125 protein-coding genes, 1 tRNA gene, 1 other RNA gene and 3 pseudogenes (2 of these 130 only partly in view) are annotated in these 115,343 nt (G+C 40.8%); 27 read left to right on the plus strand and 103 right to left on the minus strand.

The features are described from left to right. On the minus strand, positions 1-5 hold the 5' end (the start) of the coding sequence (locus LIT25_23735; protein USK33482.1) for a cation diffusion facilitator family transporter. Its footprint begins 916 nt before the window's first position; only the first 5 of its 921 coding nucleotides appear in the window; the start codon lies at positions 3-5; its stop codon lies off the left edge, out of view. A gap of 289 nt (positions 6-294) precedes the next feature. Here LIT25_23735 and katA point away from each other — a divergent pair, with 289 nt between their 5' ends. After that, positions 295-1,752: a catalase KatA gene (katA, locus tag LIT25_23740; protein ID USK33483.1), complete on the plus strand. Its 1,458-nt coding sequence runs from the start codon at positions 295-297 to the stop codon at positions 1,750-1,752. Between the two features lie 19 nt (positions 1,753-1,771). Here the strand turns inward: katA and LIT25_23745 are convergent, their stop codons facing one another. The 7 genes from LIT25_23745 to LIT25_23775 form a co-directional block, all read right to left on the minus strand. Next, the gene (locus tag LIT25_23745) at positions 1,772-2,797 is read right to left on the minus strand and encodes an NERD domain-containing protein (protein USK33484.1); all 1,026 of its coding nucleotides are present in this window, start codon (positions 2,795-2,797) and stop codon (positions 1,772-1,774) included. Positions 2,798-3,261: 464 nt separating this feature from the next. Further along, positions 3,262-4,242, minus strand: coding sequence for an ABC transporter permease (locus tag LIT25_23750; protein USK33485.1), 981 nt, complete (start codon positions 4,240-4,242; stop codon positions 3,262-3,264). Next, positions 4,235-5,152, minus strand: a complete 918-nt coding sequence (locus LIT25_23755; protein USK33486.1) for an ABC transporter ATP-binding protein — start codon at positions 5,150-5,152, stop codon at positions 4,235-4,237. The genes LIT25_23750 and LIT25_23755 overlap by 8 nt, the downstream gene beginning before the upstream one ends. Further along, positions 5,145-5,951: an SGNH/GDSL hydrolase family protein gene (locus tag LIT25_23760; protein USK33487.1), complete on the minus strand. Its 807-nt coding sequence runs from the start codon at positions 5,949-5,951 to the stop codon at positions 5,145-5,147. Before LIT25_23760 ends, LIT25_23755 begins: the two co-directional genes overlap by 8 nt. Positions 5,952-6,445: 494 nt before the next feature. Beyond that, positions 6,446-8,053 carry an AarF/ABC1/UbiB kinase family protein gene (locus LIT25_23765; GenBank protein ID USK33488.1) on the minus strand — a complete coding sequence of 536 codons (1,608 nt, stop codon included), beginning with the start codon at positions 8,051-8,053 and terminating at the stop codon, positions 6,446-6,448. A 31-nt stretch (positions 8,054-8,084) separates the two neighbouring features. Beyond that, a complete protein-coding gene (locus LIT25_23770) occupies positions 8,085-8,681 on the minus strand; it encodes a TetR/AcrR family transcriptional regulator (protein USK33489.1) in 597 nt (198 codons plus the stop codon). Between the two features lie 136 nt (positions 8,682-8,817). Next, entirely contained in the window at positions 8,818-9,432 is a 615-nt protein-coding gene (locus LIT25_23775) for a PH domain-containing protein (protein ID USK33490.1), read from the minus strand. 202 nt (positions 9,433-9,634) lie between these two features. Between LIT25_23775 and LIT25_23780 the strand changes: the two genes are divergently transcribed. Further along, complete coding sequence (locus LIT25_23780) at positions 9,635-10,168, plus strand: hypothetical protein (protein USK33491.1); 534 nt, start codon at positions 9,635-9,637, stop codon at positions 10,166-10,168. A 126-nt stretch (positions 10,169-10,294) separates the two neighbouring features. Beyond that, positions 10,295-10,654: a DUF202 domain-containing protein gene (locus LIT25_23785; GenBank protein USK33492.1), complete on the plus strand. Its 360-nt coding sequence runs from the start codon at positions 10,295-10,297 to the stop codon at positions 10,652-10,654. Positions 10,655-10,689: 35 nt separating this feature from the next. Here LIT25_23785 and LIT25_23790 read toward each other — a convergent pair whose 3' ends face one another. The 8 genes from LIT25_23790 to LIT25_23825 all read right to left on the minus strand — a co-directional run bounded on the left by LIT25_23790 (position 10,690) and on the right by LIT25_23825 (position 15,082). Next, a complete protein-coding gene (locus LIT25_23790) occupies positions 10,690-11,466 on the minus strand; it encodes a sulfite exporter TauE/SafE family protein (protein USK33493.1) in 777 nt (258 codons plus the stop codon). Between the two features lie 52 nt (positions 11,467-11,518). Further along, positions 11,519-11,746: a sulfurtransferase TusA family protein gene (locus LIT25_23795; GenBank protein USK33494.1), complete on the minus strand. Its 228-nt coding sequence runs from the start codon at positions 11,744-11,746 to the stop codon at positions 11,519-11,521. A 26-nt stretch (positions 11,747-11,772) separates the two neighbouring features. Then, the gene (locus tag LIT25_23800) at positions 11,773-12,900 is read right to left on the minus strand and encodes an MBL fold metallo-hydrolase (protein ID USK33495.1); all 1,128 of its coding nucleotides are present in this window, start codon (positions 12,898-12,900) and stop codon (positions 11,773-11,775) included. A 42-nt stretch (positions 12,901-12,942) separates the two neighbouring features. Beyond that, positions 12,943-13,512 carry a sulfurtransferase TusA family protein gene (locus LIT25_23805; protein USK33496.1) on the minus strand — a complete coding sequence of 190 codons (570 nt, stop codon included), beginning with the start codon at positions 13,510-13,512 and terminating at the stop codon, positions 12,943-12,945. 50 nt (positions 13,513-13,562) lie between these two features. Beyond that, positions 13,563-13,850, minus strand: coding sequence for a rhodanese-like domain-containing protein (locus LIT25_23810; GenBank protein USK33497.1), 288 nt, complete (start codon positions 13,848-13,850; stop codon positions 13,563-13,565). A gap of 12 nt (positions 13,851-13,862) precedes the next feature. Next, a complete protein-coding gene (locus LIT25_23815) occupies positions 13,863-14,222 on the minus strand; it encodes a rhodanese-like domain-containing protein (GenBank protein USK33498.1) in 360 nt (119 codons plus the stop codon). 29 nt (positions 14,223-14,251) lie between these two features. Continuing rightward, positions 14,252-14,731, minus strand: coding sequence for a DsrE/DsrF/DrsH-like family protein (locus LIT25_23820; GenBank protein USK33499.1), 480 nt, complete (start codon positions 14,729-14,731; stop codon positions 14,252-14,254). Positions 14,732-14,821: 90 nt separating this feature from the next. Next, on the minus strand, positions 14,822-15,082 hold the full coding sequence (locus tag LIT25_23825; GenBank protein USK33500.1) for a metal-sensitive transcriptional regulator: 261 nt from the start codon (positions 15,080-15,082) through the stop codon (positions 14,822-14,824). A 543-nt stretch (positions 15,083-15,625) separates the two neighbouring features. Between LIT25_23825 and LIT25_23830 the strand changes: the two genes are divergently transcribed. Further along, a complete protein-coding gene (locus tag LIT25_23830; GenBank protein USK33501.1) occupies positions 15,626-15,838 on the plus strand; it encodes an IDEAL domain-containing protein in 213 nt (70 codons plus the stop codon). A 1,032-nt stretch (positions 15,839-16,870) separates the two neighbouring features. On the opposite strand, the gene ssrA is transcribed toward LIT25_23830, so the two are convergent. The 5 genes from ssrA to secG form a co-directional block, all read right to left on the minus strand. Continuing rightward, positions 16,871-17,234, minus strand: a transfer-messenger RNA (tmRNA) gene (ssrA, locus tag LIT25_23835). Positions 17,235-17,403: 169 nt separating this feature from the next. Further along, entirely contained in the window at positions 17,404-17,874 is a 471-nt protein-coding gene (gene smpB / locus LIT25_23840) for an SsrA-binding protein SmpB (protein USK33502.1), read from the minus strand. Between the two features lie 130 nt (positions 17,875-18,004). Beyond that, the gene (gene rnr / locus LIT25_23845) at positions 18,005-20,377 is read right to left on the minus strand and encodes a ribonuclease R (GenBank protein USK36396.1); all 2,373 of its coding nucleotides are present in this window, start codon (positions 20,375-20,377) and stop codon (positions 18,005-18,007) included. A gap of 32 nt (positions 20,378-20,409) precedes the next feature. Beyond that, the gene (locus LIT25_23850; protein ID USK33503.1) at positions 20,410-21,153 is read right to left on the minus strand and encodes a carboxylesterase; all 744 of its coding nucleotides are present in this window, start codon (positions 21,151-21,153) and stop codon (positions 20,410-20,412) included. Between the two features lie 169 nt (positions 21,154-21,322). Then, entirely contained in the window at positions 21,323-21,556 is a 234-nt protein-coding gene (secG, locus tag LIT25_23855) for a preprotein translocase subunit SecG (protein USK33504.1), read from the minus strand. A gap of 182 nt (positions 21,557-21,738) precedes the next feature. On the opposite strand from secG, the gene LIT25_23860 reads away from it, so the two are divergent. Then, positions 21,739-22,668, plus strand: coding sequence for a DMT family transporter (locus tag LIT25_23860; protein USK33505.1), 930 nt, complete (start codon positions 21,739-21,741; stop codon positions 22,666-22,668). A gap of 129 nt (positions 22,669-22,797) precedes the next feature. Beyond that, positions 22,798-23,709 (plus strand): NERD domain-containing protein, encoded by a 912-nt coding sequence (locus LIT25_23865; protein ID USK33506.1) that lies wholly within the window; start codon positions 22,798-22,800, stop codon positions 23,707-23,709. 132 nt (positions 23,710-23,841) lie between these two features. Here LIT25_23865 and LIT25_23870 read toward each other — a convergent pair whose 3' ends face one another. The 8 genes and pseudogenes from LIT25_23870 to LIT25_23905 form a co-directional block, all read right to left on the minus strand. Further along, on the minus strand, positions 23,842-24,246 hold the full coding sequence (locus LIT25_23870) for a hypothetical protein (protein USK33507.1): 405 nt from the start codon (positions 24,244-24,246) through the stop codon (positions 23,842-23,844). 120 nt (positions 24,247-24,366) lie between these two features. After that, positions 24,367-24,660 carry a hypothetical protein gene (locus LIT25_23875; GenBank protein USK33508.1) on the minus strand — a complete coding sequence of 98 codons (294 nt, stop codon included), beginning with the start codon at positions 24,658-24,660 and terminating at the stop codon, positions 24,367-24,369. A gap of 16 nt (positions 24,661-24,676) precedes the next feature. After that, the gene (locus LIT25_23880; GenBank protein USK33509.1) at positions 24,677-25,126 is read right to left on the minus strand and encodes a hypothetical protein; all 450 of its coding nucleotides are present in this window, start codon (positions 25,124-25,126) and stop codon (positions 24,677-24,679) included. Further along, a complete protein-coding gene (locus LIT25_23885; GenBank protein USK33510.1) occupies positions 25,114-25,332 on the minus strand; it encodes a hypothetical protein in 219 nt (72 codons plus the stop codon). Before LIT25_23885 ends, LIT25_23880 begins: the two co-directional genes overlap by 13 nt. 184 nt (positions 25,333-25,516) lie before the next feature. After that, positions 25,517-25,630 (minus strand): annotated as a pseudogene (locus LIT25_23890) (hypothetical protein). A 162-nt stretch (positions 25,631-25,792) separates the two neighbouring features. Next, on the minus strand, positions 25,793-26,248 hold the full coding sequence (locus tag LIT25_23895; GenBank protein USK33511.1) for a hypothetical protein: 456 nt from the start codon (positions 26,246-26,248) through the stop codon (positions 25,793-25,795). A gap of 26 nt (positions 26,249-26,274) precedes the next feature. After that, entirely contained in the window at positions 26,275-26,589 is a 315-nt protein-coding gene (locus LIT25_23900; GenBank protein USK33512.1) for a hypothetical protein, read from the minus strand. After that, complete coding sequence (locus tag LIT25_23905) at positions 26,567-27,337, minus strand: NUMOD4 motif-containing HNH endonuclease (GenBank protein ID USK33513.1); 771 nt, start codon at positions 27,335-27,337, stop codon at positions 26,567-26,569. The genes LIT25_23900 and LIT25_23905 overlap by 23 nt, the downstream gene beginning before the upstream one ends. A gap of 270 nt (positions 27,338-27,607) precedes the next feature. Here LIT25_23905 and LIT25_23910 point away from each other — a divergent pair, with 270 nt between their 5' ends. Then, complete coding sequence (locus tag LIT25_23910) at positions 27,608-28,108, plus strand: hypothetical protein (GenBank protein USK33514.1); 501 nt, start codon at positions 27,608-27,610, stop codon at positions 28,106-28,108. A gap of 166 nt (positions 28,109-28,274) precedes the next feature. Here LIT25_23910 and LIT25_23915 read toward each other — a convergent pair whose 3' ends face one another. From LIT25_23915 to LIT25_23930, 4 genes are all read right to left on the minus strand, one after another. Beyond that, on the minus strand, positions 28,275-28,472 hold the full coding sequence (locus LIT25_23915; protein ID USK33515.1) for a hypothetical protein: 198 nt from the start codon (positions 28,470-28,472) through the stop codon (positions 28,275-28,277). Continuing rightward, complete coding sequence (locus LIT25_23920) at positions 28,457-28,675, minus strand: phosphoglycerate mutase (protein ID USK33516.1); 219 nt, start codon at positions 28,673-28,675, stop codon at positions 28,457-28,459. Before LIT25_23920 ends, LIT25_23915 begins: the two co-directional genes overlap by 16 nt. A gap of 209 nt (positions 28,676-28,884) precedes the next feature. Beyond that, the gene (locus LIT25_23925; protein ID USK33517.1) at positions 28,885-29,145 is read right to left on the minus strand and encodes a hypothetical protein; all 261 of its coding nucleotides are present in this window, start codon (positions 29,143-29,145) and stop codon (positions 28,885-28,887) included. A gap of 104 nt (positions 29,146-29,249) precedes the next feature. After that, positions 29,250-29,393: a hypothetical protein gene (locus LIT25_23930; protein USK33518.1), complete on the minus strand. Its 144-nt coding sequence runs from the start codon at positions 29,391-29,393 to the stop codon at positions 29,250-29,252. Positions 29,394-29,649: 256 nt separating this feature from the next. Between LIT25_23930 and LIT25_23935 the strand changes: the two genes are divergently transcribed. The 11 genes from LIT25_23935 to LIT25_23985 all read left to right on the plus strand — a co-directional run bounded on the left by LIT25_23935 (position 29,650) and on the right by LIT25_23985 (position 39,343). Beyond that, on the plus strand, positions 29,650-29,802 hold the full coding sequence (locus tag LIT25_23935) for a hypothetical protein (GenBank protein ID USK33519.1): 153 nt from the start codon (positions 29,650-29,652) through the stop codon (positions 29,800-29,802). Positions 29,803-29,833: 31 nt separating this feature from the next. Next, positions 29,834-30,016, plus strand: coding sequence for a hypothetical protein (locus tag LIT25_23940; GenBank protein ID USK33520.1), 183 nt, complete (start codon positions 29,834-29,836; stop codon positions 30,014-30,016). Positions 30,017-30,106: 90 nt separating this feature from the next. Then, positions 30,107-31,405, plus strand: a complete 1,299-nt coding sequence (locus LIT25_23945) for a hypothetical protein (protein ID USK33521.1) — start codon at positions 30,107-30,109, stop codon at positions 31,403-31,405. Continuing rightward, positions 31,402-31,731, plus strand: a complete 330-nt coding sequence (locus LIT25_23950) for a hypothetical protein (protein ID USK33522.1) — start codon at positions 31,402-31,404, stop codon at positions 31,729-31,731. The genes LIT25_23945 and LIT25_23950 overlap by 4 nt, the downstream gene beginning before the upstream one ends. A 194-nt stretch (positions 31,732-31,925) precedes the next feature. Beyond that, positions 31,926-32,426, plus strand: coding sequence for a hypothetical protein (locus LIT25_23955; protein ID USK33523.1), 501 nt, complete (start codon positions 31,926-31,928; stop codon positions 32,424-32,426). Then, positions 32,419-34,176 (plus strand): terminase large subunit, encoded by a 1,758-nt coding sequence (locus tag LIT25_23960; GenBank protein USK33524.1) that lies wholly within the window; start codon positions 32,419-32,421, stop codon positions 34,174-34,176. The genes LIT25_23955 and LIT25_23960 overlap by 8 nt, the downstream gene beginning before the upstream one ends. A 136-nt stretch (positions 34,177-34,312) precedes the next feature. Continuing rightward, complete coding sequence (locus tag LIT25_23965) at positions 34,313-34,513, plus strand: hypothetical protein (GenBank protein ID USK33525.1); 201 nt, start codon at positions 34,313-34,315, stop codon at positions 34,511-34,513. Positions 34,514-34,840: 327 nt separating this feature from the next. Next, positions 34,841-36,142 (plus strand): phage portal protein, encoded by a 1,302-nt coding sequence (locus LIT25_23970; GenBank protein USK33526.1) that lies wholly within the window; start codon positions 34,841-34,843, stop codon positions 36,140-36,142. Next, positions 36,105-37,772, plus strand: a complete 1,668-nt coding sequence (locus tag LIT25_23975; protein USK33527.1) for a phage major capsid protein — start codon at positions 36,105-36,107, stop codon at positions 37,770-37,772. Before LIT25_23970 ends, LIT25_23975 begins: the two co-directional genes overlap by 38 nt. 68 nt (positions 37,773-37,840) lie before the next feature. Then, positions 37,841-38,386, plus strand: coding sequence for a hypothetical protein (locus LIT25_23980; protein ID USK33528.1), 546 nt, complete (start codon positions 37,841-37,843; stop codon positions 38,384-38,386). A gap of 75 nt (positions 38,387-38,461) precedes the next feature. After that, entirely contained in the window at positions 38,462-39,343 is an 882-nt protein-coding gene (locus tag LIT25_23985) for a phage major capsid protein (protein ID USK33529.1), read from the plus strand. Positions 39,344-39,673: 330 nt separating this feature from the next. Here LIT25_23985 and LIT25_23990 read toward each other — a convergent pair whose 3' ends face one another. From LIT25_23990 to rpoN, 10 genes are all read right to left on the minus strand, one after another. Continuing rightward, positions 39,674-40,390: a hypothetical protein gene (locus tag LIT25_23990; protein USK33530.1), complete on the minus strand. Its 717-nt coding sequence runs from the start codon at positions 40,388-40,390 to the stop codon at positions 39,674-39,676. A gap of 121 nt (positions 40,391-40,511) precedes the next feature. After that, positions 40,512-41,420: a tyrosine-type recombinase/integrase gene (locus LIT25_23995; GenBank protein ID USK33531.1), complete on the minus strand. Its 909-nt coding sequence runs from the start codon at positions 41,418-41,420 to the stop codon at positions 40,512-40,514. Positions 41,421-41,553: 133 nt separating this feature from the next. Further along, entirely contained in the window at positions 41,554-42,846 is a 1,293-nt protein-coding gene (gene eno, locus LIT25_24000; GenBank protein ID USK33532.1) for a phosphopyruvate hydratase, read from the minus strand. Positions 42,847-42,871: 25 nt separating this feature from the next. Next, on the minus strand, positions 42,872-44,407 hold the full coding sequence (gene gpmI, locus LIT25_24005) for a 2,3-bisphosphoglycerate-independent phosphoglycerate mutase (GenBank protein ID USK33533.1): 1,536 nt from the start codon (positions 44,405-44,407) through the stop codon (positions 42,872-42,874). Next, positions 44,400-45,161, minus strand: coding sequence for a triose-phosphate isomerase (tpiA, locus tag LIT25_24010; GenBank protein ID USK33534.1), 762 nt, complete (start codon positions 45,159-45,161; stop codon positions 44,400-44,402). The genes gpmI and tpiA overlap by 8 nt, the downstream gene beginning before the upstream one ends. A 29-nt stretch (positions 45,162-45,190) precedes the next feature. Beyond that, on the minus strand, positions 45,191-46,375 hold the full coding sequence (locus LIT25_24015; GenBank protein ID USK33535.1) for a phosphoglycerate kinase: 1,185 nt from the start codon (positions 46,373-46,375) through the stop codon (positions 45,191-45,193). 134 nt (positions 46,376-46,509) lie between these two features. After that, positions 46,510-47,517 carry a type I glyceraldehyde-3-phosphate dehydrogenase gene (gene gap / locus LIT25_24020; GenBank protein USK33536.1) on the minus strand — a complete coding sequence of 336 codons (1,008 nt, stop codon included), beginning with the start codon at positions 47,515-47,517 and terminating at the stop codon, positions 46,510-46,512. A gap of 53 nt (positions 47,518-47,570) precedes the next feature. Next, positions 47,571-48,599, minus strand: a complete 1,029-nt coding sequence (locus tag LIT25_24025) for a hypothetical protein (protein USK33537.1) — start codon at positions 48,597-48,599, stop codon at positions 47,571-47,573. 119 nt (positions 48,600-48,718) lie between these two features. After that, positions 48,719-48,976 (minus strand): glutaredoxin family protein, encoded by a 258-nt coding sequence (locus tag LIT25_24030; GenBank protein ID USK33538.1) that lies wholly within the window; start codon positions 48,974-48,976, stop codon positions 48,719-48,721. 14 nt (positions 48,977-48,990) lie between these two features. Continuing rightward, positions 48,991-50,310: an RNA polymerase factor sigma-54 gene (gene rpoN, locus LIT25_24035; protein ID USK33539.1), complete on the minus strand. Its 1,320-nt coding sequence runs from the start codon at positions 50,308-50,310 to the stop codon at positions 48,991-48,993. A 78-nt stretch (positions 50,311-50,388) separates the two neighbouring features. Here rpoN and yvfG point away from each other — a divergent pair, with 78 nt between their 5' ends. Then, positions 50,389-50,604 carry a protein YvfG gene (gene yvfG, locus LIT25_24040; GenBank protein USK33540.1) on the plus strand — a complete coding sequence of 72 codons (216 nt, stop codon included), beginning with the start codon at positions 50,389-50,391 and terminating at the stop codon, positions 50,602-50,604. A gap of 235 nt (positions 50,605-50,839) precedes the next feature. Here the strand turns inward: yvfG and LIT25_24045 are convergent, their stop codons facing one another. From LIT25_24045 to LIT25_24055, 3 genes and pseudogenes are all read right to left on the minus strand, one after another. Next, positions 50,840-51,271, minus strand: coding sequence for a peptidoglycan-binding protein (locus LIT25_24045; GenBank protein USK36397.1), 432 nt, complete (start codon positions 51,269-51,271; stop codon positions 50,840-50,842). Between the two features lie 84 nt (positions 51,272-51,355). Further along, positions 51,356-51,862: pseudogene (locus LIT25_24050) on the minus strand (peptidoglycan recognition protein family protein). A gap of 421 nt (positions 51,863-52,283) precedes the next feature. Further along, positions 52,284-52,359 (minus strand) — tRNA-Arg (locus LIT25_24055). Between the two features lie 480 nt (positions 52,360-52,839). Here LIT25_24055 and clpP point away from each other — a divergent pair. Beyond that, positions 52,840-53,439 carry an ATP-dependent Clp endopeptidase proteolytic subunit ClpP gene (gene clpP, locus LIT25_24060; GenBank protein USK33541.1) on the plus strand — a complete coding sequence of 200 codons (600 nt, stop codon included), beginning with the start codon at positions 52,840-52,842 and terminating at the stop codon, positions 53,437-53,439. A 219-nt stretch (positions 53,440-53,658) separates the two neighbouring features. Here clpP and LIT25_24065 read toward each other — a convergent pair whose 3' ends face one another. From LIT25_24065 to LIT25_24095, 7 genes are all read right to left on the minus strand, one after another. Continuing rightward, positions 53,659-53,916 (minus strand): HPr family phosphocarrier protein, encoded by a 258-nt coding sequence (locus LIT25_24065; protein ID USK33542.1) that lies wholly within the window; start codon positions 53,914-53,916, stop codon positions 53,659-53,661. Between the two features lie 25 nt (positions 53,917-53,941). Next, the gene (gene whiA / locus LIT25_24070) at positions 53,942-54,892 is read right to left on the minus strand and encodes a DNA-binding protein WhiA (protein USK33543.1); all 951 of its coding nucleotides are present in this window, start codon (positions 54,890-54,892) and stop codon (positions 53,942-53,944) included. Between the two features lie 52 nt (positions 54,893-54,944). After that, on the minus strand, positions 54,945-55,904 hold the full coding sequence (locus tag LIT25_24075; protein USK33544.1) for a YvcK family protein: 960 nt from the start codon (positions 55,902-55,904) through the stop codon (positions 54,945-54,947). Further along, positions 55,905-56,792 carry an RNase adapter RapZ gene (gene rapZ, locus LIT25_24080; GenBank protein ID USK33545.1) on the minus strand — a complete coding sequence of 296 codons (888 nt, stop codon included), beginning with the start codon at positions 56,790-56,792 and terminating at the stop codon, positions 55,905-55,907. A 51-nt stretch (positions 56,793-56,843) separates the two neighbouring features. Continuing rightward, on the minus strand, positions 56,844-57,302 hold the full coding sequence (locus tag LIT25_24085; protein USK33546.1) for an 8-oxo-dGTP diphosphatase: 459 nt from the start codon (positions 57,300-57,302) through the stop codon (positions 56,844-56,846). Between the two features lie 340 nt (positions 57,303-57,642). Next, positions 57,643-58,593, minus strand: coding sequence for a thioredoxin-disulfide reductase (gene trxB, locus LIT25_24090; protein ID USK33547.1), 951 nt, complete (start codon positions 58,591-58,593; stop codon positions 57,643-57,645). Positions 58,594-58,696: 103 nt separating this feature from the next. Further along, positions 58,697-60,166 (minus strand): tetratricopeptide repeat protein, encoded by a 1,470-nt coding sequence (locus LIT25_24095; protein USK33548.1) that lies wholly within the window; start codon positions 60,164-60,166, stop codon positions 58,697-58,699. A 68-nt stretch (positions 60,167-60,234) separates the two neighbouring features. On the opposite strand from LIT25_24095, the gene LIT25_24100 reads away from it, so the two are divergent. Then, on the plus strand, positions 60,235-60,381 hold the full coding sequence (locus LIT25_24100; GenBank protein ID USK33549.1) for a hypothetical protein: 147 nt from the start codon (positions 60,235-60,237) through the stop codon (positions 60,379-60,381). Between the two features lie 213 nt (positions 60,382-60,594). Here the strand turns inward: LIT25_24100 and hisIE are convergent, their stop codons facing one another. The 13 genes from hisIE to hprK all read right to left on the minus strand — a co-directional run bounded on the left by hisIE (position 60,595) and on the right by hprK (position 71,603). Continuing rightward, positions 60,595-61,227, minus strand: coding sequence for a bifunctional phosphoribosyl-AMP cyclohydrolase/phosphoribosyl-ATP diphosphatase HisIE (hisIE, locus tag LIT25_24105; GenBank protein ID USK33550.1), 633 nt, complete (start codon positions 61,225-61,227; stop codon positions 60,595-60,597). Continuing rightward, positions 61,224-61,982, minus strand: a complete 759-nt coding sequence (gene hisF / locus LIT25_24110) for an imidazole glycerol phosphate synthase subunit HisF (GenBank protein USK33551.1) — start codon at positions 61,980-61,982, stop codon at positions 61,224-61,226. Before hisF ends, hisIE begins: the two co-directional genes overlap by 4 nt. After that, a complete protein-coding gene (gene hisA / locus LIT25_24115) occupies positions 61,979-62,716 on the minus strand; it encodes a 1-(5-phosphoribosyl)-5-[(5-phosphoribosylamino)methylideneamino]imidazole-4-carboxamide isomerase (protein USK33552.1) in 738 nt (245 codons plus the stop codon). Before hisA ends, hisF begins: the two co-directional genes overlap by 4 nt. Further along, a complete protein-coding gene (gene hisH, locus LIT25_24120) occupies positions 62,713-63,348 on the minus strand; it encodes an imidazole glycerol phosphate synthase subunit HisH (protein USK33553.1) in 636 nt (211 codons plus the stop codon). Before hisH ends, hisA begins: the two co-directional genes overlap by 4 nt. Further along, entirely contained in the window at positions 63,349-63,936 is a 588-nt protein-coding gene (gene hisB / locus LIT25_24125) for an imidazoleglycerol-phosphate dehydratase HisB (GenBank protein ID USK33554.1), read from the minus strand. A gap of 12 nt (positions 63,937-63,948) precedes the next feature. Then, positions 63,949-65,217: a histidinol dehydrogenase gene (gene hisD, locus LIT25_24130; GenBank protein ID USK33555.1), complete on the minus strand. Its 1,269-nt coding sequence runs from the start codon at positions 65,215-65,217 to the stop codon at positions 63,949-63,951. Further along, positions 65,207-65,854 carry an ATP phosphoribosyltransferase gene (gene hisG, locus LIT25_24135; GenBank protein ID USK33556.1) on the minus strand — a complete coding sequence of 216 codons (648 nt, stop codon included), beginning with the start codon at positions 65,852-65,854 and terminating at the stop codon, positions 65,207-65,209. The genes hisD and hisG overlap by 11 nt, the downstream gene beginning before the upstream one ends. Next, complete coding sequence (locus tag LIT25_24140) at positions 65,847-67,022, minus strand: ATP phosphoribosyltransferase regulatory subunit (protein ID USK36398.1); 1,176 nt, start codon at positions 67,020-67,022, stop codon at positions 65,847-65,849. The genes hisG and LIT25_24140 overlap by 8 nt, the downstream gene beginning before the upstream one ends. Before the next feature lie 696 nt (positions 67,023-67,718). Further along, positions 67,719-68,234, minus strand: coding sequence for an acyltransferase (locus LIT25_24145; GenBank protein ID USK33557.1), 516 nt, complete (start codon positions 68,232-68,234; stop codon positions 67,719-67,721). Between the two features lie 2 nt (positions 68,235-68,236). Beyond that, positions 68,237-68,878, minus strand: coding sequence for a pyrophosphatase PpaX (ppaX, locus tag LIT25_24150; GenBank protein ID USK33558.1), 642 nt, complete (start codon positions 68,876-68,878; stop codon positions 68,237-68,239). Then, complete coding sequence (locus LIT25_24155; GenBank protein ID USK33559.1) at positions 68,868-69,818, minus strand: hypothetical protein; 951 nt, start codon at positions 69,816-69,818, stop codon at positions 68,868-68,870. Before LIT25_24155 ends, ppaX begins: the two co-directional genes overlap by 11 nt. Before the next feature lie 5 nt (positions 69,819-69,823). Further along, entirely contained in the window at positions 69,824-70,642 is an 819-nt protein-coding gene (lgt, locus tag LIT25_24160) for a prolipoprotein diacylglyceryl transferase (protein USK33560.1), read from the minus strand. Positions 70,643-70,667: 25 nt separating this feature from the next. Next, complete coding sequence (hprK, locus tag LIT25_24165; GenBank protein USK33561.1) at positions 70,668-71,603, minus strand: HPr(Ser) kinase/phosphatase; 936 nt, start codon at positions 71,601-71,603, stop codon at positions 70,668-70,670. 208 nt (positions 71,604-71,811) lie between these two features. Here hprK and LIT25_24170 point away from each other — a divergent pair, with 208 nt between their 5' ends. Continuing rightward, positions 71,812-72,480 (plus strand): N-acetylmuramoyl-L-alanine amidase, encoded by a 669-nt coding sequence (locus LIT25_24170; GenBank protein ID USK33562.1) that lies wholly within the window; start codon positions 71,812-71,814, stop codon positions 72,478-72,480. A gap of 58 nt (positions 72,481-72,538) precedes the next feature. Here LIT25_24170 and LIT25_24175 read toward each other — a convergent pair whose 3' ends face one another. Beyond that, positions 72,539-73,441: a metallophosphoesterase gene (locus LIT25_24175; GenBank protein ID USK33563.1), complete on the minus strand. Its 903-nt coding sequence runs from the start codon at positions 73,439-73,441 to the stop codon at positions 72,539-72,541. A 112-nt stretch (positions 73,442-73,553) separates the two neighbouring features. On the opposite strand from LIT25_24175, the gene mscL reads away from it, so the two are divergent. Then, positions 73,554-73,943, plus strand: coding sequence for a large conductance mechanosensitive channel protein MscL (gene mscL / locus LIT25_24180; protein ID USK33564.1), 390 nt, complete (start codon positions 73,554-73,556; stop codon positions 73,941-73,943). A 1,055-nt stretch (positions 73,944-74,998) separates the two neighbouring features. On the opposite strand, the gene LIT25_24185 is transcribed toward mscL, so the two are convergent. From LIT25_24185 to LIT25_24230, 10 genes are all read right to left on the minus strand, one after another. After that, on the minus strand, positions 74,999-75,367 hold the full coding sequence (locus tag LIT25_24185; GenBank protein ID USK33565.1) for a phage holin family protein: 369 nt from the start codon (positions 75,365-75,367) through the stop codon (positions 74,999-75,001). After that, positions 75,360-75,566: a PspC domain-containing protein gene (locus tag LIT25_24190; GenBank protein ID USK36399.1), complete on the minus strand. Its 207-nt coding sequence runs from the start codon at positions 75,564-75,566 to the stop codon at positions 75,360-75,362. Before LIT25_24190 ends, LIT25_24185 begins: the two co-directional genes overlap by 8 nt. Before the next feature lie 9 nt (positions 75,567-75,575). After that, the gene (locus tag LIT25_24195; GenBank protein ID USK33566.1) at positions 75,576-76,664 is read right to left on the minus strand and encodes a DUF4097 domain-containing protein; all 1,089 of its coding nucleotides are present in this window, start codon (positions 76,662-76,664) and stop codon (positions 75,576-75,578) included. Between the two features lie 72 nt (positions 76,665-76,736). Next, positions 76,737-77,057: a DUF4870 domain-containing protein gene (locus tag LIT25_24200; GenBank protein USK33567.1), complete on the minus strand. Its 321-nt coding sequence runs from the start codon at positions 77,055-77,057 to the stop codon at positions 76,737-76,739. 213 nt (positions 77,058-77,270) lie between these two features. Beyond that, positions 77,271-80,147: an excinuclease ABC subunit UvrA gene (gene uvrA / locus LIT25_24205; GenBank protein USK33568.1), complete on the minus strand. Its 2,877-nt coding sequence runs from the start codon at positions 80,145-80,147 to the stop codon at positions 77,271-77,273. Between the two features lie 7 nt (positions 80,148-80,154). Further along, the gene (uvrB, locus tag LIT25_24210; GenBank protein USK33569.1) at positions 80,155-82,137 is read right to left on the minus strand and encodes an excinuclease ABC subunit UvrB; all 1,983 of its coding nucleotides are present in this window, start codon (positions 82,135-82,137) and stop codon (positions 80,155-80,157) included. Between the two features lie 571 nt (positions 82,138-82,708). Then, positions 82,709-82,945, minus strand: a complete 237-nt coding sequence (locus LIT25_24215; GenBank protein ID USK33570.1) for a CsbA family protein — start codon at positions 82,943-82,945, stop codon at positions 82,709-82,711. A gap of 15 nt (positions 82,946-82,960) precedes the next feature. Beyond that, complete coding sequence (locus LIT25_24220; GenBank protein ID USK33571.1) at positions 82,961-84,550, minus strand: peptide chain release factor 3; 1,590 nt, start codon at positions 84,548-84,550, stop codon at positions 82,961-82,963. Between the two features lie 237 nt (positions 84,551-84,787). Next, on the minus strand, positions 84,788-86,200 hold the full coding sequence (locus LIT25_24225) for a HAMP domain-containing histidine kinase (protein ID USK33572.1): 1,413 nt from the start codon (positions 86,198-86,200) through the stop codon (positions 84,788-84,790). Next, positions 86,190-86,894, minus strand: a complete 705-nt coding sequence (locus LIT25_24230; protein USK33573.1) for a response regulator transcription factor — start codon at positions 86,892-86,894, stop codon at positions 86,190-86,192. The genes LIT25_24225 and LIT25_24230 overlap by 11 nt, the downstream gene beginning before the upstream one ends. Before the next feature lie 192 nt (positions 86,895-87,086). Here LIT25_24230 and LIT25_24235 point away from each other — a divergent pair, with 192 nt between their 5' ends. Together LIT25_24235 and LIT25_24240 are read left to right on the plus strand one after the other, a co-directional pair. Continuing rightward, entirely contained in the window at positions 87,087-88,544 is a 1,458-nt protein-coding gene (locus tag LIT25_24235; GenBank protein ID USK33574.1) for an ABC transporter permease, read from the plus strand. A 13-nt stretch (positions 88,545-88,557) separates the two neighbouring features. After that, positions 88,558-89,256 (plus strand): ABC transporter ATP-binding protein, encoded by a 699-nt coding sequence (locus LIT25_24240; protein USK33575.1) that lies wholly within the window; start codon positions 88,558-88,560, stop codon positions 89,254-89,256. A 275-nt stretch (positions 89,257-89,531) separates the two neighbouring features. On the opposite strand, the pseudogene LIT25_24245 reads toward LIT25_24240, so the two are convergent. Beyond that, positions 89,532-90,128, minus strand: a pseudogene (locus LIT25_24245) (ABC transporter substrate-binding protein). Between the two features lie 783 nt (positions 90,129-90,911). Here LIT25_24245 and cyoE point away from each other — a divergent pair. Next, positions 90,912-91,826, plus strand: a complete 915-nt coding sequence (gene cyoE / locus LIT25_24250) for a heme o synthase (GenBank protein USK33576.1) — start codon at positions 90,912-90,914, stop codon at positions 91,824-91,826. 29 nt (positions 91,827-91,855) lie between these two features. Here cyoE and LIT25_24255 read toward each other — a convergent pair whose 3' ends face one another. After that, positions 91,856-92,176: a ribonuclease E inhibitor RraB gene (locus LIT25_24255; GenBank protein ID USK33577.1), complete on the minus strand. Its 321-nt coding sequence runs from the start codon at positions 92,174-92,176 to the stop codon at positions 91,856-91,858. Positions 92,177-92,333: 157 nt separating this feature from the next. Between LIT25_24255 and LIT25_24260 the strand changes: the two genes are divergently transcribed. Further along, positions 92,334-92,492: a hypothetical protein gene (locus tag LIT25_24260; protein ID USK33578.1), complete on the plus strand. Its 159-nt coding sequence runs from the start codon at positions 92,334-92,336 to the stop codon at positions 92,490-92,492. Between the two features lie 37 nt (positions 92,493-92,529). Here LIT25_24260 and LIT25_24265 read toward each other — a convergent pair whose 3' ends face one another. From LIT25_24265 to LIT25_24380, 24 genes are all read right to left on the minus strand, one after another. Then, positions 92,530-93,258 (minus strand): MerR family transcriptional regulator, encoded by a 729-nt coding sequence (locus LIT25_24265; GenBank protein ID USK33579.1) that lies wholly within the window; start codon positions 93,256-93,258, stop codon positions 92,530-92,532. Between the two features lie 114 nt (positions 93,259-93,372). Continuing rightward, complete coding sequence (locus LIT25_24270) at positions 93,373-94,551, minus strand: cell division protein (GenBank protein USK33580.1); 1,179 nt, start codon at positions 94,549-94,551, stop codon at positions 93,373-93,375. A 102-nt stretch (positions 94,552-94,653) separates the two neighbouring features. Then, a complete protein-coding gene (locus tag LIT25_24275; GenBank protein ID USK33581.1) occupies positions 94,654-95,007 on the minus strand; it encodes a Swarming motility protein SwrAA in 354 nt (117 codons plus the stop codon). A gap of 263 nt (positions 95,008-95,270) precedes the next feature. Beyond that, positions 95,271-96,734, minus strand: a complete 1,464-nt coding sequence (locus LIT25_24280) for a peptidoglycan-binding protein (GenBank protein ID USK33582.1) — start codon at positions 96,732-96,734, stop codon at positions 95,271-95,273. Positions 96,735-96,954: 220 nt separating this feature from the next. After that, positions 96,955-98,286: a peptidoglycan DD-metalloendopeptidase family protein gene (locus LIT25_24285; protein ID USK33583.1), complete on the minus strand. Its 1,332-nt coding sequence runs from the start codon at positions 98,284-98,286 to the stop codon at positions 96,955-96,957. A 67-nt stretch (positions 98,287-98,353) separates the two neighbouring features. Continuing rightward, positions 98,354-99,244, minus strand: coding sequence for a permease-like cell division protein FtsX (gene ftsX / locus LIT25_24290; GenBank protein USK33584.1), 891 nt, complete (start codon positions 99,242-99,244; stop codon positions 98,354-98,356). Next, complete coding sequence (ftsE, locus tag LIT25_24295; protein USK33585.1) at positions 99,237-99,923, minus strand: cell division ATP-binding protein FtsE; 687 nt, start codon at positions 99,921-99,923, stop codon at positions 99,237-99,239. The genes ftsX and ftsE overlap by 8 nt, the downstream gene beginning before the upstream one ends. Positions 99,924-100,359: 436 nt before the next feature. Further along, a complete protein-coding gene (locus LIT25_24300) occupies positions 100,360-100,692 on the minus strand; it encodes a cytochrome c (protein ID USK33586.1) in 333 nt (110 codons plus the stop codon). A gap of 54 nt (positions 100,693-100,746) precedes the next feature. After that, positions 100,747-101,613 carry a YitT family protein gene (locus LIT25_24305; protein USK33587.1) on the minus strand — a complete coding sequence of 289 codons (867 nt, stop codon included), beginning with the start codon at positions 101,611-101,613 and terminating at the stop codon, positions 100,747-100,749. A gap of 363 nt (positions 101,614-101,976) precedes the next feature. Further along, positions 101,977-103,078, minus strand: a protein-coding gene (prfB, locus tag LIT25_24310) for a peptide chain release factor 2 (GenBank protein ID USK33588.1) whose coding sequence is annotated in 2 segments (ribosomal slippage) — positions 101,977-103,005 and positions 103,007-103,078 — 1,101 coding nt in all. Because the reading frame shifts where the segments join, the coding sequence is not laid out codon by codon here. Positions 103,079-103,135: 57 nt separating this feature from the next. Beyond that, positions 103,136-105,646: a preprotein translocase subunit SecA gene (gene secA / locus LIT25_24315; GenBank protein USK33589.1), complete on the minus strand. Its 2,511-nt coding sequence runs from the start codon at positions 105,644-105,646 to the stop codon at positions 103,136-103,138. Between the two features lie 229 nt (positions 105,647-105,875). After that, a complete protein-coding gene (gene raiA, locus LIT25_24320) occupies positions 105,876-106,448 on the minus strand; it encodes a ribosome-associated translation inhibitor RaiA (protein USK33590.1) in 573 nt (190 codons plus the stop codon). A gap of 284 nt (positions 106,449-106,732) precedes the next feature. After that, positions 106,733-106,966: a hypothetical protein gene (locus LIT25_24325; GenBank protein USK33591.1), complete on the minus strand. Its 234-nt coding sequence runs from the start codon at positions 106,964-106,966 to the stop codon at positions 106,733-106,735. Positions 106,967-107,036: 70 nt separating this feature from the next. After that, entirely contained in the window at positions 107,037-107,387 is a 351-nt protein-coding gene (locus LIT25_24330; protein ID USK33592.1) for a flagellar protein FliT, read from the minus strand. After that, the gene (gene fliS / locus LIT25_24335; protein USK33593.1) at positions 107,387-107,788 is read right to left on the minus strand and encodes a flagellar export chaperone FliS; all 402 of its coding nucleotides are present in this window, start codon (positions 107,786-107,788) and stop codon (positions 107,387-107,389) included. Before fliS ends, LIT25_24330 begins: the two co-directional genes overlap by 1 nt. A gap of 18 nt (positions 107,789-107,806) precedes the next feature. Next, a complete protein-coding gene (locus LIT25_24340) occupies positions 107,807-109,585 on the minus strand; it encodes a flagellar hook-associated protein 2 (GenBank protein ID USK33594.1) in 1,779 nt (592 codons plus the stop codon). Between the two features lie 14 nt (positions 109,586-109,599). Continuing rightward, a complete protein-coding gene (flaG, locus tag LIT25_24345) occupies positions 109,600-109,929 on the minus strand; it encodes a flagellar protein FlaG (GenBank protein USK33595.1) in 330 nt (109 codons plus the stop codon). A gap of 227 nt (positions 109,930-110,156) precedes the next feature. After that, positions 110,157-110,987 carry a flagellin gene (locus LIT25_24350; GenBank protein ID USK33596.1) on the minus strand — a complete coding sequence of 277 codons (831 nt, stop codon included), beginning with the start codon at positions 110,985-110,987 and terminating at the stop codon, positions 110,157-110,159. Positions 110,988-111,175: 188 nt separating this feature from the next. Further along, positions 111,176-111,394 (minus strand): carbon storage regulator CsrA, encoded by a 219-nt coding sequence (gene csrA, locus LIT25_24355; GenBank protein USK33597.1) that lies wholly within the window; start codon positions 111,392-111,394, stop codon positions 111,176-111,178. Continuing rightward, positions 111,394-111,822: a flagellar assembly protein FliW gene (gene fliW / locus LIT25_24360; GenBank protein USK33598.1), complete on the minus strand. Its 429-nt coding sequence runs from the start codon at positions 111,820-111,822 to the stop codon at positions 111,394-111,396. The genes csrA and fliW overlap by 1 nt, the downstream gene beginning before the upstream one ends. A 26-nt stretch (positions 111,823-111,848) precedes the next feature. After that, the gene (locus tag LIT25_24365) at positions 111,849-112,418 is read right to left on the minus strand and encodes a DUF6470 family protein (protein USK33599.1); all 570 of its coding nucleotides are present in this window, start codon (positions 112,416-112,418) and stop codon (positions 111,849-111,851) included. Between the two features lie 197 nt (positions 112,419-112,615). Beyond that, entirely contained in the window at positions 112,616-113,497 is an 882-nt protein-coding gene (gene flgL, locus LIT25_24370) for a flagellar hook-associated protein FlgL (GenBank protein USK33600.1), read from the minus strand. Between the two features lie 10 nt (positions 113,498-113,507). After that, positions 113,508-115,028 carry a flagellar hook-associated protein FlgK gene (flgK, locus tag LIT25_24375; GenBank protein USK33601.1) on the minus strand — a complete coding sequence of 507 codons (1,521 nt, stop codon included), beginning with the start codon at positions 115,026-115,028 and terminating at the stop codon, positions 113,508-113,510. Between the two features lie 18 nt (positions 115,029-115,046). Continuing rightward, on the minus strand, positions 115,047-115,343 hold the 3' portion of the coding sequence (locus LIT25_24380) for a flagellar protein FlgN (GenBank protein USK33602.1). It continues 183 nt past the right edge of the window; 297 of the gene's 480 nt are visible here — the last part of the coding sequence; its start codon lies beyond the right edge, outside the window; the stop codon is at positions 115,047-115,049.

The following is a 115,343-nucleotide window of genomic DNA, read 5'->3' on the forward strand; positions in this document are numbered from 1 at the left end:
CCCATTTTAATCTCCCCGATCCTCATTATATGAGTATGTGTTCATATATTAATTATTTCAAATTATTTCAAGATTTGCAAGCTATATTTATAATTCACATACCCTATTTTTTTCATTAATAAAGTTAGGAGAAGGGATTTTACCATTTAAGTCCGAATTTATAATATTGAATTATTCAAACTATTTTATAGACTATTTATTTATAATAATTATAAAATAGTATTGATTTTTTACTGATAGATGTTATCATTGTAAATAGGTTAAATAATATGAAACTATGAGGTGATTCGATTTATGAGTAATGAGAGAAAAAATCTTACTACTAGTTGGGGTGCGCCTGTCGGGGACAACCAGAATTCAATAACAGCAGGTTCTCGCGGTCCAACGTTAATTCAGGATGTCCACCTTCTAGAGAAGCTTGCACATTTTAACAGAGAACGTGTGCCTGAGCGCGTCGTTCATGCAAAAGGTGCAGGAGCACATGGCTATTTTGAAGTAACAAATGATGTAACAAAATATACAAAAGCAAACTTCTTATCAAAAGTTGGTAAACGTACACCTATGTTCGTCCGTTTCTCAACTGTAGCCGGCGAAAACGGTTCAGCTGATACAGTGCGCGACCCGCGCGGATTTGCTTTGAAATTCTATACTGAAGAAGGAAACTATGACTTGGTCGGAAACAACACGCCTGTTTTCTTCATTCGCGATGCGATTAAATTCCCGGATTTCATCCATACACAAAAGCGTCATCCGCAAACACATCTTAAAAACCCAGATGCAGTTTGGGATTTCTGGTCTCTTTCACCAGAATCTCTTCATCAGGTAACGATTTTGATGTCTGACCGCGGGATTCCTGCAACGTTCCGTCATATGCATGGCTTCGGAAGTCATACATTTAAATGGACAAATGCTGAAGGCGACGGCGTCTGGATCAAATATCATTTCAAAACAGAACAGGGCATTCAAAACCTCGCTCCGGAACTTGCAGCTAAAATTGCTGGAGAAAATCCGGACTACCATACTGAGGACCTATTTAATGCAATTGAGAAAGGCGATTTCCCTGCATGGAAAATGTATGTACAAATCATGCCTTTAGAAGATGCAGACACATATCGCTTCGATCCATTCGATGTTACAAAAGTTTGGTCTCAAAAAGACTATCCGTTAATTGAGGTTGGACGCATGGTTCTCAACCGTAATCCTGAAAACTACTTTGCAGAAGTTGAGCAGGCTACATTCTCACCCGGAACACTTGTCCCTGGAATCGATGTATCTCCGGACAAGATGCTTCAAGGCCGTTTATTTGCCTACCATGATGCAGCCCGTTACCGCGTAGGTGCGAACCATCAGGCACTGCCGATTAACCGTCCTAAAAATGAAGTAAACAATCACCAGCGTGACGGTCAAATGCGCTTTGACAACAACGGCGGCAGCTCTGTCTACTACGAGCCAAACAGCTGCGGCGGACCAGCAGAATCAGCTGAAAACAAGCAGGCTGCTTTCCCTGTTCAAGGCATTGCAGACAGCGTCTCTTACGATCATAACGATCACTACACTCAGCCTGGAGATCTCTATCGTCTCCAAAGTGAAGAAGAGCGCGCACGCCTTGTTCAAAACTACATTGAATCAATGGCTCCCGTCACAAAAGAAGAAATCAAACTGCGTCAAATCACGCATCTTTATAAAGCTGATCCGGAATTCGGACAGCGTGTAGCTCAGGGACTTGGACTTCAGGTTCCGCAGCAGGTTTAAGTAAATTGAAGTAAAAGCTTTACAATTCGTTCTCAATTTTATTCTCATTTTGCATCCGCTTTGTTGGCGGGTGCTTTTTTTTCATTGATTTAAGGTTGTAGGAACGATTTCTTGTCTCACCGGTAACAGGTAAATTCAAAGATATTAGGAGTTTGCTGGCTATATGAATATATGATAGATTGAGGAAATTTCGTAGCTCTTTGTTTGTAATACTTTGACTAATAAGCAGGTTATAGTCACTTAAAGATTCAATATGAGCATCTTTTGAAAAAAAAGAGCACTCCCGGCATATCCATCTTCCCCTGCCTCTCCGCATAAGCGAAGCTGAACATGCCGGGCAAAAGACACCCTTAACAAGCTCCTTCTGACTGATTGTGAACTGCTGAAGAATATTTACATCTGCTGGACAATGCTCTTTTACAATCCTTCTTGAAAGCTTCTGAATGAGTTTAGAAGTATACATTTCTTTCTGATGAATTTTTCGAAGTGTCTCGGTTTGCGCTGGAAGTTTTGCATTCAAAATCACTGTTTCAAAGATATGCTGATTGTCCGGCAAAGTTCTGAGGATGGCACGCGGGCTTGTAAAGATGACAAGCGGTTCAACAGGGATAAACGGAAATTTATTCAGCTGAAGCCATTTAGTAAATTGAAAGCATTGTCTCTCAACCTGAAGAATTGGTTCAGGAAATGCTTCTTCTTTCTCATCTAGAGTTCTAATAAGCTGATGAAAATGAGAGTCAAAGAAAATTTTCCCTGCAATATTTTTCACTTCCAGAACGAGAATAAACCATTTTGACAGGATAAGAGTGTCAATCTGAAAATAGTGTGTTCCATCAAAAATTCTAATATCGTGAAATATGAAGTAGTCTTCTTCAGCAAGAAAACTAAGCGGATAATCAATACTTAGCTCTCCCCTATAACCTGCCATTCTTTTTGCTAAAACTTCTTTAATATGGGTTCTTTTATGATCATCAGGAGGCAGTCTTCTTAACAATGCTTCAAGTTTATGAATATAAACTGGGGTTGAGTGAGATTTAACGATCATTTCATCTCCCCTTATAGATTAGGATGATGTAATTGTACTGTATCTTTAAATCGTTGTAACCGCTGAATATTTGAGTTTTCATGGAAGAAAAACTGTTTTTCGCTGCATAAAATATAAAATTATCCAAGCTAATTGAAAGATATTTCCTTATAAAAGAGTATTTTAGCAGGTAATTAAAAAGGTACGGCATACTTAAAAATTTGCAAGTTTCAAAATGATAATATAAATTCGATTAGTTCATTAAACATTTAGCTGAAATCCGAATTTTTTTAGCCGAAAATGAAGAATTTCTAGCCGATTTCGGGATTTTTTTAGCCAAGACGAAAATAACACGTTTCAGCTAATGACTGTATCTAGCCAACATTTCTATTTTCTATCTGATACTTCTTTATTTTAGCTGAAGTCACCCTTTTATATCTAAATCCACGATACATAAAAACAGCCGCTCCAAAGCGGCTGCCAACTCAATAAATATCCCTGCGTGAAAACACTATAAACGAAACAATCAGCCCGGCTGCTGCCCAGATGCTGAGGACACTCATGGAAAATCCCAGTGTCATCCCGTTGATAGGAGGCGCCATGCCTGCTACATAATCGGTCAGTCTTAGGTTGACCATGAAAAAGTACTTGGCTGATTCCCATGAGGAAACCATATTGGCAAGAATGGCTCCTGCAATCAATGCGGCGAGCATCACTCCCATAACAGAGGCGGTGCTTTTCATAAGCACGGAGAGAGTAAAGGTCAGGGTTCCGACGACAAGCGCCACGAACCACACTAGCCCGAGCTCCATCAAAATGTACTGCCACTGTTCAACCAACCGGACCTGATCGGTGTTCAAGTCCTCACCCTGGACTGTAAACCCAGTTAGGATCGGCATATTCCAGCCGCCATATCCAAAGACGATTCCTGATATGAGATAGGAAAGTAGTCCGAGTGATAAGACGATAAAAGAAACCGACAAAATTAATGTGATGTACTTGCTTAATAAAATTTTCCACCTTTTTACCGGCCTTGTTAACAGCAGCTTGATTGTTCCCCTTGTTGCCTCAGAGGAGACGAGATCGGCTGCGATGACCATGACCATCAGCGGCAGCAGGAGGTCAATGGAATTCTCCGCAAACATTCTCATAAAGGTTGGTGCTCCGGGAGCACTTGGATTAATGTCGTTATCCAGGTAATACTGCTGCTGCTCCATCCGAATTTGCAGATATTTCTTCCATTCAGCTGAGATGCCGCTTGAGCTTAACCTGTTCTGCGCATTGATAATTTCCTGCTGCAAGTGAGAACGCCAGTCGGTTGTTCCCAATTCTTCTTGAAGGGTTTTAGCTTCTTTCATTTGTGCATATGTGAAAAGTCCGACTAGTACGGCTAATATTCCGGCAATGATAAAAAGCCGCTTCTTCCGGATAATTTTGATCATTTCATTATAGACGAGGTTAATCAATGCTTTCACCTTCAGTCAGCTCGATAAATAAATCTTCAAGTGTAGGCAGTTTTGTCTGGATCTCCCGAACTTTTACACCTGCTCGAACTAATTTCTCATTCCAATCAGGAATGCTTTCTTCCTCATTATGGGTAACGATCCTGTCATCATAATCGGTAATCAAGGTTGTTTCCGCCGCTAAGATGGCTTTTCCTTTTTCAAAAGGATCAAGTCTCCAGATGACTCGCTCTTTTTCAGCAAGAAGATGCCGAACGGTGTCGACCTTAAGAATGGCACCTTTTGAAATAATCGCAACCCGGTCACACATTAATTGAATCTCACTGAGCAGATGGGAGGAAACAAGGACACTTAAGCCTTCTTTTTCCGCTAAAAAGCGAATGAATTCCCGCATCTCTCTAATGCCGACAGGATCAAGTCCGTTTGTGGGCTCATCCAAAATCAGCACCTTCGGCTTGCCTAATAGTGCTTGTGCAATCCCAAGGCGCTGGCGCATTCCAAGGGAATAGGTGCTTACCCTGTCGCCAATTCGATTTTGCAGACCGACAAGCTCTACTACTTCATCAATCCGCTCCTTTGGAAGGCCGGGAACCATTCTCCAGAAATAGTGAAGGTTCTCAAGTCCTGTCAAATAAGGATACAGCTCCGGATTTTCAACAATACAGCCGATATTTTTGATCGCATTTGAAAAATCTGATTTAAGATCGTGGCCGCAGATGGTAATCCTGCCGGATGTTGCTTTGATCAATCCGACGAGCATGCGGATCGTTGTTGTTTTGCCTGCGCCATTTGGGCCCAGAAATCCAAATACTTCTCCCCTATGAAGCTTAAAAGAGATGTCTTTGATGATTTCTTTTTTGCCTATTTTCTTCCGCAGATTTTCAACAACCAGTGTTTCATTTGAATTAGTCATCCTGATTATCCTCCCCGCTGAATACGATCAAAGATGACAGCCGTTCTCCTATTAGCTTGTAACCTTCCGAATTGGGATGAAACTTGTCACTGTACAAATAATCATTTACATTCTGCTCAAATAAATCAAATGTCGGAACCATGACAACTTTTGGATATTTCGCTGCAATTTCGGCAGAATCAAAATTCCATTGCCGCACGATGGCAGAAGTTGTTTTTGCATCCTCCAAATCATTAAAGGGATTGTAGAGGCCAACGTAATAAACGGCTGCTTCTGAATTCACCTTGCGTATTTCCTGAATGATTTTATCTAAGTTCATTAAATAACTCGCTTTAGCCTGATCATTTTCCGCAGAAGATAAATTTTCAAGTGCCTGTCCGCCTTGAAAGAGGTCATTTCCGCCAATGGTCATCACAATTGCATCTGCCGCTTTGACCTGTCTTCTGATCTCAGGTTTTTGGAGCTGCTTTACTGTCTGATCTGAGACTTGGCCTTTAATTGCTAAATTAGAAAGCTTAATCTCCCGCTCTGTTTTTTCTTTAAGCTCATCTACTAAATAGCCAATATATCCTTTGCCTGACTGATCACCTGTTCCCCGTGTCAATGAATCGCCAAGCGCTACAATTTGATAGTCTTCATCCGTGCCGCTCACTTTTGCTTCAGCAGTTGAATCCTGTTTTACTTGACTATCCGGTTTGCTGAAAAAATAATTGTTTATCGTCCAGCCCAAGCCGAAAATCCATAAAACTGTCGCCAGTACGGATAAGATAGTAATAAACTTCGCTGTATTTATCTTCAAACGATCACCTTTTCTCCTAATTAAAAACTTGTTACCCATCAATTTACATGATTTCAAAACATATAAGCAACTAAGAATGCTTCCATTTTCTGATAATCAGCAGGTTTGTTCAAGTAATTGCCATATTTAGTTTTTGTACATAGTTATTCACAGGGTATTGTCCTGCTAAAGAGTTTTGTGGATGAAGTATGCTACTAGAGTTAAAGAATTCAAAATGGAGGATTTGATTGGAGACTAATAACGAAAGACTTGCTGCGAGATCAGCAAGTCTTTCTCTTATTTTATCGTTCCTTGAGCCTGTATAAAACAATATCTCCATAAACAGGATCAAAAAGAGGATTTGAATGAAACTCCTTTATTTTTTCAAGCTGATCCTGCTGGTTTCCCCCTGAATTGTCGCCTGATAATAGTTTTCAATAAGTCCTTCGTCATTATAATAGAGAATGATTCTCATTGTTAATATAATTTTCATATTCTGTCAATGGGAGTGATCCTTATTTCAAAGCTTTCAGCCACTTTCTCTGTCTGATTCCGCATGAGAAATACAAGATAGACGAAACCCCGGCAATGCCTGAGGAACCATACCAGATAATAGGATTCTGTAAATGGTATCCCGCAAAGAAACCAGCTATTCCAATAAAGCATAAAAAGAAATGCCGGCGTTTTTGGTTTTCATAGATCTTAAAAACAAAATCCTTCTTCTGCATTCTTTCTTCAAGATCGAGCCGCCTTTTTGGTGCGTCAAGCAGCCCTGCCAACAAAGGAACAAATTGAAAAAACGGGAGAGCAGAAACCCATTTTAAAAGGAGCTTCCATTGATTCGGTGAATTATGTTTCATCCAATCTATAAATACCGGTTTAATAACGTCCAGAGTTTCTTTGCCAGGCAATAGAGAGTGAATGATCCCTTCAACAGCCGCAATTGAGCGTCCTAAAAAAACAAATCTTGTGGGAACTTGAACAGGGAGTGATTTGACCATTTCATTCACTTCTTTATTTAGTGCAATCATATCGAGCTCTTTCAGCTGGCTAAATTGAAATGACAGCGCCTCTTCAAGAAGGTTTTCAATTGTCGCAAGGTTTGCGCCTGGAAGTAAAAAACCAAGCTTCGATAGACTGTCTGCAGCCTTAGAATAATTTTTGAGCAATATTGCCTCTAGAAGTTCCTGAAAAAGAGCTGCATCTTTTTTAGATATTTCTCCAATCATTCCAAAGTCAAGCAGGATGATGGTTCCATCCTCTTTCAAAAGGACATTTCCCGAATGAGGATCAGCATGGAAGATGCCCGCTTGAAGCCACTGCGGAAGAAAAATTCCAACTAGGTTCTCTGCAGCATCCAACCTGTCAATATGATGGGCTTCAACAAATTCAGTATCCGTTACCCGCCTGCCTTCCACCCATTCCATAACAAGTACTTTCGAGGTGGAAAGCTCATCATACACGGAGGGAATGATAAGCTTATCCGTGTTTTTAAACCGTTCCCGGAAGAAGCAGGCTGACTCCTTCTCCTTTACAAAATCAAGCTCCCTCTCAATGACTTGCTTAATCTCTTTAAAAAGCAGGTTAAAATCAATAAACCCTTTAGGCACAGGGGCAAAGCGGCGGGCAAACCAAAAAATGATGGAAAGAGAGCGAAAATCCACGTCCACAATCGATCTGATCGCTGGACGCTGAACTTTTATGGCAACTTCTGATCCATCCAGGAGCCTGCCCCTGAAAACCTCTCCAATTGAAGCGGAAGCGACCGCTACGTTATCGATGGATTGCAATTTGTCTTCAACCAGGCCTCCCCACTCATTTTCAAGCACTTCTTTTATCTCTTTCCATTGCGAAGGAGGAACATGATCAACAAGATCCTGAATTTGCCGGATAAATCCATTCGGCAGCAGATCTGCGCGAATACTCAGCAGCTGCCCTGCCTTAATCAGCAACCCTTTTAATTCGAATAGGATTTCACGAAAACGGCATCCTGTCTTTTCCCAGAACCTTTCCCACTCTTCTTCCGATTTCCGGCTGATCCTGTACCAATAGACTTGTATAAAAATAGAGAACGCAAATGAGAGAATCTTCCACATTCGATAAGACTTACTGTGATTTTTCATTTATCTTCCCCTCCGCTTAGTGAATCAAGTGTTATTCCCTTATCAAATACTGACTCATCATCTCAAGCATCATTGCCATCACCCGTTCATATTCAGAGCCGATTTCCTGCTTCTGCAGCGCCAGCAGAAATATACTTTTCAGCAATGCTGCTACAGTCTCTGGATGATGATCGTTCAAATATCCGTCCTCTTTCCATGAAAGAACTAATGCTCCGATTTCAAGATCATCATTTTGTGTATGAGCTTCCACTTGTTCCTTTGGCAAAGTTCGCAACAGATGATGCATTTCTTCCGAATTCATTTTTCCCATTAACGGATTTTCATCTATAAATGTAAGAGCTCCTTTCATTTTTGTTTGAAAGCTCTCCCTTGGTGAAAGTCCCTGAACAAGAAGATCACTGAAAAATGTCTTTCGCATCTCTTTTTCAAGATCCTCCAAGATTTCGAAGAACATCACTTCTTTCGATGGATAAAATTTATAAAAAGCCCCTTTTGATATTCCGGCTGCTCTCGTTAAATCCTCAACGTTTGTTTTGCGAATCCCATGAAGTTCAAGCATTTCTTTGCCTTTTTCTAGCAATGCTTTTTTGATTCTTTGTTTTTCGTGTTCTGTAAATGCTCTTGGCATTGTATTCAATCCTCTCTGAATCTTTGTGACTTATTTGTTTTTATAGTCACATAATACTTTTAAAATCCATTTTAATCCATCTTTTTCTTTCGACAAATAAAAAAAGCCTGCCCGAATCCGAGAAGACTTTCAATCATCAGTTATTGATATATTTCTCAAAAACCTCGCCAAAATCTTTAATATGATATTGCTCGCGTACAGAAGTCATCCACGTAAAGCCAAAGTCGGTTAAATCTCGGTAAGTATCGGATAGCTTGTTATTGTCCGTTCTTGAATTTTGAAGGATATTAACAGCTTTATCCAGACTGCTTGATGCCATATCTATGTATATAGCATTTTCATGTGTTATTTCAGCAATGCGAAGGAGAGATTTATATAAATCCTTCAGCTGTTCAATTTGATCTTTCCTTACATCAATATCAAACCTTTGGCTGCCGAGGCTGAATTTTATTTCTACATCCATATCAATTTTTCCTGCTGTTTCAAGCAGTACATCTGAAAATTTATACTGTGCGTAAGGATAACGTTTTAATGTTCTTTTAGAAGAAACAGCATTTGCACCGTCTACGTGAATAAAAGAAAGATTTGTAAAGCAGTATTCATCTGCCTTCGTCTTAATTAAAAAATAGATCTTCTCATTATCCTCATGCATCACATAATCATCTGCATCCGTTTTGTCATAATCAGCCGGACTGATAATCGTACCAATATCGGATAACCCTAATGCCTCTGAAGCTAGTTTTTTAAACATGCCTTTTCATCCTTCCTTGTTTAGCATCTCCCTAATTTTAACAAGAGACTGTGAGATTGAAAACTGTTATTTATGCTTGCAAATGTTTGAGACACTTTTTCTAAATTAAAGAAAGACAATAAAAAAAACGTACACGTATTTCCGGCTCTGCATATCCTATTGAATAAACCTTTAGGAGAACTGTAGAGCAGGCGGTCAAGCTATGGGCAATAAAGATAAAGCGGTATTTGGAGCATGGATCCAGGCAATTGGAACAGTTACTGCAGCCGTTGGAAGCACACCCTCAAAAGTACTCACAGACCAGCAGCTTGAAAATTTAAATTTATGGGGAAATGTTCTGCAAGGCACTGGCAATGCTATACTCGCTGATACAGAAGAAACATTTAACTTAAATAAACTCGGGAATATCATTCAGGCAATCGGAAATTCAACAGTGATCACAGGAATCATCATTGATTTCAGTGAACGAACTCAAACACTCCTTGATGTTCAAGGTAATCTCCTGCAGGCAACAGGCGGCGGAGCGGCTCTTGCAGATGCATTTGGAGAGGAAAGATCGATAGAACAGTTATATAATATCTACGGCAATCTTCTGCAAGTCATAGGGAATTCAATGCAGGCCATAGCTGGAGGCATGGAGCTGCGGAATGAAGATCCGGGAAACCTCAACGTAGCCGGAAGCTGGATTCAGGCAATCGGTTCGATTATATCTGCCATTGGAGAGACAAAATACTGATACTAAAAAGGACACCCATTTCCTGGTGTCCTTTGCCCATTTTTCCCCTTGCCGCTACAACTATGTTGAATAAATACACTGTATTGTATTTAATAAGGATAGAAGCTTACTAATGAGGTGTGAAGAATGAATAAGACGGTCAGTTCAAATTACATACAGCAGCATCTTGCGAATGAAAGGACCTACCTCGCATGGATCAGAACTTCTATTGCTATTATCGGAATTGGATTTTTGATGACAAACATCCATTTTACCTTTTTGTCTAAGCTCTCCTCTCTTGCTGATGTGATCACAATAGGTACTGGTATAGTTTCTATCATCTCAGGAATTGCGATTGTCCTTTTTTCCACGTATGACTATCTGAAAAAGATGAAACAGATTGATGCCCAGACGTTTGAGCCTTCAAAAAATATTGTTATTTTTCTCTCTTTTATTATTTTAGTATTCATACTTGGGTTTGCATTTTATTTTATGATGATCATTTAACCAAAAAAGCAGCGGAATATAACCCGCTGCTGTTCTTATAAAATATCCATCCAAATCTTCAACGCAGTAGCAAAAATCACTACCGCCAGAATCATTTGAAGTACCTTCGTATTTACTTTTTTACCGGCAATCGCTCCAAGAGGAGAAGCAATTAAACTTGCGATAACCATGATTAGTGCAGGGTAATAGTCAACCTGGCCTGTGGTGATCTTTCCTACTGTTGCGCCAATAGATGAAATAAACGTGATGGCGAGGGAAGATGCAATCGTCATGCGTGTAGGAATCTTCAGCACAACAAGCATAATCGGCACCAATAAGAATGCTCCAGCGGCCCCTACTATACCGGATCCTGCACCTACAATTAAGGCAAGAACAGCAGCAAGCCATTTATTAAAAGTCACCTGATCAAGCGGAATATCATCAATCCCCTTTTTAGGAATAAACATCATAATGGCCGCAATCAATGCGAGGATACCATAGATGAGGTTGATGCCTTCCTCAGACATTGTCTTCGAACCAAATCCGCCGATAAAACTCCCGATTAGAATGCTTGCGCCCATATAAATGATCAGCGTTTTATTTAAGTATCCGCCTTTTCTGTATGCCCATACCCCTCCTATAGTTGCAAAGAAAACTTGAACAGCACTAATGCCTGATACCTCATGTGCACTGAAAGCCGTTAACCCAAACAACGGCGGAATATAGAGGAGCATGGGATATTTGATAATAGAGCCGCCAATTCCGAGCATACCAGAGATGTATGAACCGATAAAACCGATTAAGAAAATAACTATGATGAATGCAAAATCCATTGTTGTTCCTCTCCCTTATAAGAAAAGGGAACCCTATCCGGTTCCCTTCTATTTATGCTTTTTTAATCCAGAACTTGAACAAGCTATTTTCTTCCTCGTGTTTAATCAACTCATGTCCGCCTGATTTTGCCCATGCAGCGAGGTCATTTTTAGCCCCTTTATCTGTTGCATGAATTTCAAGCACCTGGCCGCTTTCAAGGTCATTCATTGCTTTCTTTGTTTTCACGATCGGCATCGGACATGCAAGTCCTTTTGCATCTAATACTTTTGCTGTTTCCATGTCTAAATTCCTCCTTTTATTTTAAATTATCTTACTGCACAGCGGTTTGGCCCAATTTCCATTTCACGCTGTTTTTCTTCATCAGGATTGATTTTCCCCATATTTGTGTTACGGATTTCCTGATAAGCATTTGGCTGAGGCGGTAAATTCTCCGTGACGAGCTTTCTAAATTCGTTTTCGTCTTCAATGTTCAAACCGTGGTTCTTTGCAAATAGTACTCCTAATTTTTCGGAAACACTGCCATCATCATTCAATTCATCTATAATCATAAAATGTGCCGGAAGAACAATCAACTCTACAGATAGCTCTTTATAGCGGGTATAAAGACTTTCTCTCAAATCTCCCACCCAGTCTTCTGCCATGCCTGCAAGATCAGGTCTTCCAATTGAATCAATGAATAAGATGTCTCCTGATAGCAGGAACTTCTCATCAATCACAAAGGATGTAGATCCAATTGTGTGGCCAGGAGAATATAGGGCATGAATGTTAATTGTTGTGCTTCCGATTGTTACATCTGTTCCGCCTTCTAATGGCTTGTATTCAAAAGTAACTTCACCTGCATCCTTTGTAGGCAGCCAGTATGCTGCATTCGTTTTTTCAGCGATGATTCTGCCGCCTGAAATATGATCGGCATGAAGATGCGTGTCAAATACATGTTTAATTGCTGCACCCTTTTCCTTTGCAAAATCAAGGTAAACATCTGTCATACGCGCAGAATCAATAACTGCCGCTTCATCATTAGAGATGATCATGTAAGAAAGACAGCCTTTGCCGATGCGGACGAATTGATAAATTTCGCCGCCTTCCTTTAAATCTCCAACTTTCACAGGCTCTAAGTGCTCACTCCAGGCTTTCATTCCGCCCTTTAGATAAGAAACAGTCAGTCCTTCCTCTGCAAGCATTTCGCCTACCATAATGGATGATCCTTCTTTCGCACATACAACTAACACTTCTTGATCCTCCGGAATGCTTCCCGTAATTTCTTCTACTCCATCAAGCAGATCAAAATAAGGGACATTCAAATAACTGAAGTTTTCACCTTCGATCTTCCAATCCTGAAAATCGCTTTCGTTGCGCACATCCAAAATAAATAAGGGTACTTTGTTAAACACTTTTTGTGTTACTTCTTTTGCGGTCATAGCTTGTAAAGTCATCTCATTTTACCCCCTACTGTATATTTTCAGTGAAAAAATTTATTATTGCATACTTTCCGTTTTTCCAGACCATTCGCTCATGCCCGGCACAACATTCACTACGTTCGTAAATCCATTTTCAGCAAGCTTTTGAGCTGCAAAATCACTTCTGCTTCCTGTACGGCATACTACGTAAATTTCATCTTCTTTATTTAACTCGTTCAAACAGTCTTCAAGTTTCCCAAGCGGAATTGAGATGGCATTTGGAATGTGATGGAAAGCATATTCCGCTTCTTCACGAACGTCGAGTACGACAATGTTACCTTCTTCAAGCTTCTGTTCAAGCTCCTCATTGCTGCTTACATTTGGATACTTTCTTTCAATCGTTTCCTCGCTTGATGACTTTCTTAAATAATGCATCATGACTGCTCCATCTTCAATTGTGCCAATATACTGATGACCTGAACTTCCAGCCCATGCTTTTATGTCCGCCTTTGATCCTTTATCTGTTGCCAGAACCAGAAGAACCTGACCTGCTTCTAAATCCTTCATTGCCTTTTTCGTTTTTACGATTGGCATTGGACATGCAAGTCCTTTTGCATCTAAAATGATATCCGTTTTTAATGAGTTCATGAATAACTCCTCCTATTTACCTGATGGGGTATATTTTAAAGTAAAAAAATTTATTCCGTTTTCCTATCCCAATCAAGCATGCCGCCTGTCATATTAATGACCTTAAATCCTTGGCCTTCAAGAAATTGTGCGGCACGTGCGCTTCTTCCTCCAGATCGGCAAACCATTGTATATTCCTTTGATTTATCAAGCTCATGCATGCGGAATTCTAACAGGCCTAACGGAATGTTTGCTGCTCCAGGAATTTTCCCTGATGCTGCTTCATCTACTTTACGCACATCAATGACATTTAAAGAATCTAATGCATTTTCTGCTTCTTTTGCAGTCAATTGTTTCATGTTCTTTCCTCCTTAATTCCAGGCGTTCAAGCCGCCTTTTACATTTGTTACCTCTTTAAATCCTAACTTTTTCAGTGTTCTGCCTGCTTTTTGGCTTCTCATACCGCTCTGGCAGATGACGATAACCTCTTGATCCTTTGAAAGCTGATTTACTTTTTGTGTTAATTGATGAAGAGGAATATTTGTGAATCCTTTTAGGTGATTTCCTTTAAACTCTCCAGGTGTACGCACATCAATAAGATGTTTGTTTTTATTCTTCAATTCGGACTTTAGCTGCTCTGCTGAAATCGTCTTAATTCCTTTGGCAGGAATGAAAAGCTTGATAATGAAAAGCAGAAGCAAACCAATCAGAATATAATTAGCAATCTCCAAACATGTTCACCGCCTTTATGGGTTTTATCTTAGATAAACAGGTTCACATTGCCGTCTTCTGCATCCGCTAAATAAGCTGCAACACCCGCATACTCAATATTGTCTAAAAGTTCTTTTTCCTGCAGTCCAAGCAGATCCATTGTCATCGTACATGCAACAAGCTCAATGCCCTGTTCCTGCGCCATTTCGATAAGCTGCGGAAGCGGAATCGCATTGTGTTTTTTCATCACATCTTTAATCATCTTAGGACCCATTCCTGCAAAATTCATCTTTGAAAGCCCCATTTTATCTGCGCCTCTTGGCATCATTTTTCCAAACATCTTTTCCATGAAGCCTTTTTTAACGGTAATAGGTTCATCTTTTCGAAGAGCATTTAATCCCCAGAATGTGTGAAAGATAGTTACTTTATGATCGTACGCAGCTGCACCATTTGCAATAATATAAGCAGCCATCGCTTTATCGTAATCACCGCTGAATAATACGATTGTTGTTCTTTTCTTCTCCGTCATTGTTAATCCTCCTTATTAAAGGTAAATTACCTTTACCCCTATGGGTATTTATATTATGAAAAATAAAAGAGGGTGCCAACCCTTTTATTTTTATCTGCTGCGAACTAGCAGATTTACGGCTTCTTTCACAAGTCCTTCTGTATTTTCTCCTTCTTCAGCGGCAGCTCGAACACATTCCACTAAGTTAGAGCTTACAACAACCCCGATTGTACGATCGATGGCTGTTCTGGCAGCTGACAGCTGTGTAATGACATCTTTACAATCTTTTTCTTCTTCCATCATTTTCAAAATACCTCTTAACTGGCCTTCAATCCGCTTAACTCTATTCTTCATTTGATCGTTGTAATCCATCTGAAAATCTCCTTTCTTTATACCGTTTCTCTGTCCGTGCTTTGTTTAGATGAAATCGTACAGCCCGTGACGCGAAAGCATTTATGCTTAAAGCAGGCAAATGCTCTTTGAACCCGGCTTGATGCTGCGACATGGATATTCATATTTGAAATTTCTTTGTATATCTATTCAATTAAAGGAATAGCACTAAGGATTGGGTCCTTATATGACTCGTTATAACTATTTTACTACTATACATAAAGTGAGATAAATCATTTATATTTCCCTCAACAGGACTAATGATATACCCTATATGGTATATTTGTCAAATCGTTTGATTTTTAGTCATGACAGACATTTCTAAACACCCCTCTTTATTACCTCCTGAAGCAGGACATTACTCCAGCTATTCAACAAAGGCTCACCATAATATGCAACAGCGAAACTTTTTGTGTACCTCCAATAGGCTGCTCTACCTTTCATCCAAATTTTACTACATTTAAATATTTGAATATTTTGAAATTTATCTTTATAATAGAAAAAAGGGTAAGGAGATGAGTTCTTATGGAAAAAAAGTATTTGCTTAATCCCCCACAACAACCTGATGTAGAAATCCTGGATTCTTTACTCGCTGAAATGGTGTTAGACAAGGCTCTTATTAATTTCCGTAAAGAGCAAATCCAAAAAGAAATTGATCAGTCGCTACAAGATAAAAACAAAGAAGAATTCCTGCGATTAACTGAGGAATTAAAGAATATTTCCTTAACTGTTGAATAATTTATAAAAATTGAAAGTCTCGGAATTATGTGTGAAGTCTCGGAATTAGTTGAAAGTCTCCGAATAAAGTGTGAAAGTCTCGGAATTATGTGTGGAAGTCTCGGAATTAAGTGTCAAAGTCTCGGAATTAGGTGTAAAAGTCTCGGAATTAGTTGAATGTCTCGGAATTAAGTGTCAAAGTCTCGGAATTAATTGAAAGTCTCGGAATTAAGTGTCAAAGTCTCGGAATTAAGTGTCAAAGTCTCGGAATTAAGTGTCAAAGTCTCGGAATTAGTTGAATGTCTCCGAATAAAGTGTGGAAGTCTCGGAATTAAGTGTCAAAGTCTCGGAATTAGTTGAATGTCTCCGAATAAAGTGTGGAAGTCTCGGAATTAAGTGTCAAAGTCTCGGAATTAGGTGTCAAAGTCTCGGAATTAAGTGTCAAAGTCTCGGAATTAAGTGTCAAAGTCTCGGAATTAAGTGTCAAAGTCTCGGAATTAAGTGTCAAAGTCTCGGAATTAAGTGTCAAAGTCTCGGAATTAAGTGTCAAAGTCTCGGAATTAGTTGAATGTCTCCGAATAAAGTGTGGAAGTCTCGGAATTAAGTGTCAAAGTCTCGGAATTAGGTGTCAAAGTCTCGGAATTAGTTGAATGTCTCGGAATTAAGTGCCAAAGTCTCGGAATTAAGTGTCAAAGTCTCGGAATTAATTGAAAGTCTCGGAATTAAGTGTCAAGGTCTCGGATCAAGATCATAGAAAAAAGGGAAGAGTTAAAAATACTCTTTCCCTTTTTTATTAAAGAACTCATTCTCTTATTCTAAGATGTATTTTAAGTTCTTAAAATTACAGCATAGGATATGGTTTGGGTTTGATAACATAGACAATTCGTTTGATGTAATGAATGTACCTACGTTGTCTCAGCAATAATAATAAAGCTATAGAAAAAAACGGATTATATCAAAAAAACACAAAAACATCCATTATTTGGATGTTTTACTTTTAAAAGTTAATTTTTAATTAGGTTGAATCACTATAATTTTTTCACCAAATATGTATGGTGGAGACGGTGGGAGTCGAACCCACGTCCAGAAACATCGCCACTAAAGCGTCTACGAGTGTAGTTGATATATTCGCAGTTCGCTAACTCTTATGCCTATCAACGGGCGTCGGAGCAGCTAGTCTGATTGGTCTCTTCCTTTATCCCCAGACGGAGGCATCAGGCGTAGCCCACTTAGAGTGAGTCCCTTACCCTACCACATGGGCGATGGAGGGAGGAACCGCTATAGTCTGTTATTAAGCAGCTAAAGCGAAGTTGTTGTTTGATTTGCCAGTTATTATTGGCGTGACGTTTTAACGAGGACGATCCCCTCGACTCGCAACTAAAGCTCGAACTATCCCTGTCGAATCCGTAACGTCCCCATGATAGTAAGATCGGCATGGAAGTTAATCCAGCTTCACTATGGGAAGTCCCTTATAGGGAAACGGAAACGCTCATGAAAGATCAGAGCGGATATGAAATTGTGCTGTTTGTCTTACAAGTTCTATTATATCAGATAGGAATAAGAAATCAATTGTAAGTTATTGTCAATCAAAAGTCCTTCTGACGATCGCGGAAAGCTCGTTCCACTTCGCGTTTCGCTTCTTTTTTCTTCAAGTCTTCACGTTTATCATATTTCTTTTTACCCTTACCTAAGCCAAGCAAAACCTTAGCAAAACCGTTTTTCAGGTAAACTTTCAAGGGAACAAGCGCATAGCCCTCTTCTTTTGTAAGTCCGATCAGCTTGCTGATTTCTTTGCGGTGAAGCAATAGCTTTCTTGTTCTCAGGGGCTCATGATTATAGCGGTTGCCTTGTTCGTATGGCGAGATATGCATGTTATGAAGGAAAACCTCTCCCTGCTGCACTCTTGCGAAAGCGTCCTTTAAGTTAACGCGTCCAGCACGTATGGCTTTAATTTCCGTCCCCTGCAAAACAATGCCTGTTTCATACGTTTCTTCAATCGAATAGTCATGATTTGCTTTTTTATTTTGAGCTACGACTTTTCCAGATCCTTTTGGCATACTGCATCCCCCTTTCTCTCTCTATAGCGATAGGCTATATTTTAACAAAATATGAATGGAAAAGGAAGCCTAGAGAGGCTCCCATCCCAAATGTTTTCTATTTAGCAACTGCAAAGATTACGAATAGAGCTTAACGTTTTTTCTTTTTCACTTTTCGTTTGCTTGCAGGGGCATTTTGAAACGATTTTTTCTTCTTTTTCTTTTTATTCGGATTTTGATTGCTCCAGCCATCATCGACACTGCCGCTTCGCTCTGCAGGTTTCTTTCTTTCATCTGATGATTTTTTTCTGCCTCTGCCCTCTTTCGCACCGCTTCTTTTGCCGCGGTCTCCTTTGATTACTTTAGGAGCATCACTTGGCTGACGGCGTCTTGTCCCTTTCATGCCGACAATTTCGAAATCTACAGCGCGTTCATCTTTGTTTACATTCACAACGCGTACTGTAATCTCATCACCGATGCGGTAGACGTTTCCTGTCCGTTCGCCGATCATCGCATAATTGCGCTCATCATAACGGTAATAGTCGTCGGTCAGATAGCTGACGTGAACAAGACCTTCGATTGTATTAGGAAGCTCAACGAACATTCCAAAGTTTGTTACTGAGCTGATAATCCCGTCATATTCTTCCCCGACTTTATCTAGCATGTATTCTGTTTTCTTAAGGTCATCTGTTTCACGCTCAGCATCAACTGCCCTGCGTTCCATATTCGATGACTGATCTGCTATCATATCCATTTTTTCTGCCCATTTTGTTTTCGTTGCTTCATCCACTTTGCCTTCAATTAAGTAGGTGCGGATTAAGCGATGGACAATTAAATCCGGATAACGGCGGATCGGTGATGTAAAATGAGTGTAGAACTCAGTTGAAAGACCAAAATGCCCCAGACTTTCCGGATCATATTTAGCCTGCTTCATCGATCTCAGCATGACAGTGGAAATGACCATTTCCTCTGGCTGTCCCGCTACATCATCTAAGATATCCTGAAGAGCACGAGGGTGAATCGTGTTTGCCGTTCCTTTTACTGTGTATCCAAAGTTCGTTACAAATTCCAGGAAACGCTGCAGTTTTTCAGCATTTGGCTCTTCATGAATGCGGTAAATAAACGGCACTTTCATCCAATGGAAATGCTCTGCAATCGTTTCGTTTGCAAGCAGCATAAATTCTTCAATCAGACGTTCTGCAACTGTACGTTCACGTATGACAACATCTTTAGGCTTTCCTTCTTTATCAACCAGCACTTTTGCTTCTTTAAAATCAAAGTCAATTGCCCCGCGGGTCATCCTTTTATTGCGGAGAATTTGCGCAAGCTTTTCCATCCTCTGAAACATCGGTACAAGCGATTCATATTTCTCAAGCAATTCTGGTTTTTGATCAACCAGAATTTCCTTTACATCAGAATATGTCATGCGCTCTGTCGTTTTGATTACGCTCTGGAAAATTTCGTGCTTTACGACTTCACCTTGGCTGTTGATTTCCATCTCACAAGAGAGCGTCAGGCGATCCACCTTTGGATTAAGGGAACAAATGCCATTTGATAAACGGTGCGGAATCATCGGAATAACGCGGTCAACTAAATAAACGCTCGTTGCACGCTCTAATGCTTCCTTATCAATTGGGGAGTTCTCTGTCACATAGTGACTGACATCCGCGATATGAACGCCTAATTTGTAATTTCCGTTTTCAAGCTCTGTTACGGTAACTGCATCATCAAGATCTTTTGCATCCGCACCGTCAATTGTGACAATGACTTCATTGCGAAGATCCCTGCGATCCTTGATATCTTCTTCACTGATTGTTTCAGGTACATCATTGGCCTGTTCTAATACCTCTACAGGGAAAGCCTGCGGAAGACCATGCTTATGAATAACAGATAGAATATCAACGCCCGGATCGTTTTTATGCCCAAGAATCGCAATGACTTCTCCTTCTGCACTCATTCTTCCTTCTGGGTATGTTGTCAGGTGAACAACCACTTTGTGTCCTTCAATTGCTCCATTTGAAGCTTTTTTAGGGATGAAAATATCATTTGGAATCTTTTTATCATCGGGGATGACAAAACCAAAGTTTTTACTTTCTGTATAAGTTCCGACAACCTCTTTCAGACCGCGCTCTACAATGCGGATTACTGTGCCTTCCTGTCTGCTCCCGCTCGATTCGGTGCTGACTCTGACCAGGACAGTATCCCCGTGCATGGCGTTATTTAGCTCACTCGGCGGAATAAACACATCTCCTTGATTTGGATCCTCTGTAATGACAAAAGCAAATCCTTTAGCATGTCCGCTGACTTTTCCGCGAATTAAATTCATTCGTTCAGGCAAGCCGTAGCGGTTGCTTCTTGTGCGCACAATCAGACCTTGTTCCTCCATCATCACAAGAGCTTTTACAAATTCCTTAAATTCAGAAGAATCCTCAATTCCAAACGCTTCTTCAAGCTCCTGGACGGTTAAAGGCTTGTATGCTTCTTCTTTCATAAAAGAATGCAGTTTATCAATATGTATCTTCATATTATTATCCATTTGCGTCCCTCCTTTTGGGATTATTGCCAATCAAGACTTTCTAAAAACTCATGCACATCTGCATGGAGCTGATCACGCTCTTTATCCAGTGTGATGACATGTCCTGATTCTTCGTACCATTTTAAATGCTTGTTATCAGATTCTACTTCGTTATAAATAATATTTGCACTATCTGTATTAATCATGTGGTCATGTCTCGCTTGAGCGACAAATGCCGGCGAATAAACCATATCCACATTATTCCTAACATCTGCAATCAGTTCCTGAAGAGCCCTCAGTGTATTCATCGGCGTTTTTTCAAACTGCTTCATTTCCTCTTCGATTTCTGCTTCTGATTTTCCTTCTAATTTCTTAAAGTTGCGGGCATACTCTAAAATCCCCTTGTACATCACTTCTTCACTCTTGATATACATAGGGGCGCACATCGGAACAATACCCTTTACAGGTACAGTGTAACCCAATTTGACAGAAAACACACCGCCAAGTGATAAACCGGCAACCGCGATCGATTTATGCCCCCGCTCTTTCAGCAGATTATAGCCGTCCATCACGTCCTTCCACCAATCTTCAGGACCAGTGTGCACAAGCTCTTCAGGCGGTACGCCATGGCCTTTGTATTGAGGGGCATGGCAGGTATATCCTCTCTCATTCAAATAGCGTCCAAGCATCCTCACGTCAGCTGTGTTGCCTGTAAAACCGTGTAGAAGCAGGACGGCACGGTCTCCGCCTTCAAATGTAAATGGTTTTGGCCATACTCTCTTCATTTAAAAAACTCCTTTTATGTAAGTATCTATTTATAAGGTTCCATCATCTGTTTCTATTTAAACAAACGTTTGATTAAAGGGCAAAAATGTTGATTCATTAAGGGATTCTGGATAAATGACAAAAGGGAGTCTGATAAGAATCAGACCCCCATTCGATCAATGTCAAGTATTAAAATCCAGCATACGAAACCGCAATCGTCAGTATAAAAAAGAGAACTGATAACACGACTGTCGCACGATGAAGCACCAAATCCATTCCGCGTGCTTTTTGTTTTCCGAAAAGCTGTTCAGCTCCTCCGGAGATAGCACCTGATAAACCAGCACTTTTGCCTGACTGAAGTAAAACAACAGTAATAAGAGCAATACTTACAATGACAAGTAATGTGATTAATAAAATATGCATGGACGACACCTCCTAAAACCCGGTTAGCATTATTTTCAATTTACCATATTGAAGGCCAAATGTCACTATCATTCGAATGTATGTCCAATCTTTATTCTTAGCCTTGCGAAACAATTCTTTTGAGGGAAAAGCTTCCTATATGGTATGCTACTTAGATAGTTTGGCAGAAAGAAGGGAAAACCTTGAAAAACACGCGCATCTATCTTATCTTGATCGGTGTTATGCTCATATGGGGACTTAACGTGCCTTTACTCAAAATCATCGTTGAAAGTTTTATGCCTGTTACGGTAACAGCCATACGAATTTTCACAGCAAGTATTTGTGTACTCATTATCTTATCTTCTTTAAAACTTCTTCGCAAACCGACTGCCAAGGAAACGATGTATATTGCAGGCGGCGGCCTGCTGAACGTTGTGTGCCATCACTATTTCCTTTCAGTAGGACTGACCATGACCACTTCTACAAATGGAGGCTTGATACTTGGCCTTGGTCCTATGCTTACAGCCATCTTATCCATTCTCTTTCTGAATCAAAGACTGACAGTCATACGATTTACAGGTTTTGTGCTGGGACTGACTGGTGTAGGATTTACCATTTTAGCAGGAACCAAAGGCATCAGCAGCATGAATGCAGGAGATATCTACATCTTCATATCTATATTCACTCAGGCCTGCAGCTTCATTATTATTAAAAAAGCGTGCCGGACACTTGATCCTCGCTTAATGACAGGCTATATGCTTTTCTTCGGCTCAATGATTCTATTTGTCATCAGTTTGTTTTCTGAACCTGAAGGAATAAAGAGCCTCTTTCATGGAACACCTGCTGTATGGGGGGTCTTTTTCGCATCAGCCATTCTTGCAACCGCGATTGGACATATGACATATAATTTTGCGATTGGAATGGTTGGGCCTGCAGAAACATCCATCTTTATGAATCTGAGTACATTTTTTGCTCTTGCAGGATCGGCTCTTATTTTAAAAGAAGCCATTTTGCCTTCTCATTTAGTTGGACTTTGCTTCATTGTTACTGGCGTCATTTTAGGATCAGGAGCTTATGAAGAATTCAGGTACCGCCATAAACACAACAAACATGAAGCTTCGTCTTCTGGTTAAACAGCATCTTTGTTATAGGATGCTGTTTTTTTGTTGGCTGGAATTGAGATTTGAAGCCGAAAAATTGGATTTTGAAGATTTGCGGTATTGATATGCTCATTTTATGATTTAATAAAGGAGGTATCATAATTGATATTAAAAGAACGATGTGAACCGTTAGAATTAAAGATTTATAAGTACTTGAGTACTCGAATGGATCTGGATCCAAAAGACAAAAATCAATTTGATAACCTTGCGAAAGGGTATGAAGGGGAGAAGGTGTTTGATGATTGGCTTAACATAAGTGAGAGTAATGGATTCTTTTTGAATGATCTTTTGTTTGAGACAAACAATACATATTATCAGATAGACTCCTTGTATTTTTCCTCTCACACGATTTACCTTTTCGAAGTGAAAAACTATGCAGGCGATTTCCTTATTGAAGGAGAGAAATGGTATTCATCTTCGAGGCTCGAAATCAAAAATCCTCTTTTGCAGCTGAAAAGAAACGAATCTTTGTTCAGGAGATTGCTGCAGGAAAACAAATTCTCATTTTCAGTTGAAGCATATGTTGTGTTTGTTAACCCCGAATTTCATCTTTATCAAGCTCCCCCTAATTTACCAATTGTCTATCCTTCCCAATTAAATCGTTTTGCAGAGAAATTGAATAGAAACACTCTCGCTTCGAAAGGGGTTCACTTGAAGCTTGCGAAGAAGCTTTTGTCACTTCATGTTAATGAATCTCCATACTCACGCTTGCCTGAGTATAGGTATGAGGAGGTTGCGAAGGGGATTGTTTGTGTGGGGTGTGGGAAAATAAATCTTTCGTTATATAAAAAAAACCTATTGCTGTGCAATTATTGTAACGGTACGGAGATCTATAAGGAAGCTGTTTTAAGAAATGTGAATGAATTCAAACTGCTTTTCCCCGACAAGAAAATAACTGCGGACCAGATAGACGATTGGTGTGGAAATATGAAGAATAAAAGATCGATTCAAAAAATACTCAGGGAGAATTTTATTAGGGTCGGGCATGGAAAAACTACTAATTATGTACGATGATACAGTTTAGTTTATTTTTTCTCTTGTACTTTTTCCTGTGGGAGAGCCTTTTTGGTGCTGCAAACTCCATTTTGACGCACTTACTTCCAGCGGGAGAGCCTTTTTGGTGCCGCAAACTCTGATTTGACGCACTTACTTCCAGCGAGAGAGACCTTTTGATGCTGCAAACTCTGTTTTGACGCACTTACTTTCAGCATGAGAGACCTTTTGGTGCTGCAAACTCGGCTTTGACGCACTTACTTCCAGCGGGAGAGCCTTTTTTGTGCTGCAAACTCCATTTTGACGCACTTCCTTCAAGCGGGAGAGCCTTTTTGGTGCCGCAAACTTGGCTTTGACGCACTTCCTTCCAGCGTGAGAGACCTTTTGATGCTGCAAACTCTGTTTTGATGCACTTCCTTCCAGCGTGAGAGACCTTTTGATGCTACAAACTCCATTTTGACGCACTTCCTTCCAGCGGAAGAGCCTTTTTGGTGCCGCAAACTCGGTTTTGATGCACTTTCTTCCAGCGGGAGAGCTTTTTTGTGCTGCAAACTCCATTTTGACGCACTTCCTTCCAGCGAGAGAGACCTTTTGATGCTGCAAACTCGGTTTTGACGCACTTCCTTTCAGCATGAGAGACCTTTTGGTGCTGCAAACTCGGCTTTGACGCACTTCCTTTCAGCGTGAGAGACCTTTTGGTGCTGCAAACTCCATTTTGACGCACTTCCTTCCAGCGGAAGAGCCTTTTTGGTGCCGCAAACTCGGTTTTGATGCACTTTCTTCCAGCGGGAGAGCTTTTTTGTGCTGCAAACTCCATTTTGACGCACTTCCTTTCAGCGTGAGAGACCTTTTGGTGCTGCAAACTCCATTTTGACGCACTTCCTTCCAGCGGAAGAGCCTTTTTGGTGCCGCAAACTCGGTTTTGATGCACTTTCTTCCAGCGGGAGAGCTTTTTTGTGCTGCAAACTCCATTTTGACGCACTTCCTTTCAGCGTGAGAGACCTTTTGGTGCTGCAAACTCCATTTTGACGCACTTCCTTCCAGCGGAAGAGCCTTTTTGGTGCCGCAAACTCGGTTTTGATGCACTTTCTTCCAGCGGGAGAGCTTTTTTGTGCTGCAAACTCCATTTTGACGCACTTCCTTTCAGCGAGAGAGACCTTTTGATGCTGCAAACTCTGTTTTGACGCACTTCCTTCCAGCGTGAGAGACCTTTTGATGCTACAAACTCCATTTTGACGCACTTCCTTTCAGCGGAAGAGCCTTTTTGGTGCCGCAAACTCGGTTTTGATGCACTTTCTTCCAGCGGGAGAGCTTTTTTGTGCTGCAAACTCCATTTTGACGCACTTCCTTTCAGCGAGAGAGACCTTTTGATGCTGCAAACTCTGTTTTGACGCACTTCCTTCCAGCGTGAGAGACCTTTTGATGCTACAAACTCCATTTTGACGCACTTCCTTTCAGCGAGAGAGACTTTTGATGCTGCAAAATCGGTTTTGACGCACTTCCTTCCAGCGGAAGAGCCTTTTTGGTGCCGCAAACTCGGTTTTGATGCACTTTCTTCCAGCGGGAGAGCTTTTTTGTGCTGCAAACTCCATTTTGACGCACTTCCTTCCAGCGAGAGAGACCTTTTGATGCTACAAACTCCATTTTGACGCACTTCCTTTCAGCGGGAGAGCTTTTTTGTGCTGCAAACCCCATTTTGACGCACTTTCTTAAGGTTGAAGAACTTTTCTTTTTGCAGCATTAACCATACTCACGCAGGCGAAGTACCTTTCACCACCTTAAAAAAACCGCCCAGGATAAAAATCCCGGACGGTTTCTCATGCAATAATTATTTTCTTAAGTTATAGAAAGTGTGGATTCCATCGTATCTAGCTGTGTCACCAAGCTGATCTTCGATGCGAAGAAGCTGGTTGTATTTTGCAACACGGTCAGTCTTGCATAACATGAACAAAGCTAAATGCTGGTATACCAAGGTTTCCACAAGCAATTTCCTCGTTTATAAAGTTGTGATATTGCATAATTCAAGCACAGTTCCTTCTATTATATAGGCACTGCGTTCGTGACAATTCGATTATATCACAACAGAGGAAAATTAAAACATTTTTTAGTCGGCATATTTGAGCCAGTATCCTGTCCTCGATTTCCAGCCATTTTTTATACCATACTGAATACTCCTCCGACTAATTCCCAATTGTTCGCTTGCTTCCAGCACAGATGGAAACTCAACTTCTTCAATATCGTTATACGCAATAATTACTCTTTGTTTTTTCTCATTGCTCAATTTATTATTCAGATCAGCGGTAATGACTTTACAATTCCTTAACGAATAAATATTCCCGCCATTTATATCTTTGTCCAGTTGATATTCCTTCTTATATAATAAATGTCCATTTTCTAAATGATTGTCGATATCCTCAGTAAAGCTCCAGAAGTCATGCCATCTTTCCTCGACTTGAACACTTTTCCCGCCATAATATTTGTAATTACTGTTACTTTCCAAATAACAACGAGCCATCATATTCTTCCATGTGCTGTACAATGGATGTTTTGTTTTATTCATCATCATTCCTCCAATAAAATAATCACTTAAGCCCAATAATCGCCATAATACTCCAGTTCAAGAGATACAAATGGTACGTCCCACAGTTTATTAACAGAAGCCAAATGTTTCTTTGGTTTATATCCTTTTGATTCAAGAAAAGCATTCAGCCTTCTCCAGCAATCAGTTTGAGATCCTCCGCCTTTATTGCAAGAATTTATAAATCGGTATTCGGATATAAATTTCTTCATTAAATAAACTTCTACTTGTTTAGGAGTATGAGCAGACAATAATCGCTGCTCACGCTCACATAAAGTTATTTCTGTTATTTGTTCGATTTTATTTAATGTAGACTGTTTCATAAACAGGTTCCTCCTTGGAATCATCTTTGAATACGCCGATACGGTTTTTAACACGAGATACTTCATGACCTTTGACGTTGGATGACCATTTGCCTTTGGTGGCGAGATATATCGCCGAATTACTTTTACAATCAGCCATATCAGTTGCTTGAGCAACATCATAGGCGAGCTGACCATCAACAATGTAAGCAAATTCCATCATGCGTTCAAAGCATCTTGTAACGATGGAGAATACTTCATCTTCAGATAATGTATCGTAATGCGTTTGCTTCATCACTATCACGTTCCCAATGATTTGAATATCATTTGTATAGTGAATTTTTCTGCCTTGATAGCTCGACAAAGCTTCGGTCATAGTTTCGTGTCGTGCAATTACAAAACCGTTAGAATCCAGTACGATTGCTGGAGTTTTCCCACCAGTTTTTAAGCCTGTCTCATAAGCATGTTCCTGTTGTTCGCTGTAACTTGACCATTCCAAGTTTTCAACATTATTCGCACTTTTATCACCATTTCGATGATTTACTGTCGGCTTGTTTTCTAAATTCGGTATAAATTCTTGCGCCACAAGGCGATGGACGTAATATGTGTTTTTTGCTTGAATAGTGATAGCGTAATATCCAGTTATTTGCTTTGCTGATTTCCTCATAAACTCTTTGCCAGTCGTTTTATCAATGCTTTTCACTCGTCCTGTAGTTGATACAAAATAATCTTTTTTATCTGTTTCTTCAAACTTTTTCCATTGTTCCATATTGTTTTCCTCCTGATTTTTGTTTTCGTTTGTGATTACACGACTATTATATTGAAAAATTTTTCAAGGTCAGGAAAGCTCCATCATCTTTTTGAAATTTCTTTTTCCTTCATTAAATAAGAAAAACGCACCATAGGCACGTTCAGTTCGATCCATTTATTTCAGGGTTATTATCCTATTACTTAACTATCAATCTATCAATGCTCGTCATTTACTGCGTAATGGTGATAGGATAAAATGGTATAAATACCATAAACAGGAGGAGTTTTGTTGGACATTACTGCGCTGAAAGATTTTCAAGGAATTATCGGTGCTCTCACTGGAGCAACATTGGGCTTCGTCTTAGCTCGAGTAGGAAGTAAACTGGACAAGAAATATAACCAAGAGAAATCCAAAGAGATGTATTATAAAAATTATATGATTTACCAGTACCATGTACATCAGTTAGTAAACTTGCTTCACCAATTCATTTATGAAAAAGACGATTCAAAATTAAACCTGACCAGAATCCACAGAAACAGTGAGTACTTAAAAAATCAGTTCTTGGCTTTTCCATTGGAGATCATTCCAAAGGATATATTTTTGCTTCACAGAGAATTTATGTCTATTATGGTATCGTTTCAACTGGCATCCATCATGGAACAGGAATTTGAAGGCGTGATTGTGATTGATTATAAGGAAAAATTGAAAGAGTATGAGGAAGATTTTAAAAAGTTTCAGAAGTTAGTGGAGGATATCGAAGATCACTTAAATGTAAAAAGCATCCCATGACAGGATGCCTTTTTTTTATTCCAAATTCTGATAATATTCCTTCCTGATTTCAGCATTATGTCTACGCATTTCATCTTGTTTCTCAAGATCGGCATCATAAATGTTCCCATAAGCCGTATAAACAATGGCAATCATCATAACACCACAGAATATGTAAAGCAGTTTTTCATTCTTTAGGAATTTCATTTTCATCATATTCATGACCAGTTATCATGGCTAAGTCCTTCCGTAATTCTGGAGTATCAGTGAAAAAGAAAACCTGATATTTTTCATTGTTGCGATTTTTTGCCGTATAAAGCAGGTCATGGCCTAATTTTACGAGATTGAGAGCTACAGTTTTCTTGTATATCAGCTTTTTTCCCATGCAATGCTCACCTTGATTCGATTTAAATTTCTATCAACCTTCCCCACTAGATCATGCAGTTCCTTATTTTCCGCAGCTGAAAAATCTTCGTTTTTTTCTTTGGCGAGAACAATTGTGCTATTGATTAATCTTAAACACGATTTGATAAGCTTCAAATCAGTCTCTATCGCCGTTTTACTGAGAATATCGAAATTTCCCTCCATGAAAACAACTCCTTTGTAATTCCAACATCGTTGCCAACGATTTTAGATTCATTTATTCCAGGGTAAATTTTTTACGTCTTTTAATACATTCGGGTAGCATTTCGGACAAAACTTTTCACGTTCGTTTCCTTTGAGTTCCTTTGGCAATGGCTTCAATTCATTTGATTTCTGCCAACAATATGTGCATTTGTTTTCCATATGAGCGCCTTTCAATCTTTCATTACAAGCACATCAAGCACTTGAGCTGATTGATAATCATACTTCGCTATTTCATCTACAAGAAACGTTGCTTCACGTTCATTAATTACATCAGCTAGAGCCTGTAAATCTCCTAAAAAATAATACTGCTGGTTATGAATATCTGTAAGACCTTCCAGAAAGCACAAGAAGATTCCTCGTTCGTTGATAGTGCCACCTTTATAATATTTGATTAATGTTTTAACTGCATTTCTGAGCAATTGTTTGTCCACGTTATAACCCCCAATAATTGGTATTAAAGTAACAGTATCAGAAGCGGAAATAGCGGACAAGAAAAAAACTGCTCCGAGTTCGGAACAGTTCATTTTTGATTTGATTAAAATTCAGGGACTTCCAAATCTTTTAGAGATTTTAAATCCACAACGTCTTGCCATTCTTTCGTCAAATTCTGTTGTTCTTCAGGTGTTAATTTACCTTCGCTTAAACTTTCTTCTACTGCTGCTTTTAATTTATCAATCATTTTAATTCCTCCGTTTGTTTTTGAATGTACTCCTATTATATTTAAAAGAATCTGGCGGTCAGGAAGAAATGAAAAATAATTTTTCTTTCATTATATAGAAAAACTTCCAAAAAAATATTTTCAAAGCTTACCTTACAAATTTCAAAACATCACTATAATAACGGAGTCAATTTATTTAATAAAAGTGGTTCAGTTGTCTTTACTTTGTACCACAGCACGTATATAGGATATATAAGCAACTTTTAGGAGGATAAAAATGAAGAAAATCAAAGAAAATCGGTCAGCGAAATTGGCTGCACGAGTTACAAAGTCATTGAAAGATCAAGTCATAGAATTTGCTGAAATGAACGGTGACTTATCGGAATCTAAAGCAGTTGAGATTTTATTAATCAAAGCTTTGCGGAAGTAATCATCAAATCAAATCAAAGGGAGTCGTTCTAATGAAATACAAAGAAATCTTTACATTGTGGGTAAAAGACGAATTAATCAAAAACGGTCATGAGCTGGTTAAAAAGCGTCCAAACTCCAAAAACCCAAATTATGATGTTTTTATCTTTGAAAACACTACAGATTTTGACAATGATTTGACAAAGATCACGAAAATGAAGAAATCAGGAGCGTAGCGCTGAGTCATGTCGCCAACTAATATATTATATATAAGATGGTAAGTTCACCCAGCGCTACGAAATATACAACAGAGGAAGTCGTCCAATATGATAAAAAAACACACAGTTGCTGAGTTATGTGAACACGAACTCAATGGCATTGATGCAAAAACGTTTAGGCGTAACAAGAAAAATTATTTACAAAACCTTGAAAAATCATACTTCGTTGAAATAATAGGCCAAAGAAACCAAATATTCGTTTTAACGCCTAAAGAACAATCAAAACAGCAAAAAGATGATGCTGAATTTCTTGAAATTTTAGGTTGTGATATTGGACGGAAAAATATCGAACTAATGAAATTCATATTAAAAACGCTACTTGAAAAGCAAATCGTACCAGCTCAAGATGAGATCACTCATTGGGCAAGACAAGAAAATTTAGTTCAAGGCGAAAAACATGGCACAGTAGGAAATTACATGGGATTCCTAAGAGAGCACAATATCTTAATCGACCCTATGGAAACGCCAGTGTGGGTTCATAATCCTGATGTGCTTCCTGAATACGATAAGGAAACAGGAGAAATTTTTCCAACGTATATTAAAAAGCATGTCACCTTTGTTTATTATGATTACGCTGAAAATGGTGTTGGTGCTCATAGAAAGCGATTAGGTGAAGATGCACAAAAAGCAATCCATCAAGCGTATCAAATCATGTATGCTGAAGAATTTCAACGAGTCATTGTTCCATTGTTAAAGAAAAAAGTTGATAAATCTACAATATCCGAACAAATTTTCTTTTTAAAAATGAGAGTTTTGCAAACAGTAGGAGAAGCTTATGGCTTGAATAAATGCGTTCGCTTGGAAGAGCCGATTATAAACTTTGAAGTAGCATCTAAGCTGAAAAATTATTTCGGATTAAACAAACCAAAAAGCAATGATGTAGAAATTAACGTTGACCATATTGAAGTTATTAATATTAATCGTCCTGTATGTCAATTGCTAACGAATGAACTGGAAGCATTGATGGACTATAACAACTTATTGAACAAGCGTATTGAAATTTATAAATCAGGCAAAGATGCTTTCCCACTGTATATGTATGAGAAATGGCATGGGGACAAGTTTGAAGAAAGATTAAAAACGTCTAAAGTGCTGGATCAAAATAACAGCATACCAGCTTTTGATTTATCAGAAAGTTTTAAAGATTACAAGAAATCTAATGTTGTAGCTTTATCAACTGTTGACATTGCAGAAACGGTTGATAAGGATTTATTGAAGGAAGAATTAGACTTTGAAAAGCAACTGATGGCATTCAAATTTAAACCGAAAGAAGATATTACTGTCATTGATGGTAAGAATCTAATGCTTAAAGCAATGATGATGAAACGAAGGGAATTAACCACATGACTAATATAACTGAAAAGATGATTGCTGTTATTACTGAGATCGCTGAAACAAACGCTCAAATATGGGATGTGTTTGATATATGCGATAAGCATATGTTGACTTCAGGCGAGGAAGCAATTGTAACAGCCATGTTTACTGAATCGAAAGACGAAATGATTAAGTTGTTACAAGAACCTAAAGATGAAACGATTGTTGAACCAGTACAAAATGATTATCCAAATGGTTTTGGTGCTGATGAAGGTTCAGGTATCAGTGAAAAAGAGTTAAATGAATTTGCATCAATTGGTAAGAAAAATAAGGTATTAAAAGAATTAGGATTAATGTAAAAAATAAAATTGAAATCAAAGCCTCCCTACCCCATTTTTTATTTTCAATGAAGAGAAGAGGACCAGTAGCAGGTTGACCAGGAAAAATATTTTTCCCACAATTTAGAAATTTAACAAAATCATACAAATATAACGAAATCACCAGTTATGACATTATGTCTGCTGGTGTTTTTTTGTTGAAAGGAAGATGCAACATGGCACGTCCAGTAGTTTCGCTCGAAAATTCAAAACGGAATCTTTCTAAAGCACAAATCACTGCAAGACAAAACGCTGAATCACAAGTAGCAGCAATGGCACCATCTAAACCTAAACCAACTCTTACATTATCGAAGGAAGAGAAAAAGGTATTCAATCGTTTTATCAAACTAAATGACAATTTCAATGAAGCTGATTCTACTTCATTATCAATTCTCACTCGCAGCCTATATCGCTATTCCGCACTGAGTAACGCACTAAACGATTTAGATCCATTAGACGAACAGTGTGTATCCCTCGAACGCAGGATTCACGCTTACGACAAAGCTGTGGTCACACACATGAACTTGTTATGTATTCCATTGAGTCAACGTCTAAGAATGGCAAATGATATGGCTAAAATTTCGATTGAAGAAAAGAAACTTGAGCAAATGGGAGCAAATGAGATGAAACAAGTAAATCCCCTCCTATCACTGCTGGAGGAGGATGAAGATGAATAAATCTGTTGAATATGCTGAAAAAGTTTTGTCAGGTGAAATCGTTGCGCCTTCCCAAGTACGGAAAGCTTGTGAGAACTTCCTTCATGAGTTCAATGTCCTTCAGCATGACCCTAATCACCCATACAAATGGAACAGCAAGATCGAAAAGAAAATTGACAAGATCATCAAGAACCTTAATTTTGCCAGAGGTGCAAAGTCAGCTCAGCCGATGTTCCCAAACTTGGCATTATTCCAATGGTTTATGATTCAAAACATTTTCTGCTGGGTCTACAAAGAATTTCCTACCAAACGGAAAGTACGTGAAGTAGTATTCACTGTTGCAAGGAAAAACGCTAAATCAGTATTGAGCTGTATCATTCATCTGATAGCATTCTTCTTGGATGAAGATAATCAGTCGCATTATATTGGCTCCAATACAAAGAAACAAGCAGAAATCATCTTTGAAGAACTTGTAAATATTATCAAGAGTTCACCGAATATGCTCCCTTTGTTCAATATCAAGAAAACCTATGTGGAGTTCATTCCAAAGAACTGCAAGATCATTGCACTTTCAGGTGACGCTTCCAAAGCAGATGGAACGATGGTATATGTGGCAAGTGTTGATGAACTCGGAGCGTCCAATGATATTTTCAAGATGGTCAGTTCGCTTGAAACAGGTCAATTCGGACCAAGAAACCCATTAATCATTAAGATTTCTACATCCTACCCCATCGAAAACGGCTTCAACTATTGGAATGAAACAGTTGAGGAAATGCGGAAAAATACGTTCGCTGAAAATCCTAATCCAAGGAAATTTGGTCTGATATTTACGATTGATAATCCCAAGGAAAAAATTGAAGTAAATGGCGTGAAAATGGAACGGTGGGAAAATCCTGACGTTTGGCCTGAAGCGAATCCGCTGGTTGCTGAAGTCGATGAACTTGCAGAAAAGCTGATTGAAGATTATAAAACAAAACGTGATATTCCAAAGGACTTTTTCTTATTCAAAGTCAAGAATCTCAATATGTGGCTGGGTGCAAATGAAGGAGACGGAAATTTCTTCGTGGACAAGCATACTCTGTTAAAAGGTAAATTTGAACCAGCCACTGACTGGAATTGGTGGAAAGGCAAACGTCAGGTCATAATCGGACTTGATTTATCACTGTCCAGAGATAATACAGCGGTCACATTTATGTGGTATGACAAAGCCAACGGTCACTATTACACTAAAAACCTTGTCTTCTATCCTAAACTAATGGAAGAAGAAAAAACGAAAGCTGAACGTATTCCTTACGAAACTTGGTCTAGGCATGGATATTGTCAGGCTGTTGGCGAAGATGTAGTAGATTTTGATGAGATCGCTGATATTATCTTAAAAGCATGTAAAGAGTTTGATATTCACATAGCATCTGTGGCTTTCGACACCAAGTATAGTTATACGTTGATTAAACGATTAATCGAGGAAATGCCAATGGAAGTCGACCATACGGAAATTGAACAAAATAGTCGCAATTTGGGTGATGCTATCAGCACACTTCAAAGAATCGTGTACGAAGGCAACTTTAAATATGCTCCTAACCCGCTTATGGAATCAGCTTTTGTAAATGGTGTTATTGAGTTCAGGCAAGGTAAACCATACATTCAAAAATCAAATAAAGAACGGAACAAGATCGACAACCTGTTTAGTACGTTTAATGCCATGAAAATCAGCATGTATTTTGAACAGAATAACTTGTATGAGACTGAAAGAAAGTTCTTCTTCGAACTTTAAAAGGACTGTGTGCAGCAGTCCTTTTTTAAAATTTATTTCAGAACATTCACATAACTCTCTTTACATTCTACTGTTTAGCGTATGTATACTATATAGGCAGTCTGATAATCAGACTTTATTGTAAAGGAGTGACAACATGAAATTTGTAATTGATTACGCATTAAAAGACGTTATGACACAAGAGCAATTTGGGAGATATATAACCAAAGGCAAAATTTTGGATTGTAAAGAAGAAGGAAATAAAAATCAACCAAAAACATTAATTGAAGTAAACCAGCTTCGAGCACAAGAAGGATATGAGCCAGTTACGATTTCATGTGTGAAGTATTATTGGTAAAATCGGAATTTTAGCGTATTCGCTATAGCATTAACAATCGTTTTGGTTCCCCAATGCCTGGTTTGGCGGTTGTTAATGGTGTAGCGGAAACTACTCTAATTTAAATTATTTTGTGTTGATACGATTAATAATCTTGTCAATATTTAGAAAGCATGAGTAGTTGTGGCTCGTGTTTTCGCTAATGCTGACATAATTCATCAGTATTATTTCGATTAAAGAATGATATTCATTATTACCGTTTAGAACTGGTGAGTGGGTTAATTCCATTTCTCCTCACCAGCTCGATAATGTTAATAATTTGCTCCTACTTTTGTAGGGGCTTTTTTTATGCACTTTAAAGAAAGGAATGATTACCTTATGGGATTTCTCGATAAATTATTTTCAAAAGCAGATATAGAAACACGTGCTGAACCTACAGTTGATGGATCATTTTCATTGGACAGTTTATTTGTCACAGATGCCATTACTGAAGAAAAGGTCTTAAAAATTCCTACAGCAAAAGCATGCTTGGATCTAATCACAAGCAATATCGCTCAAATGCCAGTTTATTTATACAAAGAAAATCCTGACGGTTCGATTGAAAAAATCACTGATAAACGAGTGAAATTGCTGAACCATGAGTCAAATGAATTTTTAAACGGATACGGATTAAAGAAAAACATGGCTAAAGATTTCCTTCTTCATGGCGCTTCTTACGTTTCGATTATTGAAGCTGGGAATACGATTCTTGAATTGCATCCACTACCAGCACGTTCAGTACTTGTACAAAAGCGTGTTCAAAACGGATACCGCACAGTAGGCGCAGACATCCTATTATCTTCGTCAGAAAACGGTGCTACGAACGACATAAACAGAAAGCCAGTCAAGTTCAAACCATATGAACTCATGATTACACTTCAGGAAACTCATGATGGATTGACTTCAAAAGGCATTATTTCTTATGGCCAAGATATTTTCAAACAAGCAATGTCTGAAATCGAATATACAAAAAATCTTTATGAACGTGGAGCATTGCCACTTGGTTTATTAAAAACTGCTGGTCGTATGACTGAAGAACAAGCCAATACTTTGAGAACGGCATGGGCTAATTTGTATGGCGGAGTTAAAAATTCTGCTAAAACGGTTGTACTTCAAGAAGGCATGGACTATCAAGCTTTATCGCTGAACCCTGAAGAAATGCAGTTAACACAAGCAAAACAAGGCACAAACAGCGAAATTTGCAAGCTGTTCAATGTTCCTGAAGGACTTGTAAATCCACATGCCAAGAGTTATTACACTTCAATTGAACAGAACCAGCTTCATTTCTTGAAACATACATTGGCGCCTATTATCAGCGTGCTTGAAGCATCAATGGATCGAGCATTACTGCTTGAATCTGAAAAAGACAGCGGTTATTTCTTCCGTTTCGACACTTCAGAATTAGTACGTGCTACTGAACAGGAACGTGTAGAAACTGCTGTAACAGGCATTCAAGGCGGATTGTTCACAATCAATGAAGCACGTACAAAATTTGATTTGCCAGCGATTCCTGATGATAAATTGCTTATCACTCCTGGCGCACAAACAAAATCCACAAAAGGAGAAAATGCTGATGGAAAAACTGAATCAGATGGAGCTCAGGACGATTGATGTTGAGCTTTCAGGCGTAACTCAAGAATCAGGTGACTTGCTTGTTTCTGGTTATGTCAATAAAACTGGCGAATGGTCCCAACTATTAGGACGGGAACAGCGCTTTAAAGAACGTATCATGCCTGGCACATTTAAAAATGCGCTGAACAAAGGCAATGACGTTCTTTTTTTAGCCGAACATGACAATGCGAAGCTGCTTGCTTCCACAAAAAACGGCAGTTTAACGCTTAAAGAAGATGATATTGGCCTTCACATGGAAGCTCGAATTTCTGCTACCTCATGGGGGCGTGATTATCACACGTTGATATCTGACGGATTATTGACGAATATGTCATTCGGAATGCAGGTAGCCAGCGACAAGTGGGAAAAACGTGACGATGGCACTTATGAACGGTCAATTGAAGATTTAACATTGGCTGAAGTATCTGTGGTTCGTTCTCCTGCATATATCCAAAGCACCATACAGGCTCGCTCGATTGAAGTAATCGAAGCTGAACCTGTTTTTTTTATGCCCAAAAACCAAAAAAATGAAAAGGAAGATGTAAAAATGTCAAAAGAAAAACAACTCAAAGAGCTTCGTGCTCAAATGGATGTACTTCAAGCTGAAGTAAACACAGAAAAAGCGGTACAAGTTGAAGAGGTACGTGCAATTCCTGAAGTAGACGTTGAAGAACAAGAAATTCGTGCAGTTGAACAATATATCAAGGGCAATGTGCAAGCGGAAGAAGTGCGTGCAATTATGACAACAGGAACTCAAGCTATTACCGTTCCTAAGACTCTTTCCAGTTTAATTGTTGAAAAACTATACCAAACAGCACCGTTATTCGCTCGTACAAAAAACTTTCAACCTGTATCAGGAACACTTGAAATTCTTCGTGAAGATGATTTAACGGCTGCTGGTTGGTTCGGTGAATTAGAAAATGCTACAGAGTCTGAGTTTTCTTTTACTAAAGTTGAACTTACACAAAAAAGAGCAGCAACTGCAATTTCTTTGTCTAATCAACTTATTAATGATAGCGGAATTGGTATTGTCGATTATGCAGCGAATATCCTAACTCGCCGCCTTGGTCTAACTCTTGACCGCAATATCCTTAATGGTACTGGACAAAAAAGTGGAGCTACTGCTAACGAACTAAAGCAAATGGAAGGTATCAACTTCTCAGCTGAAGTTCAATTAATTGACGCAGCTGCTCCAGCTGCTTCATTAGCTATCACAATTGACGACCTTTTAGATGTATATAACAACATGCACCCAACTCTTGTTCCTGGAGCAGTTTGGATCATGAACCGTTTGACTTTCAACATGATTGCTAAATTGAAAGATAATAACGGTCATTTTTACTTAGTTCGTGACGTTGCTGAAACTGGAGCAGTTTACAAGTTATTCGGTCAACCAGTTCTTATCAATGACGCAGCTGAAAACGTAGCTGCTGGCAAACGTCCAGTTACATTTGCTAACTTGGAAGCTGGTTATGCAACTATGATTAAAAAAGGCGCTGAACTTAAACGTATCTCTGACGATACAACACAGGCGCTACGTGGTTCACAATTGTTAATGCTTGACATCTATACTGATGGCAGAATATTCAACCATGAAGCTATCAAACAATTAAGATGTAAAACTGTATAAAAACTTATGGGGAGCGAGAAATCGCTTCCTTTTTTTTATTTAAAAATTAAATCAAAGGAAGATAAATAATGAAAAAACGACTTGGTGGATTCTCGAAAATCCACGTAGCTAAATTAAATGTTGATGGAACTACTTACGCAGCTCCTATTCCAATCGTTGGTGCTAAATCAATTGAAGCTGAATTATCATACGAACAAGTTCAGTTTTATGCTGACAATGCTATTGATTACTCTGACTTCATCTTTAACGGAGGCGAGGGCACTTTAACTGTGTCTGGCTTAACTATGACTGAATATAACACATTGTTTGGTTCAACTCATACTGCTGGTACTGTTGCTGTAAAGTCTACAGATATCGCTCCTGAGCTTGCAATCTTATTTGAACGTAAAAAGCTTGGATCACAAGATAAAGTACTATATGCGCTTTACGCTTGTAAATTTGCACCACCAGCTATCAGCGCAAGCACATTAGAAGGCGGAGTTGAGGAAGAAACTGTTGAATTGACTTTCAGCATTCGTGAGCTTCCAGACGGTTCAGTATTCTACATGGCTGACACTGAAGTTGCTTTACCTGCTAAAACAGACCCTTGGTACACTGCGGTACAAAAAGCTTAATAACGACTGAAATCAAGAACGTGATTAATTCACGTTCTTTTTTTTGTTTAAAAATAAAGAAAGAGGTACCTATAAATGGCAACTAATTTAACAAACCCTGAACTTTTAAATAAATCAATCTCTGACCAAGTGGTTGAAATCGCTAAAGCTGGCACTTCGGTAGCTGCTCGCACAAACGTATTTCAAGCTAAAGGTCAAACAAAAATCATCGTGGATATGGGCAATACAGCTGCTGGTATTATCGCTGAAGGTGCTTCAGTAACTGCTTCAGATCCTGCAAACTTCAAGGAAGTATTATTGCGCCAAAAACGTATGGCTTCAGCAATCGAAGTTACAGTTGACGCTGTACAAAACAGCGCACTACCTCTTGAATCACACGTAGCTGGCGTTTTAGCTGACCGTATCGTTCGTGGTATCGAAGCTCAAATGTTTAATACTGGTGATGCTGCTGGTACAACTGGTTTACAAAATATCGTGCTTTATAACTCATTAGCTACTGGTGCTAAAATCGAAGACACTGGTTTAGTTACTGGAGCTGGAGTAGGTACGGTTGCTCATGCTGATGTAATCAACGCATTAGCTGTTTTAGCTAAACAACCTGAGAACCTTGAAGGAGCAATTTGGGTAGTTGAAGATATTACGAAGCTTGCTAATGTTAAAGATTCTGCTAACCAATCGCTTATGACTTTTGATAATTTACCTGCTGGTGCTGTTGGTCGTGTAATGGGTATTCCAGTATTTAAAACAGTTGCTTTCACTGCTGGCCAAAAAGTTGCAGCTGTACTTATCAACCCTGCTAAAGCTTATGCTGTATCATTAGCTGAAAATGCTAATGTGAAAAAAATCAAGGGTGATACTTTGAGCGAATTGAAGCAAATGTCTACATTCCTTGGTGAATGTTATTTAGACGGAAAAGTGGTAAATCCACGTGCTGTGGTGCTTGTTAAAACAGCATAAAATAGAAATTTTATAAGAAAAAAGATTGTGAAACTCATTGGTACGCTTGATGTGGTTTTTCACAAACTTGGGATTCTACGGAGTCCCGAGCTTTTTTTATGGTTTCTATTAAGTTGTCAATGAACGTTTGTTTTTTCTTACATGGCTATTATAGTGTGAAGTTTAATTTTGTAAAGGTGATTTTGAAATTTTATTTTCAGATCGTCCTTCCCAAATTCAGGAACACAATATAATAATATTAACTTCATAAAACAATCACCGAAAAGTCGAGTTCCGAAAACGGATTCTCGGCTTTTTACTTGTACACAATTGAATATTAATATTCAAAAATCAATTGTTTAGAAAATCGTAATAAATGCCGTTTAGCTTATACGCACTGGTGGTATTATCAACTTCATCGTAAAACTCCATAAACTGCTGCGTTTCAACTTTTAAGGAAATATAACCAATCACTTTATTTAACGCACCTTTTAAATAGCCCCTGAAATTCCTAATATCACTTTTATTTTTGACTTGTTCCAATATCTTGAAAAATAAAGATTTCTTGATTCCCTTTTTAGAAAATTCCAGATATAATTCGTGAGTAATTTGCTCAACCTCTTGTTTAACAACAGTTTTATTTAAAGGTTTTTGTTTATGGTTATTTGTTTCTTTAGAAACAATATTTAGGTGCTCTACAGGGTGTTCATGTGGATGGTCTTCAGTTTGTTGTTCGATTATGTAAATGTTAGCTGATTGACTGTTATTTTTTCTTTTCGCCTCGTTGATTGAAACCAGTCCTAATTTCTCCATTAATCCGAAAAATCTTCTTACTGTAGATGCAGAAATTTTCATTTCAAAACGTTGTTGGAACATTTTCTGAAATGTGCTGTAAGCTACAGAAAATACTCCATTACCTTTTTTCGCAAGATCAGAAATAAGGTAAATACATCTAATCTGTAAATCACTGTATTCCCAAAGTTCTTTTGCTTTTTCAATGAATTGCTTGGATTCATACTTCAATTTTGAATATTTTACTAATTCTTCAGATTTTCCGTTAATTAACATTTTCCTGCTCCTTTGCAATCTAAAGAGCATTTGCTATAATTGGGAATAGCAAAGCCCTTATGGGTTTTTGTTGGGAAAACGTGTTCTTGGTCGCCAAACTGAGGAACACGTTTTTTATTTTTCATTTTAAATTCATTAAAGGGCTTGTCCGCTGAGCCATTTCCAAAATGTTTTCTGTTTCAATCCCCTGAAGATACCGCTTAGTAACTTGAATATTTTCATGTCCTGCAATTCTTGAACAGCTGTATAAATCCAATCCATTTCTCAAATTTGCTTGGATCGAATAATGTCTAAGCGTATGTGGACTACAGCGAATTTCCTTTCTTACTCCTGCTTGCTTCCCTGCATCTCTAACCACATTTTCAATTTGCACAGTTGTTAAATATCTGCCACTCCGAGATAAAAAGTAATTTGCATACTCCAGTTTCTTATTTTTGAAATATCCTTCTTTAATTCGCTCATATCGAATCATGTACTTCCGCAGCATTAAACTAATCGGAACGTACCTCCATTTAGCTCCTTTGCCAAATATTTTCAAATTCGTTTCATTAATCCAGCCAGTTTCTAAATTGATTAATTCCGAACAGCGAATACCAGTGTCAGTGAACATGGCAATGATTAATTTATTTCGTGCATTGAGATACGTTTTAAAATCGTAAGCTTCAATCATTTTCGACACTTCTTTATCAGTGAATGTCTGAATAACAGTTTTATCTTCCTTCAAAAGCTTGGTACGAGCCATGATGTTTAGCGTGACGTATTCTTCAGCGACAAGGTATGTGTAAAATGCTCTGAGGGACTTAATCAAGCTGTTGATATAAGTTGCCTTATTTCCTATGTCCATTTGATATTGAACGAATTTCTTTATATGGACTGTCGATACATCTTCAAGCTCATTGATTTCATGAAACTCATTCAAATATTTAATCAACTGATTTGAATTATGGCTGTAAGTTTCTATGGTGCGTGCAGAATAATTTTTGATTTTTAAATCGAAAGTAAATTCTCTTAGCAAGTCTTTTATTAACAACAAAAAACCCCCGTTCGTAAGCGATTTTCACGCTTTATAAACGAGGGTTAATGTATTGCTAAATTCAACTTAATGTACTACATAACTCAGAGTGTCCAAATGTGATTTGTACGACCAAGTTCAGCAGTATTAATTATTTTCTTAAGTTGTAGAAAGTGTGGATTCCATCGTATCTAGCTGTGTCACCAAGCTGGTCTTCTATTCGAAGAAGCTGGTTGTATTTTGCAACACGGTCAGTACGTGATGGAGCACCTGTTTTGATTTGGCCAGCGTTTGTTGCTACAGCAATGTCAGCAATTGTGCTGTCTTCTGTTTCACCAGAACGGTGAGAGATAACAGCTGTGTAGCCAGCGCGTTTAGCCATTTCGATCGCATCAAATGTTTCAGTTAATGTACCGATTTGGTTCACTTTGATAAGGATCGAGTTGCTGATTCCTTTTTCAATACCTTCAGAAAGCTTTTTCGTGTTTGTTACGAATAGATCGTCACCAACTAATTGAACTTTATCGCCAAGGCGCTCAGTTAATAGTTTGTGGCCTTCCCAGTCGTTTTCATCTAAGCCGTCTTCGATTGAGATGATTGGGTATTTAGAAACTAAATCTTCGTAGAAATCTACCATTTCGGCAGATGTTTTTACAACACCTTCGCCTGATAAGTGGTATTTTCCATCTTCTTTATTGAAGATCTCAGAAGCAGCAACGTCCATTGCAAGCTTCACTTGCTCGCCTGGTTTGTAGCCAGCTTTTTCGATTGCTTCAATGATTGTTTGAAGAGCTTCTTCGTTTGATCCAAGGTTTGGAGCGAATCCGCCTTCGTCACCTACAGCTGTGTTAAGGCCTTTGCCTTGAAGAACTGATTTCAGGCTGTGGAAGATTTCAGCACCCATGCGAAGTGCTTCGTGGAAATCTTCAGCTCCAACCGGCATTACCATGAATTCTTGAATGTCAACGTTGTTATCAGCATGCTCTCCGCCGTTGATGATGTTCATCATTGGTACTGGCAATGTTTTAGCGTTGAATCCGCCAAGGTATTGGTAAAGTGGAAGGCCTAAGAATTCAGCTGCTGCACGAGCCGCTGCCATAGATACACCAAGGATTGCGTTTGCACCTAATTTACCTTTGTTTTCCATACCGTCAAGTTCGATTAGAAGATGATCGATTGCAACTTGCTCAGTTACGTCGAAACCTAATAATTCAGGAGCGATTACTTCGTTTACGTTTTTAACAGCGTTCAATACGCCTTTTCCAAGGTAACGGGATTTGTCGCCGTCACGTAATTCTACTGCTTCATATTCACCAGTAGATGCGCCAGATGGAACCAATGCACGTCCCATAGCACCTGTTTCTGTGTGTACTTCTACTTCAACTGTAGGGTTACCGCGTGAGTCTAATACTTCGCGAGCAAATACATCAACAATGTATGGCATAATTTATTTCTCTCCTTTTAATTGGTTATTTTTTAATTAATGATTTACCTGTCATTTCTTTCGGAAGGTCTACTCCAAGCAAGTCAAGCACGGTTGGCGCTAAATCACCAAGAATTCCATCTTCTCTTAAGCCTGCAACTTCCTTTGTTACAATTACAGGAACTGGATTAGTTGTATGTGCTGTCATTGGTGTACCCTCTAGAGTTGTCACTTCATCAGCATTTCCATGGTCCGCTGTAATTATAGCCGTTCCGCCTTTAGCAAGAATTGCATCAACAATTTTGCCAAGACATTCATCAACTGTTTCTATTGCTTTAATAGTCGGTTCAAGCATGCCTGAATGTCCAACCATATCCGGGTTGGCGAAATTCAGGATAATCGCGTTATGCTTGTCAGCTTCGATTTCGCCAAGTAACGCGTCCGTTACTTCGTAGGCGCTCATCTCAGGCTTCAAATCATAAGTTGCGACTTTTGGTGAATCGATTAGAATGCGTTCTTCACCTGGGAATTCTGCTTCACGTCCGCCGCTCATGAAAAAAGTTACGTGAGGGTATTTTTCCGTTTCAGCAATCCGAAGCTGGGTTAACCCGTTTTGCGATAGAACTTCACCTAGTGTGTTATCTAAGTTCGTTGCTTTAAAAGCAACATACCCGTCTACTGTTTCACTAAAATGAGTCAAACATACAAAATGCAGGTTTTTCGGATGCTTTGGTCCACGGTCAAATGAACGGAAGTCTTCGTTTGTAAATGTGTTCGAAATCTGAATCGCGCGATCCGGGCGGAAGTTATAGAAAATAACCGCATCGTTCTCGCTGATAGTTGCAACAGGAGAGCCGTCTTCTTTAGTCATAACTGAAGGAAGAACAAACTCGTCGTGGATTCCATTTTTATATGAATCTTCCACTAAGTCAAGCGGATTCGTATAAGTTGGGCCCTCGCCGTATACCATTGCGCGGTACGCTTTCTCAACACGATCCCAGCGCTTGTCGCGGTCCATGGAATAATAACGGCCTGAGAGGGTTGCAATTGCACCAACACCATACTCTTCAATCTTTTCGTTTAATTGCTTAATATAGCCTTCTGCTGTTTGCGGGCCAACATCACGGCCGTCAAGGAAGCCATGGATGTAAACATTCTTGACGCCTTCTTCTTTTGCCAGTCTCAGCAAAGCGAAAAGGTGGTCAATGTGGCTATGAACGCCTCCATCAGACAGCAATCCAAAGATGTGAAGGTTTGTGCCGTTTTCTTTAACGTGATTCATTGCTGAAATGAAGGTTTCATTTTTTTCAAATTGACCTTCACGAATGGCTACGTTCACACGCGTTAAGCTTTGGTATACGATACGTCCGGCACCGATGTTCAAATGTCCTACCTCTGAATTACCCATCTGGCCTTCAGGCAAACCGACGGCTTCGCCGCTTGCCGTTAAAGTAGCATGAGGATACTGATTCCAGTATCGGTCAAAGTTTGGTTTTTTTGCATGAATAACCGCATTACCCTTCTCTTCGCTGCGAAGTGCAAACCCGTCAAGGATAATTAAGGCTACCTGTTTCTTACTCATGTTGTCCTGCCTCCAAAAGCTGTAAGAAAGATTGCGGCTCAAGACTTGCTCCGCCGACTAAAGCGCCGTCGATGTCAGACTCTGCCATGTATTCTTTTATGTTTTCAGGCTTTACGCTGCCGCCGTATTGAATACGTACTGCTTCAGCCACTTCTTTAGAGAACTGCTCTGCCACAACTGAACGGATGTGTGAACAAACGTCATTTGCATCTTTTGCAGAAGAAGATTTGCCCGTACCGATTGCCCAGATTGGCTCATATGCAATGACAACTTCTTTTAATTGCTCGTCTGTTAAACCAGCAAGTGCTTTTGTTACTTGAACTCCTACAAGATCGTTTGTTTTGCCTGCTTCACGCTCTTCAAGCGTTTCGCCGCAGCATACGATCGGCACAAGACCATGCTTGAAAGCAGCAGCCGTCTTTTTGTTTACTGTTTCATCTGTTTCAGCAAACATTTCGCGGCGCTCTGAGTGACCAAGGATCACGTAGCTTACGCCTAAGTCTTTAAGTGCGACAGGGCTTGTTTCGCCTGTAAATGCACCATTTTCTTCGAAATGCATGTTTTGGGCACCGATTTTCACATCAGTTCCTTTAGAAGCCTCTACAAGGCGGTCTAAAAAGAGTGCAGGTGCACAAACTACAGATTCAATTTTGTCAGCAGAAGGAACTAAGCCTTTTACTTCCTCAATGAATGCTGCTGCTTCTCCCATTACTTTGTTCATTTTCCAGTTACCAGCGATAATTGGCTTTCTCATCACGCACACCGTCCTTAACAAACAAGAATTTATTTATCGTTTAATGCGACAACTCCTGGAAGCTCTTTGCCTTCCATGAATTCAAGAGATGCTCCGCCGCCTGTTGAAATGTGATCCATTTTGTCTGCCATGTTGAATTTCTCAACTGCAGCAGCAGAATCTCCGCCGCCTATAACTGTGTATGTATCTTTTGCTTCTGAAAGTGCTACAGCCACAGACTTTGTACCTTCTGCAAATGCATCTAATTCAAATACGCCAAGCGGTCCGTTCCAGATCACAAGCTTTGAATTCCTGATAACATCAGCATAGATTTCGCGGGATTTTGGTCCAGCATCTAAGCCTTCCCAATCACTTGGAATGCTGTCGATCGGCACAACTTTAATGTTTGCATCGTTTGAAAAATCATCCGCTACAACTACGTCAACTGGCATGTAGAAGTTAACGCCGTTCTTTTTCGCCTTTTCCATGAAGGATTTAGCAAGCTCAACTTTATCTTCTTCAAGAAGAGATTTCCCTACCTCGTGGCCCATTGCTTTAATGAATGTATAAGCAAGTCCGCCGCCGATGATCAAGTTATCCACTTTATCTAAGAGGTGATCAATTACACCGATTTTGTCTTTTACTTTAGCTCCGCCGATAATTGCTGTAAACGGACGCTCAGGGTTTGATAATGCTTTGCCCAATACTTCTAATTCTTTTTCCAATAGGAATCCTGCAACTGCCGGAATGTGGTCTGCAATGCCTGCTGTAGAAGCATGTGCACGGTGTGCTGCTCCGAAAGCGTCATTTACATAGACATCAGCAAGCTCAGCAAATGCTTTTGCAAGCTCAGGATCATTCTTCTCTTCACCAGGGTAGAAACGAACGTTTTCTAATAGGAGTACGTCGCCTTCCTGCATTTTAGAGATTTCAGCTTTTACAGAGTCGCCATATGCTTCGTCTGCTTTCGCTACATTTTTGCCAAGTAATTCTTGAAGACGCTCTGCAACTGCGTTTAAACGAAGCTCCTCAACAACTTGTCCTTTTGGACGGCCTAAATGGCTTGCTAATAGAACTTTTGCACCTTGCTCTGTTAAGTACTGAATAGTTGGTAAAGCTGCGCGAATGCGTGTGTCATCTGTTACTTTGCCATCTTTCATCGGCACGTTGAAATCTACACGGCAGAAGACAACTTTCCCTTTAACCTCGATGTCTTTTACTGACTTTTTGTTCATCTTCAGGAATTCCTCCTTTAATTGGAATGGTTTGGAATACAAAGCAAAAGGGAGGGGGCCTGCATTCCCCTTCCCCTTTGCATTCATTATAACCTTAGTTTTGGTTTGAATCCAAGCCTCAGCAGACTTAAGGATTAAAGACCTTTAGAAGCGATGTAATCAACTAGGTCTACTACACGGTTAGAGTAGCCAGACTCATTGTCATACCAAGAGATTACTTTTACCATGCTATCTTCCATAACCATTGTTGATAAAGCATCGATTGTAGAAGAAGCTGGGTCGCCATTGTAGTCGCCAGAAACTAATGGCTCTTCGCTGTAGTTAAGAATTCCTTTTAATGCGCCTTCAGAAGCTTCTTTGAATGCTGCATTTACTTCTTCAGCTGTTACGTTAGTGTCAAGCTCAGCAACTAAGTCTACTAAAGAAACGTTTGGAGTTGGAACACGCATAGCTCCGCCGTTTAATTTACCTTTAAGCTCAGGCAATACTAGAGAAACTGCTTTAGCTGCTCCAGTTGAAGTAGGGATGATGTTTTCAGCTGCTGCACGGGCACGACGGTAGTCTTTATGCGGCAAGTCAAGAATTTGCTGATCGTTTGTGTATGAGTGAACAGTTGTCATCATACCGCGTTTGATGCCGAATTTGTCGTTAAGAACTTTAGCGAATGGCGCTAAGCAGTTAGTAGTACAAGATGCATTAGAGATTACATCATGGCTTGCAGCGTCATATTTGTCATGGTTAACACCCATAACGATTGTGATGTCTTCATCTGTTGCAGGAGCAGAGATGATTACTTTTTTAGCGCCAGCTTCTAAGTGCTTCGCAGCGTCTGCACGCTTAGTGAAGAAACCAGTTGATTCAACAACTACTTCTACTCCGCGCTCGCCCCAAGATAATTTCGCAGGATCGCGCTCTGCTGATACTTGGATTGTTTTGCCGTCAACAATAAGGTTGTTTCCGTCTACTTTCACGTCGGCATCTAATCTGCCATGAATTGAGTCATATTTTAAAAGGTGAGCAAGCATGTTAGCGTCTGTTAAGTCGTTAACCGCTACAACGTCCACATTAGGATTTTTAAGTGCTGCACGGAATACGTTACGTCCGATACGTCCAAAACCGTTAATACCAATTTTTACTGCCATGATTGAAATTTCCTCCTTTAAATAAGTGAGAGATTTTTTTTGTAGCTATATAATTAGAGATTAAGATCCCTTATTAACTCTTTCGCGGCCCCTTCATCCGTTATAAGAATGGAATCGGCTGCCTGCCTCAGGTATGCCCGGATGGCTTTTGCTTTTGAAGCTCCGCCTGCCACTGCAATAACATCCTGAATCTTTTCTAAGTCGTTAAGCTGCATCCCTACTGTCTGCACCTTGTGAACGACTTCTCCTTCTTGATTGAAATAATACCCGAACGCTTCTGCTACCGCCTGACCCTGCTCTATCTTTATGTAGTCTTCTGGCAGTGTTTTCCGGCGTTCCGCCATTGTCTTAGCGTCTCCTATTCCATGAACAACCATACTTGAGGATTTAATGAGCATAAGCAGATCTTTAATTGACGGTTCTTCAATAATAGAGAGATAGGCTTCCTTGCTTAACTGATCTGGAACGTGCAGAAGACGGTAGTTTCCCATCGCCCTCTCAGCCATTTTTGCGCAGATTGTGTTGGCCTGGTTTTCTACATTTTCTCCAAGGCCGCCTCTGGCAGGTACATACAGCTGTTCGCGATTTTTACTGTCCGGCGTCATCATTTCAGCGACAGCGGCAATGGTTGTTCCTCCAGTGACAGCGACGATATTTCCCCCTGTAAGCCGCTCTTTTATGCATGCGACACAGGCTCTGCCCATTTCTTTCTTAACCCATGAGAACTGATCGCTGTCTCCGGATACGACGATGACGTTTTTAAGATTTAAACGTTCCTTTAATGTATTTTCCAAAAACGTTAAACCTAAAACATCTTTCATCGTTTCTTCGAGAATACTTAACAGAGATGATCCTTCCTTCGTTAACATCATGCCGGAGGAAAAAATATCGATCAAATTTTGATCTTTCAAAAATTGAACTTCCCCTCTTAAAACCCGCTCACTGATCCCGAGACTAGATGAAAGACTTCGACGTCCGATTGGCTGCATTAGTCGTATATACTGAAGGATCTGATAACGTTTTTGCATAACTTGAAGCAGATCAGGCAATAATTTTTTTTGGACTTCTATAATTGACCTCATGTACAAATTCCCTTTCAAGAACATACGGGACGAAAAGTGTCCCTCTATGACGTAATATGTCCCACTAACCTAAAAAAAATCATCCCTGCTATATTTTCATTTTAGCAGGGTGAAAATGCTTATTCAACTATTCTTTCTTGCTTTTTATCAAGTAACCGCTTTCTTATAAAATCTTTTTTAATTTTGCCGTATCCAAGCACCAAACCTCCATATTCAACGACAGGAATCATGAGCTGATACTTTTCAAGCAGGGCATCATCATTGTAAATATCAACAACTTCTATTTCTATATTCATGTCGTTTTTCAGTTTTTCAAGTTCCTCTAAAGCTTCAACACAGAGAGGACAGCTGTTTCTTGAATACATTTTTAAAAGCATTATTTTTACACATCCTAATATCGTTTTCTTGCAGAAGAAGAGGCAATCCCTAACTGATCTCTGTATTTGGCCACCGTTCTTCTTGAGACATCAATTTGATGTTCCTCTGCGAGTTTTGTGACAATTTTCTGATCAGACAGCGGTGCAAGTTTATCTTCCTGTTCAATCATTTGTTCTATGATTGTTTTTACAGTGGAAGCAGTGATTTCCTGCGAGGATTGTTCTAATCCATTTGAGAAAAAAAATTTCAGCTCATAAAGCCCATGAGGAGTCTGAACATACTTCTCCCTCACTGTCCGGCTGACAGTTGATTCATGAACTTCAATTGCATCAGCGACAGTCTTTAATGTCAGCGGTTTCATGAATAATTCACCTTTATCGAAAAAGTCAGCCTGCCTCCGCACAATTTCTTTCATCACTTTCATCATTGTCTCTTTCCGCTGATTCAGCGTTTTTATCAGCCATCTGCATTGATTGAGCTTTGAAGACAGATATTGCTTCACATCTGAATCTTCTATAGAAGAATAATTAGATTCATAGGCAGAGTTAACAGCGACTTTAGGTGAAATGTCATCATTGTACATGACTTGCCATTCCCCGTGAACCTTGGCCACTGTCAGCTCAGGAACAATATAGCTGTCATGAACGTGATGATAGGCAAGCCCAGGGCGCGGATGCAGTGTTTTTATAAAATCCTGGACACTTTGAATTTCTTTTAAATCAAGCTTCGTTCTTTTCGCCAGCTCTTTCCATGATTTTTCCGCGAATAAGTAGAAATAGTCGTTCACAATTAATTCGGCTGTTTTATTTCGTTCCGGCAGTCTTGCGAGCTGAATCGAAATGCATTCCTGCAGATTTCTCGCGCCTACTCCTGCTGGGTCAAGCTTCTGTAATACGGTTAGCTGCTGATTTAACTCTTCGGCACTGATGCTGAATTTTTCAGAAAGTACACTAAGATCTGCCTCTATGTACCCGTTAGGATCAAGAGCCTGTATCAGGATATGAAGAGCTCGTTTTTCTGATGCAGTCAGCTTCATCCCCAGCAGCTGTGCTTCTAAATGCTGCTGCAGGGTTGTGCCAAGGCTTGATACGTTTTCAATCAAGTCCGTGTTCTTTGATGAACTTGTCATTTTTGCCCGTGATGAGGTATGATACAATACGCCTGAATCAGGCTTCTCTTTTAATTCGATGAGGGGATTTTCAAGGGTAAGGTCCTCTATATAGGAGGCAAGCTCCATAGAAGAGTATTGAAGGAGAGTAATCGCTTGCTTTAATTCTTGCGTCATATTGAGTTTTAATGATTGCTCTTGAAATAAACCGACTTTCATATCCATAGTTCGTTCCCCCTGCTTCTCATTTTACACGAAAACGGTCCATCATTGTATGGAAAGAACTTCAAAGGAGAGATATCAATGAGTGAATTATTTTCAGTGCCCTACTTTGAGCAAAATTTTAAAGAGCACATTAAACAGAATGAAGGTCAAGTTCCGAAGCTTGATGCCATGAACCGTTATTATCGATCTGTCGTATCAGCGCTGGTTCAGGATCAGCTTACAAAAAACTCAGTGGTCTTAAAACGGATTCAGAATTTGGACGAGGCGTACAATACGATTAAATCCGAAAAATAATTGAAAAATTTACCTGTTCACAAAAAACGTGACATGCTTTAAAATAAGAATTGTTGAGTCGTCAAGCACGGCAATATACACTTCTTGTCCAGTGCGGCTTACTGGACTCTTACATATTATTTCTGTTTCCATTCAATCATGCCCCGCCAGGTTAACTTGGCGGGGCTTTTTTTATCGGATTGGCATTTAAGGTCCCAGCGTCAATATCTGTCTAGATCGTCTAAAAACACTTTTCTTACGGAAATAACCTTCGCCATGTCAGCGGTCCTACAATACCATCAACTTTAAGATTTTGCCTGCGCTGAAAATCCCTTACTGCACGCTCAGTGATTGGTCCATAAATATTGTCTGCCTTAACTCCAAGCTTTCGCTGTATTTCTCCGATATTTACGCTCTTCATATATGGAGACTTCAATCTGTAAAGAGTACCCGGATACGGATTTCCACGTCTTGGTTTTGCCCGATTCAGCTTGCTGAAGGTCTCCGGCCCCACGATTCCGTCAGCCGTTATTCTCTGATCTCTTTGAAACTCTTTAACCGCAGCTGCTGTCTCCGCACCAAACGTGCCGTCTGCACCGAATCTCGGGAGCGCATATCCCAGTGAGATCAGTTTTTTCTGTAAAAAAGTTACCTCCGGACCCCGGTTTCCCTTTCGTATAATGGTCACATCTACCTCAGTGCCTGTTTCCTGCTTTGGCGGCTCTACTTTAATAGGCGTTCCGCTGCTACCCCATGCATCATAATAAACACGCACATCACTTATAAATTTTTCCCATGTCACACCGTGTTCGCTGAACCAGCTGCCCGGATCCGATCTTCTGCGTGGATCAAGTGTACTGTGGGCGACTATTTTTGTCGAAGGGTTTAAATTGAACCGGCGGCAAAGGTACGCGTGGTACCATACATACCGGTCATAGGCTTTATTGAAATCTCCAGTGCGGCAGAGTTCAACTGCAATAGCTGCGTCATTTGCATCATAATCGAAGAACTGATTATCTTCAGGGTTCCGGTAAAGATTGTGCCACGCTTTTTCATCTAATGGGATGATCTCAAGAATTTTACCATCATCTATAAACGTATGAGCAGATGCACTCGGCTGAGAGTTGTTAAAATAATTAAAGTGATCGTCAGCATCAGCCGAGTTATTTGCCGTTTCGTGAGAGACTATAAATAGAGGTCCAGTCAGTTTTTCCCCTGACCGTGCATTTCCAAGCCGGATATAGCGCTGTTCAATTTGATATTTTTGAGAAACACTCAATGTTTATCACTCCTTTTTATAGTAAATGATAGAGAGACGCCTTTTGGAAAGGCGCCTCTCTTGGGTCATTAGTCTATTTTCAAGGAATCTATAATAGAATCTAGCAATCCGAATAGCAGAGCTATGTGCTCAGCTCCGTTTCTGACAAAGAAGCTTTTGTGTTGGAGCTTGTACCTGTCAACTCAGTCCGTATAGGCGGCCTGCTAATCTTTGACGGGCGCACAGAAAGTCTTTTTAGCATAATCCGCTGTTTTATTAGCATAAATTCCATTTGTTCTAGCCGCTTTTTTAGCTATTTTCAATTATTTATTAGCCGGCGAATTATTGGGTTTAACCATTTTTGTGATTAGCTCAATTGATAAGCCTCCAACAAAAAAAGAAAGAGCTGGTTTAATTAAAAACCAGCTCTTTCTATAAGTGACGCGCTCGAAGGGATTCGAACCCCCGACAGACGTGGTACCGGAAACCACCGCTCTATCCAACTGAGCTACGAGCGCATATGAAAATTTATTAGTCAGTAGCGCTATTATACGATAAAAACTACCTATGTATCAAGCGGTATTTTTATACTGCAGGCAGAAAAGGCTAAACTCCTGAAGAAAACGGGGGATTTCTAAGATATAAAGCACTGAACCAAATAGTATGATCATTAAAAAATGCTTGCCTTTTATCAGCGGCCGAACGGAAATATAAAGGATATTTTAAAGTGCCTGCCGAATACTTACGTTACAGTCTGCTGGGGAAAGACCACTATAGAAGTTCTATCATGCGCAGAAAAAATGAGGCATGAAACAACTTCACTCAACCGTTTGAAAGAAAAAATAATTGGGTAACATGGTTACAGTCAGCGACTGCTGCATATATTATAAGGTGCAAGAAAAAGCATCAAAGAACAGCGTTTCGTTTGACCTTTATTGACCATAGTTGTATGATGAGAGTACATAAAATTTACCTTTATTTAAAAGGAGGAAAATACGATGAATTTAATACCTACAGTTATTGAACAAACGAACCGCGGTGAACGTGCATACGATATTTACTCACGTCTTTTAAAAGACCGCATTATCATGCTTGGAAGCGGGATTGACGATAACGTGGCAAACTCAATTGTATCCCAGCTTTTGTTCTTAGAAGCTGAAGATCCAGAGAAAGACATCTCAATCTACATTAACAGCCCAGGCGGTTCTATTACAGCCGGTATGGCGATTTACGATACAATGCAGTTTATTAAACCACAAGTATCAACAATCTGCATCGGTATGGCCGCGTCAATGGGAGCATTCCTCCTTGCAGCCGGCGCAAAAGGCAAACGCTATGCCCTTCCAAACAGTGAAGTTATGATTCATCAGCCTCTTGGCGGAGCTCAAGGACAGGCAACTGAAATTGAGATCGCTGCAAAACGCATCTTGTTCTTGCGTGATAAGCTGAATCAAATTCTTGCTGACCGCAGCGGCCAGCCAATCGAAGTGATCGCTCGCGATACAGACCGTGACAACTTCATGACGGCAGAACGTGCACTTGAGTACGGCTTGATTGATAAAGTGATGACTCGCAATATTCTGCCTGATAATAAATAATAAGATACAGCAGAACGGCCTTAGGCCGTTCTGTTTTTTTGTTTTCTTCTTTGAGGCATGATTTCCAAATCGTGGCTTTTACTTTCCAAATAGTGACTTTTACTTTCCGAAATATCCTTTTTACTAGCGAAAACCCGTAAAATACTTTACAAAGTCAGCGAAATACTTTCCGTTTTCCAAATACCTCCTAATCAAAAAAAAAACGGCCAAAGGCCGTTTTTAAGCTTCTTGCTTCACATATTGAGATAAAACCTCTAATGCTTCTGACTCGTCATGGCCTTCTGCGATAAGAGTAACCACTGAGCCAGTGCTGATTGCAAGACTCATTAACCCCATGATGCTCTTCGCGTTCACTTTTTTTCCGTCTTTTTCTAAAAAGATGTCTGATGAATAACGATTAGCCTCTTGTACAAAAAGTGCTGCTGGACGGGCTTGTAAGCCTGTCTTTAAACGAACTTCGACCTGTTTCTCAACCATATGAATCCCCTCTTCTTTCCCCTTTTTATTTGATCGTTACTGGCTGGCCATTTCTTAGTTGTTCTGCAATCTCGTCAAGTTTTCTCAGACGGTGATTAATGCCTGACTTGCTGATTTTGCCGCTTGATACCATTTCACCCAGTTCTTTAAGTGTAACATCCTGATACTCTACCCGAAGACGTGCGATTTCACTTAATTTGTCGGGCAGTGCTTCAAGACCCATTTTTTCATCGATGAATTTAATATTCTCGACTTGGCGTATGGCTGCACCAATTGTCTTGTTTAAGTTAGCGGTTTCACAATTGACGAGACGGTTAACGGAATTTCTCATATCGCGGACAATCCGCACATCTTCAAAGCGCAGGAGTGCCTGGTGACCGCCTATAATGCTGAGAAAATCAGATATTTTCTCGGCTTCCTTCAAATAGGTAATGTATCCTTTTTTCCGTTCGAGTGTTTTGCTGTTCAAATGGAAGGAATTCATTAATTCACATAGAGAGTCATTGTGCTCTTTATATAAAGAAAAAATTTCCAAGTGATAGGATGAAGTCTCCGGGTTATTTACAGAACCTCCTGCCAAAAAGGCACCTCTTATATAGGATCGCTTGCAGCATTTCTTTCTGACAAGCTCCTCGGAAATACTTCTCTCAAACGTAAAATTCTCTCCGAGGATGCCCAGATCCTCTAATATTTCACGAGCTTTTTCTATCAGCCGAACGATGTAGACGTTATTCTTTTTCAAACGCATTTTCTTCCGCACAAGCAGCTCGACAGAAACGTCATACTGCTTTTTTAAGAGAGTATATATTCTTCTAGCTATTGCTGCATTTTCGGTTTGAATGTCCAAAATTAATTTTCGATTCGAAAAAGAAAGAGAGCCGTTCATTCGGATGAGTGCAGATAACTCTGCTTTTAAACAACAGGCTTTAGACTCTATGTTGGTTAATTCTTTTTTTGTTTCAGAAGCAAAGGACATCTTTCTGCACCCTCCAATCCTTATAAATGCATTCGTTTGCACTCTTTATTTTTTATGTGATCATATCATACAGCAGCTTGGCAACTTTAACCGTATCATGGCGGATGACGTTATTTTCGTATGAAACGATCTTATCATGAACGATCTCCAGTCCCAAATTCCGCAATGCTTCAATGTCATAATAGACGGGTTTAGCCAGTTCCTCTGCATATAATGCTTTCATCATATCAGGTATTTCTTCATCATTCACTAATATTGTATCGATGAACTTGCATTTCATATGTTCAAACAATGCTTTTACATGATCGCTTGCAGTAAAATCAAGGGTTTCCCCTGCCTGAGTCATCACATTGCAAATATAAACCTTTTTTGCTTTTGCCTTGCAAACCTCGTCACCGATTTTAGGAACGAGAAGATTAGGCAGAATACTCGTGTATAAGCTTCCCGGACCGAGGAGAATTAAGTCAGCCTGCCGAATCACTTCGATCGTCTCTTCAAGAGGCTCAATGGATTCGGGTGATAAAAAGACGCGTTTAATCTTCTTGCCGGAGTATGGTATTTTTGATTCTCCTGAAACAATCGTTCCATCTTCCATTTCAGCATGAAGGACGACGCTTCGATTCGCAGCAGGCAGAACTTTTCCGCGCACATTAAGGACTTTGCTCATTTCCCGCACGGCATGGAAAAAGTCGCCTGTAATATTCGTCATCGCTGCCAAGATAAGATTTCCAAGAGAATGTCCTGTGAGACTATTTCCTTTATTAAACCTGTGCTGAAATAAATCTTCTATTAACGGCTCTACATCTGAAAGCGCAGCTAACACATTGCGTATGTCACCTGGAGGCGGAATATCGAGTTCGTCACGGAGCCGGCCTGAGCTCCCGCCATCATCTGCAACTGTAACAATTGCTGTAATATCAACAGGGTATCCTTTTAACCCCCGCAAGAGTACAGACAATCCGGTACCTCCGCCGATTATGACAACCTTTGGCCTATTTGCAGTATCAGTCATTTAATGACGACTTCTGCGCTCAATATCACGATGTGATACGTGCGTCTGATAGTCATTTTTGTAGTGCTTCGCAATGTATTCCGCCAATGTAACCGAACGGTGCTGGCCGCCTGTGCATCCTATTGCAATGACAAGCTGGCTTTTTCCTTCTCTTTTATAGTAAGGCAGCATGAAGGTAAGCAAATCCAGTACCTTTTCTAAAAACTTCTGAGTCTCTGTCCATTTTAGAACATACGAGGAAACTTCCTCTTCAAGTCCTGTTTTCGGTCTCATATGATCAATATAATGCGGATTCGGCAAGAATCTGACATCGAATACTAAATCAGCATCGATCGGCACTCCGTATTTAAAACCGAACGAGAGCACATTTACAGAGAAGGTATGCTCAGCATCTTCCGCAAACTGCTTCAGTATTTTTTCTCTGAGTTCGCGGGGCTTCAATTCAGATGTGTCAAAGATCATCTGAGAACGGCCTTTCAGCTCCTCAAGCAATTCTCTTTCGTTTTTAATGCCTTCTAAAGGCAAGCCTGTTGTGGCCAATGGATGGGACCTGCGTGTTTCCTTGTATCGAGTAACAAGGGTAGCATCCTTAGCATCCAGAAAAAGAATTTGAGGATTAATCCAAGTCGTTTCCGCCATATCATCCAGCGCCTGAAACAGGCTTTCAAAAAATTCGCGTCCCCGCAAATCCATTACCAGTGCAACTTTGTTCATTTTAGAGCCGGATTCCTTCATCAGCTCAAGAAACTTCGGTAGCAGATTAGGCGGCAGGTTATCTACACAAAAATAACCAAGATCTTCAAAGCTTTGAATGGCAACCGTTTTGCCTGCTCCTGACATGCCTGTAATAATCACCATCTTTATATCCTGAACACTGCCTGTACTCATGCAGATTGCCTCCTTTCTCTTTACCCGTTTTTATATTAATGAATGGATCGTTTACTGCGGATCTAACCGATATGCCAGCAGTTCGAAATCAGGTGTGTAAGTAAAGGTGCCATATATCAAACCGGCACCTTTCATCATAAACTCAAGAATATGATGATCGCCCGGAGCCGTCGGAAGGTCACTGACCTCTTCTAAAGAATGCCACTTAAGCTTTCCTTCCTCAGATTCTGCCACATTCTCACCTGTAAATTCCGTAGCAAAAAACGTAAACATCATCCACTCTGAAACAATTTCATTTCCATCTTTAATAATAAAGGTGAAGATTCCTTTAATTTTTGGGTTTTTTAAATATATGCCTGTTTCTTCGCGATATTCTCGAATGACAGTGTCTTTAATCGATTCACCCTGCTCCATTTTTCCGCCAGGCGCCACCCACCATCCTCTTCTCGGTTTTTGCATGAGAAGAATTTTATTGTCCTGTACTAAAACGCAATTCGTTACTCTTTGCAAAAGTCTTTCACCTCTGGATTCGTTCGGGTAGTCTAATCATATTTTCTCACTTTTTATTATACTATTTCAAAGACAACCTCACAATGAACGGAGGCTGCGGACAGACTAATTTTTTAAAGGAATGCCTATCGAGGTTTATATACGTGTAAGCGGGGATAAAAGTTTCAAAGAAAAATGAACAAAAAAAAGGAGTACGGGAAAGGGCGCCCGTACTCAAAAGTTTATTTATAAAAGGGGGTCAATTACTATTTATATAGTACCCCATTATTATTTCAGTGGTGTTACAGGATAGTTAAAACCGAGTTACGTTTTTGTTAACAGTTTAAAGCATGACCGAAAATCAGTTGGCAGCTTTCATTTTTTCCATTAATTCTTCTACAAAATGCTGAGCACTTTGTGCTGCAATCGAGCCATCGCCTGTAGCTGTTACGATTTGACGCAATGATTTTTCGCGGATATCGCCTGCAGCAAAGATGCCAGGCACCTTCGTTTCCATGCGCTCATTCGTTTCGATATATCCGTTTTCGTTTGTAATGCCGATAGAAGCAAACGGTTTTGACAGAGGAAGCATTCCGATATAAATAAATACTCCGTCCGCACTCATTTCAGTCTCTTCGCCTGTTTGAGTGTTTACAAGGGTTGCACTGCCAACCTTGCCGTCTTTTTCATTGATTTCTTTAATCGTATGATTCCAGATGAAATCTACTTTATCATTATCAAACGCGCGCTGCTGAAGAATTTTTTGGGCACGAAGCTCATCGCGTCTGTGAACAATTGTCACTTTTGATGCGAAACGCGTTAAATACACCCCTTCTTCTACTGCAGAGTCGCCTCCGCCAATAACGATCAGCTCTTTGTTTTTAAAGAATGCGCCGTCACAGACTGCACAGTAAGAAACTCCGCGGCCGCCAAGTTCCTTTTCGCCCGGAACGCCGATTTTCTTGTACTCGGCACCAGCTGAAATAATGACAGAACGCGCTTTGTATTGTTTGCTTCCGGCAACAACGGTTTTGTACTCTTCGCCGTCGATAATTTCTTTTATATCTCCGTATACATATTCAGCACCGAATTTTTTCGCATGATCAAACATTTTTGTTGATAAGTCAGGTCCAAGAATATGGTCAAAACCAGGATAGTTTTCAACGTCCTCTGTATTGGCCATTTGTCCTCCAGGAACACCGCGCTCAATCATTAAAGTTGAGAGGTTTGCTCTGGATGTATAAACAGCTGCTGTCATTCCGGCAGGACCTGCACCAGCGATAATGACATCATAAATTTTCTCTTCAGACACACTACATCACTCCTTGCGTTCGCAGCAATTGATCATTTTCGGGATCTTGTGTTTCCCCTACTCTTATCCTATAAAAGATAAGTGCTTTATGCCATTTTTTTGCTCACGACCATAAATTCTTGATGAAAGCTGAATACTTTGAAAGAGTTTTACCTGAAATGGAGTATTGTTTAGCAAGCTCTGTCTGCGTCACTTTATATCCATTTTCTTTTTTCCACACGTATTCCAGTGCGCAAGCCCATGCAAGATGGTTTTTAAACGGCATCTCTTCTCTTTTTGCTTTTAACGCTGTTTTAAAGAAAAACAAATAAAGTCCTTCGTTCAGGGTTTTATTGTTTTCAAACAGGACTTGCGCTGCCTGGTAGGTGAACTTTGATTTTTCAGAGACGCTTTTTTTAATCTCTCCATTAACATGCGCAATTGCAAGATCCATAAACTCTCTTTCGAAGACTGATTGAGGAACTTTTGCTGTTTGGAAGAATTGAATCTGATCAAGCTGCTTTGTTTCAGCTGCTAAAAAGATCGCAAGAAGACGCTCTTCAATCGGCATCGTCATTGGACGTTCCACCGACTTCTTTTCCGCCGACCACGGCTCTGAACCGGCTTTATCAGGATTTATTTCAATTACACGATCCCAGCTGGTTCTGGCAAGTTCTTCTTTCCCGGTAAAGTAAGCCGAATAGGAAAGCCAGTAATAGAAGGTATCATCACCGTCAAATCCTTGTCTGTAAATGGCTCTTAGCCATTTAAAGGCAAGCTCATATTGCCCGACCAATGCAAAAGTCGCGCCAAGCTTATAGCGGTGTTCAAAAAGAATAGGATAGATGTGTCCAAGTCTTTGCGCCAATTCTTCTACTTTCTCATCCTGACGTTCGTAGTAGTAGAACACGAGCAGATTGCATAGAGCATGGAGATTGCCCGGATTTTTGTCGAGCACCATATCTAAATAATCCTTCGCCTGCTGAACGTCGCCCATGTAAAAATAGGCTAACGACAAGTTGTTGTAAGCAGACCAGAATTCCGGAAAATCCGTGACGATTTCTTTTAACAAGGAAATGGCTTCTTCTAATTTCCCATTTTCCAGAAGTGATTTTGCAGCATCCTGCTTAACAATCAGTTCATCCGAATCTAAAAAGGGATCTTCTTCATCTGCCCCTTCAATCGTGAGCAAATCAAGGAGATCTTCTGTTTCTTCGATGAACTCGCCATTCGGCTCTTTAGTCTGATATTCAATTGCACATTTGTAGGCTTCATGAAAGAGACCTAAATGTGCGTAATTATTTGCCATAAAATAATGGCATTCCGTTAAATCTTTATCGATATTCTTAAGAATGTATGTTAAAAGGTCATTAGATTGCTGGTATTTTCCAAGTTCGGTATAGATGGCTGCAAGCTGGCTGAGCATGACAATCTGATTCGGCTCAAGCTGAATCGCACGCTGAATCCACTTGCTCGCTTTTAAAAGATCACGTTCCCGATAGGCTTTCATGCCCTTACGGTAAAAGTACTGTCCGTCTTGGAAGAAAGGGACAATCTGTGCTTTTTGCTGAGTGTTACTCGATTGTTTTCCCACTGAAATCCTCCATTTCTTTACTTCTGCCGTAGGTTAGTATACCACACTGGGGAAGTACAACAATAGGAATGGTAAAAATTATTAAACCGTTTAAAAAAACAAGATTATCGCCTTATGCACATGATCTTATCTTAGGCAAAATGGCCGTGCAGCAAACGGGATTGATGGAAATATTTGAGAGATTTGAAGAAAAGGAGTTTTTAATGGATCTATGAGGACCCAGATTGTTTTTTTCTGGTTTTTGAGGTTTTTAATTAGGAGGAAATTGGCAGTGCTATTGAATAGCGAGCACAAATAAGGCCAACCAAGCACTTTTTTCAAGGTGGAGACCATTTTTATGCTCCATTCCGCCGCTTTGATGCACTTTTTTAAGGTAGAATTGGTTTTTTTGATCCTAAGAAAAAGCCCTCAAAATGAGGACTCTTCCACTATTTTTTCGGTAAATGACGCTCTTCCAATACATTTAGCACTTCATCAAGCGGAAGTTTTTGTTCACGGAGCAGCACTATTAAGTGGAACAATAGATCGGCAGCTTCCCATTTTAGTTCATCTGCATCGCGGTTCTTGGCTGCGATGATGACTTCTGATGCTTCCTCTCCAACTTTTTTCAGGATTTTATCGACGCCTTCTGTAAACAGGTACGTGGTATAAGAGCCTTCAGGCATTTCTGCTTCACGTTCTGCGATCAATTTTTCCAGTGTGTTCAGGATTTCAAAGCGTTCGGCAGGGGCTTGCCTGAAATCGCCAAACACGTTTTCTGAAAAACAAGAGTACGAGCCAGTATGACACGCAGGGCCGGCAGGTTTCACCAATACGAGCAGAGCATCCTGGTCGCAATCGTATTTTAACCCAACAACCTCCTGGGTATTCCCTGAAGTTGCCCCTTTGTTCCAAAGCTCTTGTCTGGAGCGGCTGTAAAACCATGTTTCATTTGTTTCAATTGTTTTTTGCAGAGATTCCTCATTCATATATGCCAGAGTAAGAACTTCTTTGCTGACTGCATCCTGAACGATTGCAGGGACTAAGCCATTTTGATCAAACTTTACCGATTGCAGATTCATCTGACATTCACTCCCCGCGTTTTTAAGTAATCTTTTACTTCTTTTACTGACGTCTCTTTATAGTGGAAAATAGAAGCTGCAAGGGCAGCATCCGCTTTTCCTTCTAAGAATGCCTCTGCGAAGTGTTCAGCGTTTCCTGCACCTCCTGAAGCAATAACAGGAACGGAAACTGCTTCGCTTACCATTTTATTTAAAGCAAGGTCGAATCCGCTTTTTTCACCGTCGCTGTTCATGCTTGTGAGCAGAATTTCGCCTGCGCCGCGCTTAACTGCTTCTCTGGCCCAGTCTGTCACTTCCCACTCTGTTTCTTTTCGTCCGCCATGTGTGTACACCATATATTTGCCGGTTTCATCAGCAAACCTTGCGTCAATGGCTACAACCATGCATTGGGAACCAAAGAATCGCGCCCCCTCTGAAATCAGTTCAGGGCGCATCACTGCTGATGTATTGACGGAAACTTTGTCAGCACCTGCACGAAGAATTTTTTTCATATCGGTAAGCGAATTGATGCCGCCTCCCACTGTAAATGGGATCGCAAGCTGCGCTGCGACACGTTCAACCACATCCACCATTGTTTTTCTGCCTTCGTGAGAAGCAGATATATCTAAAAAGACGAGCTCATCCGCGCCCTCTTTGTCATAAAAGGTTGCAAGCTCAACAGGATCCCCTGCATCTCTCAGCCCCAAAAATTGAATGCCTTTTACTACCCTTCCGTCTTTTACATCAAGACAAGGAATGATCCGTTTTGTAATCATGCGAGCTCCACCTCTTCTAAGGCTTGGGCTAGATCGAATTGATTTGTGTAGAGCGCTTTTCCTACAATTGCCCCTGCCACTCCTTCTTTTTGAAAAGCAGCAAGCATCACTAAATCATCCAGAGAGCTGACTCCGCCAGATGCGATTACTTCTTTGCCGGTAGCCCCCGCCATTTCACGGACAGCGTCAACATTAGGTCCGGATAACATGCCGTCTGTTGCAATATCAGTGAATATAAACACTTCAGCACCTGCTGCAGCAAGCTCCACACCAAGATCAGCAGCCTTTACTGTTGACGTCTCAATCCACCCTTCAGTTGAAACATAGCCGTCCTTTGCATCAATTCCGATCGCTATTTTACTGCCATATTTCGCAAGCATTTTTTTCACGAAATCAGGATTAGAGATTGCAGAGCTTCCCAGGATAACACGGGATATCCCATTTGAAAGATAATACTCTGCGTCTTCCTCCGTACGGATTCCTCCGCCTATCTGCACATTTACATTCAGCTTTTCCGCTACTTCGAGAACATGTTTGTGATTGACTCTTTTGCCGGCTTTAGCTCCATCCAAATCAACCATGTGAATCCATTTTGCCCCTTTATCAGCAAACACTTTTGCCATCTCGTAAGGTGAGTCGCCGTAAATTGTTTCTTTTGTATAATCGCCTTGTATTAGACGGACACATTTTCCTCCGCGCATATCGATTGCCGGATATATGATAAATTCACTCATGATTTCACCTTCTCTTCAACGATTTTGACAAAGTTCCTCAGAATGCCAATGCCTAAATGACTGCTTTTTTCGGGATGAAATTGTGTCCCAAATATATTTTTCTCACCAACAACTGCAGGAACATCGACGCCATAGTCGGCACTTGCAATCACGGTGCTGCTCTTTTCAGCCTTCACATAGTAAGAATGCACAAAATAGGAGTAGCCTTCTTCAAGACCTTCTAGAAGATCGCTTTGCTGGTGCATGCGTAATCGATTCCAGCCCATGTGCGGCACCTTCAGCTGCTCTTTTTTCATAAGATCTTCCGGAAAATGCACAACATTCCCTTTTAAAAGGGTCAGTCCTTCTGTTAAACCATTTTCCTCACTCGAATCAAATAATAATTGCATCCCTAAACAAATACCAAGCAGCGGCTTCCCTTCACTTGCGATTTTCTGAATATAGTCCGTTAACTTTGTTTCATTTAAAATCGCCATTGCATCCTTAAAGGAGCCGACTCCAGGAAGAATATAGCCATCCGCATTTTCAAGCTCTTCCGGATTTTCTGAAATGAAATAGCTGATATTCAAGCGCTCAAGCGCTTTGCTGACGCTGTACAAATTCCCCATGCCATAATCAATTATTCCGATCATTTATAACATTCCCTTCGTGGACGGGACTCCTTTAATCCGAGGGTCAATCGTTGATGCCTCGTCAAGCGCTCTGCCTAAAGCTTTGAAAACCGCTTCAATCATATGGTGAGTATTGCGGCCGTAGTGGACAATGACATGCAGGTTGATCCGTGCTTCAAGAGCAAACTTCCAAAGAAATTCATGGACAAGCTCCGTATCAAAGTTTCCTACTGTAGGACTTGGAAACTCGCCTTTCAATTCAAAGTGCGGGCGGTTGCTTAAATCAACTACTACCTGGGCAAGGGCTTCATCCATAGGAACCATTGCCTGACCATAGCGCTTAATACCTCTTTTATCGCCTAATGCTTCTCTGAATGCCTGTCCAAGACAAATGCCGATATCTTCTGTCGTATGATGGCCATCAATCTCCGTATCTCCAATAGCCGCAACAGATAGATTAAATTGGCCATGCTTCGTAAACAGATCAAGCATGTGTGTCAAAAAGGGCACGCCTGTATTCAATTCGGAAATCCCTTCTCCGTCAATTGAAAGAGACAGGGAGATATCCGTTTCATTAGTTGTTCTTTGCAGACTTGATGATCTTTCCATTGTCAGTACCTCCTATTTTAAGCGCTCTTCAACAGCGCGTGCATGTGCTTCTAAGCCTTCTAAACGTGCGAATGCTGCAATCTTATGTGCTGATTGCTGAAATGCTTGTTCACTGTATGAAATAATGCTGGATTTTTTCACAAAATCATCGACGTTCAGCGGACTTGAAAAACGGGCTGTGCCATTTGTAGGGAGCACATGATTGGGCCCCGCAAAATAGTCTCCGACAGGCTCTGAGCTATATCTTCCGAGGAAAATAGCGCCTGCGTGTCTAATGCTGTTCAGCAGCTCCATCGGATTTTCTGTTAACACCTCAAGATGCTCCGGTGCGAGCTCGTTCACGGCGCTAATGGCTTCATTCAGTGACTCTGCCACATAAATAAATCCGAACTGCTCAATCGAAGGGCCTGCTATCTCTTTTCTCGGAAGAGTCTCAAGCTGACGCGTGACTTCTGTTGATACGGCTTCTGCAAGCTCCATTGAATCTGTTACAAGTACGCTTGAAGCAAGAACATCATGTTCAGCCTGGGACAGCAGATCGGCTGCCACTTCATTTGCTTTCGCCGTCTCATCTGCTAAAACAACAATTTCACTTGGTCCGGCAATCATATCTATATCGACATCCCCAAATACTTCCCGCTTCGCAAGAGCCACATAGATATTTCCGGGACCAACAATTTTATCAACCGGCCTGATTGTTTCCGTTCCATATGCAAGTGCAGCTACCGCCTGGGCACCGCCTGATTTGTAGATTTCCTCTATACCAAGCTCTTTTGCAGCAACTAGTACTCCTGCAGGCAGCGTACCTTTCCTGTTTGGAGGGGAAATCATAACAATTCGCTTAACCCCTGCCGTTTGTGCAGGAATGACATTCATTAAAACGGATGAAGGATAAGCGGCAGTGCCTCCAGGTACATATACTCCAACAGCATCAAGAGGAGTGATCTTCTGTCCAAGCATCGTTCCGTCCTCTTTATATGTAATCCAGGACTCACGCTTTTGCTTTTCATGAAAAAAACGGATATTTTCTGCTGCTTCCCTGATAATCTCAACTAAGTCCCAATCTAGCTCCTGATAAGCTGCCTCTACTTCCGCTTCTGACACTCTCAGACTTGATAAACGGACAGAATCGAATTTTTCCGCATAGGCGAAAAGAGAAGCATCCCCTTTTCTCTTAACATCTCCAATGATGTTTTTAACAGCCTCTCTCTGTGCTTCTGTACCAGAGTCAATCGAACGCTTTAGAGAGGCAAAATTCCCTGATAAGCTTTCAATTCTCATTCGCTTCTCCCTCCACAACTTCTGATAATCGGCTGACCAGTTCATCAATCTGGGCATCCTTCATTCGGTAGCTGACAGGATTGACAATGAGTCTTGAAGTAATGCTGCAAATTCTCTCAAGTTCAACAAGGCCGTTTTCTTTTAACGTTCTGCCCGTTGAAACAATATCGACAATACGGTCAGCCAAGCCAATTAAAGGAGCAAGCTCAATTGAACCGTTCAGCTTGATGATTTCCACCTGTTCCCCCTGCTCGCGGAAATAAGAAGACGCCACACCTGGGTACTTTGTTGCAACCTTTGGGGCAACAACATCTGAGCCGCTCATGTTAGGCAAGCCAGCAACAGCCAGGTAACAGTCACTTATTTTCAAATCAAGCACCTCATAAACATCACGCTCTTCCTCAAGCATGACATCTTTGCCGGCAATGCCAATGTCCGCAACCCCATGTTCAACATATGTTGTGACATCCATCGGCTTCGCTAAAATAAAGCGCATGTTTTCTGCCGGAACTTCTAAAATAAGTTTTCTTGACTTATCGAATTCAGGCGGCAGCTTATATCCCGCTTTTCTGAGCAAGTTTGCTGCTTCATCAAATATTCTTCCTTTCGGCATCGCAATTGTAAGCATATTACCCATCCTGCTCTTCCTTTCTCGATCCAATAAAATAAGCTACATCGGCAAACTGCTTTGTATAGGCATCTACATCATTTACTCCGGATATATCCTGTAAAATCACTCTTTTCCCCTGTCCTCTAAGCTCAGCCGCATACTTCAGAGCCTCTTTTCTTCTTTCCTGACTGTAAAGAACACAATGAATGCAAGGTGTCTCTTCCTGTTCTCCAAGAGATTCAATCAGCCTGTCTAACCGGATTCCAAAGCCTGTAGCCGCTGCAGGTGTATCAAATCGTTCGAAAAGCTGATTATAACGGCCGCCGTTTCCAAGAGGAAAGCCGACATTGCCTGCATAAACCTCAAATAAAACTCCTGTGTAGTAGCTCATATGACTGACAAGATTTAAATCCAGCTTTACGGATTCCAGCACCCCAAAATCCTGAAGATGTGACCACAGCTTGCCAAGTTCTGCAGCAGCCTCTTTTCCTTCCCTGCTTGAAACCAGGTCGGCAGCAACTGCAAGCTGATCCTCTCCGCCTCTCAGCTGCAGAAGCTGAAGCAGCCTTCCTTTATCAATAGACGACAGCGGCAATGACTTTACATGCTCGCGATAGCCTACATAATTCTTTTCATATAAGTATCTTCTTAAAACATCAGCCCGCTCCTGATTTCCGAGAATCTCTAGAAATAAAGCGTCCGCGAAACCTATATGTCCGATTGCGACCTTAAAATCCTGAAGACCTGCCTCTTTAAGAACGGCAATCATAAGTGCAATAACCTCTGCATCTCCGCTTGTTGTTGCATCACCGATCAATTCAGTCCCAATTTGTTCAAATTCAGCAGGACGTCCGCCTTCACGCTGCTGCGCACGGAACACATTCGCATCATAAGCAAGTCTGAGCGGGTAATTTTCCTTATAAAATCTAGAAGCCGCTACCCTTGCTATTGGTGCTGTCATATCCGGTCTAAGAACCAGCGTGTGACCTTCCTGATCAAGCAGCTTAAACAGCTGTCCTTCAAGAATTGCTGACTGAATACCTACCGTATCGTAAAATTCAAGCGTTGGCGTTTCAATAAATTGAAAGCCCCATTTCTCTATTACACCCGTCATTTTTTGACGAAGCTGTTTTTTTGTTTCATACAATAATGGCAATGTATCTCTCATCCCGAGAGGTTTTTCAAACATAAACATGCTGACTTGCACCTCTTTCACAAAAAGTTCCGAATCCTTTAGTTCGCTAATATAGTAACATGCTACCAAAATAAAGACGAGTTCGCAAGTATGAATATCCCTTATCATTCTCTTTCTTTACCGAATTTCCTCTAAAAAGAAATGTTTAAACAAACGTTTGATTAGGTTTATTACGATCAAAAGCGGGTAAATAAATAGTATTATTCCCCCAATTAACATAGAAAACCGGCCAAGCAGTAGTTGGCCGGTCTTTTTTTCGGACAAATTTGTCCTGAGGTCTAAATGCTTGCTGGCGAGTTAGAATGGATTATGAGCGAGTTAGAGAACTGTAAGAGTTTGGAGCGGGGGTTCTGGCAAGCGGATCATTTGGATATCAGCAGGATACTGAATTTTTACGCACGGATGGCTGCCTTGCGAATTGAACAATTGGTTTCGAGAGTTGAAACAGAAAATTCGCGAGCTGGCAGTCTGTTTTTGTGAATTGGATGGCGTTTTTTGTGAGTAAGGTCATCGGGGGATCCTGCTCGCAACAAAGATCCAATGGCCAAAGGCCGCTAGAAATAAGGCATTTCATGATAAAAATATGAAGATTTTCTCATGTGAAATCTTAAATTAACTCATCAAACTGCTTTTCCCGAAATTCAGAACCAATTTCCACGAAATGCAATCTATTTTATAAACAAAAAGACACCAGCTCTAAAAGCTGGTGTCCCTCCGCAAATCCATCTCTTCCTTTGAAAAGATAACTCTCATCGGATTTCCGCCTACAAAGGCTCCTGCCGGAACATCTTTATGGACGAGCGTGCCAGCTGAAACAATGGCTCCGTCTCCGATTTCAACACCCGGCAGAACAGTGGAATTTGCACCGATCATGACTTCGTCACCGATGACAATGTCACCAAGTCTATACTCGCGTATCAAATATTCATGCGCAAGCAGTGTCGTGTTGTAGCCAATCACCGTATTCCGGCCAACTTTGATTTTTTCAGGAAACATCACATCCAGCATAACCATCAGGGCAAATGATGTGTGCTTCCCCACCTTCATTCCGAGAAAATTCCGGTACATCCAATTTTTCATTGAAAGAAATGGGGTGTAGCGAGCCAGCTGAATGACAATGAAGTTGCGGACGACCTTCCAAAATGGGACTGTTTTGTAAACATGCCAAAGCGAATTCGGGCCTTTAACAGGGTATTTCGTTGTTTTTCTCACACTTATTCCGCTCCAAGCACGTTCAGTAAATCACTCATCTTGTTCAGCATGTAGTCAGGTTTAAAGCCTTCTAGATACTCCACGCCTTTTATTGTCCAAGCCACACCGGCCGTTTTGGTGCCTGCTGCTTTTCCGGAATCAATATCATGGTGGTTATCCCCGACCATAATCGCTTCCTCAGGAGAACTGTTCAGTTTTTCTAAAGCAAGCAGGACCGGTTCTGGGTGCGGCTTTGCGTTTTTAACATCATCAAGCGTCACGACCGTTTCAAAAAACTGGCCAAGACCCGTGAGCTTAAGACCCATATTCACGGTATCACGTATTTTAGTTGTGACAATTCCAAGCTTATAGCCCTTTTCATGCAGTGCCTGGACTGTTTCATAAACCGTTTCAAATTGAGCAACCAATTGATCGTGCTGATCATGATTAAACTTCCTGTAGGTGCTGATCATTTCATCAACACGAAGCGGGTCCATTTTTACAAACGTTTCATGAAGGGTAGGTCCGAGAAACGGCAGGACGTCCTCGCGTCCATATTGGTTCGGATAATAAAGATTCAGCGTATGCAGGAAAGATTCTATGATTAAATCGTTGGTATTAATTAAAGTTCCATCCAAATCAAACAGTACGGTGTTAATTCTCATAAGTTGCTTCCTTTCTTCTTGTATGTTCAAATCGGCTCCAAATCGCGCCTACTGCCATTGTCAGAACGACCGCTGTTACAATCCTGATCAATAACAGCGGCAGAACCGGAATGCCTAGCGGCACGAAAATCAGGGTATCCTCCACCACAGCATGACAGGAGACGAGAAAAATAAAGGCGAGCGTTAAATCTTTATAGCTGACCCCGTCTTCTTCCGCTGCCTGAATCATGACCCCAGCTCCGTATGCAAGCCCTATCGTTAATCCGGCTACCATTGTCATGGAGGTGTTTTCATTCATTCCAAGCATCCTTGTAACAGGTGCCATCCATCTCGAAAAAACAGTTAAAAACCCTTTATCTTTAAGCACCTGGATGATGATCATCAGCGGGATCACAATTAAGGCGAGCTGCACAATGCCAAGACCTGCTTTCTGAACAGCACTTAAACCAATTTCAACATAGCCGGCCGGATCGGCTGTATTCTTTGGAATAAACCCATACTGTGCCGTTTCCTGTCCGCCCTGCCATAGTAGATTGATCATAATAGCAGAGCTGACCGCAAGCCCAATCCTTACAGCAAGAATGATCCAAAGCTTGATTCCCACCTTTGCAGCAACCGTTGATTCAATAATCAAGTTATGTGAGAACGATAGCATAACAGCTAAAATAAACACTTCCTTAACAGATAGATCAAGCGTCAGGATGGCTGCTATCCCGGCATACAAGTTCAGCATGTTCCCAAGTACCAGCGGAATGGCGGCTTCACCTGATAAACCGAAAATTCCCATGACTGGCTGAATAAGCCTGATCAGCCACGGGAGTACCGGTGTGTGCTGAAGAAGACTCACAATCAAGGTAACCGGAAAAATAACCTTGCCAAGCGTCCAAGTTGTTTGAAGCCCTGCCTGAAGTCCTTTTTTTAAACTATTAATCAGAAACATCCCCCTTACTCGGCTGATTCTAAGTATCTTTCATTTGAATATCCTTTGACTCTCCTGATAATTAATACTGCAACTGCAAGCGCAATTAATACTAGAGAAATAACTTGTGCAACCCGCAGCGATTCCGTCAGCATCAAGCTATCGGTACGCATACCTTCAATGAAAAAGCGTCCGACTGAATACCAGATGATGTAGGTGAGGAAAAGCTCTCCTCTGCGCAAATTGGCTTTTCTGAGAAGCATAAGTCCGGCAAAGCCTACAAGGCTCCACAAAGATTCATATAAAAACGTCGGGTGATAGTAAGCACCATTAATGTACATTTGATTGATGATGAAATCGGGCAGAAACAATCCTTCTAAAAATTGACGGGTTACCTCGCCGCCATGGGCTTCTTGGTTAATAAAGTTTCCCCAGCGGCCGATTGCCTGCCCAAGGATTATGCTCGGAGCCCCAATATCAGCAATCTTCCAAAAAGAGAGACCTTTCACCTTTGCAAAGATATAGCCTGTTACAAATGCCCCAATTAAACCGCCATGAATAGCCAGGCCTCCGTTCCAGATCTTCACAATTTCCCCCGGGTTTTGAGAGTAATAATCCCACTGAAAAATCACATAATAAATACGCGCACAAATAATCGCGATTGGAATGGCAAACAGCACTAAATCTACAAACGTATCTTTATGAAGACCTCTGCGCTCACTTTCACGGACAGCAAGCCAAAGACCAAGCAAAGCTCCTATTCCGATAATCAAGCCATACCAATGCACCTGTATGGGTCCAAGCTCAAGAAAAATCGGATCGATAGGCGTAAAATTTTCCTCCATTGTCTCTATTCCCCCTTAATGATGATTATGCGTCGTCATGCTCAGTATCTGTTATGACATCTGTTAATTTATTTGTAAATTGCTCAGCTGCATTCAGACCCATGCGTTTTAATCTGAAGTTCATAGCCGCCACTTCAATGATGACCGCTAAGTTTCGTCCAGGGCGGACGGGAACGGTTAATTTAGGAACATCTGTGTCGATAATTTTCATTTTCTCTTCATCAAGGCCCAATCTGTCATATTGCTTCTTAGGATCCCAGATTTCAAGATCAATAATGAGGGTAATCCGTTTATAGCTGCGGACTGCGCCTGCTCCAAATAACGTCATTACATTTATGATGCCAAGTCCGCGGATTTCTAGAAGATGCTCAATTAAGTCTGGTGCATTTCCGACCAATGTATCCTGATCCTCCTGGCGGATCTCGACACAGTCATCTGCAACTAAACGATGGCCGCGCTTTACAAGTTCAAGAGCCGTTTCACTTTTACCGACTCCGCTTTTTCCGACAATCAGCACTCCTACGCCGTAAACGTCTACTAGAACGCCGTGAACTGCAGTAGTGGGAGCAAGCTTTCCTTCTAAAAAGTTAGTCAGATGACTTGATAGGCGGGTTGTTTTTAAAGGTGAACGAAGCAGCGGAACAGACTTTTCTTCTGCAGAGTCTGTTAACTCCTGCGGGATCTCCATTTCGCGTGAAACGATAATGGCCGGTGTTGAATCTGTACATAGCTGATCCATCCGGTTTCTCTTTTCCTCATCTGTCAGCTTTTGAAAAAACGTCAGCTCTGTTTTTCCGAGTATTTGCACGCGTTCTTTCGGGTAATATGTAAAAAAGCCAGCCATTTCAAGCCCTGGGCGGGACAAATCGCTTGTTGTGATGGGACGATTAATTCCTTCTTCCCCGCTGATCAGCTCTAAATGGAATTTTTCAATTAAATCTTTCGTTCGAACTTTTGCCATACTTCTGCTCCTCCTTTTCCTTTCAAGGGGTACCAATAAAATCCTCTCTTATTTTAGCACTTTTACCTTTTAAACGGAAACGGGAATCCTTTCTCATCAATTTAATCTTTCTTCCCTATTTTTTAAAAACATAGGACAATCACCGCTACTTATCGCACATACAGCGATATATTAGTAAGGTAAAGACCATTTAATAGGAGGACTGTACGTGAAGATTGCAATTGACGCCGGACACGGTTACACAACATCCGGGAAAAGAACGGTAGACGGAATGAGAGAATATGAATTTAATCGTGCTGTAGCAAACGAAATGAGGGACCTTCTCGCAGGATATGAAAACGTTACAATCCTTTTCACTCATTCAGACACACGTGATGTTCCGCTGAAAGAGAGAACGGATAAGGCCAATGCCGCAAATGCAGATGTGTTTGTATCCATTCATGCCAACGCATTTGGAAACGGCACGGTTTGGAATAATGTCAAGGGCATCGAAACATATGCTCACGACTCAAAACCCCAGGAATCCATTGCCCTTGCAGAAGCGGTTCAGAAAAAGCTGATTAAAAAAACAAAACGGGAGGACCGGGGGGTTAAGCTTGCCAACTTCCATGTCTTGCGGGAGTCTAAAATGACGGCTATTTTAATTGAGTGCGGCTTTATGACAAATCAAGAAGAAGCGAAGGCTTTAAAATCAGCTGCTTACCGCAAAATTTGTGCACAGGCAATTACTGAAGCACTCTCTGCTTTTTATAAGCTTAAGAAAAAGCCAGCTCCTACAGCACCTGAACCGGAAAAATTGTACAAAGTACAAGTCGGGGCTTTTAAAGAAAAAGAAAATGCCGTAGCCCTGGCCAATGAATTAAAAAATAAAGGGTAAAATGTCATCGTCCTTTACGAATAAAAGAGTAGAGACAGTCTGCATCTTACAACTGTCTCTACTCTTTTAATTTTAAAAGAAACCTCTCCTTTGGCAGAAGCTTCTTAGCCCTGAATTTATTCAAGTATGGCGAATAAGTATCAACCTGAATTTCCTTTTGACCTGCTTTAAAAAACAGAAGACGCATAAAGCCGTTGCCCCCATGCTTTTCAGCCTGATAATTCGCAAGCATCTGAAAAACTCTTTGCTCCTCAGAGATGCGGGTTTCTAAAAAACCCGTTCCGTAATAGTGACCGGATAAAACCAGTTTCACGTTTGGATTTTTCAAAACGACTTTCTGAAAAAGTTCTTCTCCTGCAGGACTTCTCTCATTTTTATAGTTCAAATAATCATGAAAAGCTAAAATCGCCGTGTGATTCCGGTAATCCTTCAATACCTTATTCATCCAATTAAGCGCACTGCTTTTTACATCCCAGCCCATATAAATCATGATATATGGCTGATTGTGGATCTTCAGAAGATCATAGTGGCCGCGATTATTTTCAAAAGAGCCGCCGTAAAACGGCTGCCGAATAAACCGATGATAGCCGAAATGATCTGTAAACACCTTATAAGGCTGTTCTTTATGAACCAAATCATGGTTCCCTGCCAAAACACCATATGGAATCCTCGTCATATCAAGCATTTTCAGTATTTGATCGGTTCTTTCCCATTGCACATCATCATTAGGCCGATCCACAAGATCGCCTGTATGAAAAACATATTGAATGTTATATTTGTCCCGGTTTTCAATAATCCACTGTATTTGTTTAATCATGATTTCCGGATAGTTTTTTGCGTAATATTGAGTATCTGATAGCCAGACAATCGTCGCATCCCCATCTTCAAATGGAAATTTTGCGTGCGCAGGAGTTGTAAATAGACAAAGCAGCAGGACTGCCGCAATAAAAGTTTTTTTCATAACCTTCACCCATTTTTTAGCGTACCCATATAGCGTGTCCTTATGTTCACGATTTACATTTATGATCATTAGTCTATACTATATATGGAAACCAAAACAAGGAGACGTACATATGCTGAAAGAATTTAAAAAGTTTGCCATTAAAGGCAACGTTATTGATCTTGCAGTCGGGGTCATCATCGGTACAGCGTTTGGCAAAATAGTCACTTCTCTTGTGAATGACATTGTGATGCCGTTGATCGGAATCCTGCTCGGAGGAGTAAATCTTTCGGGGCTCCAGTATACATTTGGAGATGCTCCTTTAAAATACGGAGTATTTCTGCAGACCGTTCTCGATTTCTTTATCATTGCTTTCTCCGTGTTTTTATTCATTCGATTATTTGAACGGTTTAAACGAAAAGACGAGCAAAAGCCTGTGCCTACATTAACAAATGAAGAGAAGCTGCTGACAGAAATCCGTGATTTGCTGAAGAAGGATGTACAGCAGGAAAGAGAATATTAGAAACAGAAATTTTGGGCACTCGTTTCGGGATACACGCTATTCCAGGTACCCAAAACAGAAATTTGGGGCTCTCGTTTCGGGATACACGCTATTCCAGGTACCCAAAACAGAAATTTGGGGCACTCATTTCGGGATAAACGCTATTCCTGGTACCCAAAACTGAAAATTGGGGCACTCGTTTCAGGATAAACGCTATTCCTGGTACCCAAAACAGAAATTTGGGGCTCTCGTTTCGGGATAAACGTTATTCCTGGTACCCAAAACAGAAATTTGGGGTACTCGTTTCGGGATACACGCTATTCCTGGTACCCAAAACAGAAATTTGGGGCACTCATTTCGGGATAAACGCTATTCCTGGTACCCAAAACTGAAAATTGGGGCACTCGTTTCAGGATACACGCTATTCCTGGTACCCAAAACAGAAATTTGGGGCACTCGTTTCGGGATAAACGCTATTCCTGGTACCCAAAACAGAAATTTGGGGCACTCATTTCAGGATAAACGCTATTCCTGGTACCCAAAACAGAAATTTGGGGCACTCGTTTCGGGATAAACGCTATTCCAGGTGCCCAAAACAGAAAATTGGGGCACTCGTTTCAGGATACACGCTATTCCTGGTACCCAAAACAGAAATTTGGGGCACTCATTTCGGGATAAACGCTATTTCAGGTGCCCAAAACAGAAATTTGGGGCACTCGTTTCAGGATAAACGCTATTCCTGGTACCCAAAACAAAAATTTGGGGCACTCATTTCGGGATAAACGCTATTCCAGGTACCCAAAACAGAAATTTGGGGCACTCGTTTCGGGATAAACGCTATTCCAGGTACCCAAAACAGAAATTTTGGGCACTCGTTTCAGGATAAACGCTCTTCCTGGTACCCAAAACAGAAATTTGGGGCACTCGTTTCAGGATAAACGCTATTCCAGGTGCCCAAATGCGCAGGCGCCCTGTTCTGACCAAGGATCTAGGCGCTCCGAGCTAGACCAAGGATGCTGGAAACTATATAAATTCTGGAACAAAAAAGGCAGGATCCATGTGATCCAGCCTTTTTTCTATTTCTTTTTACTTTCTCTAAGCGGTTCTATGACGCCTTTTTGAATCAGCAAATGAAGCAGCGAAATCACAATAGAAGCTAAGATCGCTGTGCCAAAACCAACAATGTTGAAGGAGTCTCCCATAATCCCCTGCGCGATCATAAGAGTAATCGCATTGATGACAAACAGGAAAAGTCCAAGCGTCACCACCGTAACCGGCAATGTCAGCAGGATGAGAAAAGGCTTCACTAAAACATTTAAAACAGATATAAGCAAGCTTGCAAGAATAGCGGCCCCTACACCGCTGATGTAAAACGATTCAAAGTACCCTGATACAACAATCAGTATGAGGGCATTGACCAAAATACTGATTGCCCATCTAATCATGTTTAATGACATCTCCCTCATTCGGCACGATGAAGATCATAATCAAATAGATAAGACTGAATGGAAAAAAGGCAGTGGTGATCAGCAAAATCACAAATAAAATCCGGAGCAATGTTACGTCCATGCTTAAGTAATCGGCCAATCCTCCAATGACACCGCCAACCATTTTTTTAGATCTGGATCTATATAATTTCTTTATCATGTTGAATTACCTCTCTTTTAATAGAATGGAGCCTGTTTTAGAATCTGCAAAAACAGACATGGTTTGTTCACCTGCTGTATTTGATTTGACCCTCAGCTCCTTCTGAATCGTCTCATTCTTCTCAAAAAGCACATCAAGATCTTTTAAATCAGCAGCTACTGAACCTAAATTTGATTTAAGTTCACCATTGATTTTCACGTTTTCCGGAATATAAACGTCCACGTTCCCAGTAGCCGTTTTCGCATACAGAGTTTGACATCCCACATCCTCAAGCTTAACGACGATATTTCCATTAAAGCTTTGAACATCAATTCTCTCGCTTTTCCCGTTTAATTGGATGAGCCCATTTATTGTTTCCGCTTCAGTATGGGCTGCCTCGATGTTTGACAGCCGGATTTGACCATTTGCTGTTTCAGCTTCTATTTTTTCACCCTTGAAATTCAGGACAGAAATAACACCATTTGCCGTTTTCGCATTAAAATCCCTTACGTTTAAATCTTCCCCTCTGATTGGCCCATTAAACAGCTTAATTTTAACAAGCTCATACTGCTTTTCTGGAACATACAGGGTCATATTGATTTTTACTGTTTTCTTTTCAGTGTTAAAACGGAACTTCGAACCGTCCACTGAGCAATCAACATTTTGCATAAAGGTTTCTCTTGCAAGCTCCTGATTCTCCGCACGGAATACTTTTGCATCACATTCGACGCGAACATCGTTTTGTGTCCATGCCTGCAGATTCACACTTCCGTTGATTAATTGAATATCAAAATCCCGGATCTCAGCATCCTTGAACTGATAAATGTGCTGAACATTGAGAGAACCGCCAAAGTTTAAATCAAGATCAAGCTCCTTAACCTTCTTCACTGCTGTATCAATAAAAGTCACAAGCTTTGCAGAAAGAGAAGATTGAGAGGATTTCTCTTTTTCAACAAAAGAATCCTTTGAAAAAACATCTGCAGACAACGACGTCATCATTTCGCTTTCTTTATGACTGTATTCCTCTTCCAGCTTTTCAATGAGTGTCAATGCTTCACTTGCCGACAGCTTTCCCTGTTCAACTAAATCCAAAATGCGTTTTCTTTGGTCCTTCACTTTTTCCATCCCCCAGTACTTGAGTATGTATTTGAAAAAAAAGCCTTGAGCAAGAACCCAAAGCCTTTGTGATTAAACCGTTTTTAAAATTCTAATTCCCTGCACAATGTTATAAATAAATACAACAAGATTCACGATTACAACCAGGATAAAGCCAAAAATTACAACTCCAAATGCAAAAGCTTCTGGTGAACCAGACATTCCTGCAAATAAAATCATGAAGAACGGTGCAATTATCGTTACGATTGGAATAATATGTGTCAACAATGATTTTTTCGCATGCTGCTTCACTTCACGTTCATCAGAGATAAAGAAGACGATAATCGGAAATAAAAACGGTGCGAAAAAAATACTGAAATAGCATAAAGATGAGAGCAATTTATTTGTATTCACTTTATTTTCAACTCCTTATAACAAGTATACGATTGAGTATGAGAAAAGTTTCATTAAATTTCTATGCAGAGTTCGGATATCAACTCAGGAATTATCCACCTAATTTTCAATTAATCAATGAGAATTAATGAATCCCCCATAAATCAAAGATTTAAAATTAAAAAGCGTTTACCGCAAAAAGACCCTTAACTGAATGTGTTAAGGGTCCCTCATTTATGCTTTAGCTACAGCTTCTTTTTCTTTGATTGCCTTTTTCATCCGGTCTCGGTCTCTTGTTAGGATAGGCTTTAAATACTTTCCTGTATAAGAACCTTCTACCTTAGCTACTTGCTCCGGAGTTCCCGTTGCAACGATTTGCCCGCCGTGATCTCCGCCTTCCGGTCCGAGATCAATTAGATAATCGGCTGCTTTAATGACATCAAGATTATGCTCAATCACTAAAACAGTATCTCCATTCTCGACGAGACGCTGAAGCACCTTCAGCAGTCTGGCAATGTCGTCTACATGCAAACCGGTTGTCGGTTCATCCAGAATGTAAAGGGAACGTCCTGTTGAACGGCGATGCAGCTCAGAAGCAAGCTTCACACGCTGCGCTTCTCCTCCAGACAGCGTTGTTGCAGGCTGACCAAGTGTAATGTATCCGAGGCCTACATCATAAATGGTTTGGAGCTTTCGTCTGATTTTTGGAATATTTTCAAAGAATGCCACTGCATCTTCAACGGTCATTTCTAAAATGTCAGCAATGTTTTTGTTTTTGTATTTCACTTCAAGCGTTTCGCGGTTATACCGTTTTCCATGGCAAACCTCGCATGGCACATAGACGTCAGGAAGGAAATGCATTTCAATCTTGATGATTCCGTCCCCGCGGCATGCCTCGCAGCGTCCGCCTTTTACGTTAAAGCTAAAACGGCCTTTCTTATAGCCGCGCACCTTCGCTTCATTTGTTGTGGCAAAGACGTCGCGAATGTCATCAAAAACACCTGTATAGGTCGCAGGGTTGGAGCGGGGTGTCCTTCCGATCGGCGATTGATCAATATCGATCACCTTATCAAGCTCTTCAATTCCTTTAATTTCTTTGTGCTCGCCAGGCTTCGTTTTTGCTTTGTTCAGCTTCTGAGCAAGAGATTTATGAAGGATTTCGTTTACAAGCGTACTTTTACCAGATCCCGATACGCCTGTAACGGCCACAAATGTGCCAAGCGGAAACTTCGTTGAAACGTTTTTCAGGTTATTTTCGCTTGCGCCCTTTATTTCGATGAAACGGCCGTCCGGCTTCCGGCGTTCAACCGGCAGCGGAATGAATTTTTTGCCTGATAAGTATTGTCCGGTTAATGAATTCTTATCATTCATCACATATTCAGGTGTTCCTTCAGAAATAATCTCCCCTCCGTGAACCCCTGCACCGGGACCTATATCAATTAAATAATCCGCAGCAAGCATCGTGTCTTCATCATGTTCAACAACAATCAGAGTATTTCCGATATCCCTCATGCTTTGAAGTGTCTGAATCAGCCTGTCATTGTCACGCTGATGAAGTCCGATAGAAGGCTCGTCAAGTATATATAAAACACCTGTTAATCTTGAACCAATCTGTGTAGCAAGCCTGATTCGCTGAGCCTCTCCGCCTGAGAGTGTTCCTGCAGCACGGCCCAAGGACAGGTAATCAAGACCGACATTGTTTAAAAAGCCAAGTCTCTCTTCAAGCTCTCTTAAAATCAGTCTTGCAATCTGCATTTCTTTTTCTGTCAGGTTGACCTTTTCAAAGAAATCGACTGCTTCATGAACAGATAAAGAAGTGACATTTCCAATGTGATTGCCATCAACAAGCACCGATAGGCTTTCCTTTTTTAAACGATGGCCTTTACACTTAGGGCATGCCTGCTGAGCCATGTATTTTTCCATCTGCTCGCGGATGTAGTCTGAACTAGTTTCCTTATAGCGGCGCTCTACATTGCGAATGACCCCTTCAAACAGAATATAATTTTCACGCACCTGGCCGAAGTCATTTTCATAGCGGAAGTAAATTTCATCGTTTCCGCTGCCGTATAAAACCTTGTCCAGCAAGTGGGATGGGATTTCTTTTACTGGAACATCCATCGGGATGCCGTAATGATTGCACACAGCCTCAAGCAGCTGAGGATAATATTGAGAGCTTGTCGGCTCCCATGGTGCCAGAGCATGCTGCTTTAATGATAAATCCTTGTTTGGAAGTACTAAGTCTACATCGACTTCAAGCTTCGTTCCAAGGCCGTCACACTCATTACAGGCGCCAAACGGACTGTTGAAGGAAAACATTCTCGGTTCCAGCTCGCCGATTGAAAATCCGCAAAGCGGACAAGCGTGATGCTCACTGAAAAGAAGCTCTTCTTCTCCAATCACATCGATCATGACTCTGCCTTCGCCAAGGCCAAGTGCTGCTTCAAGGGAATCTGCAAGGCGCGCCGCGATTCCTTCTTTGATGACGATGCGGTCAATCACAACCTCAATACTGTGCTTCTTGTTTTTCTCAAGAGTGATCTCATCACCGATCTCCATCATTTCCCCATTTACGCGAACCCTAACATAACCTTGCTTTTTGATATCTTCAAACACCTTTGCATGTGTTCCTTTTCGGCCGGAGACAATCGGTGCAAGCACCTGAAGCTTTGTTCGATCAGGATACTCTAAAATCCGGTCGACCATTTGCTCAATCGTCTGTGATGAGATTTCAATGTCATGATTCGGGCAGGTCGGTCTGCCGACACGCGCAAAAAGAAGTCTCAGGTAGTCATAGATTTCTGTCACGGTTCCAACCGTTGAACGAGGATTTCGGCTCGTTGTTTTCTGATCTATAGAAATCGCCGGTGAAAGTCCTTCAATTGAATCAACGTCCGGTTTATCCATTTGACCAAGAAACTGCCGGGCATAAGCAGAAAGAGATTCAACATATCTGCGCTGGCCTTCTGCATAAATCGTATCAAACGCAAGCGACGATTTTCCTGAACCGGATAAGCCAGTCAGAACAACAAGCTTATCCCGCGGAATCGTCACATCTATATTTTTTAAATTGTGAGCCCGCGCACCTTTCACAATAATTTTATCAATAGCCATTCTAGTTTCATCCTTCCGCTTTTAGCTCTAAAATCAGATCGCGAAGTTCAGCTGCACGCTCGAAGTTCAAGCCTTTTGCTGCCTCTTTCATCTCTGATTCCATTTGTCCGATCACCTTTTCGCGTTCTTTCTTCGTCAGCTTGCCGAGCTTTGGAGCTTGTGCATCGAATTCTTCCCCGTCCTCCGGTGCAATCGTAGCCCGTATACCCTCGCGAATTTTTTTCTGTATCGTTTTTGGCTCAATGCCATGCTTTTTATTAAAAGCCTCCTGCGTTTCACGGCGCCGTTTCGTTTCATTCAATGCAATTTCCATTGATTTGGTCATTTTGTCAGCATACATAATAACGTGTCCATTTGAGTTTCTTGCCGCACGTCCAATAGTCTGGATCAGCGATCTCTCAGATCTCAGGAACCCTTCCTTGTCTGCATCCAAGATAGCTACTAAGGACACTTCAGGAATATCAAGACCTTCTCTTAAAAGGTTGATTCCGACTAGAACGTCATACTTACCAAGCCGCAGCTCACGGATAATTTCAATCCGCTCAAGTGTTTTGATTTCAGAATGCAGGTAGTTAACTTTGATGCCTATGTCCTTCAGATAATCCGTCAGGTCCTCCGACATTTTCTTCGTTAATGTTGTGATAAGGACACGTTCATTGCGTTCTGTCCTTGCCTGAATTTCCCCAATCAGGTCATCGATCTGCCCCTGAATCGGTCTCACATCAATTGTCGGGTCAAGAAGTCCTGTCGGGCGAATAATTTGCTGAACCATTTCAGGTGTATGGTCAAGCTCATACGGGCCAGGAGTAGCCGATACAAACAGGATGTTATTGATATGCTTTTCAAACTCGTCAAATTGAAGCGGACGGTTATCTTTCGCTGAAGGCAGGCGGAACCCGTGGTCAACGAGAACCTGCTTTCTTGCCTGGTCACCGTTATACATCCCTCTGATCTGAGGCATGGTAACGTGGGACTCATCCACGACAATCATGAAATCTTCAGGAAAGAAATCAAGCAATGTATAAGGAGTGGAACCTGCCGGGCGAAGCGTCAAGTGTCTTGAGTAGTTTTCAATTCCTGAACAAAAGCCCATTTCCCGCATCATTTCAAGATCATAGCGGGTACGCTGTTCAAGGCGCTGCGCTTCTAACAGCTTTCCATTCTCATGAAGCACTTTCAGCCGTTCATCAAGCTCTTGCTCAATATTTGTAATCGCAACCTTCAGCTTTTCCTCGCGGGTTACGAAGTGGGATGCAGGGAAGATGGAGACATGCTCGCGTTCTCCTTTAATTTCGCCTGTTAAAGCATCCACTTCTCTGATTCGGTCGATTTCATCGCCGAAAAATTCAACCCTGATGCACTGCTCGTCTCTTGAAGCCGGGAAAATCTCCACAACATCCCCGCGCACTCTGAATGTCCCGCGTTTAAAGTCGATATCATTTCTTTCATACTGCACATCAACAAGTCTTCTGAGCAGCTGATTGCGTTCAATCTCCATGCCGGTCCGAAGAGAAACGACCAGATCACGGTATTCTTCAGGTGAACCCAATCCGTAAATACACGAGACACTCGCGATGATAATGACATCCTTCCGCTCAAATAAAGAGGCTGTTGCGGAGTGTCTGAGCTTATCTATTTCATCATTAATGCTTGCGTCTTTTTCGATGAATGTATCGGTCTGCGGCACATAGGCCTCCGGCTGATAGTAATCATAGTAGCTGACGAAGTATTCTACTGCATTATTTGGAAAAAACTCTTTGAATTCACTGTATAATTGTCCTGCCAATGTTTTATTATGTGCAATAATCAGCGTCGGTTTGTTTACTTCCTGGATGACGTTTGAAACGGTGAACGTCTTCCCTGTACCTGTAGCACCAAGAAGCGTCTGATGCTTCTTCCCTTCTTTAATGCCCTTGACGAGCTTTTTTATCGCCTCGGGCTGATCGCCCTCTGGCTTATAATTCGAGACTAAATCAAAACGATCGCTCAACAGGAGGACCTCCATTCATATGTAATCAGTATTTATATTTTACCATAAACAGGTGTGAAATCACCAAAAATACGAACTATAGTTCGCATATTTCTTTCGACATTTTGTTTTTGATTCTTACATTATCGCCGGATTTTTCTATTTAAATGCCTGACTTATCTATTTCAATACCTTTTTTAGGAGGTTGGTAAACCGATAGCAGCCCAAGGAAGGGAAGAATGCAGTCCGCTTACTGTTGAAAGTGCTCTTTTTTAGAAAAAGACTATTTCTCATTTCAACAAGCGTGACTTTCCCAACCGATTCCGAGACTTTCAAGCTTTATTCCAAGACTTTTAGAATGAATTCCGAGACTTTGCGGATTAATTCCGAGACTTTCCAAAATAATCCCGTACAAATGTGAACAACTGCTTTGGCCGGGATATAGTCTCAGATAAGGATCGTAAAGCTTTGACTTTTTTCTAGGATTTGTTCTGGCCGGGGAGTTGGGCGATGGAGCCAGTCATAAATGATGGAAACTCTATAAATTCTGGTGTAAAAAAAAACCCGCTCCCAAAGGGAACAGGTTCAAACCTTAATTCGTTTTTTCGCTTGTGCGCCTTGCCATTTTCGCAGCATACAAAAATCCTGCTGTAACAGATATCACATCTAGAACTATGATAATCCATGATTCCATATACCCTTTCGAATAAGCTGCAGCTAAAAGAGCAATGGTCAGGACAGTCGCAACGTAGTGGTTATATGAGACTCTGGCAAACAAAGACAAAATAATAAAAGGCAGAGTCAGGGCCAGTACGGCTTTTATTAACATGGAATCAGCTCCTGCTTACTTCTCTGAAGCAGAAAAGCTTTGGTAGTCGTTTTCCTGCAGAAGATCGATAAGTTCAATCTCTTTATGATTTTCTTTAAAATGCCTGAAGGTAAAATCATTTTCAAAGAGGACAGCATATTGATCATTGCGGTCGCGCACGAGCAGGCTTCTGGAATCAAAGAAGCGCTTTTCGAATTTTTCATTGCCGATCCATCTTGGGATGCGGTCGCCCATAGGAACAAATTCGATCTCAACGTTGTACTCGGCTCTCATCCGGTATTCAAACACCTCGTATTGAAGCTGTCCGACAGCGCCAAGGATGATGTCATCCGTTGAATCCTGACGGAAATACTGGATGGCGCCTTCTTGAACAAGCTGGTCAATTCCTTTACGGAACTGTTTTGCTTTCATGACGTTTTTCACGCGCACCTTTTTAAACATCTCCGGCGGGAACTGAGGAAGCTCATCATAATGATAGCCTTCTTTTCCAACTGTTAGTGTATCACCGATTTGATAAACGTTCGGATCATAAATCCCGATGATGTCGCCTGCGAATGCTTCATCAACCGTTTCTCGGTCTTTAGCCATAAACACCTGCGTCTGATTCAGCTTAAGCGTTTTATTCGTTCTGCTCAGCTGTACGCTCATGCCGCGCTCAAATCGTCCGGAACACACGCGCAGAAAGGCGATGCGGTCACGGTGGGCAGGGTTCATGTTGGCTTGGATTTTAAAGATATAGCCGGAGAATTCTTCAGTCTCAGGTGCAATAAAGCCCTGATTTGTTCTTCGCGGCTGCGGAGGAACGGCATACTGTAAAAACACATCAAAAAATGATTTCACACCAAAGTTGGCAAGCGCACTTCCGAAGAAGACAGGCGTTAATTCTCCGCGCTTAACACGCTCAGCGTCGAACTGGTTGCCCGCTTCCTCAAGCAGCTCCAGTTCATCCTTTGTTTCCAAATAAGTCGGATGGCTGCCAATCTCGCTTGCATCTACTTCATCTGAAGGAATAATATCTTCCTGCTCGTTTCCTTTAAACTGAACGACTGTATGCTGTTCACGGTCAATAATTCCAAGGAATCGCTTGCCCATGCCTATCGGCCAGTTCATCGGATAGGATTCAATGCCAAGTACTTCCTCAATTTCAGAAAGAAGCTCAAGCGGATCTTTTCCTTCGCGGTCCAGCTTATTAATAAATGTAAAAATAGGGATGCCTCTCATGCGGCAAACTTTGAAAAGCTTGATTGTTTGAGGCTCGACCCCTTTTGTAGAGTCGATGATCATCACTACGCTGTCTACTGCCGTTAGCGTACGGTATGTGTCTTCACTGAAATCTTCATGTCCAGGAGTGTCCAGAATGTTTACGTGGAAATCATGGTATGGAAAGCTCATAACGCTTGATGTAACGGAAATTCCGCGTTTCTTTTCAATTTCCATCCAGTCGGAAGCTGCAAATTTGCCGGTCTTCTTCCCTTTAACCGTACCTGCTTCACGGATGACTTTACCGAAATATAATAATTTCTCTGTTAACGTCGTCTTTCCCGCATCCGGATGGGAGATGATGGCGAAAGTCCGTCTCTTTGATATTTCTTTATCTATGTTCATTTACATTACCCTCACAAAGTTTACTTCGTTTGAAATATATCACATTTAGAGCAATAGAACAATTTCACTCTGGTCTTTCTCCTGCTTTACACCGGTGCTGTAAAAAAGAGCACATTCACTGCAGCCATCACGACCGCACCGATAATAATAAATGCTGTATCCTTCTTTTTCATGTTTTTCTCCTCCTGCATTGTTTTCACATAGTTTATCAAGAAATTATGTCTAAATTATTAACAATTAATAATCATGTTTTTTATCAGGGAATTTCAGGATGAATTTGGTGCCGTGATCCTTCCTGCTATCAATCACGATTTCTCCCTGATGAAGGTGAACAAGCTGTTTAACAATCGATAATCCCAAACCGAATTCCCCGAATTGATGGCCGGTTCTGGACATATCCGCCTTATAAAAACGCTGCCACATTGATTCAACCTCTTTGGGGTCCATCCCGATTCCGGTGTCTTCAATTTCAATAATTGTTTCCTTATATCCTTTTTTTCCGCGCAGCCAAACGGTCCCGCTCTCTGTAAATTGAATACTGTTTTTTGTAATGTTAATTAAGATTTGAATGAGGCGGTCATAATCAGCATAGACCATTATTTCTTCATTTACATCAATCTTTAATTCCACCTGTTTTTCCTCTGCCTGAAAAAATAAATGCTCTTTAATAATTTCAAAAGCCTCCGTAAGCTGAATTTCTTCTTTGAATAGCTTCACCTGATTGGAGCGGATTTTTTCATAATCAAGGTTTTCATTCACGAGTCTGATAAGGCGTTTTGCTTCCTGACTGACAAGCTGAATGCCTTTCTCCTTTTCACCCTCTTCAATCATGTTATTTTTAAGCCCTTCAATTACTCCGCTGATTGTTGTTAAAGGAGTCCTTAATTCATGAGAGACATCCGCCATAAATTTTCTTCTTCTATTCTCTAAACTTTCGATTTCCTGATTTGATTGCTTTAGCTGCTCTGCCATATTATTAAAATCGTTTGCAAGCTCGCCGATTTCATCTATGTTGGACGAGGGCACCGAAATATCGTATTTCCCTTCCGCAATCATTGATGTTGCATTTCGGATCCGCTGAATTCTTTTTACATGAACATTTGAGAGAAACCAGCTTAACAAAAGAGAAACGGATAAGGAGATTAAAATGGTATATAAAAGATAGCGGTTAATCTCGCTGATTGTCTCTCTGGAACCTTTAATCGGCGAAACTAACAGAATTCCTCCTGAAAGATTGCCGTTCTCAATATACGGCAGGGCAACTAAAGAAACCTCTTGGTTAAAGCGTTTGATTTCATGCTTAACGACGATTCTCTCGCCTTCCTTCAGATTCTGCCATTCTTCTTCTGTCGGCTGAAACCTTGGAGCGTTGCCTGCATATGGATAGAATATCATTCCTTTATCATCAAAAAGACTAAACCGTATGCCTCTCGCACTGAGCACATGCTCATACTCTCTCAAAGCACGCTCTCCCCTGTTATTTTGCACGTCTGTTAAAATTCTGTTGCCATACTGCTCAAGCTCTTCCACCTTGTTATTATAAACAAAGGACTCCGCATATTGGGCTACAACAAGACTTAAGATCATAAAAGCAATGATCAGAATGCTGATATGACTTAAAAACAGCTGATAAATATACTTAATTCTCATTCGGATCTACCGTTTCATCAAACTTATAGCCCACTCCCCATACGGTATGGAAAAAAGGCCTGGTTTTCGAGCCCAGCTTAGCCCTCAATCGTTTGATATGAACGTCTACCGTTCGTTCATCCCCGTAAAATTGATAGCCCCAAACCCGTTCAAGCAGCTGCTCTCGCGAGAAAACCTGCCGGGGATGCTCCACAAAATAATAAAGGAGATCAAATTCTTTTGGCGTTAAGTTTTCTACCTTTTTATTTTCAAGCAAGACTTCACGAGTTTGTTTGCTGATTTTAAAATAAGCTGTTTCAAGACTGCCTGTCTCTTTTTTAGGTGCATGCGAGACTGAGTGCCTGCGGGACACTGCTTTAATCCTCGCCATAAGAGCAAGCGGGCTGAATGGCTTCGTCACATAATCATCGGCTCCCATTTCAAGCCCAAGAACCTGATCAGATTCGCTGTCCTTTGCTGTCAGCATAATAATCGGAACAGAGCTCTTCTCTTCCCTGATCTTCCTGCAAAGTGTAACCCCATCCATTCCCGGCAGCATCCAATCAATAATCAGCACGTCCCAGTCTTCCCGCTTATATGCATTGTAGCCTTCTAGCCCATCATTTATAAAAGCACCCTGGATGCCTTCTTTTGAAAAAAACATTTCAAGCATCGCACTGACACTCTGATTATCTTCTATCACTAAAACCTTCATATTTACACCATCCAAAAATATGACTTTCTTTTCAAAGTAAAGTGAATTTCAATGTTTCGCAACAGTTTTCTATATTCTTCCCTGTTTTTTAAAGGTTAAGAAATAGTTTGGACATAGTTTGTTCATTTCTGTCCATTAATCTGTGAAAACAAGAAAGTTGTCGTATATATTCTAATACTAAGGAGAAACAAAATGAATTTTATGAAACGCGGCTTTTTAAGTGTGAAAGCACATGCAGGAAAAAGTCTGCTGCAAGTCTTTATTTTTACCGTAATTTGCGTGTTTGTCCTATCAGGGCTTTCGATTCAGTCAGCTGCTGAAAAATCAAGTGTACTTGCGAGAGAGTCGCTTGGAGGCGATGTGACTCTTAATGCAGACATGGAAAAATTGATGGAACAGCAGCGCAGCGAAAGTACGGAGGAAGGCGCGAGAGTTCGCTATCAGCCTGTTCCCATTCAGGAAGAATCAGCTGAGGAGCTGACTTCCTATTCACAAGTAAAAGGCTATAATTTCTTATCCTCTACATTCGGAACAGCAGCGGACTTCGAGCCAATCGAAAATGAATCCACGGATGCTGCAGAAACAGAAGAAGCTGATCCAGGCAGAATGGGAGGCGGGGCAATGGCTGCCGCTGATCTTACACTGCAGGGTGTCATGTTTACGGATTCTGTCCAATCCTTCTTAAATAGTGAGTCTACTATTGTAGATGGCCGCCACCTGACAGATGAAGATTTAGAGAAAAATGTAACGGTCATAGAAAAAACACTCGCTGAAGACAATGAGTTAGCAGTTGGCGATAAGGTCACTGTGCAATCAACAGCTGATGAAGAGACATCTTTAGAACTTGAGATTGTGGGAATCTACGAAACTGCCTCTGCAGGCTCAGATCTTGGAGGCAGAAACGTCACAGCTATGAATCCATACAACCTGCTTTATGTTCCATATACAGCAGCCTCCGCTCTTAAGGGAGCTGAGTACGAAGGAACCATTGATCAGGCAGTTTATTACATGAACGATCCTGAGAAAATTGACAGCTTCGTGGCTGAGGCAAAAGAAAACAGCAGCATCGATTTTGAAACGTTCAAATTGGATGCCAATGATCACACGTATCAGCAAATGATCGGTCCGATTAATAATGTTGCCTCTTTTTCAAAAGATGTTGTGTATTTAGTAACCATTGCCGGTGCTGTCATTTTAGGACTCATCATTATGATGTCTATACGTGAACGCAAATATGAAATGGGCGTCCTGCTTGCGATTGGGGAAAAGAAGTGGAAGCTAGTAGGTCAATTCTTGTTTGAAATTTTAATTATCGCTGTTCTGGCTCTTGGCGTTTCATCTGTAACCGGTCAAGCTGTGGCAAAACATTTCGGAGATCAGCTGCTGTCGCAGGAGATTACTCAAACAGAAGAAACTGCATCAAACCCTGCTTCATTCGGAGGCGGACGAGGCGGCATGGGAATGGGCGGACCGCTTGGCATGCAGCAGTCTGCTGCAGATCCGATTGATGAGCTTCAAATTGAAGTGACCGGCAAGGACTTAGGCATTCTCTTTGGCATTGGGCTGTTAATCGCTATTATTTCAGCATTAATTCCAGCTTTATCTGTTTTGAGACTTCAGCCAAAAACCATCTTAACGAAACAAGACTAAGGAGGAACACTACATGACTAATCTGCTGCAATTTGAAAATGTCAGCTACTGGTACCATCTTGAAAATAAAAAACATGTGATTTTGAACGATGTTTCCATTGGTTTTAACAAAGGAAGCTTCTATACTATTGTCGGACCATCAGGTTCAGGAAAAACAACCTTTCTCGCACTCGCAAGCGCACTTGACGTTGCAAAAGAAGGCTTCGTTTTATATAAAGGCAAAAACATTAAGAAAATCGGCCTTGCCAATTTTCGCAATAAATATGTATCGATCGTTTTTCAATCCTATAACCTCCTGACTTATATGACAGCCCTTCAAAATGTCACAACGGCTATGGAGATCACTGGATCGACCCAGCCAAACAAAAATGAATTTGCTTTGCAGATCTTAGAGAAAGTTGGCATTTCTGAGAAACAAGCAAGACAAAAAGTGCTGACCTTAAGCGGAGGACAGCAGCGGCGCGTCTCCATCGCCAGGGCGCTTTCCTGTCAATCTGAATTAATCATTGCAGACGAGCCAACGGGGAATTTAGATGAGGACACAGCAAAAGATATCGTCCGGCTTTTTCAAGACCTTGCTCATAAGGAAGGTAAATGCATCATCGTGGTTACCCACGATCAAAATATTGCGGCAATCTCAGATGTTACCGTGAAGCTTTCTAAAGGCAGTTTTTATGTGCAGCAGAATAAGAAATTCAATCATAGTAAATAAAAACATACAAAGCCGGCCCCTTTCGAGCTGGCTTTGTTAGACTGTTATCGCCACTTCTTGAGCAGGTCTTTGTTTTTTCTGAAACCTGATTTACTTTCCAAACCAAGGCCATTACTTGCAAGAATGGTCTTTTTACTAGCGAAAACCGCTTAAATACTTTCCGATTTGTCTGATTTACTTTCTTTTTTCCAGCTGCCTCCTAAAAAGATCACTCTTTTACTTGGTTGAACCCCCCAGTAAAAAAGACTGCAGGAATCTGTCCCGCAGTTTGCTTATTATTGAATAGTTCCCGCTACTTCCTCCGTCATCCCCGCAACAGATTCCAAACCGCCGCCTGATAGGTACCAATAGTCAGGATCTAAATAAACAATCTTTCCATTTTTATAAGCTTTCGTATTTTTGACTAAGTCATTTTCCACTACCTGCTTCGCAGAAGATTCTCCGCCGGCAACTGCTCCTCTATCAATTACAAATAGGTAGTCCGGGTCTTTTTCTGCAATATATTCAAATGAAATGCTTTGTCCGTGTGTAGAAACCTCGATTTTTTCATCGGCTGCTGCGAACCCGAATTCGTCATGGATAATGCCGAAGCGTGAGCCTGCTCCGTTTGCACTTACCTTGCCGTCATTTGCAAGGATTATTAAGGCTTTTTCATCGCCTGCTGATGCTTTCTCTTTAAGCGCTTTGATAGACTCTGCTACTTTCGCAAACTCTTTTTCTGCTTCTTCTTCCTTGCCGAAGATCTCACCTAATGTTGTTACATTTTCTTTAAATGATTCCATGTACTTCGTTGTATCCACGCCCATGAAAATGGTCGGAGCAATCTTGCTCATTTCTTCATAGGAATCCTGCTGTCTGCCTGAAATAATAACACATTATGTGCTGCAAACTCGATTATGAAGCACTTATCTCGTGTTGGAGCCCACATAAAGTGCTGCAAACTCGATTATGAAGCACTTATCTCGTGTTAGAGCCCACATAAAGTGTTGCAAACTCGGTTATGAAGCACTTATCTCGTGTCGAAGAACACATTAGGTGCTGCAAACTCGATTATGAAGCACTTATCTCGTGTTGGAGCCCACATAAAGTGTTGCAAATTCGGTTATGAAGCACTTATCTCTTGTCGAAGAACACATTAGGTGCTGCAAACTCAATTATGAAGCACTTATCTCGTGTTGGAGCCCACATAAAGTGTTGCAAACTCCGATTATGAAGCACTTATCTCGTGTTGGAGCCCACATAAAGTGTTGCAAACTCCGATTATGAAGCACTTATCTCTTGTCGAAGAACACATTAGGTGCTGCAAACTCAATTATGAAGCACTTATCTCGTGTCGAAGAACACATTAGGTGCTGCAAACTCGATTATGAAGCACTTATCTTATGCGGTAGCCCTTATTATGTGCTACAAACTCGGTTATGGAATCACCTCATTACTTTGGTAAAGATAATCCTTCTCATTTAATCCTAAAAAAAAGAAGCTCAATCTAATAATTATCTGAAGAATAAGAAAACGTATGGAAAATGTTCACAAAGATGCGACATCTTTTTGTCAAATGCTCCCGACTATTACTTTCCAGTACAAATAACTGTTAATATGTTAGATAATCAAGTATGTTAGTTGAGTTTGGATTTAAAAAGAAAAGGAGAATTGTAATGAAAAGTACAGAGGTAATCGTAGAGGATTCTCTTTCTATAAAAAGCATCTTTTCTTGGAGTAATTTTAAAGCTATCGTCAAAGACGGCATTGTGAAGTCAAACCTTCTCGGAATGTTTGCCGGCCTTTCTGTAGCATTGTCTGTATATAATGTCAGTTTTGTGGATAATATTCTGGTCGTCATTCTTGCTCTTCTAGGTACAGCAGCTGTTGTAGGCGGTGCCGGTGCGATTAATAACTATTACGACCGCGATATCGATTCTCTTATGAAGCGCACGATGGAGAGACCGACCGTTACAGGGACTATTCATCCCAAGTTTGCTTTATGGCTTGGCACCGCTCTTTCAATAAGCGGAATTGTGTTTTTGTACCTAATTTCACCTTTAACAGCTTTTATTGGAGCTCTTGGTTTATTTTTATACCTTGTCCCTTACACAATGTGGACAAAAAGAAAAACGATTTATAACACAGAGGTAGGAAGCTTATCCGGTGCCATTGCCCCACTAATTGGCTGGGCAGCGATTTCGCCTGACTTGTTCCACCCTGCAGCACTTGGACTATTCGTTTTAATGTTTTTATGGCAGCCTCCGCATTTCTATGCGATTGCCATCAGACGTTTAGAAGATTACAAGAATGCAAGCGTGCCGATGCTTCCGGTTGTAAAAGGAACACCGCGTGCTAAAATTCAAACAATCGTTTATTTAATTTTGCTGCTTGCATCATCATTCCTGTTCTTATCGTTCAGCAAAGTCGTCGCTTTCTCCATGTTCGCCCTGACGCTTGCCTGGATGCTTGCCGGGATCATCAGCTTTAAAAAGATGGATGATTACAAATGGGCAACGATGATGTTTATCTTCTCACTGAATCATTTAACGATTATTTTCACTATGCTTATTATTGTTTCTTTCCTATAAAAAAAGTCAGCCCTTCGGCTGGCTTTTTTCTATTCAGTCATGACGCTCCATCCATCTGCATAGCCGCCAAGCGGCTTGGTAATCGCATCAAGCTTCTTTTGCATGGCCGTAATCTCATTATGCTTTAAATGCATCTTAACGGAGCCAAAGCATGTCCATTCTTCAACATCATCGTCATACTCCATCATGAATTTGTAGCCTTTATCAGAGAGTGCCTTTAAAATGGCTTCTCCGTTCTCCTGATCTGGAACCGCCACATAAAAATCAATCATATGAGGCTTCTTAAAATTAAGACCCTCTTTATACAGCATACTCAGTACTTTTCCATCCTCATCCTTTGGAAAATTCATAGTATCTCCTCCTTTTTATAAAAAGTGCATCTTCATTATCTTATAACAACCTGAGATTGCAATCCCCATCTAAAGTCTGAGAAAACTTCAATCCAATGATGAATTTTCTCTAAGAATCTTTTCCATATAATGAAAGTAACAAAAGGAGGCGGAAACGATGGGTACAAACAACTTTTATGTTTTAGAGGAACTGAGAAAATTGCAGCAAGAGGAACTTCATAAACGAATGCAGTTTAACGAAATGTATCAATTATATTCTGATTTACCAAGGAAGAAAGTATGCGCGGACTTTATTTTATTTAAGATTTGCATATAAAACGAAAGCTCAGCCAAAAAACGGCTGAGCTCTGTTTTTACTTCTTATGGCTATCCGCGTAAATAGCCATTGCATCTCTCATATATGCAGCTAACCCTTCACCGAACTTATCAATGTTTTTTGTAAACCGTTCATCATCAACATACATTTGTCCGAGTCCTTTAAAAGCATCAAGCGAATAATCGCCAAATTCGTTCAGCATTACATACCATTCTCCGATTGCAGCCTGTGACTCTTCAGATGAAGGTGAATCGTGACGAAGATCTGCAAGCTTTCTATAGAGATTATTAAAATTTTCCTGCATCTCTTTGGTCATGCCTGCTGCTTTTGCGTTAGCCTTATCAACCGCCTCGTCGCCCCAGCGTTCACGCGCTTCCTGTTCATAAGGATTTTGACTGAAGTCAAAGCCTTCAAATTTTTCTTTCTGTGACATCTCAATTTCTCCTTTCGCATGTTTGATAGTTTTCTCAACTGTTGCAATCATCTGATCAAGCCGGTTCCGTTTCTCAAGCAGCATTTTCCTGTGCAGCCTGAGCGCTTCTTCCCGGTCAAATGAAGGACTGCTGATGACTTCTTTTATTTTCTTTAAAGGGAACCCAAGCTCTTTAAAAAATAAGATCTGCTGCAGCGTTTCGAGATTTTCATTGGAATAAAGCCGGTATCCAGAATCAGTTACCTTATCTGGCGTTAACAATCCGATTTCATCATAATGATGCAGTGTGCGCACACTAATTCCAACTAAATCCGCGACTTCTTTTACTTTCATAAGCTGTCAGCCTCCCTTCACCATTTACTTTAAGGTATGACGTTACGTTAGAGTCAACACGTTTTTATTTTCCCAAAAAGAAAAGACTTTAGCATTATGCTAAAGTCTAGTTTGTCAGACTGCCTCTGTCCCCCACTTCTTCTCATCCTGCACAAACAGAATGCCGAGCTCGTGGTGTTCACCTTTGTAAACGGCCCCCTGGACATAGCGGATCTCTCCGTTTAAGCCGATGACTTCCATTTTGCAGAAAGCACCGTTAATTTGAAGGGCCTGGTAAAACTCATCGACCGTTTTGACAGAGGCTCCATTTGTTTTCATTATGATTTCGCCAACTTCAAGCTCAAGCTTAACCGCAGGTGAATGCGGCAAAATGCCAAGCACCATCAGGCCATGATCACGCTTTGAGAAATAGAAGGCTGCCGAATTATCATTCATCCGCTGGCGGACGGTCAAGAATTCCCTGCCGATGATGGCAAGCAGGGCTGCGGCAAATGCAAGCGGCATAAACCAGATGCTTACGACAGCGACAGCAGAAATAATCAATCCAAGCCAGATGACGCGCTTAGACGTGACCATAATACTTTCTTTAGGCAATGAACCCTGAACTCTTTGATGAAACCCGATGATATACGGAATGAAGACAAAAAGAAACGGCTCATCTCCGATTGTCAGTACCGGCCACCACGAGAGGCTTTCCGTTAAAGATCCTCCTGGAATGAGTAAAAACAGCGGCAGCATCCATGTGCGATTTGCAACATGATTCCCGATTGGAAGACCCCTGCTGCTTTTTAATAGAAACGGAGAAGTCTTTATATGAGCTGTCCGATAAGCAAGGACACCCTCCGCAATCATAAGCAGTCCCATTAAAATAGCCAGTAAGGAAAAGCTTGTCTCATTTAAATCTGGTAAAAAAGAGACAGCATCTGCCTGCATCAAAAGAAATACCAAAAAAATTGTTAATCCCATTGTGTAAGCTGGCGAAAGAAAGCGCAGCTGAAAAGTAAGAGACAGAATAACAGTCACGGCTGCCAGCATAATAATTGAACCGAGCGGCATCATCATGCCAAATCCAAATGTCACTGCAGACAAAAGAAGACCTGTGAGCAGTCCTTTTGAATATGTAAACCGCACTTCTTCATAGATATCTTGAATTCTTGTATGGAAGGATTTACGCTCCCGCTTTATGCGAATAAATCCAAGCACAAGTGAATAAATAAGGAAAAAATAAACGAGAGGATGGATAAAAAACCTTCCCATTGCCAATAGAAATTCTAGCAACCAGTTTTCGAGCAAACTTCATACACCACCTTGATTGCTTTCGTCAGCTTAGTAGGTAAACGATTAATGCTATTTTATCAGATATAGAATAGGATGAATATCATATTCTGACCGAGTTTACTTTAATTTGCTCCAAAGATGAAAATTCGAAAGTGAAAAATCAAGGAGTGAGTCGTCTACTTTAATATCCAGCACTTCTTCAATCAGCTGCATAGACCGTTTTATATCCGTGAGGTTTAACGAAAGACGCTTGTAGTTCTCCGTTAAATAGTGAAAGTATTCTTGAACGCAAACTTGATCGATTTCCTGCAATCTCTTAACATCTGTGTAGTTTGCCAAGTACATGCAGAACAGCTGAACCCATTTGCTGACCTTCGCATGTGAGGAACTTGCAGTTTGTAGTCTTTCTTTAAATTCTTCTGTCAACTGTCGATAAGTTTGTTCTCTCATCACACTTGCCCTTTTTTTCAATTGATCTCCCCATCTTTCTGTTTTAAGAGTGTGTTGTAGAACAGTACTTCTATCGTAAAACGTTTATCCCGATTAATCAACTAGCTAAAGTTTCATTTTTTTGTGCGCGAAAAGTCTGTACTAATTATAAAAATACGGAAATCCCTTCCGATTTTCGTCGTTTTCCTCACAAAAAATTAGAAAATCGTCCTAAATGTAGTTATTATGTTAGAAAATTCCATAAAAATAGAGCCAGCTTACTAGTTTGCAAGCTGGCTCTATTTTTATTTAGATAATGTTTCAATCGCTTTTTCAAGCTGAAGATCATGTTTTCCGTCTAAACGCTGCTCAGATACCTTCTGATTAATGGCTTCTGCTGTTTGAACATCAATATTTCCAGTAGCTGAAAGCTTGTTTTTCTTTTGGAAATCCTTCACTGCTTCAGCCATTTTCTTGCCAAAATATCCATCTTCTCTGCCTGGGTCATAGCCTAATCCTTTTAAAAGAATTTGCGCTATTTTTATTTGCTCATCATTCATATCTACAGCGAGCGGTTTTTCAAGCTGAATTGGCGCTGTTGTAAGATGTTTGGGCTGTGAAACCGTAATAGTTGGTTCAACACCTTTTTTATGGATCCAGTTGCCTTCTGGTGTAAGCCATTTATAAAGAGTCAGCTTGATGTTGCTGCCGTCCCCCATAGGAACAGCCTGCTGAACAGTGCCTTTTCCAAAAGAGGTCTCTCCAATAATCTCATACTGTCCGGCTTCCTTTAAGGCTCCTGCTAGAATTTCAGAAGCAGATGCACTTCCTTTATCAATCAGGACTGAAACCGGATAGTCTTTTTTCTCAGTCAAATTAGAGAAATATCGTTTTTTATCACCATTACGCTCTTCAATTTGAATGTATGGCTGATCCTTGGTCACAAATTGTTTCAGAATTTCTTCCACACTTTGCAAATATCCGCCTGGATTCCCTCGAACATCAAGGACAAGTCCTTTGATATTTTTTTGCTCAAGCTTTGTTAATTCCTCTGTGAAATCTTTAGCCGTATCTTCTGAGAAAGACGTGATTTCAATATAGCCATATTTCGATTTCCCTTTGGTTTTAACAGAGCTGAATACCGTTTCAATCGGAATTTCGTCCCGTGTCACATCAAAGGTCAGTTTTTCTTTTGAACCAGTCCGAAGCACTTCAATTTTCACCTTTGTTCCTTTTTTTCCGCGGATTTTCAGGACGGTATTGTTGAGGTCACTGCCGGCTACAGACTCACCATCAATGGTAATAACCTGATCATTCGGCTGCAGTCCTGCTTTTTCTGCCGGTGAATTTTTAAATGGAGAGACGATAATGATTTTGCCGCCATCCATTCCCACTTCTGCACCGATGCCTTCAAAAGAAGAATCAAGGCTGTCGGAAAATTGCTTGGCTGTTTCTTTATCCATATAGACAGAATAAGGATCATCCAGAGTGGTCAGCATGCCTTGAATCGCTCCTTCAAGCAGCTCCTCCTCGTCTACTTCCTCAACATATTTGCTCGAGATTAAGTCATAAGCCTGTTTCACTTTTTCGAGACCTTCTACTTCTTGATCCCGATCTTGCTTTAATACATCTGTCACAGCAGGAACGGCAAGCTCTTCTGCTTTTGTATCCTGCTGATCATGTTCCATAAACTGCATGCCGGCGTACATGCCGCCCGCACCGAGTGCCATTGAGAGAGTCATCATAAGAGCTGTGACTTTTTGCTTCATCTTGTTCCTCCTTCTAAAGGTTAACTTCATTATGTACGATCTTTACAAATAAACTCGTATCTCTAGTATATGTGAAAAAAGGATAAATCATGTAGGACAAGATGATTTCACTTAAAAATAAAGGAACATGAAAAATACAAATTCTCTACAAAACGATTAGTTTATAATTTCCTAAACAACAAAAAAACTCCTAAAACATAATGTTTTAGGAGTTTGATTATTATTGTAAGAACTGCATTGGGTCAACTGGGTTTTTCCAAGCACCATCGTGAATTTCAAAATGTAGATGCTTGCCTGTTGAACGGCCAGTGTTACCCATGATGCCAAGCTGCTGACCTTTGCTGACAGATTGTCCGCTGCTTACATTACGCGCTTCTAAATGCGCATAAACAGTTGTGTATACTTTACCGTCGATGTTATGTGAAATGAAAACACAGTTTCCATAGCTGCTTGAGTAGTAAGAACGGATAACCGTTCCTGCTGCTGCTGCCACTACTGGTACATTGCTAGCTCTGTTTGCAATATCAATACCAGCATGCAATTTACCCCAGCGAGTGCCATATCCAGATGTAAATGTACCTTGTGCAGGCCACATGAACATGCCGCCAGTTACTGCCGGTGCCGGTGCCGGTTCCGGAGCAGGCGCTGATGATTCATTTGAAGAACTGTTAGATGAAGCTGCTGCTGGCTTTTTAGCCGCTGCTGCTGCTTGTGCATCAGCTTCCTGCTTAGCACGTGCTGCTGCTTCTGCTGCTTCGCGCTTGCGCTGTTCTTCTGCTTGTTTTTGACGTTCCATTTCTTTTTGAATAGCTGCTTCCTGTTCTTTTAAGAATGCTGATTCATCTTCTAACTCATAGATTGCTGCTTCTGTTTCCTGATGCTGAGCTTTAACTTGCTCAATTAATTTGCCTTTTTCTGCTGCTTGCTGTTTTAACTGCTGTTTTAATGTTTCTAACTCAGTTAAAGCTGTTTCAAGCTTCTGAAGCTGGCTACTTAGTTCTGCTTCACTTTGCTCTAGAAGTTTTTTGTCTTCCTCGTGGGCTTTGATAATTTCTTTATCTGCATCGACAATCGTTGTTACAGCACTTACGCGTGTAACAAGGTCACCGAAATCCTGAGCACCTAGTAGCACATCTAAATAGCTTACTACACCGCCGCTCTCCTGAAGAGAACGTACACGGTCCTCTAGAAGTAGATTACGCTTTTTAATACGCTCTTTCACTTCTGCAATTTGAACCTTTAATTCATCAATCTTTTGTTTCGTTTCATCGATTTCAGCTTGACGCTCACGGATTTTCTCATTTGTATCCGCTGTTTGCTTATCAAGTTTTTCAATCTCGCTATTTAAGCTTTTCTCTTTTTCTTCAAGCTTCGATAACTCGCCTTGCTTTTCCTGGATGTTTGAATCTACGCCTGAACGCTCATTTTGAATATCTGCTTTTTTCTTTTCAAGGTCATCGTTTGCATAAGCCTTTTCTTGGGTAATTGGAATAATAACAGAGCTTGTCCCTATTAAAGCAGCCAACCCAAGTGATAAGATTTTCTTTCTCACTCTCTAGTTCCTCCCTTTATCTATCATCCTCTGAACGAGGAAACCAGCAATCTACCAGATTGCCAGTTTATACTCTTAAGAACTTTCGGACAGACATTAAACTTCCCCACACTCCGATTAATCCGCCTATTAAGATCAGAATAGCTGATACTTGGAAGACGAATGGACTAAACGGCAGTAATTGAACAAATGAACCTGCAACTTTCGGTTCAACCCATGTATATAAATAGTTGTACGTGGCCATTACGAGCACAATCGGAATAATTGATCCCATAATTCCAAGCATTAAACCTTCAAGGAAGAACGGCCAGCGGATAAACCAGTTTGTTGCACCTACAAGTTTCATAATCTCTATTTCATGCCTTCTGGCAAAAATCGTAATTTTAATTGTATTTGAGATAAGGAACATGGCCGTAAAGACTAATCCGATGATTAACCCGATGCCGATGTTTCTTGAGATTTCAACAAAATTGAATAGTTTTTCTACTTCTTCTTTACCGTACAGAACTTTATAAGCTCCATTAAAGCCCTCAATCCTCTTCGCGATTTTAGGGGTTTCATGCGGATCTTCCGTTTTGATGACAATAACATCATTCAAAGGATTGTTCTGTTCAAAAAGCTGATAAGATTTCCCTTGTTCTCCCATGCTGCTGATCAGGTTATCAAGTTCTTTTTCCTTTGGTGACAGTTTTGCTGATTTAATTCCGCTGAGGTTATCAATCTTGGTCCTCAGCTGCTTTTGTTCCTCCGGTGTGCTTGTCACATCTACCAGCACCCGTATTTCAACGTCCTCTTCAACCTTAGAAGCAAAGTTGTTTAAGTTCATCATAATAACCAGGAACGTTCCGACAAGGATTAAAGTGACAGTTACGGCACTGACTGACGCAAATGTCATCCAGGCATTACGGCTTAAGCTTTTTAACGTTTCTTTGAAGTGACGCCCAAGGGTTCTAATCATAAATCCCATACTCCCCTCTAGCCTCGTCACGCACAATCTTTCCATCTTCGATCGCGATGACTCGTTTTTTCATGGTGTTTACTATCTCTCGGTTGTGTGTCGCCATCACAACAGTCGTTCCTCGATTGTTGATTTCCTCAAAGATGCTCATGATCTCCCAGGAAGTATCGGGGTCAAGATTTCCTGTCGGCTCATCAGCGATGACAACCCCAGGATTGTTAATAATTGACCGTGCAATCGAAACGCGCTGCTGTTCTCCTCCTGATAACTCATTAGGGAAAAATCTAGCCTTATGCTTGAGCTGAACAAGGTCTAAAACGTCCAGCACTCTCTTTTTGATAATTCTAGGATTCTCTCCAATAACTTCAAGAGCAAATGCAATGTTTTCAAATACAGTTAACTTAGGCAAAAGTTTAAAGTCCTGAAAAACAACGCCGATGCTTCTTCTTAAATATGGAACTTTCTTTTCCCGCAATTTAGCAAGATTTATTCCATTGATCACGATTTTGCCGTCTGTTGGTCTTTCTTCACGGTACATCATTTTAATAAATGTTGATTTACCAGCACCGCTCGGACCGACAACATAAACAAATTCGCCCTGATCTATTTTTACATTTATTCCATTAATGGCAAGAACGCCATTTGAATACGTTTTAAAAACGTCTGTCATTTCGATCATATTTTTATCACCCAAAGCTGTTTATTTTGTAGATTACGTGGTGTCCGCTGGTTCGTATTGTATTTAAGAGTGTGTATAGGAATATGTATCCAATATTTTCATATATTAATAAGATTACCCACAAAAAATATTATAACATCAAAGTTCGGCAAAAATAGACTTAAAAATATTACAGTTTCATTTCAATGTCGTAAATTGTAGAATTTTATCGATTTACAATTGTTTATGGTTCCAATGTTGGAGGTATTGAAACCGCTTTAATATAAATATTAGAACTTTCCGACTAAAAAGACAATCTATTTTTTAGGGATTAAATAATGGTAAATTTTTCTGAGTGTCGAAAGGTTTTACTTGCGAATTGGATAGAATTAGGTTAAATGAGAGGAGATAAAAATAAGAAAACCAGCCATATTTTTCAGGCTGGTCTTTATAGAAGTTACTTTTTCTGCGCAAGCCATTCTGCTACCACAGCTGCGTCTGTTTCATTAATAAGACCTGCAGGCATTCCGCCCTGACCTTTGTTAATGATGCTTTCAATTTTATCTTCATCATATTTAGCGCCTACTTTTTCCAGGCTAGGCGCAGCCCCGCCGCCTTCAAGATTTTGTCCATGACAGCTAATGCAGTTTTGCTGTACGATTTCTTCAGCTTTTGCCGTATCCTGAGTTCCTGAATCTTCTTTAGGCTCTTCTCCGGCATTATCTCCGCCTCCGCATGCAGCGAGCGCAAGAGATGTTCCAAATAATAGTGCGAATAGTTTTGTTTTCATTGCCAAAATCCTCCTCAAATAAGGATATAAAATACATTTTCTATTATATCCTATCTACGCCCGCTTGAAACCTTCGCCGAGCACATCAGAAGCATCCATTACAACTACAAACGCAGACGTATCAATGCTTTTTACGAGTTGTTTCAATTTGGTGAATTCTGTTTGATCAATCACACACATTAAAATCGGCCGCTCATTATCCGTGTAGCCTCCGAAAGCAGATAATTTGGTCACTCCCCTGTCAATTTCACTCAGAATTGCCTTTTTGACTTCTTCTTCTTGATTGGTAATGATCATCGCCATCTTAGAACGTCCAAGTCCAACTTGAACGATATCAATTGTTTTGCTGGTCACATAAAGGCCTACAAGTGCATATAGACCGCGTTCTATATCAAAAACAAAAGCTGCAGTCATCACGATCAGTCCATCTATTAAAGCTACACATGTACCAAGAGAGAGACCTGTAAACTTATGGATAATCTGTGCCGCAAGATCTGTCCCGCCTGTTGAAGCTTTTCCGCGAAAAACAAGACCGAGACCAAGACCTACGCCGATTCCGCCGAAAATGGCGCCAAGCAAAGGATCTGTCGTTGCAGGTTCCATATCTTTCGTTAAAAAGACTACAAAAGGAAGGAAAATGGTTCCTATTAACGTTTTTAAACCAAATTGCTTTCCAAGGAGCAAAACTCCTGCAATAAATAAAGGAATGTTGAAGGCCCACTGAACATACGCAGGTTCAAATCCAAATAAGAAATCTGTAATTGTACTAATGCCGCTGACTCCGCCAGATGCAATGCGTTTAGGCAAGAGAAACAAATTAAAGGCAATGGCAACGATTCCAGAGCCAAGCAAAATAAACAAATACGAAGTGCTCTTTTCTAAAGCCGGATTGTAAGTACGAGTGCGTTTACGCTGAAACATGCTGTATCCTCCATCTATGAAAACACTTGTTTTTTGACATAACCTTTCAGAGTATAGCACCCGTCTGAACAAGCTGTAAATAACAGTGTAATAACGTGCTAAAGAGGTAAAGGGTTGGGATTAGTTTTTGCTAATGATGATGGATTTAACCATATTTGGTTATAGGAACTTACTTTTGTGAAAAATTTTCGTTATTTAGATAGTGCTTACTTTCCAAATATAGAAAATGTTGACTAAAATGACCCTATTACTTGCGAGAATCCATAAAATACTTGCCATTATAAAAGCTTCACTATCTTTTTTACATTTTTCTCCTAAAAATAAAAAAACGGACGCCCTCAAAAGGACAGCCGTAATATCTTCTTATGAAAGTTTAGAACGCAAATATGCATCAATAAATGGATCTAATTCGCCGTCCATGACGCCTTGAACGTTACCGCTCTCCGTACTTGTGCGGTGATCTTTTACAAGTGAGTACGGGTGGAATACGTAAGAACGGATTTGAGATCCCCAGCCGATTTCTTTTTGCTCGCCGCGGATTTCATCAAGCTCTGCCTGCTGCTCATCAAGCTTCAGCTGATAGAGCTTCGCTTGAAGCATTTTCATGGCTCTCTCACGGTTTTTGATCTGTGAGCGCTCCGTTTGGCATGTTACAACCGTATTGGTTGGAATATGCGTGATACGGACAGCGGAGTCAGTTGTATTGATATGCTGACCGCCGGCACCGCTCGCACGGTACGTATCAATTTTCAGGTCCTCTGTGCGGATATCGATGTCGATTTCATCATTGAATTCAGGCATAACTTCGCATGATACAAACGATGTATGACGGCGGCCTGAAGCATCGAATGGTGAAATACGGACAAGACGGTGAACACCTTTTTCAGCTTTCAAGTAACCGTATGCGTTATGTCCTTTGAAAAGAAGCGTGACACTCTTAATGCCTGCTTCGTCTCCAGGCAGATAATCAAGAGTTTCTACCTTGAAGCCTTTCTTTTCGCCCCAGCGAGTATACATGCGGAGCAGCATGGAACCCCAGTCCTGTGACTCCGTGCCGCCAGCTCCTGGATGAAGCTCAAGAATCGCATTATTTTTATCATGAGGCTCGTTTAATAGAAGCTGAAGCTCAAATTCATTCATAGCCGTAGTCAGCTCAACTACTTCATTTTCAAGCTCAGCGTGAAGCTCAGCATCCGGCTCTTCTTTTAAAAGCTCATGCGTCACTTCAAGATTCTCATATGTTTCGTTCATTTCATTGAATTGGTTAACCGCTTCTTTTAAAGAATTGCTTTCATTAATAACGGTCTGTGCTTCATTTTGATTATCCCAGAAATTCGGATGGGACATCATTTCATCTAGCTCATCAATACGAGCCTGTTTGCGGTCGAGGTCAAAGAGACCCCCTAAAAGCCGCTAATTTCTTAGCCATTTTTTCAAGTTCGTTCCGGATTTCTGCTAATTCCATAATAATTCTCCTCTAAAATAGGGTAAAGAGAGGTGTCTGACACCTCTCTTTCCTGATTTACATCCCGCAGCAGTTTTTGTATTTTTTGCCGCTTCCGCATACACATGCTTCATTTCGGCCAATTTCCATCTGCTTTTTAACAGGTTTTTTCTTAGGCGCCTCGTCTCCCTCTTTCAGGTGAACGGCCTGCTGTGGTTTTGCAACTTCCTCGCGCTCAAGGTTGTTGCGGATTTCTGCTTTCATGATATATTTTGCAGCATCTTCTTCAATCGATGCAATCATGTTTTCAAACATCGCAAAGCCTTCCATTTGATACTCGCGAAGCGGATCTGTCTGTCCGTAAGCGCGAAGGTGAATACCTTGACGCAATTGATCCATTGCATCAATATGATCCATCCATTTCGTATCAACCGCGCGAAGCAGTATCACTTTTTCGAATTCGCGCATCTGCTCTTCGCCGAACGCTTCTTCTTTTTCGCTGTAGCGTACTTTTGTTTTCTCTAACACAAGCTCAGTGATTTCTTCAGATTCTTTCCCTTTGAAATCATTTACCGTGAAGGTACCCTCTTCAAGAAGATTGGCGTTGAGATAATCAAGCAATCCTTCAAGATTCCATTCCTCAGGAACCTCGTCCTTAGGAGTGTACATGGCAACAACGCGCTCAACTGTTGATGTAACCATGCTTTCTACGATGCTGCGAAGATTTTCTGAATCGATGACATCAAAGCGCTGCTTGTAAATGACTTCACGCTGCTGTCGGAGAACATCGTCATATTGCAGAAGCTGTTTACGTGCATCAAAGTTATTGCCCTCAACACGTTTTTGGGCAGATTCAACCGCACGTGTAACAATTTTACTTTGAATCGGCTGTGAATCATCCATTCCGAGACGATCCATCATCGCCATCATATTCTCAGAACCGAAGCGTCTCATTAATTCATCTTCCATTGAAAGGTAGAATTGAGTCACACCAGGATCTCCCTGACGTCCTGAACGTCCGCGAAGCTGATTATCAATTCGGCGTGATTCGTGGCGTTCTGTACCGATAACAGCTAAACCGCCAAGCTCTATAACACCAGGTCCAAGCTTAATATCCGTACCGCGTCCAGCCATGTTCGTTGCGATTGTAACGGAACCTTGGTGACCGGCATTCTCGATAATTTCAGCTTCCCGCTCATGGTTCTTCGCATTCAGAACGTTATGCGGAACGCCTTTTTTCTTCAAAAGCTTTGAAATAAGCTCTGACGTTTCAACAGCAACCGTACCAACCAATACCGGCTGACCGGCAAAATAACGCGTCGTTACATCATCCACAACCGCTTTGAACTTGCCTTCCATTGAACGGTATACAAGGTCAGCGCGATCATCACGGACAACATCACGGTTAGTAGGAATCGCTACTACCTGCATGTTGTAAATGTTGCGGAATTCCTCTTCTTCCGTTTTCGCTGTACCCGTCATACCAGAAAGCTTCTCGTACATGCGGAAGTAGTTCTGGAACGTAATCGTTGCAAGCGTCATGCTTTCATTTTGTATCTCAAGACCCTCTTTTGCCTCAATTGCCTGGTGAAGACCATCGCTGTAGCGGCGGCCTTTCATTAAACGGCCTGTAAACTGGTCAACGATGACAACCTGACCGTCTTCAACTACGTAGTCAACATCATTGTGCATCACAACATGTGCTCTTAATGCCATATTAATATGATGATTTAATGAAACATGTGTAAGATCAAAAAGGTTTTCAATTTGAAATGCTTTTTCAGCTTTAGACATACCGTCTTCTGTCAGCTGAACACCTTTTGTTTTTTCATCAAACGTGTAATCCTCGTCACGTTTAAGAGAACGCACAAAACCGTTTGCCTGCACATAAAGCATCGTTGACTTTGCAGCAGAACCGGAGATGATAAGCGGCGTACGCGCTTCGTCAATTAAGATGGAGTCAACTTCATCGATTACAGCATAGTGAAGCGGACGCTGAACCATCTGCTCTTTGTAAAGCACCATGTTATCGCGCAAGTAGTCAAATCCTAATTCATTATTAGTAGAATAAGTTACATCAGCCGCATAAGCAGCGCGCTTTTCTTCTTTTGAAAGGCCGTTCGTATTTAAGCCTACTGTTAAACCAAGGAACTCATACAGCTTGCCCATTTCAACAGCATCACGGCTTGCCAAGTATTCATTGACTGTTACAACATGAACGCCTTTTCCAGAAAGAGCATTCAGATAAACAGGCATTGTGGACGTCAGCGTTTTACCTTCCCCTGTCTTCATCTCAGAGATATTGCCATCATGAAGCGCGATACCCCCCATAAGCTGAACCGGATAAGGGTATAAGCCAAGAACACGCTTTGCAGCTTCACGGACTACAGCAAAAGCCTCAGTCAAAAGGTCATCAACGCTCTCACCTTTTGCAATGCGGCCTTTAAACTCCTGTGTTTTCCCCTTTAGATCTTCATCAGAAAGCTTTTCAATGTCTGATGCTAAAGACTCTATTTGATTAGCCATTTTTTCATATTTATTTAATGCACGTTTGTTAAAATCGAACACCTTATTTAAGATTCCAAGCATTTTATACGCTCCTCTGTCTAATGAAGTGCCATACATGAACAGTATTCATGAGAACCCGCTAGAAATTTCAAAACTAATATCTATTTTACCATATATTTAATGTTTTCAACAGTATTTCGGGTATGCACAAAAAAAGCATGCCGAAAGTTAAAAAATAATGCCATTAATAATTCAGGACAAAATAAAAATGCAGCCCACTCATAGAATGGACTGCATTGGTTTATTGGTATTATTCAGTTGGTTCAATAATTGCATATTTGCCGTCTTTACGCTGATAAACCACATTAGTAGAATTCGTTTCAGCATTTGTGAAAACAAAAAAGTTATGGCCCAGCATGTTCATTTGAAGAATCGCTTCCTCACTGTCCATTGGCTTTAAGTTAAAGCGCTTCGTGCGGACAACTTCGATGGAGTCATCTTCTTCCTGCATCGGCGGCTGAGCCTGTTCACCCTCTGCCTCAACTGCCCCATTTGTGAACATGAATTTTGCTGAACCCTGCTCGCGCAATTTTCGGTTTACTTTCGTTTTATGTTTACGGATTTGACGCTCAAGCTTATTTGTCACAAGATCGATGGCAGCGTACATATCCTCATTGTATTCCTCAGCACGCAACACTAAATTGGTCATTGGAATCGTTACTTCAATCTTTGATTCTTGATCATTGTAGAATTTTAAATTTACATTTACGTTTGCATCGATTGAATCTTCAAAATAGCGTTCTAGCTTGCCGATTTTCTTCTCGACATACTCTCTTAAAGCTGGAGTTACCTCAATGTTTTCGCCTCTGACGTTATAATTCAAAATGAACTCCCCCTTTTGTTAAGGATATGTAAACCTATTTCTCTCTTTCCCTCTAGTATTCCTGCTCAAACGTTAAAATAATGTTAAAAATATGTGAAATTTGTTGAAGATTGCGGCTGAATGACTTCCGGAGATGGATGTGAATAGAATATGACGGTGAATCTTTATTTATGCTATAGAAAAAATTCCACCCGGATGCAGATGAGATTAATGAAGCAGGTATGGCAATAGGTATGCCTGAACCTCCCTTTTCCATTTGATGAACAATACTGAAAGCTATCCTTTTATATATATCTGAAATGAAAGAGTATCATCCTATTCAATGTAAACGGCTTCAATTCGTCGATGATCTGATCAAATAAAAGAATTTGATTTTGGAGATGCTCATCATCTCTTGCCAGGTGGAACATGCCGGAATGAGTGGCATCAATTTGAATGAACGCATCAACAAGATCATCCATGACACGCTCGCCTTCTGTGTACTCCATGGATTCAAAGCTCTGAATCAAATCGTACATGTCCTCCTCAATCCAATTAAGCAGCTCATTATAGGAATAAAAGAGCTCGTATTCACTTTGAGTAAGGGATTTATTTGCGTTTATCATAGTACATGCCGTCGACTGAAGTGCACTGATATGGATTGGCGTATTTTTGATTCGATGCTTTTTGAACCTTGAGATAGGTAATATCGTTTATTATTTCCTGCTTCAGCAGATTCAGCTTGTCATGAATAATAGCGTTCCATTCGGTAATTTCTTTGCCAAGCTGTTTTTCCTCATGATTGTACGGAGGCTTTAGCTGGTTGATCAGGCTGTCACGCTGCTCAATCCACTCCTGGATATTAACGATGTGGCTGTCTCTCATGTCTTTATCTGGTTCACCGTTTACTTCTGACAGCAGTTGCTTTGTAAGCTGATGCAGTTTGTTTACTTCACTCACTAGACTTGACCGCCTTGTCCGAACTGCTGCTTGCGGGCCGATTGAATCACTTGCTTCCAAGAATCGCGAAACTCCGTTACATACTCTTCCACTTCAGCAAGAATAGCCAAGTCGTTTGAAATATTGGCTTCTACTAAACGGCGATTCATATATTTATACATCGACATCATAGATTCAGATACAGCAGCTTTAGGATTTAACGTAATCATCAGCTCCTGAATAATCCGCTGTGCTTTTTGAAGATTGAGGTTCTTCTCTTGCGTGTTTTTCAGCTGAATTGCCTGGCGTGCCTGCTTGATAAACTTAAGACAGCCATTATAAAGCATCAGCGTTAATTCGCCAGGTGAAACTGTACTCACAGAATTTTGCTGATACGCTTGATAAGGGTTGTTAAGTGCCATTTTCAATTTACTCCTTTATTAGCCGAATTGCTGCATAAGATAATTCATTTGGTCGTTTGAACGCTGAATGGCTTTTTCCATCGCCGTGAACTGCGCCCAGTAGCGGTCTTCCACTTGAGTCAAACGGTCTTCAAAACGGATGATTTGATTGTCAATGGATGAAAGATTTCTTCCGATTGTAAACTGCTGGCTAGTAGAACTAGACGTTCCAGCCTTCGCATTCAGCTTGTCCATCGTTGTTTTTAAGTTGTCATAAAGGTTTGAGATAATCCCTTTTTCACCGCTTGTCGGCCCATTGCTTGTGAAGAGCTTTTCAACACCTTCAGGGTTTTCTTCAATCGCTTTTTTCAGCTTCGCTTCATCGATGATTAACTTGCCGCCTTCACGGTAGTTCGAAGTTGTCGAGATGCCAATGTTAGACAAATGAGTGAAGGACGAGCCAGATGCTGATGAAAGAGTGGAATAAAAGTCCGAACGCATCTGACTGAGCGCACCTGTTAGGATTGAATCTTTTCTGAGCAATCCGCTTTGCGCTTTTTCATCCCATTGCTCCTGCTGTTTATCAGTTAGAGATTCGCGCTCTTCATCAGACAGCGGCTGATAATCACGGTAGCGTGTTTCATCTGTTTTGGCCTGAATTTTTGCGATTGTTTCATTATATAAGGTCACGAACTTTTTAATATTGTCGAAGACGGCGTTCGTGTCGTTTGTGACGTTTATTGATACTGCCGGGTCTGCTGCTGCGAATGTGTCTTTTAGTGTGAAAGTCACTCCGCTCATCTCGAAAGTGTTGGATGTCCGTTCGGTTGAAAGGCCGTTGATCGTAAATTTTGCGTTCTGGCCGCCCGTCTCCGTTTCAGCACCAAATCTCAACACATCGTTCAGGAAACCAGCTGAAGTAATGATTTCATTACCATCCGTGTTAAAGTCACCAGTTTCTTTCCTAGTAAGCGTAATTTCATCTGAAAATGAATCGTATAAAGCGGTGACACCTAGTTCAGATGAATTGATTTTATTAAAAACGGTATTTAATGATTCTGTTCCCTGTATAAGAAAATTTTCTTTTATTTGCCCTTTGGACGTGTGCGTTTGCATGTCAAAGGACATGTAGTTGTCTGTGCTGTCTATTACATAATCTACTTTTATAGTGCTTCCTTTTTTGATCGGCTCCCCGAATGTAAGAGTCCCGTCACTATCAATCTTTGCTTCTCCAGCCTGCGGTGTTCCTGTTACAAGCGTAAAAGATTTCCCATCTACTTTAATAACGGCATCTTTATCGAAGTTTTTAAGAACTTCTCCGCTCTCTAATTTGAGATTAAACGTACTTCCATCTGCATCAGCGGTTATCGTCTGATTTTTCACGGTACCTGTCTGCCAGTTGAAATTCTGGTTCGCGAAAGAATCTTTCATTTCGTAAAGTGATTTCGACGGATCAACCTTTGACCCAGATGCTGAAATCGCACCTGCATTTACCTTTGTTGCAGCTGTCGCCAGTTGGTCGACCTTTGAAATACTGTAAGAAGACTGACTTGCAGCACTTGTGGCAGCCGCTGTCACTTTATCAGAATTGGAACTGTTCGTTGAACGTGCATGGTAATTGCTTGTGAGCTTCATATCAAATGTTGCATTACGAAATGCAAATAGCAGGCTGTTCATTTCACGATAGCCGTCCCGCTGCCATTCAAGCGTTTGTTTATTTTGCTTTAATTTATCAAGCGGCATTCTCTCTGCTTTCATTAGATCGGCTACAAGCGAATCAATATCCATTCCGCTTGCTAAACCACCTATTCGAACCATGCTGAATCACCTCTCTAAATCTTTTTGACTACAACAAATCCTCGAAACAATGTCATCGCTGCGTACAGATCGAGCATTTTTCTCGACGGGATTTCCCTGACGATTTCTTTTGTTTGATTATCAACAACCGTTACGTAATATTCGTTCAGCTTTTCGTGAAGCTGGAATTGAATATGTGTATTTACTGGCTGCAGGAAATCGTTAATGCCATTTATGACTTTTTCTAATTCTTCTTTTGGAAATGTGAGTATGTTTTCTTCTTTATTATGTTCTGGAAGTTTAATATGTTTCGTGTCGATTTCCGAGATGCGCGGACCAGGCTGGGATGACATTTTTTCGATCATCTTAGCGGGTCGCTCCTTGGATTTTTGTTCTAATGGTTATATCGGATGGAATATGAAATTTTTACACTTTATATCAAAATTATTTAAGTTGAAAAAGAGGACAAAAAAAAATAAAACTACTATTTCTTCATTTTATTTTATATATAGGAAAACTAATTTTGTATTGCTAATCCTTAAATAAAAAAGAAACCCTCTCATGATAAGGGTTCCCTGTGTTAAAACCAGTATTAACGTAATAATTGTAAAACACCCTGAGGAGACTGGTTTGCTTGAGCTAGCATAGACTGGGATGCTTGAGCAAGGATAGAATTCTTCGTTTGCTCCATCATTGTCTTAGCCATGTCAGTATCTCTTATGCGAGATTCAGCAGCAGTTAAGTTTTCAGATGTTGTTCCAAGGTTGTTAATCGTATGCTCTAAACGGTTTTGAACAGCTCCTAAGTTAGAACGGTTTTCAGAAACAGTGTTAATAGCATCTTGAATTTTTGTTAGGTTAGCTTTAGCAGTAGCATTCGTTCCGTCTAATGCAGCTAAACCAGTAGCGCTTATATCTACATTTAATGTAGCTGCTTTGTTGTCAGTAAGGTTAAGAGTGATTGTTTCATCAGCATTAGCTCCAACTTGGAACGTTAATGATGCATTTGTTCCATCTAGCAGGTTCTTAGTATTAAATTTTGTTTGAGTTGCAACTTTGTCGATTTGAGAAGACAATTCTACTAATTCAGCTTGAATTTTATCTGAATCATCTGTAGTCAATGTTTCGTTAGCTGCTTGAGCAGTTAACTCAGCCATACGCTGTAACATTGAGTGTGTTTCATTTAAAGCACCTTCAGCAGTTTGAATTAAAGAAATACCGTCTTGAGCATTGCGAGATGCTTGATCTAATCCACGTACTTGGTTGCGCATTTTTTCAGAAATTGCAAGGCCGGCAGCATCATCTGCAGAACGGTTAATTTTCATTCCCGAAGACAATTTCTCCATAGATTTAGCTTGTGCGCTGTTTGCATTTCCTAGCTGACGATACGTGTTCATTGCTGAAATATTATGATTAATTCTCATTTTAAAATTTCCTCCTTGAAATAATTGTAGTAATCCACATCCATGTGAATTCTTATATACTCGCAGTCGCAACGGTCGGCCGCCTGTTGGTTCTGCTTGTTACACTTCTTATATCGACATGTTCCGGAGTTGTTTTATAGCATTTAGAAAATATTTCATAAAAAAACCTTAAGCGAATGTGCTTAAGGTTATCTGCTCTTTAATTGAGCAAGCATATCTAGAGATGCTTCTGCCGCTTTGTTATTTTCTTCTTGAATGGAGAGATAGATTTCTTTGCGATGGATATCTACATTTTCAGGAGCACTAATACCGATTTTCACTTGGTCGCCAGCGATAGAGATTACCGTGATCTCAATATCTTCGCCAATTTGAATCGCTTCTCCAGTTTTCCTTGTTAAAACAAGCATCATGCTCCCTCCCATAGACAATGTTTAGTTGTATATTCTGTCTTGTTAAGGATAAGCTGCTTGCCCAATCTTTTTCCTTTATTTAAAATCAACGGACCTTGTAAATTCGCTGTTGAGTTCGTAAACGGGTCACTGACTGTTAAAATAACGTACACTTCGACATCATTCGGAGATTCTATCATTAATAATTCTTTTGAGGATTCATCCAAATCAAATTCATAGTCTTTGAAAAAGAAAAAAGGACTTGTGACGACAAATGCGGTGTTTTGCGATTGAATGGATTGCAGGATAAAGAATGAAGAGCCTTCTTCAAGCGGAAGCAAGATAAAGTTCTTTTCTTCTATAAATCCTGGAATCCCATGTTCAAAGGTGATTTGTTGAGCTTCATCAATCGATATTTCTCCATGATATTTCGTTTGAATTAACATGCTTCACATTCCTTTGTTTTAATCTATTAAATCTTTCTGTCTATTGAAACGAAATCTATTTTCAACTGATTTCTCTCAGCGAGTTCCACTTTGACCTCTCCTGCATTATAGTCCATGATCGGCTTGTTGATTTTGCTCTCAATGATCGGAGCATTTCTCTGCACATCGATTTTCACTTCTGAAGGCCGATAGTCAAGCTTGACGCTGTAATGAGATGGAATAAACCCAATGTTAAATTGCTTGATTTCGCGTTCGCTGTTTTTTTTCGCCTGGTCAGTCAGCGGTTTACCGCCATTTTCAATTCTCATCTGTTCATCGCCTTGCTGGATTCGTCTCGCAATTCCGGAAAGAACGTCCCGGCGCCCCTCGTCTGCTGCTTCTGCAATTCGCTTGGAAATATGCTTTAGATCAACATCTTCCCTGGCTTTTGTTTGATTAATTGTTAGCTTGCCCGGCGTTGTATGAATGGACAGATCTGCTTTGGGCTGCTGGATGGATAGGTCAGCTTTAGGCTGATGAATTTCAAGTGAAGCATTGACCGTTTCTAACCCTAGTTTAGCAAATCTGCTTTCTAACCTGATTTGAGGAATGTTCATAAATTGTCCCCCTATTTAGAAAAGCGTAAGCGCCCGTTTAGCTCAGGCATGACAGATAAGAATCCGGCAGAAAAGTCCGGTTTTGACTTTTCCTGCGGATTTGTTCCGGCCGAGGAGTTGGGCGCTTCCGCTTGCCATCAATGCGCAAAATTTTATACTTTCTTATATCTTAAAAAAGCTATCTTATTAAAGATAGCTTATCTTAAAAAGTCCATTAATGTTGGCTGAATGATTCTTGCGCCGACTGATAACGCAGCCCGATGAATGCTTTCTTGTGCAGTTAAATCCATGATGACCTTCTCTAAATCAGCATCTTCGTTTTCAGATAGAATTCGTGTTGAAACAATCTCTTGTTTTCCAACTCGATCTTCAATAAGCTCCAGGCGATTGTATCTGGCTCCGAGTTCTGCACGTTCCGCTGACATTGAGTCCATTTTACCGTCAAGGTCAGAAAGCAATCCGTCTAATCCAGATGCGTCACCAGAACTTAACGCCTTTTCAATGGAACCTATCACCGCAAATAAGTCCTCGCTGAAAACATTGTCAGAATTTATATTCGCTTTCAATTGAACACCCTTAGAAACCTCAATTTCAAATGGTGATTTATCAATGTTTACTGTTACTGTTCCATCAGCGTTAAGTGTAACAGGCGCTTCTTTCGTCTGTGTCCCATTAAAAATATAATTCCCAGCCACTTGCGTATTTGCAGATCCAACCAAATCTTCCTTCAGCTGCTTCATTTCAGCGCCAATCGCCTTTAAGTCCTCGGGGCTGTTCGTTCCATTTCTGGCCTGAACCATCAGTTCACGCACTCGCTGAAGAACTTGTGTGCCCTGCTCAATTCCCGCTTCTGAGTTCTCCATCCACTGATAGGCCTCAGAGATGTTGCGCCGGTATTGTTCGACTTCGGTTAAGTTCATGCGATAGTGCATTCCCTTCATGACGACAACGGGATCATCAGATGGGCGGTTGATTTTCTTGCCGGTTGCGAGCTGGTCCTGGTAGGTGCCCATTTTTTCATAGCTTTTGCTTAGGTTGCGGAGCGAGTTGCCTGCGAGCATGTTTTGAGTTACGCGCATGATTGTTCACCTACCTTCTTAGTCCGTTAATAATTGTATCGAGCATTTCATCCTGTAATGAAATCATTTTTGCTGAAGCGTTGTATGCGTGTTGGAATTGGATCATGTTTGTCATCTCTTCATCCAGTGATACAGCGCTGACAGATTGACGGCGCTTGTCAACTGCAGAACGGAGCACATCGCTGTTGCTTACCAGACGGTTTGCTTCCTGTGCGTCAACAGCCATGCCTCCGATTAAGCTTTCATAGAAATCCTGGATGGCTGTCGTTTTCCCGCCGATTGTGAAGGTTTGATTTTTTACTTCTGAAAGCGCAAGCGCATTTTTCCCATCACCCATATTGCCGTTTGAGGATGCGGCAATGTTATCAGTTGAGTCTATGATAGATTGATGAAGGGTTAACATAGACGCTGCATCTTTAGGCGGATCTGTCATGTTAGTAAAATCAAAAAACGGTGTACTGCTTGCCCCATTTTCTTCAATCCGCTTGATGCTGTACCCCGCTTCCTGAACTTTGTTCACTTCTGTCGCAAAGCTGTATGCCAATTCATCAAGCTGCCTAAGCATCTCCGGATACAATCCATTTGCGGAACCGTCTGAACTGTATCCGTAGGAATCTATTAACCCGCGAATTTCGCCGACACTTCCAAATTCTTTAACATCTATAGCATTTGAGCCTATCGAAACCGAGTCTACTAATCCATTATCAGAAGAAAATCCGATGCTTAATTCATTGACAGATTTACTCGTGCCATCTACTAAAGTTCCAAGTGATTTACCGTTAGCATCCATGATTTCAATCGTTACAGTTCCTTCTGCAACAGCAAGCGAGTTTCCTCCGCTTTTTCCGTTTGAAATTTTGATGTTGGCAAGACCTGATAGCTGATCGAGAAGACGATCGCGTTCGTCGTACAGATCGTTCGCCAGGTAGCCATGCGGTTCGATTTCAGAAATTTGTTTATTGATGCTGTTAATCTGGTTTGCAAGTGAGTTGATTTCTTTTGTTGATACCACTATTTCACTTTTCAGTTCTCCTTGAACAGCTTTAAGTGAAGTCGATAAGTATTGAAACGTTTCTGCTACTGCAGCCCCGCGTTCGCGGACAACCGCACGTGCCCCCGCATTTGCAGGATTCAATACGAGATCCTGCATGGACTGCCAGAAGCGGTCAAAGCTTTTGGAAAGGCCTGTTTCAGATGGTTCGTTCATGATTTCTTCCATTTTCAAAAGAGAATCAGCACGAGAATCCCAGTAGCCTACTTTGTTATTTTCGTAGCGGAATTGTGTATCGAGAAAGCTGTCTCTCACCCGCTCGATTGTTCCCGCTTCAACGCCTGTTCCAATTTGGCCCGGAAACTCAGGGCGGTTCATGGATGGTGCAGGGTATGCCTCAGTCTGCACAAAATTAACACGCTGTCTTGTGTAGCCGGGCGTGTTAGCGTTTGCAATATTATGTCCAGTTGTGTTTAAGGCGCTTTGCTGTGTAAACATTCCTCTTTTTGCAATTTCAAGTCCTGAAAAAGTCGAGCGCATGGTTCATTCCTCCGAGCATTAGGCTTTTGAGTCAAATAAAGATCTTCGTTTCGGTTCTGAAGCCGTTCTGCCCGGAGGCTTATAGGCTGGAGATTGTTCCTTTGGCATCAGCATGTCCATTGATAAGGAGACAAACTGCAGGGCCTGGATGGTAAGCTGCTGATTCAGCTTATTGGCGTTCTTCAGCTTTTCCATTACATCTGTTAATGACTGAAAAAGATCAGAGAATTTTTCTTTATCTGCTCCCTCTGCTTTTTCCATGCATGCCGACAAAGTTAAGTCATCTTCCCGGTTTAAATAGGCCGAAGCAAGAGC

Source organism: Bacillus sp. F19, assembly GCA_023823795.1.
In the GTDB taxonomy this organism is placed as follows: domain Bacteria; phylum Bacillota; class Bacilli; order Bacillales; family Bacillaceae; genus Bacillus_P.

Excerpts from the sequence above, each read along its gene's own strand:
- katA (USK33483.1), top strand. The coding sequence starts at position 295 with ATGAGTAATGAGAGAAAAAATCTTACTACTAGTTGGGGTGCGCCTGTC.
- LIT25_23745 (USK33484.1), bottom strand. The coding sequence starts at position 2,797 with ATGATCGTTAAATCTCACTCAACCCCAGTTTATATTCATAAACTTGAA.
- LIT25_23755 (USK33486.1), bottom strand. The coding sequence starts at position 5,152 with ATGACTAATTCAAATGAAACACTGGTTGTTGAAAATCTGCGGAAGAAA.
- LIT25_23765 (USK33488.1), bottom strand. The coding sequence starts at position 8,053 with ATGAAAAATCACAGTAAGTCTTATCGAATGTGGAAGATTCTCTCATTT.
- LIT25_23770 (USK33489.1), bottom strand. The coding sequence starts at position 8,681 with ATGCCAAGAGCATTTACAGAACACGAAAAACAAAGAATCAAAAAAGCA.
- LIT25_23775 (USK33490.1), bottom strand. The coding sequence starts at position 9,432 with ATGTTTAAAAAACTAGCTTCAGAGGCATTAGGGTTATCCGATATTGGT.
- LIT25_23780 (USK33491.1), top strand. The coding sequence starts at position 9,635 with ATGGGCAATAAAGATAAAGCGGTATTTGGAGCATGGATCCAGGCAATT.
- LIT25_23785 (USK33492.1), top strand. The coding sequence starts at position 10,295 with ATGAATAAGACGGTCAGTTCAAATTACATACAGCAGCATCTTGCGAAT.
- LIT25_23790 (USK33493.1), bottom strand. The coding sequence starts at position 11,466 with ATGGATTTTGCATTCATCATAGTTATTTTCTTAATCGGTTTTATCGGT.
- LIT25_23795 (USK33494.1), bottom strand. The coding sequence starts at position 11,746 with ATGGAAACAGCAAAAGTATTAGATGCAAAAGGACTTGCATGTCCGATG.
- LIT25_23800 (USK33495.1), bottom strand. The coding sequence starts at position 12,900 with ATGACTTTACAAGCTATGACCGCAAAAGAAGTAACACAAAAAGTGTTT.
- LIT25_23805 (USK33496.1), bottom strand. The coding sequence starts at position 13,512 with ATGAACTCATTAAAAACGGATATCATTTTAGATGCAAAAGGACTTGCA.
- LIT25_23810 (USK33497.1), bottom strand. The coding sequence starts at position 13,850 with ATGAAACAATTGACTGCAAAAGAAGCAGAAAATGCATTAGATTCTTTA.
- LIT25_23820 (USK33499.1), bottom strand. The coding sequence starts at position 14,731 with ATGACGGAGAAGAAAAGAACAACAATCGTATTATTCAGCGGTGATTAC.
- LIT25_23825 (USK33500.1), bottom strand. The coding sequence starts at position 15,082 with ATGGATTACAACGATCAAATGAAGAATAGAGTTAAGCGGATTGAAGGC.
- LIT25_23830 (USK33501.1), top strand. The coding sequence starts at position 15,626 with ATGGAAAAAAAGTATTTGCTTAATCCCCCACAACAACCTGATGTAGAA.
- smpB (USK33502.1), bottom strand. The coding sequence starts at position 17,874 with ATGCCAAAAGGATCTGGAAAAGTCGTAGCTCAAAATAAAAAAGCAAAT.
- rnr (USK36396.1), bottom strand. The coding sequence starts at position 20,377 with ATGAAGATACATATTGATAAACTGCATTCTTTTATGAAAGAAGAAGCA.
- LIT25_23850 (USK33503.1), bottom strand. The coding sequence starts at position 21,153 with ATGAAGAGAGTATGGCCAAAACCATTTACATTTGAAGGCGGAGACCGT.
- secG (USK33504.1), bottom strand. The coding sequence starts at position 21,556 with ATGCATATTTTATTAATCACATTACTTGTCATTGTAAGTATTGCTCTT.
- LIT25_23870 (USK33507.1), bottom strand. The coding sequence starts at position 24,246 with ATGGAGTTTGCAGCACAAAAAAGCTCTCCCGCTGGAAGAAAGTGCATC.
- LIT25_23875 (USK33508.1), bottom strand. The coding sequence starts at position 24,660 with ATGGAGTTTGCAGCACAAAAAAGCTCTCCCGCTGGAAGAAAGTGCATC.
- LIT25_23880 (USK33509.1), bottom strand. The coding sequence starts at position 25,126 with ATGGAGTTTGTAGCATCAAAAGGTCTCTCACGCTGGAAGGAAGTGCGT.
- LIT25_23885 (USK33510.1), bottom strand. The coding sequence starts at position 25,332 with ATGGAGTTTGTAGCATCAAAAGGTCTCTCTCGCTGGAAGGAAGTGCGT.
- LIT25_23895 (USK33511.1), bottom strand. The coding sequence starts at position 26,248 with ATGAATAAAACAAAACATCCATTGTACAGCACATGGAAGAATATGATG.
- LIT25_23900 (USK33512.1), bottom strand. The coding sequence starts at position 26,589 with ATGAAACAGTCTACATTAAATAAAATCGAACAAATAACAGAAATAACT.
- LIT25_23905 (USK33513.1), bottom strand. The coding sequence starts at position 27,337 with ATGGAACAATGGAAAAAGTTTGAAGAAACAGATAAAAAAGATTATTTT.
- LIT25_23915 (USK33515.1), bottom strand. The coding sequence starts at position 28,472 with ATGGGAAAAAAGCTGATATACAAGAAAACTGTAGCTCTCAATCTCGTA.
- LIT25_23920 (USK33516.1), bottom strand. The coding sequence starts at position 28,675 with ATGGAGGGAAATTTCGATATTCTCAGTAAAACGGCGATAGAGACTGAT.
- LIT25_23930 (USK33518.1), bottom strand. The coding sequence starts at position 29,393 with ATGATTGATAAATTAAAAGCAGCAGTAGAAGAAAGTTTAAGCGAAGGT.
- LIT25_23935 (USK33519.1), top strand. The coding sequence starts at position 29,650 with ATGAAGAAAATCAAAGAAAATCGGTCAGCGAAATTGGCTGCACGAGTT.
- LIT25_23940 (USK33520.1), top strand. The coding sequence starts at position 29,834 with ATGAAATACAAAGAAATCTTTACATTGTGGGTAAAAGACGAATTAATC.
- LIT25_23945 (USK33521.1), top strand. The coding sequence starts at position 30,107 with ATGATAAAAAAACACACAGTTGCTGAGTTATGTGAACACGAACTCAAT.
- LIT25_23950 (USK33522.1), top strand. The coding sequence starts at position 31,402 with ATGACTAATATAACTGAAAAGATGATTGCTGTTATTACTGAGATCGCT.
- LIT25_23955 (USK33523.1), top strand. The coding sequence starts at position 31,926 with ATGGCACGTCCAGTAGTTTCGCTCGAAAATTCAAAACGGAATCTTTCT.
- LIT25_23960 (USK33524.1), top strand. The coding sequence starts at position 32,419 with ATGAATAAATCTGTTGAATATGCTGAAAAAGTTTTGTCAGGTGAAATC.
- LIT25_23965 (USK33525.1), top strand. The coding sequence starts at position 34,313 with ATGAAATTTGTAATTGATTACGCATTAAAAGACGTTATGACACAAGAG.
- LIT25_23970 (USK33526.1), top strand. The coding sequence starts at position 34,841 with ATGCACTTTAAAGAAAGGAATGATTACCTTATGGGATTTCTCGATAAA.
- LIT25_23975 (USK33527.1), top strand. The coding sequence starts at position 36,105 with ATGGAAAAACTGAATCAGATGGAGCTCAGGACGATTGATGTTGAGCTT.
- LIT25_23980 (USK33528.1), top strand. The coding sequence starts at position 37,841 with ATGAAAAAACGACTTGGTGGATTCTCGAAAATCCACGTAGCTAAATTA.
- LIT25_23985 (USK33529.1), top strand. The coding sequence starts at position 38,462 with ATGGCAACTAATTTAACAAACCCTGAACTTTTAAATAAATCAATCTCT.
- LIT25_23990 (USK33530.1), bottom strand. The coding sequence starts at position 40,390 with ATGTTAATTAACGGAAAATCTGAAGAATTAGTAAAATATTCAAAATTG.
- eno (USK33532.1), bottom strand. The coding sequence starts at position 42,846 with ATGCCATACATTGTTGATGTATTTGCTCGCGAAGTATTAGACTCACGC.
- gpmI (USK33533.1), bottom strand. The coding sequence starts at position 44,407 with ATGAGTAAGAAACAGGTAGCCTTAATTATCCTTGACGGGTTTGCACTT.
- tpiA (USK33534.1), bottom strand. The coding sequence starts at position 45,161 with ATGAGAAAGCCAATTATCGCTGGTAACTGGAAAATGAACAAAGTAATG.
- LIT25_24015 (USK33535.1), bottom strand. The coding sequence starts at position 46,375 with ATGAACAAAAAGTCAGTAAAAGACATCGAGGTTAAAGGGAAAGTTGTC.
- gap (USK33536.1), bottom strand. The coding sequence starts at position 47,517 with ATGGCAGTAAAAATTGGTATTAACGGTTTTGGACGTATCGGACGTAAC.
- LIT25_24025 (USK33537.1), bottom strand. The coding sequence starts at position 48,599 with ATGAGGTCAATTATAGAAGTCCAAAAAAAATTATTGCCTGATCTGCTT.
- LIT25_24030 (USK33538.1), bottom strand. The coding sequence starts at position 48,976 with ATGCTTTTAAAAATGTATTCAAGAAACAGCTGTCCTCTCTGTGTTGAA.
- rpoN (USK33539.1), bottom strand. The coding sequence starts at position 50,310 with ATGGATATGAAAGTCGGTTTATTTCAAGAGCAATCATTAAAACTCAAT.
- yvfG (USK33540.1), top strand. The coding sequence starts at position 50,389 with ATGAGTGAATTATTTTCAGTGCCCTACTTTGAGCAAAATTTTAAAGAG.
- clpP (USK33541.1), top strand. The coding sequence starts at position 52,840 with ATGAATTTAATACCTACAGTTATTGAACAAACGAACCGCGGTGAACGT.
- LIT25_24065 (USK33542.1), bottom strand. The coding sequence starts at position 53,916 with ATGGTTGAGAAACAGGTCGAAGTTCGTTTAAAGACAGGCTTACAAGCC.
- whiA (USK33543.1), bottom strand. The coding sequence starts at position 54,892 with ATGTCCTTTGCTTCTGAAACAAAAAAAGAATTAACCAACATAGAGTCT.
- LIT25_24075 (USK33544.1), bottom strand. The coding sequence starts at position 55,904 with ATGACTGATACTGCAAATAGGCCAAAGGTTGTCATAATCGGCGGAGGT.
- rapZ (USK33545.1), bottom strand. The coding sequence starts at position 56,792 with ATGAGTACAGGCAGTGTTCAGGATATAAAGATGGTGATTATTACAGGC.
- LIT25_24100 (USK33549.1), top strand. The coding sequence starts at position 60,235 with ATGGTAAAAATTATTAAACCGTTTAAAAAAACAAGATTATCGCCTTAT.
- hisIE (USK33550.1), bottom strand. The coding sequence starts at position 61,227 with ATGAATCTGCAATCGGTAAAGTTTGATCAAAATGGCTTAGTCCCTGCA.
- hisF (USK33551.1), bottom strand. The coding sequence starts at position 61,982 with ATGATTACAAAACGGATCATTCCTTGTCTTGATGTAAAAGACGGAAGG.
- hisA (USK33552.1), bottom strand. The coding sequence starts at position 62,716 with ATGAGTGAATTTATCATATATCCGGCAATCGATATGCGCGGAGGAAAA.
- hisH (USK33553.1), bottom strand. The coding sequence starts at position 63,348 with ATGATCGGAATAATTGATTATGGCATGGGGAATTTGTACAGCGTCAGC.
- hisB (USK33554.1), bottom strand. The coding sequence starts at position 63,936 with ATGGAAAGATCATCAAGTCTGCAAAGAACAACTAATGAAACGGATATC.
- hisD (USK33555.1), bottom strand. The coding sequence starts at position 65,217 with ATGAGAATTGAAAGCTTATCAGGGAATTTTGCCTCTCTAAAGCGTTCG.
- hisG (USK33556.1), bottom strand. The coding sequence starts at position 65,854 with ATGGGTAATATGCTTACAATTGCGATGCCGAAAGGAAGAATATTTGAT.
- LIT25_24140 (USK36398.1), bottom strand. The coding sequence starts at position 67,022 with ATGTTTATGTTTGAAAAACCTCTCGGGATGAGAGATACATTGCCATTA.
- ppaX (USK33558.1), bottom strand. The coding sequence starts at position 68,878 with ATGAGAATTAACACCGTACTGTTTGATTTGGATGGAACTTTAATTAAT.
- LIT25_24155 (USK33559.1), bottom strand. The coding sequence starts at position 69,818 with ATGTTTCTGATTAATAGTTTAAAAAAAGGACTTCAGGCAGGGCTTCAA.
- lgt (USK33560.1), bottom strand. The coding sequence starts at position 70,642 with ATGGAGGAAAATTTTACGCCTATCGATCCGATTTTTCTTGAGCTTGGA.
- hprK (USK33561.1), bottom strand. The coding sequence starts at position 71,603 with ATGGCAAAAGTTCGAACGAAAGATTTAATTGAAAAATTCCATTTAGAG.
- LIT25_24175 (USK33563.1), bottom strand. The coding sequence starts at position 73,441 with ATGAAAAAAACTTTTATTGCGGCAGTCCTGCTGCTTTGTCTATTTACA.
- mscL (USK33564.1), top strand. The coding sequence starts at position 73,554 with ATGCTGAAAGAATTTAAAAAGTTTGCCATTAAAGGCAACGTTATTGAT.
- LIT25_24185 (USK33565.1), bottom strand. The coding sequence starts at position 75,367 with ATGATTAGATGGGCAATCAGTATTTTGGTCAATGCCCTCATACTGATT.
- uvrA (USK33568.1), bottom strand. The coding sequence starts at position 80,147 with ATGGCTATTGATAAAATTATTGTGAAAGGTGCGCGGGCTCACAATTTA.
- LIT25_24215 (USK33570.1), bottom strand. The coding sequence starts at position 82,945 with ATGTTAATAAAAGCCGTACTGGCCCTGACTCTGCCTTTTATTATTTTG.
- LIT25_24220 (USK33571.1), bottom strand. The coding sequence starts at position 84,550 with ATGAACATAGATAAAGAAATATCAAAGAGACGGACTTTCGCCATCATC.
- LIT25_24225 (USK33572.1), bottom strand. The coding sequence starts at position 86,200 with ATGAGAATTAAGTATATTTATCAGCTGTTTTTAAGTCATATCAGCATT.
- LIT25_24230 (USK33573.1), bottom strand. The coding sequence starts at position 86,894 with ATGAAGGTTTTAGTGATAGAAGATAATCAGAGTGTCAGTGCGATGCTT.
- LIT25_24235 (USK33574.1), top strand. The coding sequence starts at position 87,087 with ATGAATTTTATGAAACGCGGCTTTTTAAGTGTGAAAGCACATGCAGGA.
- LIT25_24240 (USK33575.1), top strand. The coding sequence starts at position 88,558 with ATGACTAATCTGCTGCAATTTGAAAATGTCAGCTACTGGTACCATCTT.
- cyoE (USK33576.1), top strand. The coding sequence starts at position 90,912 with ATGAAAAGTACAGAGGTAATCGTAGAGGATTCTCTTTCTATAAAAAGC.
- LIT25_24255 (USK33577.1), bottom strand. The coding sequence starts at position 92,176 with ATGAATTTTCCAAAGGATGAGGATGGAAAAGTACTGAGTATGCTGTAT.
- LIT25_24260 (USK33578.1), top strand. The coding sequence starts at position 92,334 with ATGGGTACAAACAACTTTTATGTTTTAGAGGAACTGAGAAAATTGCAG.
- LIT25_24265 (USK33579.1), bottom strand. The coding sequence starts at position 93,258 with ATGAAAGTAAAAGAAGTCGCGGATTTAGTTGGAATTAGTGTGCGCACA.
- LIT25_24280 (USK33582.1), bottom strand. The coding sequence starts at position 96,734 with ATGAAGCAAAAAGTCACAGCTCTTATGATGACTCTCTCAATGGCACTC.
- ftsX (USK33584.1), bottom strand. The coding sequence starts at position 99,244 with ATGATTAGAACCCTTGGGCGTCACTTCAAAGAAACGTTAAAAAGCTTA.
- ftsE (USK33585.1), bottom strand. The coding sequence starts at position 99,923 with ATGATCGAAATGACAGACGTTTTTAAAACGTATTCAAATGGCGTTCTT.
- LIT25_24300 (USK33586.1), bottom strand. The coding sequence starts at position 100,692 with ATGAAAACAAAACTATTCGCACTATTATTTGGAACATCTCTTGCGCTC.
- LIT25_24305 (USK33587.1), bottom strand. The coding sequence starts at position 101,613 with ATGTTTCAGCGTAAACGCACTCGTACTTACAATCCGGCTTTAGAAAAG.
- secA (USK33589.1), bottom strand. The coding sequence starts at position 105,646 with ATGCTTGGAATCTTAAATAAGGTGTTCGATTTTAACAAACGTGCATTA.
- LIT25_24325 (USK33591.1), bottom strand. The coding sequence starts at position 106,966 with ATGTACGATTTGATTCAGAGCTTTGAATCCATGGAGTACACAGAAGGC.
- fliS (USK33593.1), bottom strand. The coding sequence starts at position 107,788 with ATGGCACTTAACAACCCTTATCAAGCGTATCAGCAAAATTCTGTGAGT.
- LIT25_24340 (USK33594.1), bottom strand. The coding sequence starts at position 109,585 with ATGGTTCGAATAGGTGGTTTAGCAAGCGGAATGGATATTGATTCGCTT.
- flaG (USK33595.1), bottom strand. The coding sequence starts at position 109,929 with ATGATCGAAAAAATGTCATCCCAGCCTGGTCCGCGCATCTCGGAAATC.
- LIT25_24350 (USK33596.1), bottom strand. The coding sequence starts at position 110,987 with ATGAGAATTAATCATAATATTTCAGCAATGAACACGTATCGTCAGCTA.
- csrA (USK33597.1), bottom strand. The coding sequence starts at position 111,394 with ATGCTTGTTTTAACAAGGAAAACTGGAGAAGCGATTCAAATTGGCGAA.
- fliW (USK33598.1), bottom strand. The coding sequence starts at position 111,822 with ATGTTAATTCAAACGAAATATCATGGAGAAATATCGATTGATGAAGCT.
- LIT25_24365 (USK33599.1), bottom strand. The coding sequence starts at position 112,418 with ATGAACATTCCTCAAATCAGGTTAGAAAGCAGATTTGCTAAACTAGGG.
- flgL (USK33600.1), bottom strand. The coding sequence starts at position 113,497 with ATGCGCGTAACTCAAAACATGCTCGCAGGCAACTCGCTCCGCAACCTA.
- flgK (USK33601.1), bottom strand. The coding sequence starts at position 115,028 with ATGCGCTCGACTTTTTCAGGACTTGAAATTGCAAAAAGAGGAATGTTT.